Source organism: Enterobacter vonholyi (assembly GCF_040834095.1).
Lineage (GTDB): Bacteria > Pseudomonadota > Gammaproteobacteria > Enterobacterales > Enterobacteriaceae > Enterobacter > Enterobacter vonholyi.
Window position 1 is genome coordinate 2,163,635 of record NZ_CP162152.1, and the last position, 114,073, is coordinate 2,277,707.

Genomic DNA, 114,073 nt, shown 5'->3' on the forward strand with positions numbered 1-114,073 from the left:
GTGGAAGCTGCCGGTCGTCACCGGAGGGCTATCGCCATTCGTGCTGCGCAACGTGCTGGCCTTTATTGAAGAGAACCTGGGCCAGCCCCTGACGCTGGCCGAGCTGGCGGTGCAGGCCGCGCTCAGCGAATACCACTTTGCCCGCATGTTCCGCCAGTCGACGGGGCTGGCGCCGCATCAGTACGTGATGCAGAGGCGAATGGATAAAGCTAAGGCCCTCGTCCAGCATACGACGACGCCGCTGACGGAGATCGCGCTTGCCTGCGGGTTCAACTCCGCCAGCCACTTCAGCAACCGCTTTCGCAGCGCGACGGGCATGACGCCTTCGCAGCTACGTGCGGCGAGCGCGTGAAAACAGGGCGTAGCACATCCCGCCCAGCACCAGTCCCCAGAATGCCGAACCGATGCCCAGGAGCGTGACGCCGCTTGCGGTCATCAGAAACGTGACGATAGCCGCGTCGCGCTCCGCTTCATGATTCAGCGCCTGATATAAACTCCCGCTGATGGTGCCCAGCAGCGCCAGACCGGCAAGCGTCTGGATCCAGCTGAGCGGCAGCGCGGCCATCAGCCCGGTAATGGAGCCACCGAAAATTCCCGCCAGCAGGTAAAATCCTCCCGCTGCGATGGCCGCCAGCCAGCGTTTATCCGCATCCGGGTGTGCATCCGGGCTTTGACAAATGGCGGCGGTTATAGCCGCAATGCAGATGGAAAAGACGCCAAACGGAGAAAACAGCAGCGCCAGCCCTCCCGTGACGATGATGAGCGGTGAGACCGCCAGCGGGTAACCGGAGGCTTTCATCGTGGCGAACCCCGGCGCGTTTTGCGAAGCCATGGTCACGAGGAAGAAGGGCAAGCCAATACTCACCAGGCTGGTGAAGGTGAAGGCGGGTGCAATAAATTCGGGCATTACCAGAGAAAGGGTGAGTTTATCCGTGACAACGTCACCTGCCGCCCATGCCACAATCCCGCCCACCAGCAGCGTGACCACGATGGCATAGCGCGGCGACAGCGCTTTTGCGATTAGCCACGCCGCAATCATGCTGCCGCACAGCAGAAAGTGCCCCTCAAGATGCGCAAAGGCATGCAGGCCAAACTGCAGCAATACCCCTGCCAGCATGGCGGCAGCAAGCGAATGAGGGATCAGCTTCATCAGACGGGCGAAGAGCCCGGTAATGCCGCAGAGCAAAATAAGCGCGTTAGCAAAGATGAACACGCCGATGGTTTCTGCCAGCGTGATCCCGTGCAGGCTGGTGGCGAGCAGCGCCGCGCCGGGCGTCGACCAGGCGGTCAGTACGGGCGCTTTGTACCACCAGGAAAGCGCCAGCGTACTGACGCCCATTCCAATTCCCAGCGCGGTCATCCAGCCCGCAATCTGCTGTGCGCTGGCGCCTGCCGCGGCGGCGGCCTGCCAGATGATGGCGGCCGAGCTGGCGTAACCGACCAGAACGGCGACAAATCCAGCCAGTGCGACCGGAATAAAGTGAGAGGAAGGGCGCATGAAAACTCCATTGTGCGTTATAACGTCCGGAGTAAGGTAGCACTGTGCGCTATAGCGTACAAGTGGTATGCTGATCGTCACCAGGAGGGAACATGGATATCACACTACACCTTGCAACAACGCTGAAAACGCTGCGCCAGGCGCGCGGCTGGAGTTTGTCGAAGCTCGCGGACGAGACCGGCGTGTCAAAAGCCATGCTCGGGCAAATCGAGCGCAATGAATCCAGCCCGACGGTGTCGACGCTGTGGAAAATTGCCACCGGGCTGAACGTGCCGTTTTCCGCGTTCATCACCCCAGACGCGGACCGGCAGGCGGTATTTGACCCCCAGCAGCAGGCGATGGTCGTCAAGCCGCTCTTTCCGTGGGACGAGACGCTCGGGTTTGATTATTTCTCCATCACGCTGGCACCCGGCGCGCTGAGCGAATCCACGCCGCATGAGGCCGGGGTAATAGAACATGTCGTCGTAGTAAGCGGCGAGCTGGAGATGAAGCTTGGCGGCAAATGGCAGACGATTTCTGCCGATTCGGGCATCCGTTTCGCCGGCGATAAACCGCACGCCTACCGCAACAGCAGCGACCGGACGGTGCATTTTCACTCCCTGATTCATTATCCCCGCTGACGCTACGCAAAACTGTTTCGCTGACGCATACTTCTGACTACAATAGCCGCCATTTTGACCATAACGGATAACGACGAAGTATGCGCCTGCAATCCCATCATCTTGAACTTTTAAGCCCGGCCCGCGACGCCGCCATTGCCCGTGAAGCGATCCTTCATGGCGCAGATGCCGTCTACATTGGTGGCCCAGGCTTCGGTGCCCGCCATAACGCCAGCAACAGCCTGAGCGATATTGCTGAACTGGTGCCGTTCGCCCACCGTTTCGGGGCGAAAGTGTTCGTGACCCTGAACACCATTCTTCATGATGATGAGCTGGATCCTGCGCAACGTCTGATTACCGATCTCTACCAGGCCGGGGTGGATGCCCTGATTGTTCAGGATATGGGCGTGCTGGAACTGGATATTCCCCCCATTGAACTGCATGCCAGTACCCAGTGTGATATCCGCACGGTAGAGAAGGCGAAGTTTCTCTCTGACGTCGGCTTTTCGCAGATCGTTCTGGCGCGTGAGCTGAACCTGAATCAGATCCGCGATATTCACCAGGCGACAGACGCGACGATTGAATTCTTTATCCACGGCGCGCTGTGCGTCGCCTATTCCGGTCAGTGCAATATTTCCCACGCGCAGACGGGCCGCAGCGCCAACCGCGGCGACTGCTCTCAGGCCTGCCGTCTGCCGTATACCTTGAAAGACGATCAGGGCCGCGTCGTGGCGTTCGAAAAACACCTGCTCTCCATGAAGGATAACGATCAGACGGCCAACCTGGGCGCGCTGATCGACGCGGGCGTGCGTTCCTTCAAGATTGAAGGGCGCTACAAAGATATGAGCTACGTGAAGAACATCACCGCGCACTATCGCCAGATGCTCGACGCCATTATCGAAGATCGCGGCGATCTGGCGCGCGCGTCCGCCGGGCGCACCGAGCATTTCTTTGTTCCGTCGACGGACAAAACGTTCCACCGTGGCAGCACGGACTATTTCGTTAATGCCCGTAAAGGGGATATCGGCGCGTTTGACTCACCGAAGTTTATCGGTTTACCGGTGGGTGAAGTGCTGAAAGTGGCGAAAGATCACCTTGATGTCCAGGTAACGGAACCGCTGGCGAACGGCGATGGCCTTAACGTGATGATTAAGCGTGAGGTCGTGGGCTTCCGCGCCAATACGGTCGAGAAAACCGGCGAGAACCGCTACCGCGTCTGGCCGAATGAAATGCCGGCCGATCTCTACAAGGCGCGACCAAACGCGGCGCTTAACCGTAACCTCGATCATAACTGGCAGCAGGCGCTGCTGAAAACCTCCAGCGAACGTCGTATCGCGGTGGACATTGAGCTGGGCGGTTGGGAAGAGCAGCTGATTCTGACCATGACCTGTGAAGACGGCATCAGCGTAACGCATACGCTCGATGGCCTGTTCGAGGTGGCAAACAACGCGGAAAAAGCGCTCAACAGCCTGAAGGATGGGGTGGCGAAGCTTGGCCAGACGATTTACTACGCCCGCAACGTTGAGGTCAGTCTGCCGGATGCTCTGTTCGTGCCGAACAGCCTGCTTAACCAGTTCCGTCGTGAAACGGCAGAGATGCTGGATGCCGCGCGCCTGGCGCAGTATCCGCGCGCTAGCCGTAAAGCGGAAGCCGTACCTGCACCCGTATACCCGGAGACACATTTATCCTTCCTGGCCAACGTTTATAACCATAAAGCGCGTGAATTCTATCATCGCCACGGCGTGCAGCTGATCGACGCGGCTTATGAAGCGCATGAAGAGAAGGGCGATGTGCCGGTGATGATCACCAAGCACTGCCTGCGCTTTGCGTTTAACCTTTGCCCTAAGCAGGCGAAAGGGAATATTAAGAGCTGGAAGGCAACCCCCATGCAGCTTGTAAACGGTGATGAAGTTCTGACTCTCAAGTTCGACTGCCGTCCTTGCGAAATGCATGTGATTGGCAAGATGAAAAACCACATCTTCAAAATGCCGCAGCCGGGCAGTATTGTGGCGTCCGTCAGTCCGGACGATCTGATGAAAACTCTGCCTAAACGCAAGGGCAGTTAATTACCGAACGTGGGTATCCGGTTTGCGCGATTTCTGCCACAGGTGGTGTTCGCGCAAACCCTCCGCCGACTCTTCCGCAGCGCTTCGTAACTCATCGCTGTCGGCTTCATGACGAAGCTGATGCGCCACATTCTTGACCCATAAATATTCGTGTCCTTTGTGCCCGGCCATAAGCTGGCCTGAAAAGAGTGCACAGATAAGCATGATGAGAGATAAGCCTTTTTTAATCATGAGATCGCCACCGAATGACATTGCGGGGTAATCATGCCGATTATTTTTTAGTGTTATTATTTAATAATTCAAACTCGTGAAAAGAGATTGTCAAATATTGTGTGTCCGGAAAATTGTCCAGGACATTTCCTAAAAAGTCATGAATGTTTGTAAATTGCCATTTCTGGTCCATAATCGGATATTTGCATTAAGGATAAATCTTATATAATAGTTAATCTCTGGCTAAGGAACGGGTCGTTAATAAATGAAAAAAATAATTGCGCTTGCGCTTCTGGCGGTTGCTGTTGGGGCCGTTGCAGGGATTCGTTATGCTGGTGATAACAAACCAGAATATATACAATCGGCAGAAATTCGCGTTAGTTCCTATTTGACCAGCGATTATGGAGCCGTAACCTGTAACAGTAAAAAAATTAACGATGTGCGTTGGGAATTAGACTGCACCCAGCAGACGATAGGAAAAACATTCCAGTTTGCGGCGTACCCCTCTGATAAAGCACCTTATGGAGTGGCGCGGTCATTTTATCTTGAAGCCATAAATGATGACGCAAAACAGAGCGCTGAACAGGGCCTTATGCGTTATTTGCAGATCAATACTCATGCAGGTTAATAAGACTGTTTAACCTTCGTTAAGACAACGGGTGTTAGGTTGTATGGGATCCGCAGCCCGGCCATGGAGTGTCGGGACGTAGAGACCAAAATACAAATCTATCCATGCAAGCATTTACCGCCATTTTTTGGCGGTTTTTTTGCGCAGTGTTTACCGTCTTTTTATGATAGCAGTCGATAGTGCGACTGTACCAGACCCGAAGGGAAGCTACGGCTGGATACCAGCGTCAAATCGATATCCTCTGGCAGGGCGCCAAACAGCGATTTTCCCGAACCGAGCAGGACAGGAACGGTTGTGATCACCATATCGGCCACCAGTCCTTCTCGCAGGAACGACTGTATCACCTGCCCACCATCGAGATAGACGCGATGGACGTTCTGCAACGCCAGGTAGTCGAGCACCTCCTTTGGCGTGCGGCCGGAAAACTGCACTTTCCCCTTCAGCGCGTCGGGCACGGGCGTGTCGGCCAGCTGTCTGGAGAGCACCAGCACGGGCCGGTCATAAGGCCATGCATCAAAGGTCAATACTTTCTCATAGCTGCCTCGGCCCATCACTATCCACTCTTTGTCAGCGATGAACGCCGCATAGCCATGATCTTCAGCCGGGTCATCGCGCTGCAGGAGCCAGTCGATATCATCATTGTGTCGGGCGATGTAACCATCAAGACTGGTTGCGATAAAAACGTGTGTAGTGACCATAAGGTTCTCCGTATTCCTGCGAAACCAAAAGACTGACGCCTCAGCGGGCTGTAGCGGAATGAGAAAATTGTTTGCGGTACTGGGCCGGGGAAATCGCGAACTGCTGGCGAAAGTGATGACGCAGCGTCGATGCCTGGCCAAACCCGGTCTGTTCCGCGATGCTGTCGATACTTAAACGACTGCTTTCCAGATAATCTTTCGCCCGCAGCAGGCGCTCATTGAGTAACCAGCGGGCAGGCGTCGTTCCTGTTGCCGCCTCGAAGCGACGAAGAAACGTGCGCTGACTCATACCGACACGACGCGCCAGCGAGTCGACGCTGTGCGGCTCGGTAAGATGCGTATGCAGAAAATCAAACAGCTGGCCGAGGCGCTGGCTTTCCCGCAGCTGCGCCACCGGGCGGCTCAGCTGTTGCGGCTGAGAGCCATCCCGGTGAGGAGGAATGACCAGCCGCCGCGCCACGCTGTTAGCGGTTTCCATTCCATAATCCCTTCGTACAACGTGAAGGCAGAGATCGATCCCCGCCGCGCTGCCTGCAGAAGTCAGGATATCGCCTTCGTCCTGGTAGAGCACATCCTCAACCACGTCGATGTCAGGGTAGCGGGCTTTAAGCGTCTCAATGTAGCGCCAGTGCGTCGTGGCTTTGCACCCGTTGAGCAGCCCCGTAGCGGCCAGCACAAATACGCCCGAACAGATGGACAGCAGCTGGCATCCTCGCGCGCTGGCCTGACGTAATGCGTTGCAGAGCGCGTCCGGAACCGGCGAGTCCAGCCCACGCCAGCCGGGAACCACAATCAGGTCCGCAGACGCAAGCAGGCTTAAATCACCATCGGTGACGATACGGATCCCGCCTGTTGCCCGAAGTTCACCGCTATCCACGCTCGCCACCGCAAAACGATACCATTCATCGCCCAGCTCGGGACGTGGCAGACCGAAGATCTCCACCGCTACGCCAAACTCAAAGGTACACAGGCCGTCATAGGCCAGCACCACCACCTGCGGGCGGGCAATTTGTCTTAAGTTTGTCATCTTTTTGCTGTTTTCTGGCATAAGCGAGCGCATTCACGTGCTGAATTTCTGGATAGAGTAGTGTTAACACAAACGCCAAAGATGAGGAAGGATCATGAGCTATGTTACTGAATTTCCGGCTGCCGAGCCGCAGGAAGCCGTCACCCATTTTCTGCGTCGCCTGAGCGTAGAAACCGACTGCGCCGATGTGCATCACGCCATCGCCAATAATGAGCAGGACTTTGTTTTGCTGCACGTGGTGGGGAGCCCGGAGCAGTTTGCCCGTCGCCATGTGCCGGGCGCTCTGCATATGCCGTGGAGCCAGATGACCGCTGAGCGCATGACCCAATGGCCTGAAGGGACGCTGTTCGTCGTCTACTGCGCGGGGCCGCACTGTAACGGCGCGGACAGAGCCGCGCTGAAGCTGGCGCGTCTCGGGCTGCCGGTCAAAATCATGCTCGGTGGGATCACCGGCTGGGAAGATGAACGCTACGCGTTTGCCAGCAGCGAAACCACTGCCGCGCTGTGAAGATGAATTTTTTTCAACACCCGTGAAATTTTCTCGTTTGCCGGCACCGGGGAGGTATGACATTGTTTTTGGACATTTAGACATCCAGAAGTCTAAAAGTTCAAATAATGAATTATCACTGCGGGCAATTATTGCCGGCAGACTGAGGAGATTTCCATGCAACGACACCACGCCCCGTACCGCGCCGACGTAGTCGGCAGTTTTTTACGTCCGGATGCCATCAAGCAGGCTCGCCTGCAATTTGCCAGCGGCGAGATTGACGCGAGACAGCTTCGCGCGGTGGAGGACGAAGCCATTCGCCACGTCGTTGAGCAGCAGTGCGCGTGCGGCCTGCATGTCGTGACCGACGGTGAGTTTCGCCGTGCCTGGTGGCACTTCGACTTCTTCGACGGTCTGCAGGGCGTTGAGCGTTACGATTCCCAGCAGGGCATCCAGTTTAACGGCGTGCAAACCAAAGCCCACGGCGTGCGCGTCACCGGCAAACTGGGCTTTGGCGAGCACCCGATGCTGGACGATTTCCGCTATCTGAAAAGCATCAGCGGTAACGCCCAGCCAAAAATGACCATTCCCAGCCCGAGCGTGCTGCATTTCCGCGGCGGTCGCAAAGACATTGATGCGACGGTGTATCCGGACCTGAACGTCTATTTCGACGATCTGGCGACCACCTGGCGCGACGCGATTCGCGCATTCTATGATGCAGGCTGCCGTTACCTGCAGCTGGACGATACCGTATGGGCCTACCTCTGTTCGGACGATCAGCGTCGTCAGATCCGCGAGCGCGGCGACGATGCCGATGAGCTTGCACGTATCTATGCCCGCGTCCTGAACAAGGCGCTGGAGGGCAAGCCGGACGATCTGACCATCGGGCTGCACGTCTGCCGCGGCAACTTCCGCTCCACCTGGATTTCCGAAGGCGGCTACGAGCCGGTGGCGGAAGTGCTGTTCGGAACGGTCAACGTTGATGCCTTCTTCCTGGAATACGATAACGACCGCAGCGGGGATTTCGCGCCGTTGCGCTTTGTTCGCCCGGGCAAGCAGCAGGTGGTGCTGGGTCTTATCACCACGAAAAACGGCGAGCTGGAGAACCCGGAGGGAATCAAAGCCCGTCTGGAAGAGGCGGCGAAATACGTGGCGAAAGAGCAAATTTGCCTCAGCCCGCAGTGCGGCTTTGCCTCGACCGAAGAGGGCAACAGCCTGAGCGAAACCCAGCAGTGGGACAAAGTCCGGCTGGTGACGCAGATCGCCAGCGAAGTCTGGTAAAACCTTCCTCCTCAGCGCTGCATTATAAAAGTGCAGCGCTGTGCCATTCTGAGACGTTCTCTTTACATCCTGCGCTCCCCTCCCGGAAATAGCGCTATCTCCATTCTGGCATTCTTTTTGCTCCTGCTTCGCTGACACATTTATTTCCGCGTCCACGCCGTAACGGACGTTTTCGCACAGCGTTCTTTTTCAGGAGTGAAAATATGCACCGTCGTACCTTATTAAAAGCCTTTGCGTTATCCGCGTCCGTCGTGGCGATGGGAATGAGTTTTGGCGTGCAGGCGGCCGATACCATCAAAGTGGGGATCATGCATTCTCTTTCCGGCACGATGGCTATCTCCGAGACCCCGCTTAAAGATGTCGCCCTGATGACCATCGATGAGATCAACGCCAAAGGCGGCGTGCTGGGCAAGAAACTGGAGCCGGTAGTGGTGGATCCGGCCTCAAACTGGCCGCTGTTTGCCGAGAAGGCGCGACAGCTGTTAAGCCAGGATAAAGTGGCGGTGGTATTCGGCTGCTGGACCTCGGTTTCGCGCAAATCCGTACTGCCGGTCTTTGAGGAGCTGAACGGCCTGCTGTTCTATCCGGTGCAGTATGAAGGCGAGGAAATGTCGCCAAACGTGTTCTATACCGGCGCGGCGCCGAACCAGCAGGCCATCCCGGCGGTTGAATACCTGATGAGCGAAGACGGCGGCGCGGCGAAACGCTTCTTCCTGCTGGGCACGGACTACGTTTATCCGCGCACCACCAACAAGATCCTGCGCGCGTTCCTGCATTCGAAAGGGGTGGAGGATAAGGATATCGAAGAGGTTTACACCCCGTTTGGCCACAGCGACTACCAGACCATCGTTGCCAACATCAAAAAATTCTCAGCGGGCGGCAAAACCGCCGTGGTGTCGACCATCAACGGCGACTCCAACGTGCCGTTCTACAAAGAGCTGGCTAACCAGGGTCTGAAGGCGACCGACGTGCCGGTGGTGGCGTTCTCCGTCGGCGAAGAAGAGCTGCGCGGGATCGACACCAAACCGCTGGTGGGTAACCTGGCGGCCTGGAACTACTTTGAGTCCGTCGATAACCCGACTAACCAGGCGTTCGTGGCGGATTACAAAGCCTATGCGAAGGCGCACAAGCTGCCGAACGCCGACACCGTAGTCACCAACGACCCGATGGAGGCGACCTACGTGGGCATTCACATGTGGGCGCAGGCGGTGGAAAAAGCCGGTACTACCGATGTGGACAAAGTGCGTGCGGCGATGGCCGGCCAGTCCTTTAAGGCGCCATCAGGCTTTACGCTCACCATGGATGCCACCAACCATCATCTGCATAAGCCGGTCATGATCGGTGAAATCGAAGGTAACGGCCAGTTCAACGTAGTATGGCAGACGGAACAGCCGGTACGCGCCCAGCCTTGGAGCCCGTTCATCGCCGGAAATGACAAAAAGCCCGACCAGCCGATGAAAACCGCCAGCAACTAAGCCATCACCGCAGGGAGAAACGTCATGAACGCCATGCGCCTGTTCATCGCTCTTGTATGGCTTTCCGGACTGCTGCCAGGGATGGTGCAGGCATCGGATGCCGATCTTTTTGTTGCCGCCAGCCGCAGCCAGCAGGCGGATTTGTTGACGCAGTGGGCCGCCGCGCCGGATGCCGCCAGGCTTCCGCTGCTTCAGTCCCTGCAGAAGGAAAACCTGTATGCCGACAGTCAAAAGCACGCCTTTGCGCAGCGTAACGGGCAAATGGTGTCGCTTGGGGACGCCCGTGCGGCAGAAGCGCCAACCAAAGCCGTTCGTCTGACGAACCGGCTGCGCGTGCTGGCTGCGACCGCCATCGCCACCCATCAGCTGGTGAGTGACAGTGTCACCGAGAGGCGGGCGGCTGCGCGTCAGCTGCAGCGCGATGCCCAGCCCGGTATGCTCGCTTTTCTGGAAAAACGTGTGAACGATGAAACGGACGCCGTGGCGCGTCAGGCGCTGCTGCTGGCGGTCGCGAACCTCCAGCTGGCAAGCCCGCAGGCAGAGGTGCGCCGCAAGGCCGTCGAACTATTAGGTCAGTCCGACGATCCGGACGTACAGTCCAGGCTCACTCCGTTTACCCAGCCAGACACTGAGCCGGATGGCGGCGTGCGCGCGGCCGCAGAAGAGAGTCTTAGCCAGATCCAGCATCGGCTGATGTGGGGCGATCTGCTGGGACAGGCGTTTATGGGGCTCTCCCTCGGGTCGGTGCTGCTGCTGGCCGCGCTGGGGCTGGCTATCACCTACGGCCTGCTGGGCGTCATTAATATGGCGCACGGCGAGATGCTGATGCTGGGGGCATATGCCACCTGGATGGTGCAGCAGGCGATGGCCGGGCTTGCGCCCCAGTGGCTGGCGCTCTATCCCGTTATCGCCTTGCCGGTCGCGTTCTGCCTGACGGCGGGCATTGGAATGGTGCTGGAGCGCACGGTGATCCGTCATCTGTACGGTCGTCCGCTGGAAACGCTGCTGGCGACGTGGGGCATCAGCCTGATGCTTATCCAGCTGGTGCGCATGACCTTTGGCGCCCAGAACCTGGAGGTGGCGAACCCGGCATGGCTCTCCGGCGGGGTGCAGGTTTTTGCCAACCTGACGCTGCCGTGGAACCGTATTGTGGTGCTGGGCTTCGTGCTGCTGGTGCTGTTCTTTACCTGGCTCATTCTGAATAAAACCCGTCTGGGGCTCAACGTGCGGGCGGTGACGCAGAACCGCAGCATGGCCGCCTGCTGCGGGGTACCGACAGGTCGCGTCGATATGCTGGCGTTCGGGCTTGGCTCCGGGATTGCGGGGTTAGGCGGCGTGGCGTTATCGCAGCTCGGTAACGTCGGGCCGGAGCTGGGCCAGGGCTATATCATCGACTCCTTCCTTGTGGTGGTGCTCGGAGGCGTAGGCCAGCTGGCAGGCAGCGTGGCCGCGGCGTTTGGTCTGGGGATTTTTAATAAAATCCTTGAACCCCAGATGGGGGCGGTGCTGGGCAAGATCGTGATTCTGGTGGCGATCGTGCTGTTTATTCAAAAACGCCCGCAGGGGCTGTTTGCGCTGAAAGGGAGGGTGATTGACTGATGAGCCAGCCGCTGACCTTAACGCTGGCGCGCAAAGCGCCACGCACAACGCAGATTGCAGGCAGCCTGCTGGTGGTGTGCTTGCTGATATTGCCGTTTTTCGCCTTACTGCCTGCGACGCATCCGCTGGCGCTGTCAACCTGGATGCTGACGCTGACTGGCAAGATCCTCTGCTATGCCATCGTTGCGGTGGCGCTGGATCTGGTATGGGGCTACGCCGGGATGCTCTCTCTTGGGCACGGCATCTTTTTCGCCCTGGGCGGCTACGCGATGGGCATGTACCTGATGCGCCAGGCCGCGGGTGACGGTCTGCCCGCGTTTATGTCGTTTCTTTCCTGGAGCGAGCTGCCGTGGTTCTGGTGGGGAACCCAGCATTTTGCCTGGGCGCTGGTGCTGATTGTGCTGGTGCCGGGGCTGCTGGCGCTGGTGTTTGGCTGGTTCGCCTTCCGCTCGAAGATCAAAGGGGTCTATTTTTCGATCATGACCCAGGCGCTGACCTATGCCGGGATGCTGTTGTTCTTTCGCAACGAAACCGGCTTTGGCGGCAATAACGGCTTTACCGGCTTCACCACGCTGCTCGGGTTTTCGGTAACGGAAACGACGACCCGTATCGCGCTGTTTCTGGCCACCGTGCTGTTGCTGCTCCTGGCCCTGGGCACAGGGTTTGTGCTGGCGAAGAGCAAGTTTGGCCGCATTTTGACCGCCGTTCGCGACGCCGAAAACCGGCTGACGTTTTGCGGCTACGATCCGCGCGGGTTCAAGCTGCTGGTGTGGACGCTCTCTGCCGTACTGTGTGGTCTGGCGGGGGCGCTCTATGTCCCGCAGGTGGGCATTATCAACCCGGGCGAAATGTCGCCGACGAACTCGATAGAGGCCGCCATCTGGGTAGCGCTTGGCGGGCGCGGCACGCTGGTGGGGCCGGTGATTGGCGCGGCGCTGGTTAACGGGGCGAAAAGTTTCTTCACCGTCGCGATGCCGGAATACTGGCAGCTGTTTCTGGGGCTGATTTTTATCGCCGTTACGCTGTTTTTACCGCGCGGCGTCTACGGACTGTTTCGTAAGGGAGAAAAATAATGCAGCCAGCCGAAGGGTTATTCACCCGCCAGCTGCCCGGCGATCGCTACCGAGAGCAGACCGACCCGGTCCTGCAGCTTGAGGCGATTAACGTCAATTTTGACGGTTTTCAGGCCCTGACCGATCTCTCGCTGAATATCGGCGTGGGCGAGCTGCGCTGCGTGATCGGTCCCAACGGGGCCGGTAAAACCACGCTGATGGACGTCATCACCGGCAAAACGCGTCCAGAGAGCGGCAGGGCGATTTACGACCAGTCCATCGACCTGACCGCGCTGGAGCCTGCGGCCATTGCCCGCCAGGGCATCGGGCGTAAATTCCAGAAGCCCACGGTCTTTGAGGCGCTGACGGTGTGGGAAAACCTGGAGATCGCGATGAAAAGCGATAAGTCCGTCTGGGCGAGCCTGCGGGCAAAACTCAACGGCGCGCAGCGCGACCGGATCGATGAGATGCTGGTTTTACTGCGGCTGACCGCCGAGCGCGACCGCCGCGCCGGGCTGCTTTCCCATGGACAAAAGCAGTTTCTGGAGATCGGCATGCTGCTGGTGCAGGACCCGCATCTTCTGCTGCTGGATGAACCCGCAGCCGGGATGACCGACGCGGAAACGGAATACACCGCAGAGCTGTTCAAAACGCTGGCAGGCAAGCATTCCCTGATGGTTGTTGAGCACGATATGGGCTTTGTCGAAACCATCGCCGATCGCGTGACGGTGTTGCATCAGGGGCGCGTGCTGGCGGAAGGTTCACTTCGCGAGGTGCAGGCCAACGAGCAGGTGATTGAGGTCTATCTGGGACGTTAAGGAGCGATGATGTTACAGGTTAATGAACTGAATCAATATTACGGCGGCAGCCATATCCTGCGCGGCGTCAGCTTTGAGGCCGTTACCGGCGAAGTCACCTGCCTGCTGGGGCGCAACGGCGTAGGGAAAACCACGCTGCTGAAGTGTCTGATGGGGCTGATCCCGGCCAAAACCGGGGAGGTCATCTGGCAGGGAAAAACGATCACCCATAGCAAACCGCACCAGCGGGTGCAGTCTGGCGTGGCGTATGTCCCGCAGGGCCGCGAGATTTTCCCGCGCCTGAGCGTAGAGGAAAATCTCCTGATGGGGCTGTCGCGATTTTCCGCACGCGAGGCGAAGCAGGTGCCGGAGGAGATCTGGCAGCTGTTCCCGGTGCTCAAAGAGATGAAGCATCGTCGCGGGGGCGATCTCTCCGGCGGGCAACAGCAGCAGCTGGCGATTGGTCGCGCGCTGGCGAGCCGTCCGCAGCTGCTGATCCTGGATGAACCGACCGAAGGCATACAGCCTTCCGTTATTAAAGAGATCGGCCACGTGATCCGTACTCTGGCAAGCAGAGGCGACATGGCGATCCTGCTGGTGGAGCAGTTTTACGACTTTGCCGCCGAGCTGGCCGACAGCTATCTGCTGATGTCGCGCGGCACGATTATTCAGCGCGGGCGGGGTGAAAACATGGAGCAGGAGGGCGTTCGCGGCCTGGTTGCGATCTGAAATGTTATATTATAACATCCTCATTCTTATAAAATGGAATGAGGATGTTATCTTGGCTGAATATATTGGAAAATTTGCCATGACTCTGGGGGCGCTGCTGGTCAGCGGCCAGCTGTTTGCTCATTCGCACGGCCATCAGATGACCGAAGCGGAACAGAAGGCGGCGAACGGCGTGTTTGAGGATAAGGACGTGAAGGACAGAGCATTGTCTGACTGGGACGGGACCTGGCAGTCGGTCTATCCGTTCCTGCTCGATGGTTCGCTGGATCCGGTCTTTAAGCAGAAAGCGCAGAAAGACAAAAGCAAATCCTTTGACGAGGTGAAAGCCTACTACCGCACGGGTTATGCGACGGACGTGGATGCCATCGGCATCGAAAATAACGTGATGGAATTCCATCAGGGCAAAGCGGTCAGCCGCTGTCAGTATGATTACAGCGGCTACAAAATTCTGACCTACGCGTCAGGTAAGAAAGGCGTTCGCTATCTGTTTGAGTGTAAGGACGCCAGCAGCAAAGCGCCGAAATTTGTGCAGTTCAGCGACCACACCATCGGACCGAAGGCCTCTTCGCACTTCCACATTTTCATGGGCAATACCTCCCACGAGGCGCTGCTGAAAGAGATGGATAACTGGCCGACCTATTATCCGAATGAGATGTACAAAGAGCAGGTGGTGGAGGAGATGTTGCACCACTGATGCTTTATTGCCGGGTGGCGGCTTTGCCTTACCCGGCCTACATTTGCTACGCCGCTTTGGGTGACTCGCACCAGGCCTTCACGCTCATCCCGCGCAGAATCATCAGCCAGGCCATGACGATGGCGACCATCATGATCGCAAACAAGGACCAGTGCGGCAGATTGGTCAGGATAATACCGGTGATCATCGGGTTTGCCGCCGCGCCGAGCCAGCCCAGCGCCTGGGCGGAGAAATAGCTCGCCTTCATTCCCGGTGGGGCAATGTTGTCGATCAGCATGTATTCACCCGGCGCATAGATAATCTCCCCCAGCGTGAAAATGGCGGCAGCGATGCCCCAGTAAACCAGGTTTTCCCCGGAGAGCATAAAGCCGCCCAGCCCCAGGATAAAAAACAGGGTGGCGAGGGTCATCAGCGGGCGAATATTGCTGGCTGAGAGCTTGCGGCCCAGCGCATATTGCAGCGTCACCACCACGGCGGCGTTGACGGGCAACACCACGGCGACCACCTTTTCGGCGAAATCACTGTCCGCATGCGCGGCCAGAACGTATTGTGAAATACAGCTCGCGAAAGACCCGCCCACGTAAGACGCCAGCAGGCCAGAGAGCGTGTACCAGAACAGCGCGCGGTCTTTCAGCAATACCGACGGCTGCCACGGCGTCTTCTCCTCTGCGGTATCTAACGCCACGCTTTTCTGTACAAAGAAATGGATAAAGCCCAGCGGCAGGGCGGCGCAAAAGGCCGCCAGCCAGAACGGCAGCTGCAGGCTGTACATCACCAGCAGGGTGCCAATCGGCGGGCCGACCGTCCAGCCAATGTTCAGGAAGCTGTAGTTAAGCGAGAAGACCCGCGCCTTCTGGCTGGAGGTGAGCACGTCGGAGAACCAGGCTTTCAGCACCGTCGAAAAGACGGAGTAGGCGCAGTTGATCAGCGCAAAGAACAGCACCACCAGCGTGACGTTATTGACCAGCGGGATCGCCACAAAGCCGGCGATAAACGCCACGATCGCGATCAGCATGTAGCGTTTTTTATCAAACTTATCGGCCAGAATGCCAAATCCCAGGCTGAATACCACGCCAATGGTCAGCGCCACGGTCAGGGCATAACCAATATTCTCAACGCTCATGCTGTAGACGCGCGTGAGATAAATGGTCATGAACGGCAGCGTTGCCCCTCTACCGATGGTTAACAACAATGACGATGTCAGCAGCGCTGCGGTTGAGCGCCTGAGAGATGGTTTCATATTCCTGCCCGACAGTTGCTTATGCTTTTATTAGATGTGTGTTAACAGGATTACCATGACATAAGGGGCTTGTATAGCGCCTGATTTATTCCTAAGTGCTTCAGCTGCCTGCCAGAATTAATGATCTTCTCGCAGCGTGCTTTTTTCTGTTACCTTGAAGTGTTAACAAATTATTAATAATTCAGGGGCAGGGTATGACGCGTAAAGACGGGCTGCTGGCTTTGCTGGTGGTCGTAGTATGGGGGCTTAATTTTGTGGTCATTAAGCTGGGGCTGCACAACATGCCGCCGATGATGCTGGCCGGTTTACGCTTTATGCTGGTCGCTTTTCCGGCCATCTTCTTTGTGGCGCGTCCAAAGATCCCCTTTAAACTGCTGCTGGGCTACGGTCTGACCATTAGCTTTGGCCAGTTCGCGTTTCTCTTTTGCGCCATCAAGTTCGGTATGCCGGCGGGTCTTGCCTCGCTGGTGTTACAGGCGCAGGCGTTCTTTACCATTATTCTCGGGGCGTTTGTGTTTGGTGAGCGCCTGCAGGGCAAACAGCTGGCGGGGATCACCCTGGCGGTGTTCGGCGTGCTGGTGCTGATCGAGGCCAGCCTGAATGGTCAGCATGTGGCGCTGCTCGGGTTTATGTTGACGCTGGCGGCGGGGCTGAGCTGGGCCTGCGGGAATATCTTCAACAAGCTGATCATGCAGCACGAGGCGCGCCCGGCGGTGATGTCGCTGGTGGTCTGGAGTGCGCTGATCCCGGTTATCCCGTTTCTGCTGGCGTCGTGCATTCTGGACGGTCCGGCGGTGATGCTGAACAGCCTTGTCGACATTGATATGACCACGAGCCTTTCTCTTGTCTATCTGGCCTTTGTCGCCACCATTGTAGGCTACGGGATCTGGGGATCGCTGCTGGGGCGTTATGAAACCTGGCGCGTCGCGCCGTTATCCCTGCTGGTGCCGGTGGTAGGACTTGCCAGTGCGGCGATATTGCTGGATGAAACGCTGAGCGCGCTGCAGCTGTTGGGCGCCGTGCTGATCATGGCCGGGCTGTATATTAACGTCTTTGGTCTGCGGGTGCGTCGGGCGACGCGGGTAAGCGAAAAGGCATAAAAAAAGCCCCGCGTCTGCGGGGCAAAAACGAATCAGAAGCCGTGCTGATTATAATAAGGCACGCCTAATTCGTCGGATTTGTCGCTACCAGCACCCATGTGGTTGAAATCATAAGGCGACTGGTCATGTGCTGACGGCAAAATCATCGAATCAGGATTATTTTGCTGCGTTGCACGAGGGGTTTGCTCCGCGAAGGTCTGGCTGGAGAACAGCACCAGCAAGGCGAGGGCGGCGGAGGCGATAGCTTTCATGATTTCCTCGGTTACGTCTGTTACAGGCGATAATTAACTACAGTGTTTTAACGGATACAGGTATCGGGATTCGCCCGGCACGCTGGTGATTCGGTACTTATGAGGCGGCACGTCAAAATAGTTTTTGAAAGTACGCGTCAGGGTTTGCTGCGATTCAAAGCCGTAACGCTCCGCCAGATAAAGGATCGGCTCGTTGCTTTCTTTCAGTTTCTGGGCAATTTCCGTCAGCTTGCGGCTGCGAATATATTGACCTAATGAATGGCCGGTCTCTTTTTTGAACATCCGTTGCAGGTGCCATTTGGAGTAACCCGAACGCTCTGACACTTTTTCAAGGGAGAGCGGCGATTCCAGGTTATCCTCGATCCAGTCCAAAATGCTATGAATGGTGATAGCGTCAGTATTGCGTCTGGACATCGTCATACCTCTTTTTTCTGTTTACGGCAGGATTTTCTTCAGCAGAAGCTCAAGGGTTGCCACTTCATCTGCCGTTAAGTTTTTTGTTAGTTCCTGATGCAGTGTTTGTCCTACTAATTGATGACATTTCTCGCACATGGCCGCGCCATCGCTGGTTAGCTTCACCAGTACGCCGCGTTTGTCATTCGGGTTAGGGCTTCGTTCTATCCATCCTTTGCAGACGAGACGATCGAGCATGCGGGTTAACGCACCCAGATCGACAGAGAGCACCTTTTTGAGCTCAACCGGCGTGATACACACTTCGCAGCGAATGGAACACAGCACTTTGAACTGTGTTGCGGTGATATCCAGCGGTGACAGGTAGTCATTGAGCAGGCGATCTTTTTTCTGATTGACCATATGAATAAGACGACCCAGCGGAACAACGTCGTTAAAGATATCACTGGTGCTTTTCACAATGGTTGCCCTGGCAAGTAGTTAGTCACGGCAGATATTATTGCTCAGGCAAGTATAAGTCAACTGAATGAATCAGCCGATGCCACGAATTGCTAAAACGTTTCATGAACTTTTTTTAAGGTGTTTCAAATCATAGAGATAACTTCCTGTTATCTTTTCAGAAGGAAAATAATCGTTACGTTGCGCCCATGGCTGAATGTCACACTTTCCCCCTATAATTGCTGTGTTAAATATGGATAAGGACGACAACGCACTATGTTGGATTTAATAAAAGCAATCAGCCTTGGGCTGGTGGTCTTGCTGCCGTTGGCTAACCCGTTAACGACGGTAGCGCTGTTCCTCGGGCTGGCAGGGAACATGAACAGCGCCGAGCGCAACCATCAGTCGATGATGGCCTCGGTGTATGTGTTTGCCATCATGATGGTGGCTTATTACGCCGGACAGGTGGTGATGAATACCTTCGGGATTTCAATCCCTGGCCTGCGTATCGCCGGTGGGCTGATTGTGGCCTTCATTGGTTTCCGCATGTTGTTCCCGGCGCAAAAAGCGCATGAGTCGCCGGAAGCGACCAGCAAATCGGAAGAGCTGGAAACCGAACCGAGTGCGAATATCGCCTTTGTGCCGATTGCCATGCCGAGCACGGCGGGGCCGGGGACCATCGCGATGATCATCAGTTCCGCTTCGACGGTGCGCGACAGCGCAACGTTCCCGGACTGGGTGCTGACGGTGGCACCGCCGCTGATTTTTGCGATTATCGGTCTTATCGTGTGGGTGTCGCTGCGCAGCTCCGGCGCTATTATGCGCTGGGTAGGTAAGGGCGGTATCGAGGCGATTTCTCGTCTGATGGGCTTCTTACTGGTCTGTATGGGCGTGCAGTTTATTATTAACGGCGTGCTGGAGATTATTAAGACCTATCATTGATGTGATTGCCGGGTAAGCGCAGCGCTACCCGGCATAAATAAACCTTACCCGTGCTGCCCCTGTTCCTCCAGCGCCACCGGCCACTTACGGAAGATGAGCACTGACCAGATCAGCGCCACCAGTGCCGGAATGGCACCCAGATAGCCAATCGCCGACATCGACACGTGCAGTATGACCTGATTTCCCACCAGCGCACCCGCGCCAATGCCGAGATTGAAAATTCCCGAGAACAGCGACATGGCGACATCCGTTGCATCCGGTGCCAGGGCCAGGACTTTCACCTGCATGCCCAGGCCAATAATCATGATCGCCACGCCCCAAAACAGGCTGAGGATTGCCAGATGGCTTTCGCTGCCCGCGGCAGGCATCAGCAACAGCAGGCAGGCCAGCAGCAGACCAATAGCGCAGCTCACCAGCGTCGAGGCATGCCGGTTACCCAGCTTGCCGAACAGCACGCTGCCAATAATGCCCGCGCCGCCGAGGATCAGCAGTAATACGGTGGCAAAGTTGGCGCTAAAGCCCGCCACCACCTGCACAAACGGTTCAATGTAGCTGTACGCCGTGTAGTGTGCCGTCACGACGATGGCGGTCAGCAGGTAGATACTCAGCAGCGCAGGGCGACGCATCAGCAGCGGCAGGCTTTTCAGCGAGCCGGAATGTTCGCTCGGCAGCGCGGGCAGAAGTTTAATCAGACACACCAGCGTCACCAGCGCGCCCATGCCGATAGCGAAGAAGGTGGTACGCCAGCCGAAGTATTGCCCCACGATGCGGCCAATCGGGAGACCCAGCACCATCGCCAGTGCGGTACCGGTGGCTATCAGGCTCAGCGCCTGGGCGCGTTTACCCGCCGGTGCGAGTCGAATAGCCAGCGAGGCGGTGATCGACCAGAACACCGCATGGGCAAAGGCAATGCCGATGCGGCTAATGACCAGCACCGTAAAATTCCACGCCATAAACGACAGTACGTGGCTTGCAATAAACAAGACAAACAGGCCGATCAACAGCCTGCGTCGCTCCATCTGGCTGGTCAGCAGCATAAACGGCAAGGACATCAGCGCCACTACCCAGGCGTAGATGGTCAACATAATGCCCACCTGAGCCGTTTCCATCTGAAAACTTTCAGCGATGTCAGACAACAGCCCAACCGGCACAAATTCTGTGGTGTTAAAAATGAACGCGGCAATGGCCAGCGTGACCACGCGTAGCCACGCAACCCTGCGGGAAACTGTGTTCGTTGTCATAGGGATGTCGGAGATTCGTTGCTGAAAAGAAGAGGAGACGATCTTAAAACGTTGAACGGCGAAAACTCAACCATTATGTGATGCAGATCTCAAAATTTACCTTGTGAAAGCGGTAGCCGGGAACGCTGTTTTCATTGAATATAAAAGAACAACACAATAAAAACAGGCGGTAAGACAATGCAGGAGATTGATTTTTATCTGATCGATGCGTTCAGCGATATCACGTTCGGCGGCAACCCGGCTGCCGTTTGTCCGCTCAAGGAATGGTTGCCCGATGAGACCTTGCTGAAGATGGCGCAGCAGCATAATCAGTCGGAAACGGCTTTTTTCGTCTGCACTAAAGGGGGCATTGAGCTACGCTGGTTTACCACGCTTACAGAGGTCAATCTCTGCGGCCACGCCACCCTTGCCGCTGCGTACGTTCTGTTTAATGAACTGGATTACCCCGACTCGCGGATCCACTTTGACACCGCCTCTGGCCGCTTGACGGTAACCCGGGAGGGGGAATGGATGACGCTGGACTTCCCGGCATGTCCAACCCATCAAGAGACACCTCCGCCGGAGATGCTCTCGGCGCTGGGTATCAGCCGCTACGTTGAAGCCCGTAAGGGGCGCGCATGGCTGATCGTGCTGGAAAATCGTCAGCAGGTCGAGGCGCTTGCGCCACACTTTTCGGCGATGACGCCGGGCGAGCATAAGGTAAGCGTGACGGCGCGCGGCGAGGGGGAATACGATTTTGTCAGCCGCTTTTTCTCCCCCGGCGTTTCCGTTCCGGAAGACCCGGTCACCGGCTCCGCGCACACGATGCTGATCCCGTACTGGGGTGAACAGCTGGGGAAAACAGCCATGCTTGCCCGTCAGGTTTCCGCGCGCGGCGGCGACGTGCGCTGTGAGCTGAAAGGCTCGCGCGTGCTGATGAGCGGACAGGCTTCACTTTATCTGAAAGGCACAGTTTTTCTGCGCTAAATACCCATAACAAGAGAGGAAGAGACAATGCAGGAAATTGATTTTTATCTGGTGGATGCCTTCAGCGACAAAACCTTTGGCGGCAACGCGGCAGCGGTATGTCCTCTGGAAGAGTGGCTGCCGGACGAGACGCTGCTCAAAATGGCGCAGCAGCATAACCAGTCTGAAACCGCCTTTTTCGTGCGCACCGACGGCGGGTTTGAGCTGCGCTGGTTCACCACGCTGGATGAAATTAACCTCTGCGGCCATGCCACGCTTGCCGCATCGCACGTTATTTTCGAATACCTCGACTATCCGCATACTGAAATCACCTTCACCACCCGCTTCGTGGGCGAGCTGACGGTGAAACGCAGCGGCGACTGGCTGACGCTGAACTTCCCGGCGTGGTCAACGGAGGTTGTCGAGAACCCACCTGCGCTGCTGTTTAGCGCGCTGGGCATCACTGAGGCAAAAGAGGTGCGCGTCGGACGTGATTACCTGGTGGTGCTGGAGAGCCAGCAGCAGGTGGAAGCGTTAACGCCGGATATTGGGGCGCTGCTTCCGCTGGATAAAATGGTCTGCGTGACGGCGCCGGGAGAAGAATATGACTTCGTCAGCCGCTTCTTCTGCCCGGGCGAAGGGGTGCCGGAAGACCCGGTCACCGGATCTGCCCACAGCATGCTGATCCCTTACTGGAGCGAAAAGCTGGGCAAAACGTCGCTCAATGCCCGCCAGGTGTCACACCGTGGCGGAGATCTGCGCTGCGAGCTGAAGGGCGACCGCGTGCTGATAGGCGGTCAGGCCACCCTGTATCTGAAAGGGCGTGTATTTTTGCGTTAACAGGTCGCAGCGATAAGTTAATACTATGAAGCACCCTGGCAGGCCTGCGCTATGTTGAAATTTAGCCTCATAAAAAAGCAAGGAGCCTGCCATGTATTCCATTACCTCTGAATCTGCACGTCACCCGGACATTCTCAGCCTGATCGCGGCGCTTGACCGCTATCAGAGCGAACTCTATCCCGCTGAAAGTAATCATCTGCTCGATCTGGCTTCGCTGCCGGAAGCTTCGCTGATCCTGATGATCATTCGCGACCAGCAGCTTCAGGCCGTTGGCTGCGGCGCAATCGTGCTCAACGGCGACGGAACGGGCGAGATGAAGCGGGTTTATATCGATCCGGCCCATCGCGGGCAGCATCTCGGCGAGACGCTGCTGGCCGCCCTGGAAGATGAGGCCCTGAGCCGTCATTGCCACACGGTACGGCTGGAGACCGGTATTAAACAGCGCGCCGCGGTGCGTCTTTATGAACAGTGCGGATACGATTTACGCCCGGCGTTTGCCCCGTACGTTGACGACCCGCTCAGCCTGTTTATGGAGAAGGCGCTGGTTGAAGACGTTCGTTTAGCAGCGCTATAAAGGCCTCCAGCTGGCGGGTCATCGCCCCGCGTCGCCACACCAGCCAGGTGGTGAGCCAGCGCCAGTTTTCCGCCAGCGGCCAGGCTTCAATCTGATGATGCCCAGGCATACTCTCCAGCATTGAGCGCGGCATCAGCGCGATGCCCGCGCCCGCAATGACGCAGGCGAGCATGCCGTGATAGGACTCCATCTCATGAATGCGGCCGGGCGCGGCGCGGTCAGCATGAAACCAGCTCTCCAGGTGTCGACGGTACGAGCAGTTGGCGCGAAAAGCGTAAACGTCGCTGCCGCTAACCTGCGCGGCGCGTGCGACCTCCGCGTGCCCGGCAGGCGTGACCAGCATCATCTCCTCCCGATAGACCGGCATGCCTTCCAGCTCCGGGTGCGACAGCGGCCCGTCGACGAAGGCGGCGCTGAGGGTTCCCTCCAGTACGCCATCGATCATCGTCCCGGATGGCCCGGTAGAAAGGGCAAACTGGATGCGCGGATAGCGCTGGTTAAACTGCGCCAGCGTTTCAGGAATGCGCACGGCTGCGGTACTTTCCAGCGCGCCGAGGGCAAATAACCCCTGCGGCTCATCTCCCGCTACAACCATGCGCGCTTCATCCACCAGGGCGAGGATTTGCTTGCTGTAGCGCAGGAAGTTATGCCCGGCCGGGGATAAACGCAAACGCTGGTTCTCACGAATAAACAGCTCAACGCCAAGATCGGCTTCCAGCTGGCGAATGCGGGTCGTCAGGTTAGACGGCACGCGATGCACCTTCTGCGCCGCCTGGGTGATACTGCCCGTCAGTGCGACGGCGTTAAACATTTCAAGCTGGGTTAAATCCATAATGTTCTCGTTTCGTGAATAAGGTGGTTAGTATTATTCATTTTTAAGAAATAGCAGAGTGAGCCACAATTAATCAACCGAAACACGTGGAGAACAACATGACTTATTCATCTGCTACACATGCCTTCTCTGTCAGCCCGGCCACGGGTGAAACCCTCTCAACCTGGCCTTGGGCAACGCCGGAACAGATTGACCGCGCAATTTCTCAGTCCGACGCGGGCTATCGCCAGTGGCGTCGAGAAAGCGTTGCCCACCGGGCGCAAAAGCTGCGCGATCTCGGCGCAGCGCTGCGACACCGCGCGGAAGAGATGGCGCAGACGATCTCCCGTGAAATGGGCAAACCTATCCTGCAGGCGCGGGCGGAAGTGGCAAAATCCGCGGGTCTGTGCGACTGGTATGCCGAGCACGGCCCGGCGATGCTGCGTGCGGAGCCTACGCTGGTGGAAAACCAGAACGCGGTCATTGAATACCGTCCGCTGGGGCCGATCCTCGCGGTGATGCCGTGGAACTTCCCGCTCTGGCAGGTGCTGCGCGGCGCGGTGCCAATTCTGCTGGCCGGTAACAGCTATCTGCTCAAACACGCCCCCAACGTGCTCGGCTCTGCGGATCTCATCGCGCAGATCTTTGCGGATGCGGGTTTCCCAGAAGGCGTGTTCGGCTGGGTGAACGCCACCAATGACGGCGTCAGCCAGGCGATTAACGATCGTCGTATTGCGGCGGTGACCGTCACCGGCAGCGTGCGTGCCGGGGCTGCCATTGGTGCTCAGGCGGGGGCCGCGCTGAAAAAATGCGTGCTTGAGCTGGGTGGCTCAGACCCGTTTATCGTCCTCAACGATGCCGACCTGGATCTTGCCGTGAAGGCGGCGGTGGCGGGTCGCTATCAGAATACCGGGCAGGTGTGCGCGGCGTCCAAACGCTTCATTGTGGAAGAGGGTATTGCAAAGACCTTTACCCGGCGCTTTGTCGATGCAGTTGCTGCGTTAAAGATGGGCGCGCCGGAAGAAGAAGAGAACTACCTGGGCCCGATGGCGCGTTTTGACCTGCGCGATGAGCTGCATCAGCAGGTGCAGGCCACCCTGGCCGAAGGGGCAACGCTGCTGCTGGGCGGAGAGAAAATCAGCGGAGAGGGCAATTACTACGCGCCAACCGTGCTGGCGAACGTTACCCCGTCGATGACGGCGTTCCGCCAGGAGCTGTTTGGTCCGGTCGCGGCCATTACGGTCGCGAAAGACGCGGATCACGCCCTGACGCTTGCCAACGACAGCGACTTTGGCCTGTCTGCGACGGTCTTCACCGCTGACGCAGAGCTTGCGGATAAATTCTCACGCGAGCTGGAGTGCGGCGGCGTGTTTATCAACGGCTATAGCGCCAGCGATGCGCGCGTAGCCTTTGGCGGCGTGAAGAAAAGCGGCTTTGGACGCGAGCTTTCCCACTTTGGGTTGCACGAGTTCTGTAACGCGCAGACGGTATGGAAGGATCGCGTGTAATCCTAAATTTCGGCCCTCAGAGCGAGGGCCGTTGTCACTAATCTGCAATGGTTCTGTCATTTTCATTTCGTAGACTCGCTCGCGTCTAACGCCTTGTAAATGAAGCTAATTATGAACCTAACGCAAATTTTTCGCCGTATTGCGCAGCGTCTCACTCCCCGTCACTTTGGCCTGTTGACAGGGATCTTTTGTATTATTGGCCTTTTCTCCGCGCTGCAGCTCTCCTCGTCATTTCTGCTTAACGCCTCCCTGAACGACGCTCAGCGCAACGAGCAGCAAAACCTTCTGGCCTGGCAGCAGCAGAGCAAGCTGGATCAGGCCCGTGTTTCCCTGTTGGCGGCAAGCGATTTGCTTAACCGGTCCGGCGTCTGGTTTATGCAGGATAAAGAGACCGGATCCGACGGGAGCTGGCATAGCCTGATGGATGATGCGCAAAAGGCGCTGACGGTGTCTCAGCAGGCGTGGAAGGCCTGGCTGGCGCTGAATCCGCCGAAAGACGATGCCCTGGTGAATAGCTATAAGCTTTTCTACGGCGCGATCGAAGAGCAGGCTGAAGGTCTGGTCAAAACCAACACCATCGACGCTTTTTTTGCCGTCCCGGCGCAGGCGTTTCAGACGGATTTTAACGACAACTATGCGCGCTATCAGCAGGCAAGCGAGAAGCTGGCCATGCAGGGGCGCCAGAGCCTCATGGCGCAGCTATCCGGCCTGCAAACGTTGTTCCTGTTTGCGCCTGTGCTGTTGCTCGCCATCGCGGTTATCGTGTGGTTCGGCATGTCGAGATGGGTGATTACGCCGCTTCGTCGACTCATCGCGCATATCAACCGGCTGGCAGCAGGGGATCTCTCCGGCACGCCGCCCAACGTCATGCGCTTCAACCGGGAGATAGGGCAGCTCAGCGACAGTATTGCCACGATGCAGCACGGCCTGCAGCAGCTGGTGACGCAGGTCAGCCATGCCACCGCCACGATGGTGGAAAACATCGGCTCCCTCGCGGAGGGTAACCAGAAACTGTATCAGCAGTCAGCGCGTCAGGCGAAAGAGCTTGAGGATGTGACGGCGCATATCGCGGCGCTGGAAAGCCACGTTGAAGGCAATACCGGGTATGCCAGACTCGCCAGCTCGCGGGCCGATGAGGCGCGCCAGGCCGCCGTGGGTGGCGACCAGATGATGTTAACCGTAAACGCGTCCATGCAGGCGATCGTCGAGCGATCGTCAGAGATGCGCGGGATCGTGGCGATGATCGACAGCGTGGCGTTTCAGACCAACATCCTGGCGCTCAATGCCGCCATCGAAGCTGCCCATGCAGGAAACCAGGGGCGCGGGTTTGCCGTCGTCGCCCGGGAGGTCGGTCTTTTGGCCAGAAAGAGCAGCCACTCGACGCAGACCATACAGGAGCTGATCAACCGCTCGCTGCAGGGCATTGAAGACGGTTCCCGCGCCGTCACCCTGATGGAAGAGAATCTCCAGCAGGTCTCCGGGCTGGTGGGCAATCTAAGTAGTTTGCTTAATGAGATCTCCACCGCCACGCTCAGTCAGGGAGAGAGTATTCACCAGATGACGCGTCAGCTTCAGGCGCTGAATCAGGTCTCCCGTCAGACGGATTTGCTGGTCTCTGACGCCTCGGATGCCTCAGAGCGGCTGCAAAAGCAATCCGATCTTTTATTGCAGGCCGTTTCGCGTTTTCGTCTTAGCGCCTGACGTAATACATAAGCCTCTGTTATACTCGCAGCCGTTTTAGCCTGAGGGCAAGGAGCAAAGTGTGGCTGCGGTCATCCATAATGAGATGTTGGACGAGATTCTGGCGCAGGTTCGTCCTTTAATTGGAAAGGGGAAGGTTGCCGACTATATTCCGGCCCTTGCCTCGGTAAGCGGGAATAAGCTGGGCATCGCTATCTGTACTATCGACGGACAGCGATTCCAGGCAGGCGATGCCACTGAACGTTTTTCCATTCAGTCCATTTCGAAAGTGCTGAGTCTGGTTGCAGCGATGCGCCAGTACGAAGAAGAAGAGATTTGGCAGCGCGTGGGTAAAGATCCTTCCGGCCAGCCTTTTAACTCGCTGCTTCAGCTCGAAATTGAACAGGGGAAACCGCGAAACCCCTTCATCAATGCCGGGGCGCTGGTGGTCTGCGATATGCTGCAAAGCCGCCTCAGCGCTCCGCGCCAGCGAATGCTTGAGATTGTTCGTCAGCTCTCGGGCGTTGACGATATTGCCTATGATGCGCTGGTAGCGCGCTCGGAGTTTGAACACTCCGCCCGTAACGCGGCTATCGCGTGGCTGATGAAATCCTTCGGTAATTTCCACAACGACGTGGCGACCGTCCTGCAAAACTACTTCCATTACTGCGCCCTGAAAATGAGCTGCGTTGAGCTGGCTCAGACGTTCCTGTTCCTTGCGCATCAGGGTCATGCGCCGCATCTCGATCAGGAAGTGGTTTCACCTCTGCAGGCTCGTCAGGTTAACGCGCTGATGGCCACCAGCGGGATGTATCAAAACGCCGGTGAGTTTGCCTGGCGCGTTGGATTGCCAGCTAAATCGGGCGTTGGCGGCGGAGTCGTGGCGATTGTGCCGCACGAAATGGCGATTGCAGTCTGGAGCCCGGAACTGGATGAAACGGGAAATTCGCTTGCCGGTGTCGCGGTTCTGGAAAAACTGACCCAGCGTCTGGGACGTTCCGTATACTGATGTCCGATCTTGATCCTCTTTTTTCCCGCCTGGCGCGATCGACATTTCGCTCGCGCTTTCGCTTAGGCGTTAAGGAACGACAGTACTGCTGGGACAAAGGCCCCGAAACCATTGACCAGCATGCCGCGGATTTTGTCGAAAAGCGCCTTGCGCCTGCATACCCTGCAAACGACGGCAAGCAGACGCCCATGCGCGGACACCCGGTGTTTATCGCCCAGCATGCCACGGCCACCTGTTGTCGGGGCTGTCTGGCAAAATGGCATAACATTCCACAGGGTGTGACGCTCACTGCGCAGCAGCAAAATTATATTGTCGGCGTCATTCACCACTGGCTGGTGTTGCAAATGAACGCCTAAATTTGACGAGTTATGCTCCTGTGTTATTTGTGTTATAGATGCATCCTATGTTAGTCCCAATCGTGCTGACGACCGCAATAATTGCCGTAAGCTTTCATATGGAATGATATTTAATGCGTTCTGCTCTTACTGCCTTCAGGCCGTTCCAGGTTGACACGCCGCTGCGAAATGCATCGACGATCTTTATCCTCACCACCTTATTCTATTTTGTGGGCGCGGAGTTACGGCTCGTTGAGGCACTCTCTCTGTTCTGGCCGCTGAATGGCGTCATGGCAGGGATCTTCGCCCGCTATGTTTACCTGAATCGCGTGCACTACTATGCGGTATGTTATGTCGCGATGCTGTTGTACGACGCGGTGACGACCAACTGGGGTATCGCTTCAGCGGTGATCAACCTGTCTAACATGATCTTTATCGTTGCCGTCGCCGTGCTGATTCAGCGCGACAAGCGGCTAATGAAGAAAACCCCGGATCCGCTTAACGCATTACGCCTGTTTAACTACTGCCTGATTGCCGCGCTGCTTTGTGCCTTGCTCGGCGCGGTGGGGTCGGTTGGGATTGACAGTCACACCTTCTGGCCGCTGTTTGCCGACTGGTTTAGCGAGCAGTTCTCAACCGGCGTGCTTGTTGTGCCTTGTATGCTCACGTTACGCATGCCCGGGCGTGAGCTCAGGTTACGTCTGGAGCAGTTGCTGCCTGTGATTGCGCTGATCGTCTCGGTGGTCGCTTCGGTGGTGATTGGCGGAGCGGGGAGCCTCTCGTTTCCTCTGCCTGCACTTATCTGGTGTGCGGTTCGCTACTCGCTGCCTGCGACCTGCCTGCTGACGTTTATCACGGGCGCCACTGAAATCATTTTGGTCGCCAATTCGATTATTAATATTGCCGTGGCGACGCCGTTTACGACGCCAATGATGTTTTCAGCCCGGCTGGGGATCGCCACGATGGCGATCTGTCCGGTGATGGTCTCCGTCAGCATGGCGGCGATTAACTCCCTGATCCGTCAGGTTTCGCTCAGGGCGGATTATGACTTCTTAACGCACGTCTATTCGCGTTCCGGGCTTTATGAGGCGTTAAAGCAGGAAGAAACCTACCGGCATACACGTTTTCTGACCGTCATGCTGTTGGATATTGATTATTTCAAAAGCATTAATGATAACTACGGCCACGAGTGCGGAGACCGCGTGCTGGCGTCGTTTGCCCGACAGGTTCAGCAGGTTGTCGGTGAAGACGGCATGGTGGCGCGCATGGGCGGGGAAGAGTTCGCGGTGGTAGTTAATTCAGGCGACGCGCAGCACGGTTTTGAACTGGCTGAACGTATCCGGTCCACCGTGGCCAGCCATCCTTTTACATGGCGCAACCAGACCCTCTATCTGACGGTCAGTATTGGCCTCGGAAGTGGAAAGGCAGAGTCATGGCAGTTGACCGAGGTCTTCAACAAGCTCATGGCCGAGGCGGACGATCATCTCTATCGTTCAAAAAAAGCGGGTCGAAACCGTACCAGCGCCCGGGTGGCGGACGAGCAAATTGCTACGCCTTCCGGGAGTGAAACATAGCTGCGTTAATCGTCATAAGGCATTGACGTGAATAGTAAGCGGCTTAACAGGACGTCAGAACACTGACAATGTCTCTGTTTAAGCTACGCTTTTAGTAACGCCTTACGTCAGGAGACATTATGAAAGCACCTGCAACCCCTGAAAATGAAACGGAACGTCTCAACTCGCTGCGCGAGTCTGGTTTGCTTGAGATTGACAGTTCCCCGGCGTTTGACCGCTTAACGCGTCTGGCAAAACGCTTTTTCCAGGTGCCGCTGGCGATGGTCAATCTTATCGATGAGCATTCGCTGATCGTCAAGTCGGCTGATGGTCAGGCACCGAGCGCCGTTCCGCGTAACATCTCATTCTGTGGACATACGATCCTCACCGAAGCGCCGCTGGTGGTGGGGGACATGCTTCAGGACGATCGCTTTGCGGATAATCCGCTGGTGGCCGGTGAGCCGCGCGTGCGGTTTTACGCGGGCTTCCCGCTGCGCCTGCGTGACGGCGCGAGCGTGGGCTCGCTGTGCCTGATTGATTACGCTCCCCGTGAGTTTTCAGCGTCCGACCTCGCCGTGCTGGGGGACCTGGGCGCGCTGGCGGAAGATGAATTTGCTGCCATCAGTGCGGCGACCACGGATGAATTAACCGGGTTATTCAACCGTCGGGGCTTTAATCAGCTTGTACGTTTCACGCTTTCCGTTGCCCGGCGCCGGGCTGAGCCGCTGACGCTTGGCTGGTTGGATTTGGATCGTTTCAAGGAAATTAACGATCGCTACGGCCATGAAGAGGGAGATAAGGCGCTGAAAGCCATGGCGCAACTGATGCGCAGCTCTTTCCGTGAAGCAGATCTACTGGTGCGTTTTGGCGGGGACGAATTCGCCGTGCTGTTTGCGGATACGGATGAGCAGGGGGCCTGGATTGCCATGCAGTATCTCGCTGAGCAGGTGGAACACTATAACGCCCGCAAGCTGCATCCCTGGTCGCTTCATTTCTCATGGGGGCTTAGCGAATTCGATCATAACGGCAACGACCTGCAGCAGTGGTTAAAAGATGCCGATGAAAAGATGTATGCCATGAAACAGCAGCGCCAGCGCGCCCGGTGACATAACAAAAGCCTATGTTCGATCCGTTTGCGTTAAGAAGATGTTAAATGCACAGTGATGGTATTCAACGTAAGGAAAAACAATGAATACCTCACTGCAAATCAAAAACCTCACCCGAGACGAAATTCTTACCCATATTGATGTGCTGGCCGGGATCCTCGAAAACTGTGTGAACGGCGGGGCATCCGTCAGCTTTATGCTCCCTTATAGCCTGGATAAGGCCCGTATTTTCTGGCGCGGTATTGCCGAAAGCGTAGCGCGAGGCGAGCGGCTGGTGCTTGTCTGCGTCGATGCGCAGGACGGCATCATCGGAACGGTGCAGCTGATCACAGACCAGCCGGAAAACCAGCCGCATCGGGCCGATGTGGCAAAGCTGCTGGTTCATGAGAAAGCGCGCCGGAAAGGGGCCGCGATGGCATTGATGGAAGCGCTGGAAGCTGAGGCCCGGGCCAAAGATATTTCGGTTCTGGTGCTTGATACCTCCACCGGCAGCGGGGCCGAAACCTTCTACCAGCGTGCCGGCTGGCAAAAGGTTGGTGAGATCCCGCGCTACGCGCTGATGCCGGACGGTGCCATGACGGCCACGTCCGTGTTTTATAAGTTCCTGTAAATATTCTGCACAACTACGCGACGTATTGATCAAAACAGGGTTTCTGGTCGTTAAGTTTTGATAAGTTATCGTACCAATCCTATCAGGCTGTATGACTAATCATAAAAGGAACCCCTTGTGAACACGCTCAACCGTCGTGATTTTCCCGGTGCTCAATACCCAGAACGCATCATTCAGTTTGGTGAAGGCAACTTCCTGCGTGCGTTTGTCGACTGGCAAATCGACCTGCTAAATGAACATACCGATCTTAATGCCGGCGTGGTTATCGTCCGTCCTATTCAGAGCGATTTTCCACCGTCGCTGAGCACTCAGGATGGTCTCTATACCACTATCGTTCGTGGCCTGAACGGGCAGGGGGAAGCGGTGAGCGAGAGCCGTCTTATCCGCTCCGTTAACCGTGAAATCAGCGTCTACGAAGACTATGACGCGTTTCTGAAACTGGCTCGCAATCCGGATATGCGGTTTGTTTTCTCGAATACCACCGAAGCGGGTATTAGCTACCACGCAGGTGACAAATTCGACGATGCCCCTGCAGTGAGCTATCCGGCGAAGCTGACGCGACTACTGTTTGAGCGCTTCAGCCACTTTAACGGCGCGCCGGCTAAAGGCTGGATCATCATCCCGTGCGAACTGATTGACTACAACGGAGATGCCTTACGTGAACTCGTTCTGCGCTATGCGCAGGAATGGGCGCTGCCTGCGGCCTTTATCCGGTGGCTAAACGATGCCAACTGCTTCTGCTCGACGCTGGTAGACCGTATCGTGACCGGTTACCCGCGCGATGAAGCGGCTGCGCTTGAAGCTGAGCTGGGTTATCACGATCGGTTCCTGGACACGGCTGAACATTTCTATCTGTTCGTTATCCAGGGGCCAGCATCCCTTGCGCACGAGCTTCGTCTGGATAAGTACCCGTTAAACGTGCTGATTGTCGATGACATCAGGCCTTACAAAGAGCGCAAAGTCGCCATCCTGAACGGCGCGCACACGGCGCTGGTACCGGTCGCGTTCCTGGCCGGGCTGGATACGGTAGGCGAGGCGATGAATGATGCCGAGGTCTGCGCGTTCGTCGAAAAAGCGATTTATCAGGAGATTATTCCGGTCCTCGATCTGCCGCGTGACGAGCTGGAAACTTTCGCCAGTGCGGTAACTGGGCGTTTTCGCAACCCCTACATCCGACACCAGCTGCTCTCCATCGCGCTTAACGGCATGACCAAATACCGCACCCGCATCCTGCCGCAGCTGCTGGCAGGGCAGAAGGCGACAGGGCAATTACCAGCACGCCTGACGTATGCTCTGGCCGCACTGATCGCTTTTTATCGCGCGGAGCGTAACGGGGAGAACTATCCGGTGCAGGATGATGCATGCTGGCTGGAACGTTATCAGCAGCTGTGGGCGCAGCACCGCGATCGGCAGCTGAGCACCCGTGAACTGGTGCAGTCGGTGCTCAGCGTGAGTGAGCACGGGGAACAGGATCTGACGCAGGTGAACGGTCTTGTCGACCAGGTGACGCTGGATCTGGATGCCATTCTGCTTAAGGGCATGCGCGCCGCGGCTAAACCGCTTTGTTAATAGATTCACCCGGCTTCGGCCGGGTTTGAATACGACATTATTTAGTTACAACATACTATTGTCTTTGTTTTTAAAAAACACATGCAGCACCGTGCGGTTTTCGTTACTCAGGGGAGAAAATGCAATGTTCCGTTAACATGCTTGCAACGGTGACGGGGATCACGTTTAATAGCCTCGCTCTTTTCTTTCCTGAAACTCACTATGATCGTTCGTCCTAAACAGCACTGGCTACAACTGATTTTTGTCTGGCACGGTTCGGTACTTCCCAAGATCTATACCCGATTGCTGCTCAACTTCCTGCTTTCTATCGCCGTTATCCTTATGCTGCCGTGGTATACCTCGCTGGGGATCAAATTTACCGTGGCGCCATTCAGCATTCTCGGCGTGGCGATCGCTATCTTTCTGGGTTTCAGAAACAACGCCTGTTATTCACGCTACGTCGAGGCGAGGCTGCTCTGGGGGCAGCTGATGATAGCGGCACGCTCGCTGTTTCGCGAGGTAAAAAACACCTTGCCTGACGATAAGCACCTGGGCGAATTTGTCCGCCTGCAGATTGCTTTTGCCAACTGCCTGCGCATGACCCTGCGCCGGGAGCTGAACGCCGAGCAACTCTCTCGCTATCTTGCTGCGGATAATTTACGTCACGTGATGAGCGCCAACTCACCGGCGAACCGTATTTTACTGATCATGGGGGAGTGGCTGGCCGTGCGGCGGCGAAACGGGCAACTCTCAGACATTCTGTTCCATAGCCTGAACAATCGTCTGAACGACATGTCTATCGTCCTTTCCGGCTGCGAGCGCATTGCAACCACGCCGGTACCGTTTGCCTATACGCTGATTTTGCACCGCACGGTATATCTGTTCTGCATCATGCTGCCGTTCGCGCTGGTTGTGGACCTGCACTACATGACGCCCTTCGTTTCGGCGCTGATCTCCTACACCTTTATCTCGCTGGACACCCTTGCGGAAGAACTGGAAGATCCGTTTGGCACCGAAGATAACGACCTGCCGCTGGACGCCATCTGCAATATGATGGAACGCGATCTGCTGCAGATGAACGATGAAGAGAACATCCCGGAAAGGCTGATGCCGGATAAACATTATCAGCTGACCTGACGGGCGTTCCACTCTTCGCGGGTGATTTCCCACAGCTCGGAGTCCAGCATCCCGCTGACGTAGGCTTTCTTTTCCGTCCTGATAAGCCGCATGCCGCTACTGTCTGAAATACGCCGGGAGCGGCTGTTGGCGGCGGCTTTCGGTGCGCGCAATACGGGTTTGTTTAGCGTATTGAACCAGTAATCCGTCGCGGCAATACTGGCTTCGCGCATATATCCGTGCCCCTGAAATTCCGGCGCGAGCCAGAACCCGCGGTTGTTGTCCTCGACGTCGTACAGGCAAATAATGCCCATCAATTCATCCGGCATATCGCGTCGCCGGATGCTCCAGAACCAGGCAATCCCTTTTGCCATATCCGGCAGCGCCACGTTGTTGACATAGTTTTCCGCGCCGTTATCCGGGTAGGGCCAGGGCACGGAGGAGACCATATAACGGACAATCTCCCAGCGCGGATATAGCTTTTGTATCTGGACGGCATCTTCCGCTACCAGCGGTTTCAGCAGTAAGCGTTCTGTCGTGAGCGTCGGTATCGTCATGCGCTGATCTCCCTTTTTAGGCGTTATGCTTTTGTTTGCGTTCTGGTATTTTCATCTATATGACGTTCTGTTTAGTTGCGTTGTAACGTATTTACTACCAAAATTTTGCTCTGCTGAGCGTTCGACTACCATCAGATTAGTTGGGCTAACTTACCTACCCACATAAGGAATAATGTATGGTTTTGCCTGGAATGAATCCTGAGACCAATCTCCCCGGTTATGATTATGCGCGAATGGCAGGTTTAGGGGCTGCAGATTTCGATTTCAAAGCACTGGGTTCCGCCATGGACTGTAATCGCGAATTTGCTCAGGCCGGTATCATTTATTCTGATGGTACTCAACGCTACCTGGTTCGCTCTGGTCAGCGTCATCCTAATGGCCAAAGTGGTATTGTAACCCACGTAATTGTAACGAAAGCGAACTCGCAGCCATCCACCTCCAGCGTAGGTAAATCATTGACTGACGCTGTGACATCGACATCCATGGGTACTGAGCTTGCGTCGACTGTACTATCCTGTGGCGCGATGATCATTACTGGAGGTGTAATGCTTGCAGGCACGGCAGCAACACCTCTTACCGCAGGAGGCAGTGGTGTTTTAGTGGCTATCGGCTACGCTGGTACTCTCGCTACCGGATTACAATGTGTTAACGGTCTTTATCGAATTTATGATCTGGTTGAAAACGGTGGCGGAAATGTTGCATGGCTCGATACGCAAGAATGGTACGTCGCCACCTCCACATCACTGGATGTAATTTCGTTAGCAAGTGCAGGTGGGGCATTAAAAGAAGCCGTTACCACCTGGCGTGCAATGAAATCCATATCTTCCTTGAAAGCCACTGAATGGTTAAAAAGCTATCCTCGTCAGGATCGTGCTCGTTTGACCGAATTGATAATTCGCGCGCAAAACCCCGGTATAAGCAACAAAGAAATCAAGGCTCTTATCCGCGCGGGTCTTTATCCGAAACGCTTTCCAACCGGGCCGGTTCAGGTAGAACTCACTCGACAACTTGGGCAAGTGGTAACAAGTGCCGCAGCATTGGCAGGAAGTGCGGTGAGCGGCGTTATTGCAGCGCCCAGTAACTTACCACGGACCGGTAAATACATTATCGGTACCATTCAGTCACTGGCGGTATTCTGATGAAGTTTTTGAGTTTGTTAACCGGACGGGTTTTCCAGGATCTCCTGCAACATGGTAGAGATATAGAGGAGGCTATTGCTCGTCGTGATACCCGCCTTCTGGATAATTCCACTCCCGAGCTGGAACGGTATTTTTCGCGACCCCTCAGCGAGCTTCCGCGTCAAAATCCTTACCCGGTAGCTATGCTGTTACCTCTGTTTTTAGTGGCGTTTGCGCTAAACCTTTTGCCTTTTCTCAGCACGTTGCAGGGTTTGTCACCTTTACATCATGCATTGAGCTTTTTCTTACCATCATTGACGATGACAGGCGCGCTCATTGTGACAAGCGTACTACTGGCTCGTGGAAAGACGTCGGGATTGTCGGGCTTTATGGCGTTGTTCATCATCCTGCTGATAACGACCCTCGTTCAGGTTCTACATGTCATGCTTTCTCATGATGGAAGCCTCTGGCCACACGTCATTGCATCTTTCGCGCTGTTACTTTGTCGGGTGGTGATGAACGGCAGCGGCTTTGTTCTATTTACGCTCTATTGTCGTACTCAGCGTCTTGCCAGATTGGCACGGGAAATGCGGCTAAAAAGCCGTTAAAGGGGGAGGTTATGACATTACGAAAAGCCACGCCGCAGGAAGCCGAAACACTCTGGAACATTCGCAACCAGGCGATTCGTCACGGCTGTAAAACCAGTTACGACGCCGAGGTCATTGCGCGCTGGACGCCGGATCTCATGCCCGAACGCTATCGGCAGATGGTCATTGAATACCCTTTTTACGTGGTGGAAGATGAAAAGGGCGACGTTGCGGCGACCGGCTATCTGGATCTGGATACCCACTGTCTGGAGGCGATATTCACCTTGCCCGCGGCATTCGGTAAAGGCATGGCAACACGGATTATTGAGGCGCTCAAAAATGAAGCCCGTAGCCGGGGGATAACCCGTCTGAGGCTGGATGCAACGCCTAATGCCCAGTCGTTTTATCAGAAGCTGGGGTTTGTCACGCTGCGCGAAAACTATCATCATTCGCGTATGGCGGGGGCTGATTTACGCTGTTTTGAAATGGCGATCGACTTGTAATGTGAGGAACACATGGCCGTCACGGTAAGACCTCTATGCGAAAACGATTATTCCCAATGGCGACCGCTGTGGGATGGCTATACCCATTTTTATGATTGCTACCTCGAGGAATCCGTCACCGCAGCGACGTGGGAAAGGGCGCTCTCAGCGCATTCACCGATGTTCTGCCGGGTGGTCGAGAAGGACCAAAAGGTCATCGGTTTCGCGATGTGTATTCTGCATGAAGGAACCTGGTCTACCGCGCCCATCTGCTACCTGGAAGATCTGTTTGTTGATGCCGATGAACGCGGGGCGGGAGCAGGTAAAGCGCTCATTGACGCCCTGATTGAGGAAGGCAAGCGCGAAGGGTGGTCAAAACTGTACTGGGTCACCCGGGAGAACAACCCGGCGCGTAAACTCTATGACAAATACGGTGAGGCTGACGATTACGTCCGCTATCGTCTCTCCATCTAAGACTCCAGCACCTGTGTTTGTATCACACTGTATCAAGGTCCCGGATACATACACAGGCTTGCAATAAACCCGCTTTCGCACATATCCGCTATACACTGCAGTGTTGTTATATCCCCGTGAATTGTAATCAACCGGAGATACCAACATGTTTAGCAAACTCGCGTACTCGACCCTTGCACTGACCATTTCTCTTGGCACCGTGATGTCCTGTCAGGCTGAAGTCACCGGCACGAATATCGCGGCCGCCTTTGATCATCCGCAGCAAATTAACGCCGGCGATCTGAACGTCGGTTATGTCGACCTCGGCCCGAAAGACGGTCAGCCGGTTATTTTACTGCACGGCTGGCCCTATGATATTCACAGCTACGCCGAGGTTGCACCCGCACTGGCGGCAAAAGGCTATCGGGTGATTGTGCCTTCTCTGCGCGGCTACGGCACCACGCGCTTCCTGTCAGCCAAAACGCCGCGCAACGGCCAGCCTTCAGCCATGGCAAAAGATATTGTGAACCTGATGGACGCCCTGAATATTAAGCAGGCGGTATTTGCAGGATATGACTGGGGTGCCCGAACGGCAGATATCGTTGCGGCGCTGTGGCCCGAGCGCGTTAAGTCACTTGTTTCAGTGAGCGGGTATCTCATCAGCAGCCAGCAGATTGGCAAACAGCCGTTGCCGCCAAAAGCGGAGCAGCAGTGGTGGTATCAGTTCTACTTCGCCACCGCGCGCGGTGCTGAAGGCTATGCGAAAAACACGCATGACTTCGCCCGTTTAATCTGGTCTCAGGCATCGCCTGACTGGAAATTTAGCGATGCTGTCTTTAACGCCAGCGCCAAATCCCTCGACAATCCGGACCACGTCGCCGTGACGCTCAGCAACTATCGCTGGCGCTTAGGGCTGGAAAAAGGTGAGCGCAAATACGACAGCTACGAGCAGAAACTGGCCACGCTGCCGAATATCACCGTTCCAACGATCACCATCGAAGGTGGGAACAACGGCGCGCCGCATCCTGCACCGCAGGCCTATGCGGGTAAATTTACCGGTAAGTACGAGCACCGCACTTTTGGGGCCACCGTAGGGCACAACCCGCCTCAGGAAGATCCGCAGGATTTTGTTAAGGCCGTTGTTGACGCTGACAAACTCTGAAATGTGCTATTTTCAGTACGTTACCCTTCGGTCTGGAGATTTCGGTGGAGCATATTGATCATATCCTTGTCGTCGATGACGACAGGGATATTCGTGAACTGATTGTCGATTACCTCGCTAAGTCTGGTTATCGCGCGACGGGCGCGGCCAACGGCAAAGAGATGCGCGTCGTGCTGGATAAACAGCATATCGACCTGGTTGTGCTGGATGTCATGATGCCCGGCGATGACGGCCTTACGCTGTGTCGAGAGCTGCGCGTCGGGAAACATAAAGATCTCCCCATCCTGATGCTGACGGCGCGCAACGAGGAGACGGACAGGATCCTGGGTCTGGAGATGGGCGCGGATGACTACGTGGTGAAACCATTTGTCGCCCGCGAGCTGCTGGCGCGTATCAAAGCGATTTTACGGCGTTTTCGCACGATGCCGCCCAATCTACAAGTGACGGAAGCAGGGCGGCTAGTGATGTTTGGTGAATGGCAGCTCGATACCGTCGCTCGCCACTTAATCGATCCGGAAGGGGTAATTGTGGCGCTCAGCGGCGCGGAGTATCGGCTGCTGCGCGTTTTCCTTGACCATCCGCAGCGCGTGCTGACCCGTGACCAGCTGCTCAACCTGACGCAGGGGCGAGACGCCGAGCTGTTTGAACGCTCAATCGACCTGCTGGTTAGCCGGGTTCGCCAGCGTCTCAACGAAGATGCCCGCATGCCCGCTTATATCAAAACCGTGCGCAGTGAAGGCTACGTCTTTACGATGCCGGTGACCATCAAAGAGGTTAACGAATGAGGCTCTGGCCACGCTCGCTGCTGGCCCGTTTGCTGCTCGTCGTGCTGGCCGGTCTGCTGCTGGCTAACGCCCTGAGCCTGACGCTGGTCATGGTTGAACGCATGCACAGCGCACGCACGGTGATGCTCGGTAATCTGGAAAACGATGTCGCAACCAGCGTCGCCATATTAGACCGCTTACCGGCGAGCGAACGTGCCGCCTGGCTGCCGCGGCTTGAACGGGGTAACTATCGTTATATTCTGGGCACAGGGGAACCTGGCGCAGCGCCGACGGATAAGCGTTCGCAAGATGCTATCCGAACCTTAAAAGCGACGCTTGCCGCGCATTACCCGCTTAGCTTTACCGCGGTTCCCGGCGCCATTTCGCATATTCAGGCCCATCTTACGTTACGCGATGGCGCACCGTTGACCATTGACCTGATCCCGCGCATGCCGCCCGTCGCCAGCTGGCTACCGGTCGTTCTCATCCTGCAGCTGCTGGTTCTGGCTGTCTGCTCCTGGATAGCCGTGCGGCAGGTCGTGCGGCCTTTTTCACACTTTACCCGCGCGGTGGATGCGCTGGATCCGGCGGCCAGCACGCCAATGACGGAAAAAGGGCCGCTTGAGGTGCAGCGGGCAGCGCATGCCTTCAACGCCATGCAGGCGCGCATTCAGTCTTATCTCCGGGAACGCGCGCAGATCCTGGCCTCGATTTCTCACGATCTCCAGACGCCCATTACCCGCATGAAGCTCCGCGTCGAAATGGCCGGAGAGCCTGAACTTCGCGACAAAATCCTGAACGATCTTGATAACATGTCTCGTCTGGTGCGGGAGGGCATTGCGTATGCCCGGTCATCGGAATCACTGGAGGAGACGTCGCTTAAGCTGGAGCTGAACGCCTGGATCAACAGCATCGCCTGCGATTACCAGGACATTGGTAAAAACGTGCACTTTCAGGCAGGCGAAGCCCGCTTGCCCATCGTCACGCGGCCGCAGGCGCTTCGCCGGGTGATGACCAATCTGCTGGATAACGCCCTCAAATTCGGCGAGCATGCTGCGATTTCAGTAGACGATTCATCAGACAGCGAGGTCATTATTCACATTGTGGACGACGGACCGGGGATCCCCGAAGCCGAGCTTGAGGCAGTTTTACAGCCGTTTTATCGGGTTGAAACCTCGCGCAACCGCGAGACTGGCGGGACAGGACTCGGACTGGCGATCGCCGCGCAGCTCACCGCTCAGCTGGAAGGAAAGCTCAGGCTGGCGAACCGTAACGGGGGCGGGCTGGACGTCTCCATTACGCTACCGCGCCGTGAGTAAAATTGTACGGCTTTGTATCTCCCTGCCTGGGCGATACAGAGCCAGACAAAACCCTCGCATTTACACATATCCTGAACACATCCGCACGCTGAAATAGCCTCACTGCAGCGTCGCAGGACTTGTATTGTGAGGTATCTATGTTTCTGGTTATCGCTTTTCTGGGTGGGATGATAAGCCTGCTCAGCCCATGTACGCTCCCGGTTATTCCACTTTTGTTCGCCGGTTTCCAGGGCCAGCGTCGGCATATTCTGGCCCTGCTTGCTGGGATGATCGTGATGTTTACCCTGGTGGCGATGGCCGTCACCGTCGCCAGCGAGTGGATCGCAGAGGCAACCATCGTCGGGCGCTGGATCGCGCTCGTCATTCTGGCCACTGCCGCGCTAGCCTTAATTTTTCCGTCTTTCGCCCAGCGTATTGCGGGACCGGCCGTCAGCGCGGGCAATGTTCTCAACAGCCGAAGCGGGCAAACGCGCGGAATGGCATCGGCTTTTCTGGCCGGGCTTGCTGTAGGACTGCTCTGGTCTCCCTGCGCCGGTCCCATTCTGGGTGCGATTTTCGGCATTAACATTGCGGGGCATTCCGCTATTACCACCGGCGCTCTGCTGGCCGCCTATGGCAGCGGATGCGCAATGATGCTGGGATTACTCGTCATTGGAGGCCGCACGCTGATGGCACCTTTAAGGGCAAAATCGGCGCTAATGGAAAAGCTGCGACAGGGTGCAGGCGTTGTGATGTTAGCGACCGTCGCATTTAACGCGACGGGGATGACTTCGCTTCTTAAAGGGGCAAACGGCGTCTCGGACCGTCTTGAAACCGCGCTGTTAAATCTGACGAAACCCACAGCCACGCCAGTGAAGCTTGAGCCGATAGTGATTACAGAGCCCAGCAGTCAGCTGCCTTCGCTCAGCGGTGGAACAGGGTGGGTGAACGGTGACCCTGTCACGTCTGAATCGTTACGCGGGAAGGTTGTACTTATTGATTTCTGGACGTGGGACTGCATTAATTGCCAGCATACGCTCCCCCATGTGCGGGAGTGGGCCACTAAGTACCAACCGCAGGGTCTGGTGGTGATCGGAGTTCACACCCCGGAATACCCCTGGGAAAAACCGCTTTCGTCGGTTAAAAATGCGGTGAATAAATGGCAACTGCCGTATCGGGTGGTCACGGATAACAACTATAAAATCTGGAATGCTTTCGGCAACCAGTACTGGCCAGCGCATTACTTTTTTGATGCCAAAGGGCAGCTGCGCTATACCGCCTTTGGCGAGGGTGACTATGAGCAACAGGAAAAGGTTATCCAGCAGTTGCTCAAAGAAGCTCGGTCATAGCCCGTTCAGGGCTGGCGTTGAGCCACGATAAACAACCGGGGGAAAGCCAGCAGTATCTGCCCGTTTTCCTGGAGCGGATACTGCTCTTCCAGCAGTTCATGGTAGCGTTTCAGGAAACGTTTCTGCTCGCTTTCATTCAGTTCCTGGAGCCAGGGCCGCAGGCCGGTGGCGCTTACCCAGTCAATAATGGCCTGATGAGAGCTCATTTTGTGATAATAGGTCGTCCGCCAGATATCCACGTCACAGCCAGCCTCCGACAGAATATCGTAATAAGCATGTACGCCTGGCAGAGGCTCGCGGCCACGGTCTGGGTAGTCTTGCTCAAGCGCCACTTCACGCATCGCCACATGGGTCGGTTCCAGCCAGTTGTCAGGCATCTGGATCGCCAGTACGCCATTTAGCTTAAGCAGGGAGACAAGATGCGGCAGGAGATCGTAGTGGTCCGGAACCCATTGCAGCGACGCGTTGGCATAAATCAGGCCCAGCGGCTGGCCAGGCTTGTACTGACGGATATCGGCCTCAATAAAGTGGCAGTCAGGTAAGGCTGCGCGCGCTTCCTCAAGCATGGCAGGGGAGTTATCGACCCCGGTAATGTGAGCAGAAGGCCAGCGATGCTTCAACAGCGCCGTGCTGTTTCCTGGTCCACAGCCCAGATCAGCGATGGTAGCGATCTCATCCAGAGGAATTCTGGCGAGCAGTTCTGCAGCTGGACGCGTTCTTTCTGCGCCAAATTGCAGGTAAAGAGAAGGGTTCCAGTCGGTCATCATCAATTCTCCGTTTGGCATGCTTCTGCAAGAATAGCACAGGCAGGCGCCTTCAAAGCGGTACGGGAGAGGTTCAGGGCAGATGAATTCCGCAGTTTCTGTGAAACAAAAGAGAGGAAAAAAATAAGAAAACGGAAATATTACCCCTTAAAGGATTAAGGGGCAATGTTTTTATTGTAATAATTTTATGATTATTGTTTTTTAATATTTTATCGGCAAAGTGCTTCTTATGTTCTGTACCCGAAACTTTAAATATTAGATAATAATCGATGGGTATATCCCTGGTGTTTCATAGGTCTTTGACCTCCTGACCGCTTAGTTTTACGAGAACTTCGTGGTCAGGTACTTTTTAAGTATAGGGAATATGCGGCACAATGAAAGCTGTCCTAAGAGACAGGTGAAACTAGTTTCAGGTGTTATTATCAGGAACATGAGAATGAATTCTGTCATTGAATTTTTTTTACACGACTACGATGATTTACCACCAGCATTAGCGCGCGAACTCTACAGACTCAGGAGAAAAACTTTTCGGGACCGACTCGACTGGAAGGTGGAATGCGTCGAAGGTATGGAAAAGGATCAATTTGATTCCCATAACACGACATACTTACTGGGTATGTATGATGGGCAGCTGCTATGCGGCGCGCGATTTATTAACGCAACGCAGCCGACAATGATAAGCGAGATCTTTCACAACTATTTCGATAATCCCATTGTTTTTCCAGCAGATGTTCCCTGCTGTGAAGTGAGTCGTTTATTTTTAGATAAAGAAACACGAGACTCCGCAAGCCTTCAGGGCGTGCCCGCCAGTAAAGCATTGTTTCTTGCAATGATTATTTATTGCATTAAGAATAAATATCATGGGATGTACGCAGTAGCCAGCCGTGGTATGTATGCCATATTTCGCCATGCTAACTGGAAAGTTGAGGTTATTCAGCGCGGTGTTTCTGAAAAAGGGGAGGTTATTTACTATATTTACATGCCTGCCAGTATAGGCATTATTGAAGACATTATTAGCAAAGATAAATCCAGTCACTGGCTTCGCGAAATGCTCGAGCATCTACACCATTTATAACCAGTGGCTGAGGCTTACTCCTCCAGTAACCGGAGTTCCGTTCCAAGTTTTATTGCGTGTCTGGCATTATTCACACCGAGTTTTTTCATTATATTGCCCATATGGAATTTAACGGTGCGCTCGGCAATAGACAAAATAACAGCAATTTCTGCGTACGTTTTCCCGGCACTGACCCATTTAAGGATTTGGCGCTCACGTGGCGACAAGAAAACATTCTTTTTCTGCTGATGCTGACTATACAGATTGAGTGTCTTCTGATGTAACTGAACAAGGAAGCGTAGAAATTGCGGCCGATACTTATCTATGTCAATGCCAGAATGCTTAGGACTGATGACGGATAAGACAACAAGATTATTCAGATAGTCATGCAGAGGAAACGTCTGTCCCTGGTAAATATCATACTGGACACTTTCGTCGAAAATGCGTGTCAGGTTATAACCATCCGACAGCACGACATCACTTTCCCAGAAAAAATCTTCAACACAGCGCAAAGCCCTAATAATGACAGGGTCAATGAACTGGTATTTTCTTTCAAGGTAGATATTAAACCACTCAGGGCTATTATTGATTATCCTCATCTGTGAAGGATCTTTCTTGTTCATAATAGCGTAGGCAAAGACGATCCCTTTGAAATCCTCAAAAAACGCGTCAAGCTCACTCTGAATTAGCGTATTGATCGTTATGTCGTTGTAATATGTATCCTTCACGTGAGATGCTGCCTCCTGTTCGAATGGAGGAGCAAGTATAATATGCTTCGTTATCCGTAGCGAGTCGCATTTTAATCCAGATAACAGATAAGACAGGCTACCTCAGCGGGCAGCCTTGTGAACGTTTGGCATTTTTGAATGGTAAATGCAGATGACTCAGGGAATTGTTGATGATTTTATCGAATTGCGAAATCGTTCACTAAATATAGTAGGCTGCAAAATTTAGGAGGTTTTCCCTTTTCTTACGCGTAACGTACAAGCATACCGTTTACATACGTCTATAAATCAGGATTTAAACCAGTAGGTTACAGAATACCTTTAAGGGCAACATGATACAGCAGCATGATGGTTTTACCGTCGACAATCTTGCCCGTTTCAATGCTGCGTAAAGCCTCTTCAAGGGTCATTTCCAGCACGTCGATATCTTCTCCTTCAGCCTTGATCCCGCCGCCTGCGCTGGTTCTGTCATGTGGTTGGTACTCGGCAAGATAAAAGTAGAGTTTCTCCGTGACGGAGCCTGGGCTCATATAGGCTTCAAAGATTTTCTGCACGCGCGAAACGTGAAATCCGGTCTCTTCTTCCGCTTCTGCTTTAATGCGGCTTTCGGGATCCATGTTGTCCAGCAATCCTGCTGCTGCCTCAATTAAATCGTCTTCATGGCCGTTGATAAAGACAGGGAAGCGGAACTGGCGCGTCAGGATCACCGTCTTTTTCTCACGGTTATAGAGTAAAATCGTCGCGCCGTTGCCACGGTCATAGACTTCCCGATGCTGCCGCTGCCATTCACCATCACGCCGCTGCAGGTCAAAGGTGTATTTTTTGAGGATGTACCAGTTGTCTGACAGGGTTTCACTGTCGATGATGCGCACATCTGCACGTTTTGATTGCACGAATGTCCCTCCTTACGTAGAGTAATGATCATAAACAGCATCATCATGCATGTTCAGGGTAAAACATGCAACATCAGGAATTCACCATGCTCACCAGTCAGCGAAAACAATTGATCCTTGAGAAGCTGGGTGCCGAAGGTCAGGTACAGTCAAAAGCGCTCAGCATTCTCTTCGACGTCTCTGAAGACACCATCCGGCGCGATCTGCGCGAGCTGGCGGCAGAAGGGCGTTTGCAGCGTGTTCACGGCGGCGCACTGCCGTCATCTTCCGCTATTGCTCCGTTTGCCGAACGGCAATCCGTGAAGATGGATGCGAAAAAAAGGGTGGCCCGAAAAGGGGCACAGCTAATTTCATCAGGCCAGGTGGTGATTGTCGACGGTGGCACGACAACCTCCGAGCTGATTACGTTTTTCCCTCCTGACTTGCGCATCACCGTGGTGACGCACAGCCCGAGCATTGCTCTGGGGCTCGTTGATCATCCTTCCATTGAGGTGATTTTGATCGGCGGACGCTTGTATAAACATTCAATTGTTGCGGTCGGCGCTGCGGCCATCGAAGGCATAGCGAATATACATGCGGACCTATTCTTTATGGGCGTGACCGGCATTCATCCTGACGCGGGGCTGACAACCGGTGATTTCGAAGAGGCATGCATCAAACGTGCATTTTCCGGCAGAGCCGCGGAGACGGTTGTTCTGGCTTCTCCGGAAAAGATCAACACCGCGTCTTCGTTTGTGATTGGCGATGTGTCTTCGGTAAATACCATCGTCGTTGAAGACGGTACAGATAAGGACTGGATCCGCGCGGTATCGGAAAAGGGCGTATCCGTCGTGCTGACCTCAGATCGTGACACCCTCTGACAGCCAGCCTTTGACCACGGGCTGGCTGGCGTCCCGGATTAAGCTTCTGGAATGTTCTCAAGCGCGGTATAAACGATGAGACCATATTTTCGGGCTACTTCAATATCCATATCGGCGCCTTTAGACGCACCGGCAATACGATAAATCGCATCGCATTTAGCGATGAGCCGGTGAGCAACGGGGTACAGCATCGCTTCGCTGATTTCATCACCCACCGTTATTGAGCCTGCGGCTTTTGCCAGCGGCAACGCAAGCCATTCACCGATGACCGGAATGTGGCCACGCTGGTATACGGCTAATGCTGCGCTTTCGAGACGCGCCAGATTCTCATCAATTCGTGCCTGAACGCCATCGGTTCCGCTGCGATAGGGACCGGCAATTAAAATCAACTGTTGTGTCATAAATACCTCTGTCAGTGTTGTTGCATGAAAATGCACATTTACAGACGAGACTTTACGACATCACTGGCCAGAAATACAGCTTTTCGTGCAGTATCGTGCAGAAAACCGCATGAGTAAATCGTTTTACGGGTTCTGAAAGACCCGTTGAGCTACTCGCTCTCCGGCGTATGGCACACGGCCTCGATGTTATGTCCATCAGGTGAGATGACAAAAGCGGCATAATAATTTTCACCGTACGAACGCAATCCCGGCCCGCCGTTATCACGTCCGCCAGCGCGCAGCGCGGCATGGAAAAAATCATCAACCTGCTGACGCGTATTAGCCACAAACGCCAGATGCAGGGGCGCGGGTTTGTCATTTGTATGGAAAAGGCAAAGTGAAACGTCCCCGGAGCTCATTTCAACACCATACTCCGGCGCGCCTTCATCGATGATTTTTACCCCAAGCGGGCGAAGCGCCTCGAGGAAGAAAGTTTTACTTTTTTCATAATCGCTGACGCCGAATTTCACATGATCGAACATTATCGACTCCTCAAAAGAGATAGAGAAATGAAGAGTATAGAAGGTGAGAGGAGTCGAATACGATAAAAGGCGTGTCAATGTGACAGGTATTTCTCTACATAGCAGACCGTTTCCGCCCAACAAATGTCCAGCGCAGGTAGTCGTAAATCCAGTTAAACAGTAACGTGTACGGCAGGAAAAACAGTACAAGACCGATCTCAACAAAAAATGCCTCAGTCACTGTAAGATTCAGCATAACCATCGCGACAGGAATTAGGGTGATGATGAGTCCCGTTTCAAAACCTACCGCATGGATCGCTCGAATGAGAAACGTCCGTTGAAAGCGGTATTTTTTCTGCAGCGAGTCGAAGAGTTTATTAAAAATAAAATTCCAGACCGTTGCGGTAAGGGCGGATATCACGGACAACGAGCCCGACTGGAGTATCGACACGTTCATCAGCCAGGCAAGAGACAGCGCGATAATAATGTTGGCCATCACTTCAAAAATGACTGCGTGGAAAATTCTCTCTTTAACACTTTTATTTAATTCAATTTCCATTTGCTTAGGGCTGCGTTTTCAAAAGCTGAAGTATATCAGACCTCGTTCAACCCTTTCCAAACGTACAGGTTATGTTAAATGCAGCCCAGGCCCGCTAATGTGGAATGTACAGCTTCAATAAGAGGGGTCTGGGGCTCATGGCCCAAAAAGGAAATCAGTTTTGAATTATCCATTTCTATTGACTGCTCCCAGAGATAACGCATCTCCTGCATTTCATGAAGTGTGGTATTAAAGGGGCTTATCGCCGAGATAAGCCACCAGGGAAACGATTTCACCTTCGCCTGAATACCGGCACGCTCCGCGACGTGCTTTATGGCGGTAGTCATCGCTGCCCCGTCAGGCTCCCAATGCCCGCGCATATGGAAACTGGCAAACGGTTCGAGTTCCTCCCGACGCGACAGCAGTGCAACGAGCGTTTCGGCGACATCCGGCAGATAAGCCCACTGGTGGCCTGCGCCGGTTTTCCCTGGGTTTTGAATTATCTTCGGTGGTTGCCCCGGTTTGACCAATCCCTGCGAAAACCAGTTATTGCCGGCATGGGGACCAAAAAAGTCACCTGCACGTAAAATCAGCACCTTTCCGCCACGCTGCGCATAGTCTGCGAGTTCCTGCTCCATTTGCACCCGTATAGCGCCTTTTCGGGTAAACGGATTCTGAGGAGAATCCTCGCGTAAGAGGGGAAAAGCATCCGGGCCGTAGTTATAAATCGTGCCCGGCAGAACGATTAACGCACCGTTTCGCTCCGCTGCATTTATGGTGTTATGCAACATGGGCAAAACCAGCTGTTCCCAGTTTCGATAACCCGGCGGGTTTACGGCATGGACAATAACGCTGCATTCGGACGCCGCTGCCTCAACCTGTTCTGCATTCTGCGCATCACCGCTTATCCACGAAATGCTTTTGTTGCGATCGTCAGTTTTCGGAGCGCTGCGGCGCAATGCATGCACATCCCATTCGTCACGGATCAATTTGCGGGCTATTTCGCCACCGATCCCCCCCGTTGCGCCCAGTATCAGTACCTTATTTGTGTTTTTCATCGTTTGACCCTTATTGGATATCTGCTTGACATCATAATGACGACACGGGCTAAATGTAATTGCATAATATCAGCCAGCAGGTATTCATTTTTGTATGAAGCTAAATATCCCGTGGGAATGGTATCGCACCTTTCTGGCCGTGATGAGGGAAGGGTCTTTGTCAGGGGCCGCACGCAGGCTTGCCATTACTCAGCCAACCGCCGGACGCCATATTGCGGCGTTGGAGTCAGCCCTGGGCCTTGTTTTATTTACCCGTTCGCAGACAGGATTACAGGCCACGGATGCAGCCGTTGAGCTGAAGGGCCATGCGCAGGCGATGGAAAATACGGCCATGATGATTGAGCGGTCGGCAGCCAGTTTCAGTTCCGGCGCAACCGGATTACGAGGCATTGTGCGCGTCGCCGCTAGTGAAATCATCGGCACGGAGGTTCTGCCTCCAGTGATCGCACAAATAAAGGAAGAATACCCGCAGATAGTTATTGAACTGGTTCTGTCTAATCGCGTTCAGGATTTACTGAACCGGGAAGCGGATATTGTCGTACGCATGGCCACGCCGGTGCAGGAGCAACTGATTGCACGTAGGATGGGCAGGGTTGAAATAGGTCTGCATGCCGCGCCAGCCTATCTGTCACGATGTGGTGCTCCGGAAAGTATTGATGAGTTATTCACCCATACGCTCGTGGGTTTCGATAATACGACTCCCTTTATTTTACAGGCACTTAAACAATATCCACAGCTAAGCCGTGAATTTTTTACCGTGCGGAGCGACAGTGATATTGCACAATTAAACCTCATTCGTGCAGGAGTAGGTATCGGTATGTGCCAGGTACAACTGGCCGATTTTTCTCCGCCGTTACAGAGGGTAATGCCTGATTTCTTTGCATTTCATCTCGACACATGGCTGGTGATGCATGAGGATTTACGCCATAGCCAGACCTGTAAAACGGTGTTTGATTATCTTGCGGAGGGTTTGCAGGCTTATATCAACAGAGAAAAAAAAAAGTAAACCCTGGAAGAACGGCATTGTTAAGCTGGCGTGCGCTGGACGCACCGTGAGATAGCCAGTTCAGAAGCCATCAGCATTCAGGCCAACAGGCCAACGATGTCAGCAAAACGTCAGATTTTGCCTGATTCCATATTGGTGCGCATAATGTATATTATGTTAAATTGCATTCATGGTTCTATTCTCCATGGTGCTTTCATGCAGAAATCAGGACGTTGGTGTCCTCCCTTCTCGATAAAATCCACCGTCGATTACAAACCTTTTAGTTGGCTGAAGAAATGGGTAAACCTGTGGGTCTACACACCATGGGTATTCCGGCGGCAATCAGTACTCTCGGGGTAATTGTTAGCTTCGCGATTCCTCAGCTGTGGTTGGGCTATGGCGTATTCGCCGCACTCGGCCAGCCAGCCGAACGCGTATTCGTGTGGATTGTGCTGATCGCCCTACTGTTCGCAGGCATCAACGGCGTGACGATGTTTATGATTGGCAAAGGAAGCATGCGCGCCGTGCGGTTACATCTTACGCTGGCGGTGATAAGTCTGGTATTAACGGCAGCCTATCTGCTGGCCGCGCTGAGCGGTAGCGCTGCTCCGGGCGTCAGTCTGGCCGCTGCGATGGTGAGTACCGTCATGCTGGGGCTTAGCGGCAGCTGCATCTTCTCTACCGCTTTCTATAAGATGCTGCTATTTACTCTGCATAACAGAGCCTGGCGCAAACTGATCAGCAAGGCGCGCTAAGCATTCATCACGCAAAAACCCGCCGCTAACGGCGGTTTTTTTATGGTTTTTTAAGCCTGCGCAACCAAATCAACTTATACGCCGCAGGGATAATAAACAGCGATAGCAGCGGAGCCGTGATCATGCCGCCAATCATTGGCGCCGCTATCCGGCTCATGACTTCTGATCCGGCACCGGTTCCCCACAAAATGGGCAGCAGACCGGCAATAATCACCGCAACGGTCATCGCCTTTGGCCGCACGCGCAGCACGGCGCCATGATAAAGGGCGTCATCAAGTCCCTGTACGGTGAAGGTTTCCCGATAGGATAACGTCGGATGCGCTTCAACGGCATGACGCAAATACATCAGCATTACCACCCCAAATTCTGCCGCCACCCCGGCCAGAGCGATAAAGCCGGTGCCGGTTGCCACAGACATATGGAAGCCTTGCCAGTACAGGAACCATATCCCCCCGACCAGGGCGAACGGCAGACTCATCAGGATCAGCAACGCTTCATCCACGCGACGGAATGCCAGATACAGCAGAATGAAGATGATCATCACCGTCATCGGTACCATTAGCTTCAGTTTCTTGTTGGCGTGCTCGAGCAGTTCGAACTGTCCGGAGAATGACACGCTGGTACCCGGTCTCAGCTTTACGTTCTGACTGATGGCCGTTTTAATGTCGTTCACTACGGACACCATATCCCTGCCACGGGCATCAATATAAATCCAGCTTGCAGGTCGGGCATTCTCCGTTTTTAGCATCGTGGGGCCGGAAACGACGTTGATATCCGCCACATCGCCCAGCGTGATCTGCTGTTTCATCGGCGTCAGGATCGGCATCTGCCTCAGCGCGGTCGGGCTGTTTCGGTAGTCCTGAGGATAGCGAATATTAATCGGGTAGCGGGCGACGCCTTCCACCGTTTCTCCCACCGTCGCGCCGCCGATGGCCGAGGAGACGAACAGCTGCACGTCGCCCACCGTCATCCCGTAGCGGGAGGCTTTTTCGCGGTTGATATCAACGTTAATGTAGCGCCCGCCTTCCAGACGTTCAGCCAGGGCTGACACCACGCCCGGCACCGTTTTAGCTACCGCTTCAATACTCTGCGCCGTGGCGTCGATATCAGCCAGAACGGTACCTGACACCTTGATGCCAATGGGGCTTTTAATCCCGGTTGAAAGCATATCGATGCGGTTGCGGATGGGCGGAACCCAGAGATTCGCCAGGCCAGGCAAACGAACGGTCTTATCGAGTTCGTCAACGATCTTGTCAATCGTCATTCCGGGTCGCCACTCATTCTCCGGCTTAAGCTGAATGGTGGTTTCCACCATTTCAAGCGGTGCGGAGTCCGTGGCCGTTTCGGCTTTACCGGTCTTGCCGAAGACAGAGGCCACTTCAGGGACGGTTTTTATTAACTTGTCCGTGGTCTGTAACAATGCCGCCGCTTCTGCCGGTGAGACGCCGGGCAACGTCGACGGCATATACAGCAGGTCACCTTCATTTATCTTTGGCAGGAACTCGCCACCCACCTGGCTCAGGGGCCAGATCACCGTGAAGATGGATAAGGTCGCAACCAGCAGGGTGGTTTTAGGCCAGTGGAGCACCCGAATCAGAAGCGGATGATAGGCGTTAATCAACAGTCTGTTCAGAGGATTACGGGTCTCTGCGGGGATTTTACCCCGGATCCAGAATCCCATCAGAATGGGGATCACGATGATGGCCAGCGCGGCCGCCCCTGCCATAGAGTACGTTTTGGTGAAGGCCAGCGGACCAAACAGCCGCCCTTCCTGCCCCTCGAGGGTAAAGATGGGAATGAACGACAAGGTGATGATCAGCAGGCTGATAAACAGCGCGGGGCCAACCTCTACAGAGGCGTTGGTGATGACCTTCCAGCGGGTGACGTTGTCAATCGGCTTCCCCGGGTGGTGGTGATCCCACTCTTCCAGCCGTTTGTGCGCATTTTCAATCATCACGATAGCGGCATCCACCATTGCGCCGACGGCAATGGCAATGCCTCCCAGAGACATGATATTGGCGTTCAGCCCCTGGAAATGCATAACGATGAAGGCAATACACAGGCCAAGCGGCAGAGAGATAATCGCCACCAGCGCTGAGCGAATGTGCCAGAGGAACAGCGCGCAGACGATGGCCACCACGATAAACTCTTCGAGAAGCTTGCCGCTCAGGTTATCAATAGCCCGATCGATAAGCTGGCTGCGATCGTAAGTAGTCACAATCTCAACGCCTTCCGGCAGGCTGGCCTTCAGCGTTTCCAGCTTGTCTTTCACCGCCGTTATGACCTCGCGCGCGTTTTTACCCGAACGCAGGATCACCACTCCGCCCGCCACTTCACCCTGCCCGTTCAGCTCGGCAATACCACGGCGCATTTCCGGCCCCGTTTGTACGCGGGCAACATCATGCAGGTAAATCGGCACGCCGTTCTCACCGGTTTTCAGGACGATGTGATTGAAATCATCGATGGTCTGCAGATAGCCGCTGGCCCGGACCATATATTCCGCTTCCGCGAGTTCTACGGACGATCCCCCCGCTTCCTGATTAGACGATTCAAGGGCCTGCTTAACCTCAGGCAGGCTGACGCCGAACTGCGCCAGCTTTAACGGGTCAACCTGAATCTGATACTGCTTCACCACGCCGCCGACGGAGGCCACCTCGGCCACGTTCGGGATAGTTTTTAGCTCAAACTTCAGGAACCAGTCCTGCAATGATCGCAGCTCGGCGAGATCGTGTTTTCCGCTGCGGTCCACCAGCGCATACTCAAATATCCAGCCTACGCCCGTGGCGTCCGGGCCGATTTCCGAGCTCACGCCGGCAGGGAGTTTGCTCTGAACCTGGTTCAGGTACTCCAGCACGCGCGAACGGGCCCAGTACAAATCGGTGCCATCTTCAAAAATGACGTACACATACGAATCACCAAACTGCGAAAAACCGCGCACTGTCTTTGCGCCGGGAACCGACAGCATGGTGGTGGTGAGTGGATAGGTTACCTGGTTTTCAACAATCTGCGGGGCCTGGCCGGGATAGCGGGTTTTGATAATCACCTGCACGTCAGACAGATCGGGTAAGGCATCGACAGGCGTGTTAATAATCGTCCATGTGCCCCAGACGCTGAGGAACAGCGCCCCCATCATGACCAGGAAACGATTGGCCACTGACCGTCGGATAATCCATTCAATCATCATCGTCTCCTTAATGGCCAGAATGCGCGTCTTCAGTTGTTTCAGCGTGGCGCATGCGGTCCAACGCACCGGTAATATTGGCCTCCGAGTCAATCAGGAACAGACCGCTGACCACCACCGACTCCCCCTCCTCCAGTCCGCTACCAATGCCGGACTGCTGCTGAGATTCATGCAGAACGCGGATCCTTTTCGGTATAAAATTCCCGTTCGTATCAACGGTAATAACGCGCTGCTCTTTGCCGGTATCAATAACGGCCTGAGACGGAATCAGCAGCATTTCCTGACTTTGGGTATTCAGCTTCAGGTAGGCATTCATGCCCGGTTTCAGCAGCTCATCCTTGTTGGAGACCTGCAGGCGCACCTGCAGCGTACGGGTGGTTTGATCCACGCTCGGCAGAAGACTCCATTTTTCAACCGGGAAGGATTTATCCGGCCAGGCCGGTATCGAAACAGCAAACTGCGAGGTATCTTTCAGCAGATAAGCAATGGACTCAGGGACCGCCGCACCGATCCAGACCGGATCCATCCCCTGAATTTGTGCCACCACCTTTTCTTTCGAAATATTCATCCCGGTGCGCAGGTCAAATGCCGTAATCACCCCGTCGATCGGCGCCCTGATGGTAAACCGGGTCTGGATCGTGCGGGTCGCACGCAGCCTCTGAATATCCTCATCCGGCATACCCGCCAGCCGAAGCCGTTCCAGAACCCCTTTGATTTGCGTCGGCGTTCCGCCGGTGCCGGATAACAGCAGAAACTCGCTCTGCGCCTCTACCCAGTCCGGAATGGTGATATCAATCAGCGGCGTGCCTTTCTTTACCTTATCGCCCGTCGTCAGCGGGTACACGTTCTCCACGAAGCCTTCCGCGCGCGCCTGCACAATGACAAACTGATAGTCGTTATAGCTAACGTTGGCCGGGATCGTCTGGGCATAATTCAGCGTTCCGCGCGTCACCTTTTGCGTTTTTAACCCCAGATTCTGAACCTGCGTCGGATCGATACGGATACCGCCACTGCTTTTATTCTCGTTTTCATCCGCATATTTCGGTACCAAATCCATATCCATAAATGGTGATTTACCGGGCTTATCGAATTTCACGTCTGGTTTCATCGGGTCATACCAGAAAAGTACCCTTCTTTCAGAGACGCTATTTTCTGTTTTTTCAGATGAATGAAACGCCTGCAAAGCCGTCACCGATATCAGCCCTCCCGCAATAAGGCTGCTGACTATCATGGCAGCATATTTTATTTTGAATGAGGCCATGCCGTTTCTCGCTATTTAATGCTCTTCAGTAAAGAGATATTGCCCTGCTGAACAAATGAAAAATCAACATGACTGCCGACTTTCAATGCATTGATACTCTCGTCAGCCTGAATAAAGGTGAAACGCATGGTCATCGCGGGCCAGCCAATCGCCGGGATCGCTTCATGAGAAATCGTCACTTTTTTGTTCGTCAGATCAATGTCCTTCACGATGCCGGTCGCGGTGATGAGCTGCTCTGAGGTCGCTTCGCTGGTAGAATTCATCCCCTCGTGCTGATGAACCTCAGCCTGGAGACTGGCTGAAAACATAATAATTGCACCAAATACAAGAGCCTTAAGAGAATTGCGCATGCTTATTTTCCTGTTTAATTAAATGAGGTTATTCGACCCAACCGCCGCCCAGCGCGGTGAAGAGATTAATTTCATTAACCTGTCGGGCATAAATAAGGTCGAGAATATTTTGCTGTGTAGCGAACAGAGAACGTTCCGCGTCCAGGACTTCGATATAGCTGACTGCACCGCTGGAATATAACCCGCCTGCACGTTGAAGAGTGATGCGGAGTGAATTAAGGTACCGCTGCTGCGCAGCAAGCTGCTGGTTGATGCTGTCCCGCAGCGCGAGCGCGTCGGCAACCTGTTTAAATGCGGCCTGTATTTTTTGTTCGTAATTAATAACCGACTGCTGCTGGCGAATTTCGGCCAGCTTCAGGTTTGCCTTATTCCTGCCCGCATTAAAAATGGGAATATCTATTTTAGGGATAAAATTCCACATCCCGATGCCCGCGGTAAACAGGCTGGATAATTCCGTACTGCCAGTTGAAAGCCCGCTGGTTAATGATATTGACGGGAAAAAGGCGGCACGCGCGGCGCCGATATTCGCATCGGCCGCTTTAAGCTGATACTCCGCTTCCAAAATGTCCGGGCGCTGCAGCAGTATCGCTGAGGAGAGATGAGGCGGCAGTTTTACCGGCGCAACGTCGCTGGCGTTCATGCCGCTCTCGCCCGGGAGCGCGCGATACGTGCCGAGGACCAGCTGCAGGGCATTATTGGCCTGCGCCAGCTCTCCCTCTCTTTTGGCAATCTCTGCCTGCGTGCTTTCGATCTGTCCCCGGGCCTGTTCCAGCGCCAGCACGTTCGTACTGCCCGTCACCAGCTGTTGCTCAACGAACGCATAAGACTGCCGGTAATTTTTCAGTGTATCCCGCGCGATACGCAGCTGTTTAAACGCAAGCTGCTGGTTGAAATAACTCTGTGAAACGTTAGAGACGAGCAGGATATGCACCGCGCGACGGGCCTCTTCGCTGGCGAAATAGCTTTGTCGGCCGGCCTCGCTCATGTTCTTCAGCTTGCCGAAGAAGTCGAGTTCATAGCTAAGCTCAAAACCCGCGTCGTACTGTTGAGAGGTCGGTTTGTCACTTTTCAACCCACCGCTGTAGGTGATACCCGAGGAGGCATTCAGCTGTGGATAACGATCCGCATCCGTCACGCTGAACTGCGCCCGTGCCTCTTCAACCTTCAGAGCGGCCATTTTTACATCGCGATTATTGTTCAGCGCTTCCGTAATCAGCCCTGCTACCTGCGGGTCGACGAAAAAGTTGCGCCACCCGGTGTCCTGATACCCCACCATCGCGGACGTCAGGCCGTTGCGCGAAAGTGAAAACTGCTGGGGTACCGGTGATGCCGGGCGCTGGTATTCGGGGGCCAGCGAGACGCAGCCCGCCAGGATAAATACCGTACTGATGCTGAGTCGTTTTAACAGGAACATAGCGGTTCAAATGAAGTCCAGAGTATTTTTAGGGCTACTCTACTGAACGCTTCCTGTTTGACGGGTGACGGGATAATGACAATGTTGTCATTTTTAACGTAAGTCATTGTGAACGGTTGCGGGCTCCATAGAATGTCATCAGCAGCCAGTCAGGGGAGCAAGATGAAAATACTGATCGTTGAAGATGAAATGAAAACCGGTGAGTACCTCAGCAAGGGGCTCACTGAAGCGGGGTTTGTCGTGGACCACGCTGTTAATGGCCTGAACGGCTACCATCTCGCCATGACCGCTGAATACGATCTGCTGATTCTGGATATCATGCTGCCCGATGTGAACGGCTGGGACATTGTCCGCATGCTCCGCTCTGCCGGCAAAGGGATGCCCATACTACTTCTGACGGCTCTCGGTACGATTGAACACCGGGTTAAGGGGCTTGAGCTGGGCGCGGATGACTATCTGATTAAGCCTTTCGCCTTTGCCGAGCTGCTCGCCCGGGTCAGGACGCTGTTGAGGCGCGGAAATACGGTGATCGCCGAAAGCCAGCTTCAGGTGGCTGACCTGGCGGTTGATCTTGTGTCGAGAAAGGTCAGCCGTGCCGGAAGTCGCATCCTGTTAACCAGCAAAGAGTTCAGCCTGCTGGAGTTTTTCATGCGCCATCAGGGGGAAGTATTGCCCCGCTCCCTGATTGCCTCCCAGGTATGGGACATGAATTTTGACAGCGACACAAACGCGATTGACGTTGCGGTAAAGCGGCTGCGCGCAAAGATCGATAATGACTTTGAACCGAAGCTGATCCAGACGGTGCGCGGCGTGGGCTATATGCTGGAGGTGCCGGATGCGCGTTAAGCCCCTCCGACGCCCGTTCTCGCTTGCGCTGCGGCTGACCTTTTTTATCAGCCTCTCCACGATACTGGCCTTTTTCGCCTTTACCTGGTTTATGCTGCATTCCGTCGAGAAGCACTTCGCCGAGCAGGATATCAGCGACCTGCAGCAAATCAGCACCGCGATGCACCGCATCCTGCAGTCACCGGCCGATCCTGACCAAAAGAAAATCAGCAAGATCAAAGAGTCGATCGCCAGCTACCGCAACGTGGCCGTCCTGCTTCTGGATCCGCAGGGCAATACCCTGTTCAGCTCGGCGCAAGGAGCGGCACTGCGCCCGGCGATGAACACGGCGAACTTTAGCGAACACCGCCGCGCGCAGGATGTGTTTCTCTGGACGGTTGAAGGCCCGGCCGCCCCCATGCACGGCGGGTCCGACATGAAAATGGAAACGTACCGGATTATCGCCTCCTCAGGCACGGCGACGCTGCAGGGCAAAACGCAGGGCTACGTGATGCTGATCGGGCTCTCCATTAATTTTCATCTGCACTACCTTGAGGCGCTGAAAAAAAACCTTCTGGCGATTGCCGCCGTTATCAGCCTGCTGATTATTCTTGTCATCCGCATCGCCGTGCGCCAGGGACATTTGCCCCTGCGTAACGTCAGTAACGCCATTAAAAACATCACCTCCGAAAATCTTGACGCGCGGCTGGAGCCGTCCCGCGTCCCCGTTGAGCTGGAGCAGCTGGTCATCTCCTTCAACCAGATGATCGAAAAGATTGAAGATGTTTTTACCCGTCAGGCTAACTTTTCCGCCGACATCGCTCACGAAATCAGAACCCCCATCACCAACCTGGTGACGCAAACGGAAATCGCGCTGAGCCAGAACCGTTCTCAAAAGGAGCTGGAGGATGTGTTGTACTCCAGCCTTGAAGAGTACAACCGGATGACCCGCATGGTCAGCGACATGCTGTTCCTGGCACAGGCCGATAATAATCAGCTCATCCCGGATCGAGTGATGTTTGATTTAAGCGCCGAGGTCATGAAGGTGTTTGATTTCTTCGAAGCCTGGGCGGAAGAACGCCACATCGCTCTGAAATTTAACGGGATGCCCTGCCTGATAGAAGGCGATCCGCAGATGTTCAGAAGAGCAATCAATAATCTGCTCTCCAACGCCCTGCGCTATACGCCGGAAGGGAAAACGGTAACGGTCTCCATCAGAACACAGGATAACAACGTTGAGCTGGTGACAGAAAACCCCGGTACGCCGATCCCGCAGGCGCATCTGTCGAAGCTGTTTGACCGTTTTTATCGCGTCGATCCGTCCAGGCAGCGTAAAGGCGAAGGCAGCGGAATTGGGCTTGCCATCGTGAAGTCCATCGTCACGGCGCACAACGGAAAAGTCCGCGTGGAATCGGATGCGGTGTCGACGCGCTTCATCCTCACCGTGCCGGGAAAGGTTGCCTGAGCGCTCAGCGCACGGAACGGCACACCTCCAGCACTTTCTCTCTGAGCCACCGGTGCGCCGGGTCCTGCTCCATGCGCGGATGCCACATCTGTGACACCGTAATGGTCCTGGTCTTAAAGGGCAGTTCAAAGACGTGTACCTGCTCATTCATCGGCTGATTGAGCAGGTACAACGCAGGCACCATGGCAATCAGATCGGAGGCCAGCGCCACGGATAACGCCGTAGGAAAGCCGGGCACCACGCTGGCGATCTTGCGTTTCATCCCCTTTTCTGCCAGCGCGTCATCGACAGCCCCATGCAACGATCCGTTCGGAGAGGCCACAACATGGCCCCACGCGACATAATCGTCAAGGCTGACATCATGCCGTAATGACAGCGGATGCCCCTTGCGCACCGCGCCAACAAACCGATCCTGAAAGAGCCTTTGCAGCCGTATTTCAGGCCCCATATTGTTCTGCACGCCAATCTCCAGGTCGACCAGCCCCTCGCGCAAATAGCGCGACGTTTTTTCAGGTTTCGGCGAAAAACGAATACAGACGTCGGGCGCCACCTCCGCCACCGCCGCAATAAGTAGTGGCCCAAATGCCACCACAAAACCGTCGTTGGCCCGGATGGTGAACAGCCGTTCGAGATTTTCCACCTTCAGCGTGTCGGTGGAGGGCTGCAGAACCGCTCTTGCCTCGTAGACGGCGCTTCTGGCGCGATCCCGGGTGGCTTCGGCCCAGGGCGTCAGCACCATGTGACGACCGGCCCGCACCAGGATCGGATCGCCGGTCACCTCCCGGAGCCTGCTGAGGGTACGGCTCATGGCGGAGGTGCTCAGGTTCAAACGTCGCGCCGCGCCCGCCACGCTGGCTTCTGCCAGCAAAACGTCGAGCGCAACCAGAAGGTTAAAATCAGGATCGGACACGATTGCTCCTCAGATATGGCGTTACGCGCAATGATTAAGTGCAAATGCTGCGTCTTCCGCCCTATATACCGCATGATTATAGTTTCGTCATCACGATTCTTTTTCGGAGTAACGACGATGACGCTCTTTTCAAACCAGCCCGGCGATGAAGGTTTACCCGGGCATGAACGCGCCCGGGTCCTGGCCGCCGTTATGACCACCACGCTGATGGGCGTCTTTGACGGCACCATGATCAACATCGCGCTCCCCTCTATGGCAAGGGCGATGCAGGTCCCCGCGAACGTTGCGGTCTGGTTCGCCAACGGCTATCTGCTGTCAGCGGCGATGACGTTGGCCATCTTCGCGGCGCTGGCGGCGCGCGTGGGCTATCGCCCGATCTTTCTGACCGGGCTTGCCGCCTTTACGCTCACCTCGCTCGGCTGCGCGCTGGCAACAACGCCGGAAATGTTAACCGGGATGCGGATCCTGCAGGGCATCGGCGGGGCGGCGACCCTGAGTATCGCCCCGGCGATCCTGCGTTCGGTTTTTCCTCGCCAACTGCTTGGCCGCATTCTGGGGCTGCACGCCCTGCTTATCGCCTCCAGCACGGCGATTGCTCCTGTGCTCGGAGGAACAATACTGGACGCCCTGAGCTGGCAATGGCTGTTCGCCATTAACCTCATTCCGGGCAGCATCGCCCTGCTGCTGGCATGGCGGGCCTTGCCGCGGGAATCGGCCGTGGACCGAACTCCATTTGACGCGCCGGGCGCTGTTCTCTCCGCCGTCCTGCTAGGTTCCGCGATCATGCTGGCCGACAGCCTTCAGCACGTGGCGCAACAGATTAGCGCGCAGGCCATCTTCTGGGGCGTTCTCGCGCTGGTAAGCGCCTTCGCCTTTACCTGGCGGATCCGGCGTGCGCAACATCCGTTACTGCCGCCGGTGATGTTCAGAAACGGGCGCTTCACCCTCGCCGCGCTGACCTCGCTGGCCTCGTTTGTGAGCCAGGGGATCACGTTTGTCGCGCTGCCGTTCCTGTTTCAGAGCGTATATGGCTACAGCCCTGTAGTTTCCGCGCTGCTGTTCACCCCGTGGCCGATTGGCATCGTGCTGATCGCGCCGCACGCGGGTCGCTGGGCGGATACCATTTCCGCGCCGCTGATCTCGACCCTCGGGCTGATCGTGTTTGTTGGTGGACTGGTCCTGCTGGCGACGTTGCCGGCAAATCCTTCCGTATGGAATATCTGCCTGCGCAGCCTGGTTTGTGGGATTGGGTTTGGCTGCTTCCAGAGTCCCAATAACCGGGAAATGCTCTCTAACGTGGCGCGGGAATATGCCAGCTATGCCTCTGGCGTGCTTTCTATCGTCAGGACATTCGGCCAGTGTCTCGGCGCTGCCGCGGTGGGGGTGCTGATGGCTGTGACGACAGGGTCAGATCATCAAACGCTTGATGAACGGGCCGTGCATCTGGCGCTGTGGATTGCGGTGATTGCCTCAACGGGATCGGTCTTATTTAGCCTGAGCAGGCTGCGCCCTGCGGTTCGGGCATCGGCTTAACAGGCTGCGCCTCACGGCGCAGCGCGTTTATTTACTCCAGCGCCAGCAGCGCAAAGCTCGCCAGCCAGTGCCCGCCGCTGTAGTGGCTGCCGACCACATGCTCAACGCTTGCGGCCAGATGTTTCGTCACCGCCTCGCGCAGCGCCTGCTGCGCCGGATGGTTTGCGGGAAGCGCTTTAGCAATATGCTTCATGCACCAGGCGCGGCTGAGGTTTAATCCGTCGAGATGGGCAATTTTCGGGTCGGTGCGATCGCTCACTTCCGCAGGGTTCATCAGCGCCGTAACGGCACCCACCTCCGGGAGAAACGCGTCAAACCAGGCCGGGAAGTCTTCAGACACTTTGCTCATCAGCAGCGCCTCCGTCAGCGCGCCGGAAATATACTCGTCTCCGCCGGGCTCATAATGAGCCGGATAGCGCGTGTCGGCGAGATAAAACCGCTCCGCCGCTGCCACAATCGCCTGTTCAAGCGCCTTGTCTCCCACTGCGCGACCGTAATCGAGCGCCAGCGCGAGGGCAAACGCGGTGTTGTAGTGCGTCCCGACGCGGATCGGATAGGTGAGCTTGCCGAGGTAATCCACCAGCCGGTTGCGAATGTCCTGAGTTAACGGCTCCAGCATCTGATACCAGCCCGCGGCCTGCGGCAGCGACGACTGTTTCAGCTCCTGGGCCAGCGCAAGCAGCCAGCCGTAGCCATACGGCCGCTCAAACGAGGCGCGGAACGGCGCGGTGAAATAGGCCAGCTCCTTCGCCATGTTCTCTTCGGTTATGTGCTCGTCAAAAAGCGCGACGATCGCGTCCCGGCAAGGTAATTCTGGATAGAGCCGCACGCAGCGCAGCAGCAGCCAGTAGCCGTGCACCGCCGAGTGCCAGTCAAAACAACCGTAGAAAATGGGATGCAGCTCGCGCGGCGGCAGAACGTCACCATCATCATTCAGCAGGTGCATGATGTGGTTCGGGTATTCCTGGCGCAAATAGGTCAAAGGCATGCGGGCAAACGCGTCGGCCTGATGTTGCGTTAATTCCATGACAGCTCCTTAGCGAAACACGAGGAAATACATTAACAACACGTTCACCACCAGCAGGGTTAACGCGGTCGGGATCTGGATCTTGATCACCTGATATTTGTCCTTCAGCTCCAGCAGCGCGGCGGGAACGATATTGAAGTTCGCGGCCATCGGCGTCATCAGCGTGCCGCAATAGCCCGCGTACATGCCAATCGCCAGCAGCGGCGCCGGGTTGCCGTGATGCACGTTGATGAGAAACGGCAAGGCGATACCGGCACTTAACACCGGGAAGGCCGCAAAGGCATTACCCATGATCATGGTAAACAGCGCCATACCCACGCAGTAAATGACCACCAGCATGAAGCGGCTATCCGGGTTTACAAACAGGCTCACCACCTTCTGTACCGAGTCGCCCGTGTTGGCCACCACGAACACGCCGCCGAGCATGGCCAGCATCTGCGGCAGGATCACCGCCCAGCCGATGGTATCGACAAGACGACGAGACTGACGAACGGCATGCAGCGGCGTGCCTTTGGTCAGCCACCAGCCGGTGAGGATCGCCGCGACGCAGGCCACGCACAGCGCCGCCAGGGTGAGCTGTTTCTGATCGAGCAGAAACACGCCGCCGATCGAAACGCCCTTCAGGAATAACGTGCCCAGCACCGTCACCACCGGGATCATCAGCGCGGGCAGGAACAGCCAGTTTTTAAGCCGGTTTGACGACGCGACGCGCTCCTCCTCGGTCGACATTTTATAGTGCCCTTTCCCGACGAGGCCAAAACCCGCCAGCAGCGCGATAACGATAACGCCGCCGCCGATTATCCGGTACGCCAGCGATTTCCCCAGCTCCTGAACCATCAGATCGCCAAACAGAAAGATCCCGCCAAACAAGAACCAGAACAGCGCGGTGGTAAAACGCTTCGGATTAGCGCGATCGCGCAGGGTCATCACAACCAGCAGCATCACGACAAAGCCAATCAGGTAGTACACGCGGTTAATGGTGATAAGCGTCATCATTGCGCAGCCTCCTGCGTACCCTGCTCTGCACGCCAGGCCATCACGTCGCGACGGATGCTTGCATCGAGGCGCAGCAGGCGCGTCATATGAATAACCAATGCCGCAATGGCGGTAGGAATAGCCCACAGGCCGATATGCAGCGGTTCAATGCCCGGAATACCGTTCTCTTTCAGGAACGCGTCGATCAGCAGCACCGCCCCGAAGGCAATAAAGATATCTTCCCCAAAGAAGACCGCGATGTTGTCGCACGCGGCGGCGTGGGCTTTGATTTTGTCGCGGATGTGCTGCGGCAGTTCGCCGTATTCGTTCAGCGCCGCCCCTTCGGCCATCGGCGCCAGCAGCGGGCGCACCGTCTGCGCATGTCCGCCCAGCGACATCAGTCCCAGCGCGGCGGTGCCTTCACGGGCGACAAAGTAAAGCATCAGAATACGCGCCGAGGTGGCGCTGGCGATCTTCGCCACCCAGGCCTGGGCGCGCTCCTTAAGCCCGTAATATTCCAGCAGACCAATCACGGGCAGGATCAGGATGAAGGTGGCCAGCGATCGGCTATTGACGAACTTCTCGCCAAAGGTCTCCAGCAGCATCCCGAAATCCATGCCGACCAGCAGACCCGTCGCCAGCCCCGCCACCACGACTACCAGCAGCGGGTTGAAGCGCAGTGCAAAACCAATAACCACGATCGGTATCCCGATCAGCGGAAGCAGCGTAGTACCGTCCATAACGTTTACCCTATCGAAAGTGAGCGTTGCGCGCCGACGGCTATTTTTTTAATTTGCGGCGAGCGATGTTGTGTTTTGTTGGCAGGCTTCGCAAAACCTGCGCTAAAAAGCTATATCTGAACCTCAAAAACATGTAAACAAATTATCAATAAAATGTTCTTATTTTATCGATGAGTTTACATTTCTGGCTAAGGAACGTTATGACCTCAGAAAAGAGTGCTTCACCCGATCGCGACGATATCAACGATGGCCGGATCGTCTCTTCCCGCCATCTGGTATCCGAGCGCTGCGCGGAGTTATCAGAGCTGGAATATGCGCTGATCATGACCAGCAACGCGTTTAACAAATGGATGGTGCGCTGCATGACGGCTGCCGGCGAGCCCGATATGGGCGCCTTTGACGTTTCGCTGCTGCATCACGTGAACCACCGCGACCGCAAGAAAAAGCTGGCCGATATCTGCTTCGTCCTCAACGTGGAAGATACCCACGTGGTGACCTATGCCCTGAAAAAACTGGTCAAAGCAGGCTACGTGACGAGCCAGAAAGCGGGTAAAGAGCTCTTTTTCTCTACCACCGAGGAAGGGAAAGCGCTGTGCATGAAATACCGGGACGTGCGGGAAGCGTGCCTGATTGCGATCCACGCGGAGAGCGGCATTGCCGGGAAGTCGATTGGCGAGACCGCGCAGCTGTTACGCACGATCTCCTCCCTGTATGACACCGCCGCACGGGCGGCGGCGTCACTGTAATTAAGGACGTCGGAACAGCGTAATGCTCCGTCCGGCCAGCGCATACTCTACGGTTTCGGTGATCGCTGTCCCGGTGGCAGCATCATCCGCCGTAGACAGCTCCAGCACCCATCCCCCTTCGCCAAACTGCGGGATCTGGAACGGCACGGTGCCTTCAAAAGGATTGAACAGCATCAGCACGTCGTGCCAGATACCGTCCTCCTGCCTGAGATCCGGCCTGCTGATGGAGACCCCGAGGGTTGAGCCTTCATCCCACTGCTCGGCCTGCTGTGGGCCGCCCCCGGCATTGAACCAGCGGATCTCCAGCCCGTCGCGCCAGCTTTCACGGCGCAGCAGTGGCTGTTGCGCGCGCAAGGTAATGAGACGACGGGTAAACTCGCGCAGCGCAGCGTCGTTTTCGGAGAGCCCCTTCCAGTCGATCCATGAGATCTCACTGTCCTGGCAGTACCCATTGTTGTTGCCCTTCTGCGTGCGGCCAAACTCGTCCCCCGCCAGCAGCATCGGCGTGCCGTGGGAGAACAGCAGCGTGGTCAGGAAATTACGTTTCTGCCGTTCGCGGGTAGCAATAATATCCGGATTCTCGGTTGGCCCTTCCTCGCCGTAGTTGTACGAGCGGTTATCGTTATGCCCGTCGTTATTGTCCTCGCCGTTGTCGGCGTTGTGCTTCTCGTTGTACGACACCAGGTCATTCAGCGTAAAGCCGTCGTGGGCGGTGATAAAATTGACGCTGGCCCACGGACGACGTCCGCGCAGATCGTACAGATCGCCGGAACCGAGCAGGCGCGCGGCAAAGTCCGTGGAGACATTGTCCCCCTTCCAGTACTCGCGAACGGTGTCGCGGTATTTGTCGTTCCACTCCCCCCAGCCCGGCGGGAAACCGCCGACCTGATACCCGCCGGGGCCGATATCCCAGGGTTCACCAATCAGCTTCAGTCGGGATAACACCGGATCCTGAGTCATGGCGTCGAAGAAACCGCCGCGCGGGTCAAACCCTTCGGGCTCGCGGCCCAGGATCGTCCCGAGGTCGAAGCGAAAACCGTCGATGTGCATCGATTCCGCCCAGTAGCGCAGGGAATCCATCACCATCTGCAGCACGCGCGGATGCGAGGTGTTGACCGTGTTTCCCGTCCCGGTGTCGTTGATGTAATACCGGTGCTGGTCCGGGAGCGTGCGGTAATAGCTGTAGTTATCAATCCCCTTAAACGAGAGCGTCGGGCCAAGCTCGTTCCCTTCCGCCGTGTGGTTGTACACCACGTCAAGAATGACCTCGATGCCCGCGTCATGATAGGCGCGCACCATATCGCGAAAGCCCTGGATCCCCGCCGGGCCGTAGTAGCGTGACGCAGGGGCAAAAAAGCCCAGCGTGTTATAGCCCCAGAAGTTCTTCAGGCCGCGGTCGAGCAGGTGCTGATCGTCCGGAAACCAGTGAACCGGCAGCAGCTCCACCGAGGTAATGCCGAGGCTTTTGATATAGTCGACCGAGGCTTTGTGCCCCATCCCCTCAAACGTGCCCCGCAGCTCGGGCGGAATGGCCGGGTTCATCTGGGTAAACCCTTTCACGTGGCTCTCATAGACAACGGTATGCGGCCAGGGCACGTTCGGCCGGCTGTTGTCCTGCCAGTCAAAGGCATTCGGGTCGATGACCCTGCATTTCGGCGTAAACGGCGCGCTGTCGCGGGTATCAAAGCTCAAATCCAGCTCGTCATGCCCCAGCTCATAGCCGAAATGGGCGTCGTTCCAGTCGATGTCACCCATCAGTTCGCGAGCGTAAGGGTCGATAAGCAGCTTATGCGGGTTAAAGCGATGACCATTTTCCGGGTCGTAGGGGCCGTAGACGCGATAGCCGTACAGCGCACCCGGCTTCAGATCGGGCACATAGCCGTGCCAGACCTCATGGGTATACTCCGGCAGCTCCAGCCGGGCGATTTCCGTTTTCCCGGACGGGTCAAACAGACAGAGCTCCACCCGTTCAGCGTGAGCGGAGAACAGCGCGAAGTTGACCCCTTTCCCGTCATAATTCGCACCCAACTGCTGGCCATGACCGGCCCGAATTTCAAACGTTGTATCCTTTGCCATTTTCGTTCTCCACGATTATTCGCAGGTAAGCAGAACCAGTACACATCCCTTTTCTGACGTTAAATCCAGCGTCTCTTGCAGAATGCGGCTCTCACCGCTGAACAGATCCCGATAGCGTTTCCCCGTCAGCTCCTCGGGTATCGCCACCGTGGTATTGACCCACAGCTGATGATTATCGGTGACATCAAAAACCAGACGCGGCACGGCAACAATCAGCGCCTCGTCGTCCTTAACGCGCGCGTAGACAATCAGGTTATCTTCGCGCTCGCCGCTGACCTTAAGCGGCAGCCAGTCGCCGTAGCGGAAAAGCGCGTCGTAGTGCGGTCGAAGCCGCAGCAGCGTGGCGGTAACAAACTGCTTCACCCTGCCGTCCCGCCAGCATGCCGGGTTGTCAAACACCCCGGCATCCGCCGCGCTGAGGCTCTGCACCAGGGCCGGAAAGTCCGGCTCGCGTCGGTTATCCGGGTCGACGAGGCTAAAGTTAAGCGCCTCGCTGCCCTGATAGATATCCGGCACGCCGGGCGCCGTCAGCTTAATCACCGTCTGGCTGAGGCTGTTCATTAACCCGGCGCGGATAAAGGGCTGCATCGCCTCGCTGAAATCATGCAGGAACGGGGCGTTGTCCGGCGAAAGCAGGTGCCGCGCGTAGCTCAGCACCACGCTCTCATAGCTCTCGTTACTGTCGATCCAGTCGGTGCGCTGTTTCGCCTCGCGCAGCGCTTTCTCGAGGAAGCCAAGGAAGCGTTCTTCCAGTAATTTCAGCCCGTCGGCGTCGTCCGGTGACAGCATGGCGGGCCAGACGCCCGCCAGCGCCTGGTAGATCATCCACGTATCGGCGGCGTTCGGCGCGGTACCGTCATTGAGAAAACGCACCTGGGTCTGGTTCATCTGCCGCCAGCGGGCCAGATTTTCCCCCCAGCGTTCCGGGGCTTCCGTCAGGGTGTAAAGGCGCGCGCGGGCATCCTCCCCGCGCTTGGTATCGTGCGTGGAGGTGCCCAGCAGCGCATCGGGCTGACGGGCCAGACGAATGCGCATCTCTTGGTGGAAGCGGGATAATGAAAACGCGCGCGGCGTCGGGTCGGCGCCCACTTCGTTGAGCGCAAGGTCGAGGTTGTGGCGAAAGAAGAGCGTGTCTTCAACGGACTTCGCCATCAGCGGCCCGGTCAGCTGCTGGAAGCGGGTCCTGAACAGCGCGGCGCTCTCGCGGCAATCTTCCGGCAGATCGCCGGTAAGAATGCGCACGATCAGGCTGAGCGCGGCTTCAGACGTCTCCACGCTGGCGACCACGCGATTAAGCAGCGCCACGTCCGGCGGGGTTAACCCCTCGCGAGTGCCGTAGGTGCGGTAGACCGGAAACGCAATAAGCAACTCGCGCAGCGCGTGGCGGATATCCTCGCGCGGCAGCGCAACCTCATTGCGGCGGGCCAGATCCTCAGCAAGGTTTAGCAGCGTGGTGAATTCACCCTCGAAATTGCGATCGGTCATCAGGCCTTTGGCATCGCGCAGCTCCGCGTGGCGATCGACCGTCACGCCCAGCGTCTCGTCGTGGATTGTCTCCAGGCGCGAGAGGTTATCGTCGTCGACCAGCACTTCCGCCAGCGAGGCAATAAACTCGTAGCCGGTGGTGCCGGATACCGGCCAGTCTACGGGGAGCTGCTCACCTTTTGCGAGAATTTTTTCGACCGTGATGTAACAGTCGGGCCCGGCGGCCTGACGCAGGCGCTGCAGATAGCCCAGCGGATCCGCCAGACCGTCGACATGGTCAATGCGCAGGCCGTCCACCACGCCCTCGTGGACCAGCTCAAGGATCAGCCGGTGCGTGTCGTCGAAGACCGCATCATCCTCAACCCGAACGCCGACCAGCCCGGTTATCTCAAAGAAGCGCCGCCATGAGAGCTGCTTCGGCGCCTCCCGCCAGGACATAAGCCGCCAGCTTTGCGCGTTGTGCAGTTCGGCAATGCTCTTCTCTTCGCTGTACGTACCCGGGTTGAGCGGATACTCGGCGTCGTAGTACACCAGCGCGGCCTTTTTCGTGACAGGGTCACGTTTTAGGGTGATAGCTCCCTTCTCCAGCTCCGCCTCAAAGGTGTCGCCAAGAAACGGCAGCGTAAGCGGTCGTGACCCGTCGATATCAAAATAGCGGAAATAGCGGCTCTGCTGGCCGTATTCAATCACGTCCCGCCACCAGAGGTTTTCCAGCGAGGTGGACATATGGTTCGGGACAATGTCCAGAATCAGCCCCATGCCGGCCTGCTTAAGCGCCGCGGCCATGCGGTCAAAGCCTTCTCGTCCGCCAATCGCGGGGTCGATTTCATTCGGGTTGGTCACGTCATAGCCGTGGGTAGACCCCGTCGTGGCAGTGAATACGGGCGACGCGTAAAGGTGGCTGATGCCGAGGTCCTTCATATACGGCACCAGCGCCACAACGCGGTCGAAGGTCATGCCGTTACGGAACTGAATTCGGTACGTGGCGGAAGGGATCATAACGGTGCTTCTCCATCAGCAAAGCGAACGACAATACCGTTCGGCGGTAAAACGTCAGTGACTTCCGGCCAGGCAAAGCGCGTCTCACCCGCGAGATCGGGCAGCGCGACGGGCTTAATGCCGATATTAAGCGCCAGCGAGAGCGTCCCCGACGGGAAGCGCCAGCACACCGCCACCATGCCGGGCGCGGTCTTGAGCACATGGCCCTCAACGGCACCGCGCGGATGCAGAAGCGGAACGATATGGCGATGGCGCAGCGTCAACAGATTGCGCGTGTAGCGCAGCCACGTTTTGCCCTCGTCGGTGGCAATCTTATGCCAGTCGAGCTTTGAGCGAACAAAGGTGTTCACGTCATTCGGGTCCGGAACGACTTCATCGTGTCCGGCGTGACCGGTAAACTCTTTCGCGCGCCCTTCCCGTACCGCCTTAGCCAGATCGCCGTGAAAATCGGTGAAGAACAGGAACGGATGCGTTTCACCAAACTCCTCGCCCATAAACAGCAGCGGGATATGCGGGGAAAGCAGCAGCGCGGCAAGCAGCACCCGCGTCTTGTCGGCACCCGCGAGGGAGATAAGCCGCTCGCCCTGGGCGCGATTGCCTGTCTGATCGTGGTTTTGAATAAAATCGACGAAGAACTGCGGCGGCTGCGTGCGGCACTCCACCCCGCGAGATTCTCCGGTTTGCAGAGACACTTCGCCCTGGTAGACAAAGCCTTCCGCCAGCGCCCGGGCGAACTTCTTCTCAGGCTCAAAGGCAAAATCCTGGTAATACGCGTGGGTCTCTCCGGTGGCAAACACGTGGGCGGCGTTGTGAAAATCATCGTTCCACTCGCCGGTAAACAGCGGCGCGTTGCCCTGTTCATCGCGCGGATGCAGGAAAATCACGTTGCGGCTGTCTTCCGTGGTCAGGTGAACGTGACGGTGCGGAATGGCCTCGCGAATTTTTGCGGCAATCTCCTCGAGAACATGGGTGTCCGAGCCGTCCTTAATCTGGTCGATGGCATCAAAGCGCAGCCCGTCCAGACGGTATTCCGTCAGCCAGTAGAGCGGCGCGTCGGTGATGTACTGCCTGACCGGCTCGCGCTCGTAGGCGATGCCGTTACCCCACGGCGTCATCCGCTGTGCATCAAAAAACGCGGGCGACAGCAGAGGCAGATAGTTTCCTTCGGGCCCAAAGTGGTTGAGCACGATATCCAGCACCACGGAAAGCCCCAGCCCGTGCGCGGCGTCGATAAACGCGTGGAAATCCTCCGGCGTGCCGTACGCTGAGTGCGGGGCATACAGCAGCACGCCGTCATATCCCCAGCCGCGGGAACCGCCAAACTGGGAGACGGGCATCACTTCAAGCTGGGTAATCCCGAGCTCTGCCAGATACGGCAGCTTGTCGATCGCCGCCCGGAAGGTGCCCTCCGGGGTAAACGTGCCGATGTGCAGTTCGTAAATGATCGTCTCTTCCCACGGCCGCCCTGCCCAGTCGCGGTTGACCGGCTGGTAACGTCGGGGATCGATCACCACCGAGGGGCCGTTAACGTCGCCCTTTTGCGCCCGCGAGGCGGGATCGGGCACCGCCATGCCGTCCTGAAGAACAAACTGATATTCTGCACCGTGCCTGACGCCGGGTACGTCAGCCTGAAACCAGCCGTCGCCGGTTGCCGTCATCGGCACGTCGGTGGCGGCAAGACGTAGCGTAAGTTCTTTCTGTCCTTCTGCCCAGACGCGAAAACGTACAACGTCATCGGAAATAAACTCAGCACCCCACTGCTTTTGAAATGTCCTGAATTCCATTCATTGTCCTCGAATGACCCACATTTTACGCGGAACGAAGTACAAGCTTAGTTCAGGATTAAAAGTGCGTGAGCTCAGCGGATTTAACCGCTTCGTCTATTCTTTATGAAATAACTCACTAACGGGAATACTATGCAGATTCGAAAAGGACTCAATACCGACTTCGCACGCCTTGAATGCTGTGACTTTTCTTTCACCATTAGCCACATTGCCCGGGAGCCGTTTATCCATTGTGATTTGCATATCGAAGCCGTCGCCGAGCCGTGGATAAAAACCTACGAACTTGACATTCAAACGCTTGAAAACCATTGCGTTAATCCGGACGCCATATTTCTTGTGGCGGAAACGGATGATGGTGAATTAGCCGGATTTATTACCGCGTCAGTCGGCTGGAATAAATTTATTTCAGTGGATTATATTGCTGTTGAGCGTACCAGACGCAGAACCGGCGCCGCGCAAAAATTAATGGCCGCCGCGCACGTGTGGGCCCGCAGCGTAAACGCGCCGGGATTACGGCTTGAAACACAAAATGTGAACGTCTCTGCCTGTCTGTTTTACCGTAATTACGGATTTACCCTGGGCGGATACGACCGTTATCTCTACAACGCTTTACCGGAAAAAGACGAGGTTGCCCTCTTCTGGTATTACATGCTGGTCTAGCGGAAACACATTGCCACATCGCGGTCATATTTCTGTCACTGAATTTCATTACGCTTTCGGGATTTTAACCAGGGTGTTGAGGAAAAAAGCGTGAATTCAATGGCTAAGGCATTACTGCTGGCATTACCTGTTATGAGTGCAGCGGCAACCGCGACGGCTGCCGGGCGCGACCTGTGCGAACCGAAAGCGTACGAAATGGCGCTGCGCTATCAGCAGAAATCGGCAGAGATTATGGCCCTTCAGCTGCAAACCTATCGGTTTGCCACCGAGCGTTTCAACGAAAAGTTAAAGGATCTGAAAACGCCCGAAAACTACGCCGTGGTAATGGATCTGGATGAAACGGTGCTGGATAACACCCCTCTGCTGGTGCGCGACACGGAGCAGTGTCACGACTATACGAAATGGGACACCTGGAGCGACTGGGAAAAACAGGGAAAACCCGGCTTAATTCCCGGCGCGAAAGCGTTTCTTGACCACGTGAATCAAAGCAAGGTCCGTATCTATTATGTCTCGGACCGTATGCAGGAAAATAAAGCCGATACGCTCAGGACGTTAAAAGCCCTGGGACTTCCGCAGGTGTCCGATGAAAGCGTGCTTCTGGACACGGTCAGCAAGGAAGAGCGCCGCCAGAGCATCCTCAAAAAGCAGCAGATCGTGATGCTGTTCGGCGACAGCCTGCCGGACTTCGCCGTGCAGTTTAAAAACAAAAAGCCGAGCGAGCAGCAGCGTGAGCTGGTTGAAGCCAGCGCCGAACACTTCGGCAACGACTGGATTGTGCTGCCTAATGCCGCTTATGGCTCATGGTCCAAAGCCACGCCGGACAGCTGGAACGTACCGCTGAAAAAATAATGTCTACTGGCCGGGAAAGCTATCGCGCGCCTTCCCGGCCCTTCGGTTTCCTATCCATCCCGTTTATAGGTCCTATCATTTCTGGGCAGGTTCTTATAATTTTACGGAGCAGTAAGATGAGCACTTTCAAAGGAGACTCGTATGCTTACCGTGAAAAAACTTGCTCTTTCCACGCTGATTTCCAGTTCACTGCTTTTTTACCCTGCGCTCCAGGCCTCGGCAGAGACGCCGCAGCACGTCGTTAAACAACCTGCGGGCGGTTACAGCGTGCAGGTCGGCGACGTTCTGGTCACCTCGTTTACCGACGGGACCGTCGCGCAGGATCTGCACAAGCTGCTGCGCCGGACAACGCCGCAAAATATTGATGCGATGCTCGCGAGCAATTTCCAGACCAACCCGGCTGAGGTCTCCATCAACGCTTTTCTGATTGCGATACCCGGACATAAAATCCTGGTGGATACCGGCTCGGGCCAGCTCTTTGGCCCTGATACCGGCGGACGTCTGGTTGAAAGCCTCGCCACGCAGGGGATAAAACCCGAAGACATTACTGAAGTCCTGCTGACCCACGCCCACTCCGATCATGCCGGTGGTCTGGTGAAGGATGGCAAGGTGGTGTTCAGCAACGCGCGCGTTTTCGTTGGCAAACCGGATATCGACTTTTTCTTTAACGACGACAATCAGAAGAAAACCGGCTACGGCAAGAACTACTTTGACGTCGCGCAGAAGACCTTAAAACCCTATCTGGATGCGGGAAAAGTGGTGCCGTTTAGCGGCACATCGGAGATTCTACCGGGGCTGACCGGCACGGTTCATCCCGGACACACGCCGGGCTCAGCCTTCTACACGCTGACGAGCAAAGGCGAGAAGATCACCTTTGTCGGCGACATCATTCATGCAGCGGCGGTTCAGTTCCCGCAGCCTGACGTGACCATCACCTACGATGAAGATGAGAACAAAGCGGCAAGCGTTCGCGAGCATGCGTTCGCTGACTTTGTGAAAAACAAGGACCTGGTTGCCGCCCCGCACCTGCCTTTCCCGGGCATCGGCTATGTGACGAAAGGCGAGAAAGGGGGCTATGCCTGGGTCCCTGTGACCTATACCAACCGTGACGCCAGCAGCGCGAAATAGGATGACGCCCATCTCTGATATGGACATAGACCTGATCCTGACGCTGGACGCCCTGCTTCAGGACAGGAATATCACCCATGCGGCCGCGCGGCTGGGCATCAGCCAGCCCGCGCTGTCCGCCCGTCTGGCGCGTCTGCGCACGCTGTTTGGCGAACCGCTGTTTATTCCCTCCCCGCATGGACGCGGGGTATTGCCCACGCCGCGAGCGGAAGCGCTCAGGCCGCAGGTGGCAAGCGTGCTGCGCGGCATCAGCGCGATGTTTGCGCCCACCGCGTTTGATGCGCAAACCAGCAGCCGGACCTTTGTAATCGCGCTGCATGAGAATCCGGCGCTGATGCTCGGCACCGGGCTGCTTAACCAGATTAGAACCGATGCCCCCGGTATCCGCCTGCGCTTCGCCCTGCCGGAGATAGCTGACCTGCCGCAGCAGCTGGAAAACGGCGATGTGGATATCTACATTGGCGTGAGCGCAGGAGCCCATGACGGATGGGTGAGGCGCAAACTCCTTGACGACGCGTTTGCCACCGCCCAGCGTAAAGGCCATCCGCGCGGAACGGGTCCGTTAGATCTGGATAGCTACTGCGCGCTTTCCCATCTGGTGGTGTCGTCGGCGGGAGATCCGTTTACCGGCTATGTCGACCAAACCCTCGCCGGGCTGGGCTACCAGCGACACGTCGCCATGTCCACCCAGAGCTACGCCGTGGCGCCTGCGCTGGTTGCCGGTACCGACCTGGTGTGCACCCTGCCGGAACGGATGCTGAAGCAGTTTGCCAGCACGCTGGATCTCTTTGCACCACCGCTGCCGCTCCAGCCGATTACCATCAACATGTACTGGCACCCGAAAAACAGCCAGGATCCGGCGAATGCCTGGCTGCGCGAACAGCTGCTGCGGGCCGCCGGACGTCAGGTGTGATCGAGCGTTACCAGAAACTTTTTAAGCACCTCTGAGCGAATAATCCGGTGGCAAACCAGGGTGAGTTCGCTCTCCCGCAGCCGGTCGAGTATGTCCACGTAGACGACATTCTCGACGCTCACCGCCTTTGCCGACGCGGGCAGCAGCGCCAGCCCAAACCCCGCCGAAACCAGGCTTATCACCGTGGGCACGTCGGTCGCATTCTGCACGACGTCCGGCTGAAAGCCCGCTCCGCTGCAGGCGTCATAGAAGTACTGCTCCAGCCCCATTCCCTCCGGATCGCGCAGGGAGATCCATTTTTCGTCTTTCACCGACGAAAGCGTCAGCGCGGCGGACCCGGCCAGCGGATGCTGACGATACAGCGCCAGCACCGTTTTCTCCGAGGCGAACGGCCGGCTTTGCAGATCGTCCGGCAGCGACGGCAGCGGCGCGCGGATGATGGCCACATCCAGCTGGTTGCTCTGCACGGCGGCGTAGAGCGTCTGCACGTTTCCGGTCATCAGCGACATGGTAATGGCCGGCCAGCGGCTGTGCATCTGGCGAAGCGCGGCGGGCAGCCTGCCGTCAAACATCGCGCTCGACACGCACCCGAGGTTTAACACGCCCTGCTCGCCCCGTGCCGTTTGTCTGGCGTCCAGCACCGCCTGTTCGGTCAGCGAGATGGCGAGCCTGGCCTTTACCAGAAACGCTTCGCCCGCGGGCGTCAGGGTTAAGCGGCGGTTCGCCCGGCTGAAAAGCGTGACGCCTAAACGTTCTTCCAGCGCCTTTATCTGCTGGCTCAGCGCCGGCTGCGCCATGTTCAGACGCTCGGCGGCCCGGTGCATGTGAAGCTCTTCGGCCACGACGATGAAGTGGCGCATCTGACGAAACTGCACGAGACGTCTCCCTGTATTGATATAGATTTACTTATCAATTTAACAGTAATGATGCAATTGATGCTATTGGTCATTGCCATAAAAATGGAGGGATTCAACCGAGGGAGGAAAATATGGAACACAAGATTAACGATCTCCGCAGCGCCATCGCCTTACTGCAGCGCCACGACGGGCAGTATATTGAAACCGATCGTCCGGTCGACCCCAACGCCGAACTGGCGGGCGTCTATCGCCATATCGGCGCAGGCGGCACGGTCAAACGTCCAACCCGCACGGGCCCGGCCATGATGTTCAACAGCATTAAGGGCTATCCGCACTCCCGCATCCTGGTGGGCATGCACGCCAGCCGCGAGCGCGCGGCGCTGCTGTTGGGCTGCGAGCCTTCTGAACTGGCAAAACACGTCGGCCAGGGGGTGAAAAAGCCGGTCGCGCCGGTTGTCGTTCCGGCCGCGCAGGCTCCCTGTCAGGAGCAGGTCTTCTACGCTGACGATCCTGACTTCGATCTGCGCAAGCTGCTTCCGGCCCCGACCAACACGCCGATTGATGCGGGTCCGTTCTTCTGTCTGGGACTGGTGCTGGCAAGCGATCCGGAAGACAGCTCGCTGACGGATGTCACCATTCACCGCCTCTGCGTGCAGGAGCGCGACGAGCTTTCCATGTTCCTTGCCGCCGGGCGCCACATCGAAGTGTTCCGCAAAAAGGCGGAAGATGCCGGAAAACCACTGCCGGTGACGATCAACATGGGTCTCGACCCCGCCATCTATATCGGCGCGTGCTTTGAGGCCCCTACCACGCCGTTTGGCTACAACGAGCTGGGCGTCGCCGGGGCGCTGCGCCAGCAGCCGGTCGAGCTGGTGCAGGGCGTGGCGGTCAAAGAGAAAGCCATCGCGCGGGCGGAAATCATCATCGAAGGTGAACTGCTGCCGGGCGTGCGCGTGAGAGAGGATCAGCACACCAACACCGGCCACGCGATGCCGGAGTTCCCGGGCTACTGCGGCGAGGCGAACCCCTCCCTGCCGGTGATTAAAGTGAAAGCCGTGACCATGCGAAACCACGCGATCCTGCAGACGCTGGTGGGTCCGGGGGAAGAACATACCACGCTGGCCGGACTGCCGACGGAGGCCAGCATCCGCAATGCCGTTGAAGAGGCAATTCCCGGATTCCTGCAAAACGTCTATGCGCATACCGCGGGCGGCGGCAAGTTCCTCGGGATATTGCAGGTGAAAAAACGCCAGCCGTCAGACGAAGGACGTCAGGGCCAGGCGGCGCTTATCGCCCTGGCCACCTATTCGGAGCTGAAAAACATTATTCTGGTCGACGAAGACGTGGATATTTTCGACAGTGACGACATCCTGTGGGCGATGACGACGCGCATGCAGGGCGATGTCAGCATCACCAATATTCCTGGGATCCGCGGCCACCAGCTGGATCCGTCCCAGTCGCCGGATTACAGCACCTCGATTCGCGGCAACGGCATCTCCTGCAAGACCATCTTCGACTGCACGGTGCCGTGGGCGCTGAAGGATCGCTTCGAGCGCGCGCCGTTTATGGAGGTGGATCCGCGTCCGTGGGCGCCGGAGCTGTTTGCTGGCAACGCGAAATAAAAACACCACGCGTATGGCCCGCGGGTCATACGCTAATTTTCTTTTCAAGCGTGGCGATGTTTTCACCCGTCACGCGTTCCACAGTGAAACGATCGACGCTCAGCAAAATGAGCATCAGCCCCCTGCCGCTCTCCAGCAGCGGCGAGATTTCACAAAAACGGTCTCGCCTGGCGGCCTCAAGCCGCTCCAGCGGGAACGCGTCACCCGCGTCGGTAAAAACAATGCAGACATCGCTGTCGCGGATGTCGAACCGTACGCTGAATGCGCGCGAGGCATCCTCATGCAGCGCGTGGCGGATGATATTCGTCGCCACCTCACAGACGGCAAGATCGAGCGCGAAACGCCACTCGTCATCTACGGGAAGCGCCCTCAGCCGCTCTTCCAGCCAGCCGGCCAGCGGCGTCAGGGAACCGAGCACCGCCGGAAATTCTGCCTGCACCGGCGTCTGCATCTACTGCCCCAGCTGCGCAAGCGCGCTGCTTTTGTCCGGATAGATACGGAATATGCGATCCATGCGGGTCAGGGTGAACATATTCATTATCCCGGGGTTCAGGGAGCACAGCGCCATGTCGCCTTTCCCGTTCATCAGCTTAAACAAGGACACCAGCATTCCCAGCCCGCTGCTGTCGATGAAATCCACTTTGCTGAAGTCAACAATCAAGGCCTTGCGATCGTCGCCAATTTCCTCCGTCACGGACGCTTTAAAGCTCGCGGCAACGGAGGCATCCAGCCGCCGGACCGCGGGCGTGAGAATATTGGCGTGCGGTAGTCGTTCGGTGTTAATAATCATTCTGTTCTCCCTGACGCTCGATCACGAGCAGTGAAACGTCATCGGTTAAGGCGGTCGGTTCATCACGATTTGCGTTGCGCCAGCCGGTCAGGTGGTCACCGAACCGCGGCAGGAGCTGGTCAACCGGGAGCCGGACATGCTCATGAAGCCAGCGTTCGAGACGCTGCGGGCCAAACTGCTCGCCGCTGACGTTCTCACACTCCGTGATACCGTCACTGAATAAGCATAAGCGATCCCCCGGATTGAGGGTAAACGCGACGTCCTCCCAGCTCAGGTCAGGCATCAGCCCGACCGGCGGGCCGCCGTTGCCCACGGACGTGACGGCGCTGTTTGCGTTCACAATGACGGGAGTTGGATGCCCGGCCTGACACAACAACCCCTTCCCACTTTCTGGATCAATCACGCCGTAAATGATGGTGAAATAGCTGGTGATGTCGCTCTCTTCACTGCAAAAGCGGCTGTTCAGGATCCTGATCACCTCCGCAGGCGACTGAATGCCGCCCCGATCGGTAAACAAAAAACGGTCTACCACCCGACCATGTAAGAACTGGCGCGCCACCGCGAGGGACATCATCGCGGCACCCACGCCGTGCCCGGACACATCCACGCAATAGAACCCAATGTGAGAATCGAGTGGAAAAATATTGAACACATCGCCTGAGACCCACGCAGACGGCATGAAAAGCCAGTCGGAAAAGTAGTTCCCAAAACGTAAGCGGTGCGAAGGCAGCACCGAGTGCTGAACGCGCGCCGCGAGTTCAAGATCCTGTTCAATCTGATGCAACGCTTCACTCAGGCGCTTGTTGTGCGCCGCGAGGGTCGCCTCCAGGGTCAAAATACGGACCCCGGCGTGGAGCCGCGCCCGCAGTTCATCCTGCTCGACCGGCTTGCTTAAAAAGTCGTCCGCCCCGGCATCAAAGCCCTGCGTTAAATCCCCTGCATTCTCGCGGGCCGTCAAAAGAATGATATACACATAGTGGCCAAACTGACGGTTGCGGATGGTCTGACACAGCGTGAGACCGTCCATTTCCGGCATGTCCCAGTCGCTTATCACCATGCTGATCGGCTGGCTGGACAGTATTTCCAGCGCGGCGACGCCATTTTCCGCCTCGCTCACGATATACCCCCACAGGGTGAGCATTCTGGAGAGTAACCGACGATAAATCAGCGAATCTTCAACGATTAACACGTGCAGCGCCGACATGTATCCCTCCTATAGCGGTAAGAACCAGATGAGGCTCACGGTCCCTTCTCTGAATTTTGCATTCCCGTTTCCGTGCCCCGGATAGCGCGTCCCCGCATAGTTCGCGTACTGGATGGAGAACGAACCCGGCGTATAGCCGGCATAACCGAAGCTGTAGCTGTAATCGCCGTTCCAGGGCTGCTGCTGGCTGCTGTCCGGGAACCAGAATGCCGTCGCGCGAACGAAGAAATGTTGTTTGAAGGTGTAGCCGCAGCCGCCGAGCATGACGTTTTTATTTTTGCGAATGTCATCGCTGCTGAGATCGTAGTATCGCGGAACCCAGCTGTACCCGACCTGGCAAATGATGGAGTCCCCTTTATTAATCAGGAGCGTGTTTTCAACCGGTTTCGGTAGCGAAAACTTATAGGCCAGCGTGAAGGCGCCCTGTTCGAAATAGGTGTGTCTCCGGCTGCCCGACGTCCAGAAGTGGTTATCGCCGTAGTTGCTGTAAACCAGGCTCACCGTGTTGGCGTGCCAGTCATCGTAGCCGAAGCTGTAGCGAAAATCGGCGGTGTAGCGGCTGGTGTCTCTGACCGGCAGTCGGGACGTAATGTTGGCAAACCAGAAGCTGTAGGGGGAATACTGAAGGCTCAGATTTAGCGTCTGGTTAAACTTTTTCTTTTCCGTGGCGGTGTCTGAACTGTTCGGAATGCTCATCCACTGCTCTTTCAGTCCCGAGCTAAAGCTCAGCGCACCTGAGAATTTCTTGTCGTTACCCGAGAACAGGCGCCCCCAGCGGCTGGTAAAGACGCCTGCCTGAACGGGTTCACCGTTCTTATCGCGCAGGGATTCATTTTCACTGCTTTGCGCCGCCTCCGCGGCGGGTATCGCGGCGAGCAGCACGCCCGCCAGAAGCCATTTTTCGCGCATAACCGCCATCCTTAGTTAGGTATCCAGCGTGCGCCGACGTCGTATTTTGCCATCAGCCACAAAATACCCAGTGCCGCCGCATGCACTAACGTGTTCTCTATCCAGGCGTGACGCCATAAGTCGAAGGTGATGAACTGGCTCACCAGCAGCACCACGTACACATGCAAAATAAAGGTATAAAGCGAGTGCTGGCCGAGCGGGATCAGGAACCATCCCAGCAGGCGGTTGAGCGGCGTCCAGCAATACGTCAGCACCAGGTAGACGGTGACCATCAGGGCGATATCGTTTAACACCCTTACCGGGCCCAGCCCGTTCTTCGCCGCCCAGGTGTGATAAAACGAATTGAAGCTGTCAGGCGGGATGACGTGCATCAGCAGCGCGGGCGGCATAAACGGGTTGGTATGGTTCTGGGCGACAAATCCCAGCACCAGCGACACCATAACCAGCGCCACTACCACCCCTTTCCCCGGCGGCGTCCGGGCGAAAGAGAGCAGTTCGGCTTTATACCAACCGCTGGCCATGCCCAGCACAAAGATGAACTGCCAGGCGAGCAGCGGGAAGGCAAATTCGAATTCCGACGGCGTCAGCCGAAGCGGCCAGCGCTGCCACAGGCCGTACACCAGCAGCGACAGCCCCAGCAGCCACCAGACTTTTCCTTTCTGCAGCATCCCCAAAAATAGCGGGCTGAGTAGCAGCAAAAAGATATACAGCCCCAGAATTTGCGTCTGATGGGGGCCAATCTGCAAATAGAGAATAATGTTGAACCAGGTCTCTTTAATTTGCGGCGTAACAGGATAAAGCGACCAGCTTTCACCCGAAAAACGGTCGGTAAAATGGGTGACCTCGAAAACATTAATATGTGGGATATAGGCCAGGAGAATAAAGGACACTATGATAATGATATTTACACGATATATTTTCCATGCCCTGAGATAAAGCCCCCAGGAAACCGTGAGCAAAACCACTTTTTGCAAACGCGCGCGGTTCAGCATGCCAAGCATAAACCCCGAGAGAATAACAAAACCTTCGGCACCGGTTGTTAACCCAAAACGCTCCCAGGAGAATATATTAAATACCGACATTACCTCCGTATGCGCCACGACCATCATGACGAGGGCAATGCCGCGCATAAAGTCGATTCTCAGGTCCCTGGCACCTGCAACGGCATACCTCCATGTTGTTGATTTAGCGTCATCTTCTTGCGCTACCGACGGCGCAACATGGCTCATAGGGTGTCCTTTGCCTGAAAACGAAAATTAAGGTCTAAATAAAGTAGATAGCCTAAAGGAATAGTAACCGCAATTTATCGTCAGCAGATGAAAGATATTAAGCAGAATTTAAGCTGAATTAACCACCGCTAAATATTAATAAAAACGTGGCTGGACACTTTTATTCGGCGTTCTACACTTATCTTAAATCTTGTTTAATCGCTATTTTCTTACGCTTTTGGGTAACTGTCTGCGCAGCAGAATGGGTCTGCATTTTCACGGAATCAGGAACGCCGGAACTATGGATTTTTATTTTTCCCGTTTTGAACATCGTCGTCCTCCGGAACCGTTAACAACACCGCGCTGGGTAATGATGACCTGGCAGGTGTTGGCGGTCGCGGCGCTTATTCTGGGTGCCAATTATATTTACTGGCGCTGGACCGCCTCCCTGAATACTGACGCATTATGGTATGCCATTCCGCTGGTCCTCGCCGAAACCCTGGCGTGGATTGGCACCGTGCTGTTTACCATCAATTTGTGGAAAGAACAGGATCCTCCTCAAAGTCCGCCGCCCGGCGAAATTAACGAATGTCTGTCGCCTGAGGAGGCCGTTGAGCCCCGTCCCGTAAAGGTGGATTTGTTCATTGCCACCTACTCGGAAGACACCGAGCTGGTCAGGCTGTCCATTCGCGACGCCCTAAAGATGACGTACCCGTTCCCGATTGACTACCGGATCCACGTGCTTGATGACGGCCGCCGCCCGGAGATGAAAGCCGTCTGTGAAGAGGAAGGCGTTAACTATATCACTCGCCAGACCAACATCGGCTTTAAGGCCGGCAACCTGCGCAACGGCCTTGAGCAAACCGACGGCGATTTCATTGTTATCTGCGACGCCGATACCCGGGTATTTCCCACCCTGCTCAGCCATACGCTGGGCTATTTTCGCGATCCGGACGTGGCCTGGGTACAGACGCCGCAGTGGTTCTTCGATCTTCCGGAAGGGGAAAACCTGTCGCGCTGGGGCCAGCGAAAAGCCGGAAAAGTGGGCTACGATCTGGGCTGGCTGATTCAAAAGTGTGTTGGCCCGGTCACGATAGGCCGCGACCCGTTTTTTAACGATCCGCGCATGTTCTATGACGTGATCCTGCGGCGGCGCAACTGGGCGAACGCGGCTTTTTGCTGTGGCGCGGCGTCCATTCACCGTCGCGAGGCGGTCATGCAGGCCGCGCTGAGAAGCTACGTCTGGTCCGTCGAAGAGGAGATCCATCGTCATACGCGCGACATTCGCGATGAGGAGACCCGGGACGCGCTGCAGAATGCAATGCGTCCGCACGTGGCGTTTGACACCGAGCTTACCCCCTACAAATTCCACGTCTCGGAAGATATTTACACCTCGGTGCTGCTGCACGGTGACGCCGCACGACGCTGGCGCTCGGTTATGCATCCGCGGGTTGAATCGAAGATGCTCTCTCCGCAGGATATGCTCACCTGGATGATCCAGCGCTTTAAGTACGCCGCCGGCTCGCTGGATATTTTGTTTCATGACAACATCTTCAGCCGTCGCCGCTTCAGGCTCTCTCTGCCCCAGACGCTGATGTATGCCACCACCTTCTGGTCATACATGGCCTGCGTATGGAACACGGTGTTTTTGATTTCACCCATTATCTATTTGTTCACCGGCATTCCGCCGGTGTCCGCCTGGTCGACGCCGTTCTATCTGCATTTTCTGCCGTTTTTTATTTTCTCCGAGCTGGCCTTTATGTTCGGCACCTGGGGGATCTCGGCCTGGGACGGCAGGGCCTCATACCTCTCCTTCTTTTCCATGAACCTGCGCGCGCTCAATACGGTGCTGCGGGGCGAACAGATCAAATTTCACGTCACGCCAAAAGAGCGGCAGACGGGCCGTTTTCTCTACCTGGTGAAGCCGCAGATTGCCATCGTGGTACTGACCCTCGCAGGGCTTATCTGGGGCGGTATCCAGGTGGCGCGTGGACAGGTGGACGACCCCTCCGGCTATGTCATCAATATTTTCTGGGGAGGGGTGAACATCGCTGCCATGCTGCCGCTGATTTTCGCGGCCATGTGGACGCCCGCTGAAGAGGATGAGGTCACCCAATGAGGATACGTGATGCCCTGCTGCCCGCGCGCAGCTACCTCACCATTTTGCTCGGCTTCCTGATCGGCTTTGCCATTGTGGTCTGGGTGGAGAAACAGATGCCCACGCGCGTGGAAAGCAGCGGCGGCATCGCGCTCAGTAAAGACTTTCCGCCGCTGCCCACAAAACGGGCGCTGACCTATGACGAAGCCATCTGGGCGCGGGTCGCCTGGCAATACTACGTGAATAATACCCAGCCAAACGGGCTGGCGAACGCCAGCGACGGTGAACCCTGGCTGAGCCTCTGGAGCGTGGGAAGCTACCTGTTTGCGACCGCTGCCGCAGAGCAGCTCAATATTATTTCCGCCGATGAGTTTGACGAGAGAGTCAGCACCGCCGTGTTCACGCTGGGGCAACTGCCGCTCAATGACAAAGGTCTCCCCGCCGCCTATTACCATGCGGACACGCTCAAGATCCTGGGCAAGCCTGACGCCTCCGCAATCGGTCTGAGCCGGCTGCTGACGGCATTACAGACCCTGCTGTGGCGCTATCCCCAGCACGCGGCGGCTATCCACGATCTGTTTAGCCTCTGGAACACCGGCGCTCTGATTGAAAATAGCGCTCAAAGTCAGGCAGCCGTGCCGCTCCATCACTGGACGCTGACCGATGATGAACAGCGAGACAGCTTTGGCTACCGTCTCTATGCCAGCCATACGCTGCGCCTGATTGACAGCGCGGCAGGACTCGCGGTGACCAACCCGCCTGAAGGGCAAAAGATGATCGATCTGGATGGCGTAATGGTGCCCGATGAAGGGCTACGTACGCCCTGGGGCAAGCAAACTTCGCTGATTAGTCTCCCCTACCTGTTAACCGGTCTTGAGCTGGGCTTTGATGCGCAGAGCGCTGAAATTGCGTGGCGAATTATGCAGATCCAGCAGCGGCGCCACGGCCTGCGCGCGCCAAAACCGCCGATCAGCACGGATTATGCCGAACCCGCGCCGGATTACGTTAACGATCTGCCGGACAGGCAGCCGGTACAGGCGCGTAACCTGCGCGACGAGGTGCCGGAGAAAGTGGCGATTACCTCCACCCGCACCGCGTTTGCCTGGTATGCCCTTTTCCGCAACAGCTGGAGCGAAGCGCTGCGCCAGCAGGTTCTGGCCCTTCAGGTGCCGGGTAAAGGCTGGCAGCGCGGGTTAAATCTCAACAACAGCGTCAATGCCGTCGTAGACGCCGATACCAATGCCATTGTGCTGGAAAGTCTGTCTTACATCGCGCATGGCCAGATGCTCTGTCTGGCCTGCCTCTACACTTCCCCCTCAGCAGGAGCAACGCCATGAAGCCACGATCCCCGATCCTTTTCCACCTGCTCACGGGAATAACGATCTGCTGGCTGGCCTTATCGACCGTGCGTGCGGACACCGAGCTCCCTGCATCAGGTTACTCCCCGCGCAGCGGCGAGCTGACCGCCCGGGAGATGACCATCGCGAAAAACGCCTGGCAGTATTTCGTCACCAACTATCAGCCCACGACGGGCCTGGTGAATGCGGTCAACAAATATCCCTCCACCACCATGTGGGACAGCGCCTCCTATCTGGCCGCCCTGACGGCGGCGCGCGAGCTCGGGATCGTTGATAAAGCGGAATTTGACCGCCGGATGCTGAAATTCCTCGCCACGTTAAACACCCTGGTACTGTTCCGCAACGAGCTCCCCAACAAGGCCTATAACACCATCAGCGGCCAGAAAGTGGACTACACCAACAAGCCCGGCGAAATTGGCTTCTCGGCGCTGGATATCGGGCGAATGCTGGTCTGGCTGAAAATCATCAAAGAGCGTTATCCGGAATACGGCAACAGCATTGATAACGTGGTGCTGGGCTGGGATTTTAGCCACGCGATCGACCCCTGCGGCACGCTGTACGGGGCCTATCTGGAGAACGGCCAGCCGAAGTACGTTCAGGAAGGGCGGCTGGGCTATGAAGAGTACGGCGCGGCCGGTTTCCAGCTGTGGGGGTTTAATACCTGTAAAGCCAGCCGTCCGCAGCCTTACGAGCTTGCCGAGATCTACTGCGTGCTGGTCCCGTACGATACGCGCGATCCACGCAACACGTCGCAGCATAACTACGTGGTGACAGAATCTTACCTGCTTTACGGGCTGGAGTTCGGCTTTGACAAACCGACCGACCGGGATAACGCCCCGCGCGACTACTCCCTGACGTGGATGAAAAACTTTGCCGACCGCGTTTATCAGGCTCAGGAAAACCGCTATACCATTACCGGCGTCCTCACCGCGCGCTCCGAGCACCAGCTCGATAAGGCCCCTTACTTCGTCTATGACACCGTCTTCAGCGACGGATACAACTGGAACACCATTACCGATAAGGGACAGTTCGTCCCTAACGCTGCCGCGATTTCGCTGAAGGCGGCGCTGGGCATGTGGGTGCTGTGGAACTCCCCTTATACCGACCGCCTGCTGAATACCATTGAGAATGCCAACGAAGAGGGAAAAGGCTACTACGAAGGGCTGTATGAAAACGGCGACGGCCCGATCAAAGAGTTCACCGCGAACAACAACGGCATCATGCTGGAGGCCCTGTTGTTCAAAAAAGAGGGAAAACTGCTGGCCTTCAACACCGACAATCCGAAGAGCAAGGATTTTGCCCCGTCTCTGTGGGATCAAAAGCTGCTCGATCAGTTTGAAGAGAACAACGCGCTGCGCAGCCGCCCGTTCCTTACCAGCACACCGGCCGTAAAAAGCTGGTGCGACCGGACCGGCGTCACGCAGCGCACCAAACCCGCCTGCCAGGCCTGCCAGTGCGCGTCATGCAGCGCGGACGAGCCCGTTAAACTGCCTCCGGTGACTGCGCAATGCTTAAAACCTTAGCCAGAGGGCTTGCGGGATTACTCCTTGCAGGCGCGATCGTCTTTGCGCTGTTTGGACATCAGGGAGCAGGCTGGCGCTGGCTCATCAGTGGCGGCTGGCACTCGAGCGCGCGTATTGCCGCCCTGACGCCGGAAGAGCGGACGTGGGCGGCGATCGCCTGGCGCTATTTCGTCAATAATACCCAGCCGCAAACGGGGTTGGTCAACGGGAGCGACAAACAGCCCCGCGTCACGCTCTGGCAAATGGGCGATACGCTTATCGCCCTGCTGGCGGCCAAAGAGCTGGGGCTGATTGACGACGCCGAATATGACGCTCGCCTGACGCGGCTGATGGGCACCCTTAACCGCCTGATGCTGACCGAGGCCCGGACGCCGGGTCGACTCTATTCCAGCCAGACGGCGACGCCGATCGACTTTAGCGGCAAGCCCGTTAAAAATGGCTGGTCCGCACGCGATATGGCGCGTCTGATGCTCGCCCTGCGCCTCACCGCAGAGCGGGAACCGCAGTACAGCGAATACCTGGATAAAATCATTCTGCGGTGGAATTTCTGTCCGGTCATCGATCGTGAAGGCGAACTATGGTCATCTTCCCTGCAAAACGGCCAGCCGGTGGTGCGCGAGGAGCTGCGCCTGGGCGAGAGCGAATATGCCGCAACGGCGTTTCAGCTGTGGGGGTTTTCCCCGGAGAAAGCGTTTACGCCCCCGGCGAACCACGTCATCATCGCCCAGCGGCGTCTGGCCGTCGATGCCAGGGATCCGCGCACCACGTGGCTGCCCTCTGTGATTTCCACCCTTCCCTATATGCTGCCGGGCCTGGAGTTTGGCTGGGAGCCCGAAGGCGTTGCGGCCGATCGGCAAAAGCACCTGCGCAAGCAGGCCGAAAACGTCTGGCTGAGCCAGAAGAGCCGCTGGGAGACCGATAAGATCCTGACGGCCAGGGCAGATTTCTCGCTTCCGCAGGCGCCCTGGCATATCCAGGATACGGTCTGGGGAAATGGCTATGCCTGGAACTCTGTCGGTGACGATGGTCGGGACTACACCCGTTTCGCGCAGGTATCGACCAAAGCGGTCTTTGCCCTGTGGGCCCTGTGGGACACCCCTTACACCGACGTGCTGATGGCGGTGACAAAGCATCTTAACGATCCGCAAAAAGGCTGGTACGAAGGCCGCCAGGAAGCCACGGGCGATACCAACGCTGCGCTCACCCTTTCCACCAATGCCACGGTGCTGGAAGCCCTGTTCTTCAAACACAACGCGGGCCCCCTGTTTGACGCCCGCCGGGCTAAAAAAGAGAGCTACTTTACGCGCCGTGTGGCAGATGAATATACGCCCGTCGGGCACTGTCTACCGAGCGAAAACGCCGTAAGGAGGACGCCGTGAAATTTTACCGCGATCTGTTTGAATCCAGCCTGAACCGCGTCTTTCCGGATAATGATAAAACGGCGTTTTTCCAGACGTTCTATGACGCCTTCGTTCATATGTCGCCCGAGACGGAGCAGCATTTTTCTCGCCTGCCGGATAGCGAGGGTCAGCAGACTCTGTTTAAGAGTTTCTTCGCCATGCTTGCGGTAGACGGCGCGTTAATCGTGCCTGATTTTCTCGAGCGCCTGGCGCGGGAGCAAAGCGACGACGGTCTCCACCTCCCCCCGCGTTTTTTCGCCCTGTGGCGCGAAGCGATGTTGAACACCGTGAGCCTGCGCGATCCGCAGTGCGACGATGAGATCCTGACAGCCTGGGCCATGACGATCGCGCCCGGGCTGGAATACCTGCGCCGGCAGGCAGAACTGCACTACCGCGCGTAGGAGGATCACGATGAGCGCATTCACGTACGATCTTAACGCGCTGCCGGCGGCCGTCATGATTTATGACCGCGAGGAACGCCTGCAGGCCTGGAATCACAACGTGGCCCTGTTTTATCCGGTCATCACCCCGTGGCTGAAGGCGGGCACAACGCTGGAGTCGCTGGCGGAACGCTTTATCGACGCCGTTTACAACGTCGACCCTGGCCTGCGCCAGACGCTGCGCGAGTCGATCGTGCGCAACTGTCGGCAGGATAAACACTGCGAAGTGCGGCAGGCGGGCCAGCGGCGCATCTTCGTCCAGCATCAGCGGCTTGCGGACGGCGGCATTGTCAGCCTGCACAGCGATATTACCGAGCTGGATGAAGCGCAGCGGGCGCGGCACCAGCTGCATGACGATTTTCTGCTGACGGCGGAATCCATCCATATCGGGATCTGGGACTGGCAGGTTTCCGGCGACACGCTCCAGGTCAACGATACCCTGCTTGCCATGCTGGGCCAGTCGCGCACCCAGTGGCGATATCCGGTGCGTTTTTTACTTAACCAGGTTCACGAGGACGATCGCGCAGCGCTGCGCAAGGCTCTACAGGCTTCGAAGCAGGATCATCGCCCGGTCTTTGAATGTGAAATTCGCGTGCATCACCCTACCGAAGGACTGCGCTGGATTCTGCTCTCCGGCCAGGTGGTCACGCTCTCTATTGAGGGAAACGCCGAGCGCGTGATTGGCACGCTGCAGGATATTACGCGCCGCAAGGAGGCTGAAATTCAGGCGTTCGCCTCGGCCATTGAGGCACAAAAAGCCAACGAGGCAAAAAGCGCGTTCCTGGCGAATATGAGCCATGAAATTCGCACGCCAATGAACGGCATTATTGGCATGACCCAACTGTGCCTGGATACGGCGCTCAGCGCCGATCAGCGCGATTACCTGACGCTGGTGATGAGTTCTGCCCAGTCTTTGCTGCACATCATCAACGATATTCTCGACTTTTCCCGAATCGAAGCTGGCAAAGTGGAGCTGGAGGCGGAGCCCGTCCCGGTCCGCCCCTTTATTCAGTCGCTTATTCGCCCGCACATGCCGGGGGCCAGCGAAAAAGGCATCGAGCTGCTGGTCGATATTGCGCCCGACGTCCCCGACGTGCTGCTGGTCGACGGCGCGCGACTGCGCCAGGTCCTGACCAATCTGCTGGGCAACGCGCTGAAGTTTACCCATAAGGGAGAAGTGATCCTCATTGTTGAACCCGGCGATAGCGCGGAACACTGGCGTTTTCGCGTGCGCGACAGCGGCATTGGCATACCTTCAGATAAGCAGAAAGCCATTTTTGAAGCCTTCAGCCAGGCGGATAACTCAACCACCCGACGCTATGGCGGTACGGGGCTCGGGCTAACCATCTCTGCGCGACTGGTCGCGGCGATGGGCGGCGAATTAACGGTGTCCAGCGAGCCGGGGAAAGGCAGCGAATTTTCCTTCGCGCTGCCGCTTGCAACCCAGGCGCCTGGCCCGGAGGAACGCCGGCATAGCCATAGCTTTAACGGGGAGCCCGTGCTGGTGGTTGATGATAACGCGACCAACCTGCGGCTATTGGCCGCCATGCTTAGCCAGATGGGGCTGAAACCCACCTGCGTCAACAACGCCAGCGAGGCCATCAACCGGGTTAAAGCGGGAACGGCATGGCCGCTGATCCTGCTGGACGCGCAGATGCCGGATATGGACGGCGTGTCGCTAGCCCTCGAACTTTCGGTGCTACCGCAGGTTGCTGAGAGCCACATCATCATGCTGAGCTCCATGAGCCGACATTTTGATATCAATATGCTGAAGCGGATCGGTATCCAGAACTACCTGCATAAACCTATCGCCCAGAATGAATTGCATCAGGCGATTGCCGCGGCGTTTGAACGTGCGCCGAAGACGGTGAGTGAAAGCGCGCCCGCGCCCACCGTCGCGCCGGACACTGCGGGGCTCAGGGTCCTGCTTGCGGAAGATAATCTGGTCAACCAGAAGGTCGCCGCGCGCCTGCTCGAGCGGCTCGGCCACATCTGTCAGATCGTCGATAATGGCGTCGCGCTGCTGGAACGCTGGCGCGCGGGCGTGTGGGACGTTTTGCTGATCGATCTTCAGATGCCAGAGATGGACGGTGAGACCGCCATTCGCCTGCTGCGTGAAGAAGAACGCGCCCGGCCCGGACCGGCTCAGCCCACCGTCGCCATGACGGCACACGCCATGCAGGGGGATAAAGAGCGCTGTCTTCAGATGGGTTTCGACGGCTACATTGCCAAACCCATCAGCCAGGAGCGTCTCGCTGAAGAGATTGCTCGCGTGCTCCCGCGCCACGATGCCCCTTCCGACTTCCCGGATGAAGCACGCCTGCTGAAGCAGTGTGCTGACGACCCTGCTCTGGTTCAGGAGCTGCTGGCCCTGTTTGGCGAAGGGCTGGAGGAGGCCATGAAGACCATCACCCTGGCTATCGACAGCGACGATCGTGACGCGCTGCGCCGCGCGGCCCACAAGCTACGGGGAGAAGCCGTCACCCTGGACTTCAGCACGCTCGCACAGCAGCTACAGGTGCTGGAGAGCGAGGCGCACACGCTGGAGGGGCAACAGCTTGCGACGCTAAACCAGCAGCTTCAGAAGGAATCGCTGCGCCTGATGGCGTGGCTCAACGCGCGCGGGGTAAACGCATGAACGCTCGCAACTGCGCGCTGCTCGTTGCCCTGTTGACCACCCACACGGTGGCGAACTCTGCGCCGGTCAGCTGGTCTCTTGCTGGAGAATGGCAGGTTCAGGACGCCAATAATAGCGCGCATCCTGCCGCATCAGGCTGGCGCCCGCTTCAGGTCCCCGCCAACTGGTACAGCGCCGGGTACGATCATCAGGGCGCGCTGTGGTACAAGCACGCCTTTTCCCTGCCCGTGCAGCCGCCCGACGTAATGAGCACCCTGGTTTTTGACGGCGTCGATTACCTGGCCGAGGTCACCCTGAACGGCCAGCCGCTCGGCCAGCATGAGGGCTATTTTCAGCGCTTTTCGCTGGATGCCAGCCAGGCGTTACAACGTCACAACCGACTGGTGGTCAGGGTGGACAGCCCTTACGAAGATCCCAATAAGGTCTGGCCGCTGCATAAAACGCTCATGAAAGGGATCCTTAACCAGCATGACACGCGTCCCGGCGGGGCCTGGTCGCCGCAAGGACAGGACGCCAACTCGGGCGGCATCTGGGCACCGGTGAGGCTGCATCTTAGCCGGGGCGCTACCCTGGATGAGACCATCCTGCGACCAGACTGGTCACAGGGGCTGACGCACCCCGCGCTGAAAGCAGATATTCGCTATCGCGCGCTCGAATCGGGCCCGGCGACCGTGCGGCTCACCGCCACGCCCACCAATTTCAGCGGCAAGCGCTTCCAGGCTGACTTTCCGGTTACCCTCGAAAGCGGTGCCCATTCCGTGCAGGTGACGCTGCCTATGCCGAAGGCAAAACTGTGGTGGCCCGTCGGTACCGGAAAACCCCACCTGTATACCATTCGCGTGGCATTGCGGGATGAAAACGGCCTGATGGATACGGCGGTCACCCGCACCGGGCTGCGCAAGATCGTCGAGCAGCCCGACAATAAGGGCTGGCTCATTAACGACAAACGCCTTTTCATTAAGGGCAGCAATTACATCGGCTCCCCCTGGCTCAGCACCATGACGCGAGAAAAATACCGTCGCGATCTTCGTCTGGTGGAAGCCATGAACGCCAATGCCATACGCGTGCACGGACATGTTGCCGGACGCGCGCTGTATGACGTGGCCGATGAGATGGGGATGATGATCTGGCAGGATGTTCCGCTGCAGTGGGGCTACAACAACAGTGCGGCTTTCACGGAAAATGCGGTTCGACAGACGCGGGAGATGATCGAACAGTTCGGTAACTCCCCCGCCATTATCGTCTGGGGCGGGCATAACGAACCGCCGTGGAACTCGCCCTGGATGGAAAAACGCTTCCCGGACTGGAATAAAAACCTCAACCGCGAACTCACGCAAAAGGTAGCGGATACGCTTGCCGAAGATACTTCGCGCATCGTGCATCGCTTTTCCGCCGTTGAGGAGCATTACTGGGCGGGCTGGTACTTTGGTACCGTACGCGACCTGCTTGCTCCGGCCAAAACGGGGATCATCACCGAGTTCGGCGCGCAGGCGCTTCCCCGCCTGTCAACGCTAAAAACCATCATCCCGGCGGCGTCGCTCTGGCCAAAAACGACCGCCGCTGACGATCCCGGCTGGACCGTCTGGAAATACCATAATTTTCAACCCTTCCAGACCTTTAAGTTTGCCGGTATTCCGCGCGGGAAGAACATTCAGGCGATGATCCGCAATACTCAGGCGTACCAGTCTCAGCTGGTGGCCACGGCGGCAGAGAGCTACCGTCGACAGCGCTACCAGCCGGTGACGGCCCTGTTCCACTTTATGTTTGTAGAAACCTGGCCCTCCATCAACTGGGGCGTGGTGGACTACCTGCGTAAGCCTAAAGCCGGGTTTTATGCCTTAAAACGCGCCTACCAGCCTGTTTTGCCGTCCATTGAGCCGGTGACGGCGCAGTGGCAATCCGGGGCGGCGGCGAGCGTGCGTCTGTGGGCCATCAACGACACCTGGAAACCGTGCCGCGAATGCCGCCTGAGCTGGCGCATCACGCAGCGCGACAAGGTGCTGGCAAAAGGCACGACAACGATGACGATCGCAGCAGATTCGGGAGCGATGGTTAAAACGCTTACGGCCACGCCCGAGGGCCAGGATGACGTGTCGATTCGGTTTACGATTGAAAACAGCGCGGGAAAAATTATCGGTGAAAATCAGCGCACGGAGTCCGTTATAAGATGAGCGAGGGGAAAAGGAAAATTGCCGCTTCCCCTGCTTTCTTGTACCCTTTCAGCGTTTATCCCAATCACCTAAAAATCGAGACATCCGGACGCCTATGACTGCACATATTTCCAAAGATCCTTTGCATGGCGTAACGCTGGAGATGATGGTCAACGCCCTGGTGGCGAAATATGGCTGGAGCGAATTGGGCGACCGAATCAAAATTAACTGTTTCAGAAAAGACCCCAGCGTTAAATCGAGCCTGAAATTTCTGCGCCGTACCCCGTGGGCGCGCGCGGAGGTTGAAGCCCTGTATCTGGACTCTCTCAACGATGAGGGAAATACAGAGCAGGCGGCGCCCGCATTTAATCCCTGGGCCAACAGCAGGATTATCAAGAGCTAATACGCAAATGACGCGACACGTAAAACGGATTGGTGCGCTGGCTGCCTGCGCACTTTTACTTGTAAGCTGCTCCTCAAAACCACCCAAATCACTGGTTACCCCTCTTCCCACCGTCAACAAACCGACGCCGCAGGCAAACGAGCCGATGCGCGGGATCTGGCTGGCGACCGTCTCGCGTCTCGACTGGCCGCCGGTGGCCTCGGTGAATGGCCGCAGCGCGGACCAGCGCATCGCGATGCAAAAGCAGGCGCTGATCGCAAAGCTCGACAACCTTAAGCAGCTCGGCATCAACACGGTATTTTTCCAGGTGAAGCCGGACAGCACGGCGCTCTGGTCATCTAAAATTTTACCGTGGTCAGATATGCTGACCGGCAACATCGGTGAGTATCCGGGATACGATCCGCTGCAGTTTATGCTTGATGAAGCGCACAGGCGCGGCATGAAGGTCCATGCCTGGTTTAACCCCTATCGCGTATCGACCAACACCAAACCGTCCACCATCGCCGCCCTGAACCGGACGTCATACCAGACGCCGTCCAGCGTTTATGTCCAGCACCCGGAATGGGTCCGCATCTCGGGTGACCGCTTTGTGCTCGACCCGGGCATTCCGGAGGTGCGCGACTGGATAACCAAAGTGGTGACCGAAGTGGTGGCGAACTACCCGGTAGACGGCGTGCAGTTTGATGATTACTTCTATGCCGAATCGCCGGGATCCGCGCTCAATGACGCGCAGAGCTGGCGGCAGTACGGCCAGGGGTTTGCCTCAAAAGCCGACTGGCGTAGACACAATACGCAGCAGCTGATTGTCCAGGTCTCCCGCGCGATCAAGCAGACAAAGCCCAACGTGGAGTTTGGCGTCAGCCCGGCGGGCGTGTGGCGTAACCGCTCCTTTGACCCGGCAGGCTCCGACACCCGCGGCGCCGCGGCCTATGATGAATCCTACGCCGATACGCGTCAGTGGGTGCAGCAGGGCCTGCTGGACTACATCGCGCCGCAGATTTACTGGCCCTTCTCCCGTGATGCCGCGCGCTATGACGTGCTGACCAGATGGTGGGCCGACGTGGTGAAGCCGACCCACACTCGCCTGTATATCGGCATTGCGTTCTACAAGGTGGGCGAGCCGTCGAGAAAAGAGCCGGACTGGACGGTTCAGGGCGGCGTGCCGGAGCTGAAAAAGCAGCTCGATCTCAACGATTCGCTGCCCAACGTCAACGGCACCATCCTGTTCCGGGAAGATTACCTGAACCAGCCGCAGACGCAGCAGGCGGTAAACTACCTCCGCGGACGCTGGGGTAGTTGAGTGACCACCAGGCAGAAACGCCCCGTTTCTGCCTGGTCTTTTACGGCTTCGGCCCGAACATCGCCTCAAGCTGCTGGGCATCCGGCATACCCACCACCTGCTGCAGCTCGTTTTCCGCATTCAGATAATAAATGGCCGGCGTGGCGTTAGCGCCGAGGCTGTCCATCAGCGCCTGATGTTTCTCCAGGATCTCAACCGTTTCGCGAGAAGCGTCCCCTTCAGGCTTGGGCAGTTTTTTGCCGCCGGAAAGCTCGTATCCGCGCCAGGCCGCAACCGGATCTTTCGCATTCAGAATGGCGGCGGCGTTGCGTCCGCTGTTGGGGTTGAGGAACGCCACCAGCAGCGTATTGAGCTGCACCTTACCGGCCTTCACCCACGGCTGCGCCTCGGACCAGAACTGCTTGCAGTACGGACAGAACGGATCGGCAAAGACAAAGACCTTACGCGGGGCGTTATCCGCCCCTTCCTTCAGGGGATGCGCCGCGTTGAGGTTTTTCCACATCTCGCGTCCCATCGGGGCGTAGATCTCTTTCTGGAAGTAGCCCTCGCTGAGGTTCTTCCCTTTGTCATCATAAAGATAGCCTGAGATCACGTGCTTGCCGTCCGGCGTGAGAAAGAGCGTCACGCCCATATCCTGATACTGCCCGAGCCAGGCTGGCGCTCCGCCCGGCGCATCCAGCTTCTTGATGATTTTGATCTGCTGCTGCTCGCTGAACTGCTTCACCACGTCCGGTATGGCTTCAGCCGCCTGTACCAGCCCTGACGTCGCCAGCGCCGAAAGTAACAGTAATTTTTTCATTTCCCTCTCCGGTTTATCGGGGGCATTTCGCCCCCTTCAGGTTAGCGGTTTTTCAGTGCTTCACTGACCATTTCGTCGAACTGTTCGAACGGCACCCAGCCGGGAAGCAGCCCCTCGCCGATAAGCGTGGCGGGCGTGCCCTGGATCCCCATTTTTTCCGCCACAATGAGGCTTCGCCTGATCGTCAGAAAACTCTCCTCATCCGGCGTCGTCACGCTCACGCCCGCCCGCTTTTGCGCCTCCTGAATGCTGGCGTCATCGTGGTACCCCTTTTTCGCCATCAGGGTGTGGTTCAGCTTCATAAACTGCTCAGGATGCGCACGCCAGACGGTTAACGCGTCTCGTGCGGCGGTCAGCGAACTTTCCGAGCGGAAAGGTAAAAACTTAAAGACCACCGCCACGTCCGGATGTTTTTCGACAATCTTCTCCAGGTACGGATCGAATTTTTTACAGTACGGGCAGTTGTAGTCGGTAAACACCACCAGGGTGAGCTTTGGGTTTTTCGCACCGATGCGCGGGGAGTTCGGATCGTTAAACAGGAAATCAGCGATCATCTTTTGCGCACGCTGCTCCTGGTCCGGCGTCAGCGGCTGCGCGGCGAATACCTGAAGCGGGGCCAGCAGGAGCAGCAGCGTAATAAAGAGTTTTTTCATGACACAGTTAGCCTTTTGCGTTGTTCAGGGTGGTGGCCAGGGTGCGCTTGTCCAGCAGCGGCGAGAGGATCTCGCCATCAGGCTGGCCGGGGCCATACACCGCGTTAAACGGAATGGCGTAGCGGTTTCGCTTCGCCAGAAAATCCGCGATAAACGCGGACGGCTGGCTCCAGTCTCCGCGCAGGGCCACCACGTCCGGCTGGCGCAGCGCGGCAATCACGTCCGGCTGGCTGAGCACCCGATGCTCGTTAACTTTGCAGGTCACGCACCAGTCCGCGGAAATATCCACAAACACCCGTTTCCCCTGCGCCAGCGCGTTCTCGATAGCCTTTTCACTGAGCGGCTGCCACGGGATAGTCTGCGCAACGTTTTGTGCCGGAGCGTCAGGCGCCGCGTTAAGCAGACCGCGCACCTGATACCCGCCGAACGCCGACAGCGCGATGACCACCAGCCAGAACAGCGGCGAAGATTTTTGCCCCTTTAGCGCAAACAGCACCAGCGCGAGGGCAGTCAGCCCCAGCATCACGATCTGGCTGACCGCCTCGCCCAGATGCACGCTCAACAGCGTCGCCAGCCAGAGGCTGGAGGCCAGCATCATCAGGCCCAGGATCGTTTTGAGCGTGTTCATCCAGCGGCCGGGTTTTGGCAGCAGCATGGCCGTTTTCGGCACCAGGGCAACGAACAGCCACGGCAGACTCATGCCCACGCCGAGCATCAGGAAGATCAGCCACAGGGCGTGCAGCGGCGCGCCAAGGGCAAAGGCAACCGCCGTACCGAGGAACGGCGCGGAGCACGGCGTCGCCAGCAGAGTGGCGAACATCCCTTCGCAAAAGCTGCCGCCGATCCCCGATCCCCCTGCCGTCGCCAGCCGTCCTGCGGCACAAGAAGGCAGCAGCATTTCAAATGCTCCAAACAGGTTCTGCGCAAACAGGAAGGTCACGGCGACCATCAGGCCGATAAACCACGGGTTCTGGAACTGAATGCCCCACCCCAGCGACGCTCCGGCCAGCTTCAGCGCGGTGACCATCCCGGCCAGCAGCATAAAGGAGGTGAGGATCCCGGCGCTGGTGGCGAAGAAGCGTAGCCGGATGGTACGCCTGTCCGATCCCGCCTGAAGGATGCTGTTAAGCTTCATGCCCATCACCGGCAGCACGCAGGGCATCAGGTTCAGGATCAGCCCGCCCAGCAGCGCAAAGAGCACCATTTTTCCCGTCCCGCCCGGCGCGGAGGTCTCTTCGGGCGTTGTCCCAACGGTCATGGTGGTTTGCTGCGCCCGATCGCCGTTGGTCAGCACAAACGACAGCCTTTTGCCTGCCAGCGAGGCGGGTTTGTCTCCCCATTCGTCGGTCACGGGTACCGTCACCCGAAGCGCAGTGCCGTCATGTTTAATAACCGGCTCGCCGGGCAGAATATCGCCCTCCAGCGGATCAAAGTAGATCCCCGGATTGTCCCACTTCCCGTCCGTGGTGCCGGTAATCACCAGCTTGTCGCCAGAGAGCCAGGCGGAGAGATCCGTGGATACGCCAGACGTGCCCGGCACGGCGCGCATCGCTTGCTCGAAGGCGCTGCGGAAGCCCTCATCCACCGGCTGGGTAAAATCGAGGTGCAGCAGGTAGTCCGTCAGCAGGCAGACGTTGCTGCACGTAGAGAGCGTTAGCGTCCCGTCGAGCGTGTCGCCCTTCGCTCCGTCGAGCGTAATCGGGATCGTCACCTTATCGTGATAGCCCTGCGTGGTCATGCCGGAGATATCGAAGCGCGACGGCACCGGCCAGGACCAGCTGTCCGTTACGCCTTCCGGCCAGCTAATTTTCGGCGCCACGCCGCCCTCGCCCGGCGATCGCCAGTAGGTTTTCCAGCCGGGCTTTAGCTCAACGGTGAGCAGGCCTTTAACATGCGTTTGTTCCCTCTCCGCCTGAAAGCGGATGCGGGCGTGATCGTTTTGTGGGGAGACCAGCCAGCCGGTGTCTGCCGCATGGGCAATGCCGATGCAGGACAGCCACAGGAAGACGAATCCCCTGAAGAGGTTAACCATGTTGTACTCCGTGAACAGTGAAAAATTATCGTGTGGTGACGATGTTTTTCATTCACGGAAAACGCAGTTTTTCAGGTGTATTCGGGGAGGCGGAGCCTGAACGGGCTGTTGCGCAGGAGCCATTGCCCGCCCTTGCGTAAACAGCTGCAGCAGCGCGAAGAAGATAATAATGGCCGGCAGCGCGCCGTCGAAAAACAGCGGCTGGGCGCAGAGAAGCGAGTGCGCGCCTAGCTGACAGGGCGATGGCCCGGACTGCTCGGTGCTGGTTTGCGTTGGGGCATCTGCACTCAGTGAAATCTGCGGATCCAGTCCCTGTAAAAAATGGTTGAGCATCACCGCGCGCTGCACGAGGCAAAGCGCCATCGCGAGACAGGTGATAATCAAAAGCCATTTTCCGAGGAGCTGACGGTTGCGCATAACATTCCAGAGTGACGAGACGCCCCGATCATAAACGATAGTGATGAATCTACAAGTGCCGGAAGTGTAAGGTTTTGTCTGTCGCCGCTATTCGCCCGTCAGCGCGTCATAGACGTCCCGCAGCCGCGTGCGCAGAAACAGCACCGCCTTGTGCTTGCGGGATAACAGCGCCTGTTCGCTGGCGCCGGTCTCCTCTGCCAGCATTTTAATGCTGTAACCGTGGAGCTCGGTCTTTTCAAACGCCTCGCGCTGCGGCGGAGGAAGTTCAGACAGCGCCTGCCCCAGCTCTTGCCACAGCAGCGTCTTGAGGTACTCCTCTTCCGGCGTGTGCGGTACGCCGAACAGGGTTTCGGCCAGCTCGTCTTCCGGAAAACCGTCGTCGTCATCGCCCGTAAAATAGCCGGAGAGCGATACCTCACGCTTTTTACGCGCCCGGTCGGTCATCTCGTTACGCGCCGCGCGGAACAGCCAGGCGGCGACGTTTTCGACCGGCTGCTCCACTTTCATCAGCTGATACGTCACTTCCTGCAAAATGTCGTCGGCATCATCGCGCACGGAGGTCCGTCCGCGAATGAAGGCTGTCAGCCGGGCGCGGCAGGCATTGAGCGCCGACATCAGCATGGATCCGCCCGCCTCCCCGGCTTTCATCTCGCTCACTCTGCGTCCGGCGCTTTCGGCGTGGCGTCATCGCGCTTATCGTCACGATGGCCGTGCCAGCCGCAGTGCCCGCGACCGTGACGACCAAACCCTTCACGACGCTGCTGAATAAACGCCTCGCGCTGTTCGGGAGTCATGTTCATCCAGCGCTCGTGCATCCGGCGGTGCGCGCCAAACATTCCGGGGCGGAAACCTAACCCGCCAAACAGAATGCGGCTCAGCACCAGAATGCCCAGCGCCTGCCAGAATCCGATGGCCTTCACGCCGAGGATGGCCGGGAGTAAGGCGTTCCACAGGGACATCACCAGCAGGCCGAGCACGATGAAAATCACCGCGCCGATGATTAAGCCCTTACCCATACGGTGGCGACCGAATCCGCGCCCGTGACCCCTGCCGTGCAGTTCAAAATCTCTCATGGTGTTTACCTCGTTTACAGTAACTGATTATGGCTTGTGATGAGGTAGACGGATGAGGAAGAGAAATATTGCTGGGGTGAATATAAAATTTTTTGTGCTGCGGAAACTGGACTCATAGCGGTTAGGGCTGGCGCTCGCTATGAGTCACCTTCAGACCATCATTTTTTGCGAATAATTCGCTTAACGAATGCGATAGCGATGGCGGCCAGTATGATCGACACCAGAGCGAGGAAGATGAGCAAGGACAATAGTGGATTTAACAAGCCACCTAAACTGGTGAAGTCGCTGATACGACCAAGTTGCTCGGACGTGCATACACGCAGAATGATCTCAGGAATAATAAGCAAAAATATAATGACGGTCAGGACATAAACCAAAGCACTCTTGCGCTTTCCCATTTCCGTTGTTGCTCCTTTCTCAATCATGATCAATGATAATAAGATAATGATACTGCAAGGTTATATAAAATGGCACAAAACTATTTGCAACTGAAAATGCAGTCGAATAAACAGTTAGCTATTGCACTAACAAACTCACTTCGAGACATGCATGAAGACCATATGGCAACCCTGGAAAAGGTGAAACAGGGCACACAGCGGCTGGTTAGCTACGGTGCATGCCTGATGCCAGACGAATATTATCGTAACGCTTGCCGTGATACCTGGCGTGAAGACAAACGCTTGGTCCTTGCCTTAGGTGAAATTTACAACCGAAAAGATGTCACTTTAGACATGGTTGAAATCTATTTTAGGAAAACTCTCAATAGACTGGGCGAACAAAAAAGCAAGGACCTGATTGCAAATATCCATAACTTATTGGGAAAAGCCGCCGAACATGCATCGGCTAAAGCCAGCAAGTTAGCCCTCTCCTTTACACTTGCGAATCTGATTATCAACAGCAGGGATTTCAAGCAAAATCACATCAGGCTTGTTAACTCATTCTCGACATGGTTTGTTAATGGTGCCACGCTTTACTCAAAGGCTCAGGTAGCTGCATCTGCAGCTAATCGACTCAAATTTCAGGATCCTCAGTACTACCAGGCGCTTTATAAAGAAAATATTGAGATGTTATATTTCTTAATCGAACCGCAAATGTCTGAAATTATCTACCAGGTAAACTCTGGGGATAATAACGAGCAAGTTATTGGTGACGCTTTGTACGAGATACTCCGGAAATGAAGCAAGCAATCTTATGGCTTTTGAAGTCGTTTTTTTATCTGGTCCCTGCATTGCTTATTGTGATTGGGATATATCTATTTGTACGGTTTGTACCAGGGCATGCTGCTTTACTCAGCTTCGTTTGGGTGCTTGCTATTTCTTTTATTTATGTGAAATACAATAAGTGGTATTAAAACAGTTCTATTAGGTCTACAAGCTGACCTCATGGGGAAGCAACTTAGAAAGTTTCACACACTAAGTTGATAAAAGGCCCCCTCAGGAGCCTCCCCTCATTCAATCAAGCCTGCACCGGCAACCTAAAACTCGAAATACTCCGTGAAAGCTGCTGCGCCTGCTCTTCCAGCGAGGCCGCTGCGGCGGCGGACTGCTGCACCAGCGCGGCGTTCTGCTGGGTCACGCCATCCATCTCGGTCACCGCCTGCCCGACCTGGCTGATCCCGCGGCTCTGCTCTTCGGAGGCGACGGAGATCTGCTCCATCAGCGTATTCACTTTATTCACCGACGAAATAATCGAGTCAATCACCTCGCCCGAGCGGCTGACCAGCTCCGCACCGTTTTTCACGCTGGAGACCGACTGCGCAATCAGGCTCTCGATATCCTTGGCTGCCACCGCGCTTTTCTGCGCCAGGGTGCGCACTTCGCTGGCCACAACCGCAAAGCCGCGACCTTGCGTACCGGCGCGCGCCGCTTCAACCGCCGCGTTCAGCGCCAGAATATTGGTCTGGAAAGCGATGCTGTTAATCACGCTGGTAATGTCTTCGATGCGCTTCGAGTTCGCCGCGATGGTGTTCATCGTGTCGATCACTTCACGGGTCACCGCTTCACCGGTATGGGCATTTTTCACCGCGTCCTGCACCAGTTTACCGGCCTGATAGACGTTGTCGGTATTGTTCGCCACCGTCGCGCTCAGCTCTTCCATGCTCGCTGCCGTCTGGGTCAACGCGGAAGCCTGCTGTTCGGTACGTGACGCCAGGTCGATATTCCCGGAGGCAATCTCCTGCGCTGCGTGCGTTACGGTATGGCTCGCATCGCGCACCTGGGCGATTGTCGCCAGCAGCGCCTGACGCATCTGCTCCATCGAGCTCATAAGATGATCGATTTCGTTATGTGCGCTCCCCTTCACCGGCACCGGAATGTCCAGCTTGCCTGCCGCAATCTGGCTGCAGTGTTCGCGCGCCAGGTTGATCGGCGCAAAGACAAAGCGCTTCATCAGCAGGCTGACGGCGATAATCACCACCACAAACAGGCTGGCGATAGCGGCAACAATCGCCAGGCCAGAGACGAAGTTACTGCTCGCATCTTCGTTCAGGCTTTTGGCGTATTTCTGGTGGACGGAAAGCACCTGGTCGAGAACGATCTCGTACTGGCGGTCAAGGCGGGAGACTTCCGGGATCAGCGCGTTAAATTTGGCGACATCGTGCGCCTCGGCGGCATCGATCAGCGGCGCCAGCCCCTGGTTGCGGTAGTTTTGCCAGCCGTCCTGATAGGCCGTCACCAGCGGTGCTTCATCGCTCAGGCGCGGCGACGCCATAAATGCCGCAAAGGCGTGGTCCGCTTTGGTCAGCGCCTCTTTCACGGCGGTAAGCTTGGCAGCCTCGTCGGCAGTATTACCCGCTTCCACCATCTTCACATACTCCATCACCCTCACGCGTAGCGTACGGCTGTGGTTGATGGGGTCAATAATGGACAACACAACCTGGATCTCTTTGTTGACGTTATCCAGCGAATTATTACTTTTAATGATGAGGCCAACGCTGGTGACGGTGCTGACAACAAAGAAGAAAAGCAGCGAGAACAGGACAATCAGGGACGACTTTTTCAACGACATAAACCAATACCTCAAGGAGAATTATTCCTTATGGTTATCGGCGCTTCCAAAACTTAAATTAATTAAAGTTATTGAAGTATCCAGTCGGGCTATTTAGATGACTTATAGCGCCGCTGCAGGGTGGCAGATAGCTTGCGTTGCAACGGTTCCGGGGTCTCCCCCTCGATCAGTTTGCTAATCAAATCAAAGCAGTGCCACGCCAGCTGTCGGTTATCCTGGCGGATGGTATCCACCGGGATCGTCAGCGAATCGTAGAGATAGTGATCGTCAAAACTGGCTAACCTGATATCGCTTTGCAGCAGGTTATGCTGGCCCATATAGCGCAGCACCCCTTCCAGCAGCCCGCAGGCGGCGGCGAAGAGCGCTTTTGGCGGACGCCCCAGGCGGGCGCAGAGTTCAGCAAACATCTCGTATCCCGAGCTCGGGTGATAGTTGCCGTGAATGATCCACTCGGGGCGCAGCTCCACGCCGGCCTCACGCAGCCCTTGCTTAAACCCTTCCAGACGGTCGCGCGTCGGGGATAAGCGGGGCTGGCCGCCGAGAAAGTAGAACTCATCAGGATGCTGGCGCGCAATGTCGGCCACCAGTTCGGTCGTCGGGGTAATGGAATCGGTGATCACCAGCGGCAGCGCGCTGTCGTTGATGTGGCGGTCAAACAGGACCACCGGCAGCTGCTCGCTGAGCTTATGGTAGTCCGCGTCGTTGAGCATGCTGGAGGCCACAATCAGCCCGTCCACCTGACGCGCCACCATGTTGTTCACCACTACCGTCTCCTGCCCCGGGTTTTCATCGCTGCAGGAGATCAGCAGCTGAACGCCCGCCTCGCGGCACAGCGTTTCCAGCTCGTGAGAAAACACGGCAAAACCGTAGTTGGTGATCTCCGGGACCACCAGACCAACGGTGTGGCTGCGGTTATCGCGCAGTGACCGGGCGTGAATGCTGGGCTGATAGTGGTGCTCTTTTGCAATCGCCAGCACGCGCTCGCGCGTCTCTTCCGCCACGCGAAGCTCTTTGCTGCGCCCGTTCAGGACCAGGCTGGCGGTGGCTTTTGACACGCCCGCCAGCTCCGCGATGTCTTTAATGGTGACGCGTTTTGTTTTTCTCACAACGACTTAGATCCGGCTGCCAAAACCCTCATTCTATCATGCAGGCGCGCAGCGACCAGTAGCGTAATGTGATATCGGACGCACCTTCGAATCGCACCCGGGCCGGATGGGCAGGAAAATAGCGGCTGCTCATCACCCCTTCGCCGTGGTTAATGAAGATTTCGACGCTGGAGCGGTCGCAGAGAACGCGTAAATGAGTGACGTCGCCCTGCCAGTAGCGGGTCAGCGTTTCACCGGTTTTGAGGCTCGCGCGTTCAAGACGTATGCCCTGCTCATCAACCATGAGACGCAGCGCGCCGGCAAAATCGACGCTCACGTGCGCGGCGCTAAGCTCAAACTCCAGACGCGTCGCGTCCAGTTCGGGCGCGTCGCTGGCGCGCCCCTGCCAGCGCTGCTCATCTTCACGCAGCGCCGCCAGCTCGCGCGCCGGGATCTGCCAGAGCCTGCCGTCGCGGTACCGTAATTCGCGCGGGCAGGTCATCTGGTGCATCCAGCCGTGCGCCCGGGTTGGCTGAAGCATCTCTTCCCCGTCCGGTACGCCCATCCAGCCGATCAGAATGCGGCGACCGTCTTCCGCCAGCGTGGTTTGCGGGGCGTAAAACTCAAAGCCCGCGTCCAGCTCGTGAAGCTCGCCGTGATCGAATGTGGCGCTGGCGTAATCAAACGCCCCGCTCATCCAGGTAGCCGGATAGGTATTGAGGTAGCGATGCGGCTCGCGCGCAAGCCCCTGCGGGCAGCAGATCAGAACATGCGTTCCGTCGAGGTCAAACAGGTCCGGACACTCCCACATATAGCCCGCGTCCGTCAGGCCGTTAATCCCGTGACCGGCGATCTCCCCGCAGGACGTCCAGGCGTGCAAATCGGCTGACTTAAAGAGCAGCACCTTGCCGCGCTTTTGCACATCCTGCGCGCCGAGCACCATGTACCACTCCCCTTCGTGCTGCCACATCTTCGGGTCGCGCACGTGTCCGGTGTAGCCTTCCGGCAGCGCCAGCACCGGCCCCAGCTTCGTAAACGTTCCGTCCTGCTGCTCCACGGCCAGGCACTGCCAGGCGGTGCGGCTGCCGTCATCGAACTTGACGTTGCCGGTGTAGCACAGTGTCAAAACGCCCTGGTTGTCCACGGCGCTGCCGGAGTAGCAGCCGTTGCGGTCATACTCTTCGTCGGGCATCAGCGCCAGCGGCTCATGCCGCCAGTGCACGAGGTCCGCAGAGCTCCAGTGCCCCCAGCACTTGAAGCGATGCTCGCAGTCCAGCGGGTTCCACTGATAGAACAGGTGGTAGCGGCCGGCAAACCAGATAAACCCGTTCGGGTCGTTCATCAGCCCCGTCACCGGCGCGGCGTGCCATTGCGGATAGTGGCTATCCGCCAGCGCCCGCGGCTGACCTTTCATAACGGCCTGCAGGATCGCAGGCCAGCGGGAAGGTAACGTCATTATTCAGAATCCGTTTTATATTTCAGCAACAGCGAGACGGTAAACGCCACGCCGAAGGCAATCACCATGCCGATAATATAGTTCAGCAGCGAGCTGGCCTGCACGATGGCCATGCCCGGGATGGCGGTCAGCCCGACGGCGGTCATATACACATGCACGGAGACCACCCAGGCACCGCCCACCGCGCCGCCGATCAGCGCGGCGATAAACGGCTTAACGAAGCGCAGGTTAATACCAAAAATGGCCGCTTCGGTGATGCCCAGCATCGCAGAGAACGCCGAGGGTAAGGTAATGGCTTTGATTTTGGCATCTTTGGTTTTGAACCACACCGCCAGACAGGCGCCGCCCTGCGCCACGTTCGCCATGGCCCAGATCGGCAGCAGGAAGTTAACGCCAATCGACGGGTTACCCAGCAGCCCTGCTTCGATCGCGTGGAAGCTGTGATGAATACCGGTGATCACAATTACCGAGTAAAGCCCGCCGAACAGTAGCCCGGCCAGCCAGCCCGCGTGTTCAATTAACGTGCTCAGGATAAAGGAGATGCCGTCGCCCAGCGCGCGCCCCGCCGGGCCGATAATCAGCAAGGCGATAAAGCCGGAGATAACCACGGTGAGGAACGGCGTCAGGATCAGGTCTAACGCATCCGGGATCGCGCGGCGCAGGTTTTTCTCGACGATGCTCATAAACCAGACGGCCAGCAGCACCGGGAATACCGTGCCCTGATAGCCAATCATCGCAATCTCAAGACCGAAGAAGTTCATGGTGTGGAAGCCCGACGCCACGCCCCAGGCGTTGGTCAGCGCCGGGTGGGTCAGAATCCCGCCCAGCGTAGCGCCGAGGTACGGGTTACCGCCAAACTCTCGCGCGGCGGTGAAGCCAATCAGAATAGGCAGAATGATAAACGCCGCCGAGCTGCACATGTCCAGCATAATGTAGAGGGCATTATCCGCGTTGACCCAGCCGTAGGTTTTCACCATGCCGAGCAGGCCCATCAGCAGGCCGGACGCCACAATCGCGGGGATGATTGGCACAAAGATGTTGGAGAGCAGACGGGCAATGCGCTGGAACGGGTTCAGCTTGCGCGCCGCCAGATCTGCGGCTTCCGACTTGCTGGACTCACTTATCCCGGCCGCCTGAATAAACGCGGCATAAACCTTGTTGACCACGCCCGTACCAAAAATCACCTGCATCTGCCCGGCGTTACGGAAGCAGCCTTTTACGCCGTCGACCTTGCCGATGGCCTGCTGATCCGCCAGCGCGTCATCGACCAGCACCAGACGAAGACGCGTTGCGCAGTGCGCCGCGCTGGCGATATTTTCCTTGCCACCGAGCAGCGGGATAAGCTCGCGGGCGATTTGATTAAAATCCATAGATACCTCTGCCTGACTTCTTTTTATGATGTACGAAACGCTCCCGCCAGGCGGGAGCGTGATGGGTTAAAACCAGGTTTCCATCTGGACCCCAAAGTTCCATTCCCCGCCGGCGTTGAAGCCGCTGCTGCCAAAGGCATCATCGCTGGCGTAATGATCCAGTTTGCTGCTCCAGTCCATCCAGGTGGCAAACAGGCGCAGCTCAGGACGGCTGAAGAAATCGCCGATTTTGCTCGCTTTTAAGGTTGGCGCAAAGGTCAGCTTGTAGAAACTGCCGTTGACGGCGTTGCGGTCCTTATAGCCTTCCGGATTTAAATCCATGTACTGATAGCTTCCCTCAAACGCCAGCGCGAAATTCTGGGTGACCTCTTTAATCAGGCGGGTGTTGAGCGTTACCCACTCATAGCTATCGCCCTTGACGTAGCGATCTTTACTGCTCTGCGCCAGAACGGCGGGCGCAACGCTCCAGCCGCCGCCCACAGGCGTGACACCGTAACTTGCGAAGCGCCAGGTATCCGCCTCAGACAGCAACGCGCCGTCGGAGCCGATGCTTTTGACTTCCGCCCCCAGACCGTGACCGTACAGAAGCGCCGTTTTGGCAGTCCCTTCGCGCAGGCCGTAGAAGCTATCATTATGCAAGCCTACCAGGGCATGAACGCCGTGATTGGCGGCATCCGTTTTAATCAGATCGCCGTTAGTGTCTTTACGGTCGTCGTTATCCTTCGCCCGCAGGCCGCTCACCATCAGCTGGAACGGGCCGGCGAAGTGGTTCATGCTGAGAATATAGTTTTGAACGTTGTTGTCGGTCTGCTCCACGCTGCCGAAGTTGCGGCCGTAAATGGAGAAGTTACTGCGCAGCGAATCGTTCCATTTCACGTCGTAGACGCCGCCGCCGGTACCGGCCAGGAACACCACGTCGGAGTCCAGCCAGTGAATGTCAAAGTTGTCGCGGTCGAAGCGTTTACCCGCCCAGAAGGTACTGCCCTTCAGCGCGCCGGTAAAATCAGGCAGGTTGCCCAGCTCCGCGAAAGCCTGGCGAATATTGAGATCGCTGGTATCGGCTGACCAGTCGTTATAGGTTCTCTGACCGTCGGCCAGCATCGCCTTGAAGCGCGTGGTCGCCCCGTTATCCAGGGTTTGCTTGTGCTCCAGGTTCAGCTCGACGTAGGTGTCGGCTTCGTTCCCCAGACGCCCTACCGCGCCGCCGGTTTCTCCGGCTGGGGTCAGATAAGGGCCGCTTTTGCTGCTGGAGGCCGCATCGTTCATCAGCAGGCCCGAGCGGGCGTAGCCGTGGAACTCAAACCCGCCGGTCTGATCCGCCTTCTTCTCCAGCGCGGTGGTGCGCTGCGCTACCGCCTGAGTTGTCGTTTGCGTCTGCTGCTGCGCGGCAACGAGCTGCTGCGTTTTTTGTTCTGCATCGTCGGCGCGTTTTTCAGCCACCTGCGCACGCGTTTCCGCCGCCTGGAGGCGCTGCTCCATCGCGGCAAGACGCGCTTCGATACTTGTCATATCCGTTTGGGCAAAAACAGAGGTACTTCCGGCCAGCATGCCTATCATCACGGCAAGTCTGCGTTTTTTATACATTTTGTCGCATCCCTAAAAGAAGTCATTAAACGTGCTAAATTGCTAAACCGGTTTAGGTTGCTGATACTAAACCTGTGAATTTTGGATCGGCAATCTTTTTTGCTAAACCGTTTTAGTAAGTGTGATCGAGGCGACAATTCAGGCCGCCGGATGGCGGCCAGTGAAGGGAGGAATTACAGTTCGTGCTGCCAGGGCAACGCGGTCATCGCCCCTTTGGCGGTGGTGGCCAGCGCGCCGCAGCGCTGGGCGAGCGCGATAACCGGCGTCAGGTCCTGTCCGGCGGCCAGCCCGTAGAGCAGCCCCGCCACGAAGGCATCGCCCGCGCCGGTGGTATCGACACACTCAACGGGCGTTGCCGGATAGTGCTCCACGGCGCCGTCATGCCAGGCGATGACGCCCTCTTTACCCTGAGTGACCAGCACCAGACGCGCCGGGCAGCGCTGCATCAGCACCTCCAGGCCAACGTTGACCTCCGCGCTGCCGGTGAAAAAGGCCAGCTCTTCTACCGAAAGTTTCACCACGTCGGCGCTTTGCAGGGCCTGCTCCAGGCAGCCATGCAGTGCGTTCTCATCCGGCCAGAGGTCCGGGCGAATATTGGGGTCGAAGCTGACGTAACCGCCCGCTTCACGGATGGCGGCCATCGCCTCAAATGTCGCCGTACGGCTCGGCTCTGCGCTTAGCGCGATGGAGCAGACGTGCAGCCACTCTCCGGCGCTAAACGGTGGCAGATCGGCGGGTTCCAGAAAAAGATCGGCGCTCGGGCGCACCATGAACGTAAACGAGCGCTCGCCGTGGTCGTCGAGATCGACCACTACCGTTGAGGTGCGGTGCGCCGGGTCAAGGCGCATCCACGTCACGTCAACCCGCTCGTCGGCGAGCGTTTTCGCCATAAAGCGCCCGAAAGGATCGTCGCCAACCCTGCCGATAAAGGCGCTCTGGCCGCCGAGCCGGGCAATACCGACCGCAACGTTTGCCGGTGCGCCGCCGGGACACTGCAGCAATCTGCCTTCTCCATCGGGCAGTAAATCCACTACCGCATCGCCAAGTACCCAGATTTTCTTCATGTGATCCTCTTAGCTAAACAATATTAAACCGTTTTAGCTATTTAAACACAGGCCGGACAAAGGGGAAATAACGGGAGGAAAATTTGACTTAACGCACCAGGTGCGGCCAGTGGATATCGCCGACGCCATTTAGCTGCGGCCGGGCAAACAGGAAGCCCTGGAAACGACGGATACCGGCGGATTCAAGCCAGCACCACTCTTCTATTTTCTCAATGCCTTCAGCCACCAGGGTGATTTCCAGATCGGAGCAACAGCTGATGATGGAGCGCACGATCGCCTGCTTCGGGCCGCTCAGGTGGATGTTGCTGACAATTTCGCGGTCGATTTTAATTTTGTCCGGCTGGAAACGGGTCAGCAGCGAAAGCCCGGCATAGCCCGAACCAAAATCATCGATCGCCAGGCCAATCCCCTCGCCGCGAAGCTGCTTGATGGCGCTGTTAAACTGGTTGAACCCGGAGATCATCTCGTTTTCAGTGACTTCAATGACCACCTGCTCCGGCTGAAGGCCATGCTTTTTAATCTGATTGACCAGAAATTCCACTGCGCCAGGGACATTTACCAGCGACATGGGAAGCAGGTTTACCGCGATTTTATGGCTGCCAATGCCCAGCTTTTCTGCCAGCGCAAAGGCATACGCTTTTGTCTGGAGATCGACTTCGTAGACGTTGTCCGGGTTAACAGTGCTGAAGAAATGCTCGGGGCTGCCGCCGTCGTTGCCGCGGATAAGCGCCTCAAGGGAGCTGATCTTCCCTTCCGAGGGCTCAACAATAGGCTGCAGCGCAAACTGGCAGGTTTGCCCGACAATCAGGCCCAGATGCTCACCAAAGGGTAACGTTTCGGTCGAGAGCGTCCATTTGGCCGGGGTGTAGCGTGCCCCCGACTGGGCCGGACGTTTACCGGTTATAAAGGTCTGAATAAATTTGAAAACCCGATCGTCGGAGGTCAGATAGCTCTCCAGCTTGCTGTAGCGCAGCACCAACTGCAGCACCTCTTTCGGGGACTGCGTTTGCAGATCGAACAGCAGCATGCCGACGTTTTCGAAGCGTCTGCGCGGACCATAGTCCCGCAGCAGTTCAACCACCCCGCTGTGCCGCTTGTCCTCACGGATGGTGTGGAACAGTTTGACCACACTCTCTTCCGACCCTTCGAGGATCTGCAGAACGTCGTTCCCTTTAGCCAGGAGGACGCCGGTGATATTCAGTTTTGCATTGCGGCCCCTGGCGCGCTCCACCAGCTCCCGCAGTTCAGTGGTCGGGGGGGATAAATTCAACTGGCTTCGGTAGATCAGAGTCGTCAGCACAAAAATGGGTTCCGATGAGAAAGAGAGGTGCTTTGAAGCTTCTATTTAACATACTTAATCAATGCGACCTAACTTATTCACACCACAAAGGAACGTTACTTTCCCCCGTCGCCAATCCGGCTGTCGATCCTCTCCTGCATATAGTCGTAGAACGGGTTCGAGGTGACCCGCATCAGCGCCTCTTTTCCGACGCTCAACACGGACGTTTCTCCCCAGAGCGCAATTGTCCCGAGGCTGATGCCGTAGCGGTTTTTCACTGCAGGTTCACGACCATAGAGATCGTCATCCGGCGTGAACGGCACCGCAACGTGCGACAGTGAATAGACATCCTGCGGCCAGGACTGCGCAAGCGGCACGACCGTCTCCTGCGTACTGCCTGCTGGAGTGATTTTCGCCACCGTCGAGAAACTGTGCTCGCCGGCATTGGTGATAATAGTGACACTGTAACGCCTTTGCACAACCGGCAGCAGCGCCGAGGTTGCCGTCCACGACGACGGTTTAAACAGCGGACGGAAGCTGGCTGCCTGATTGATGTCAAACACCACCAGCTCGCTGCCGTTTGCCGGAAGCTGGTCAAACAGGCCGGTCACCACCGCGCGGGTGCTGACCGTAGAATCCATGACCGACTGGAACGCCAGCACCGGCGGCAAATTCGCCAGCCTGTTTTCCCGCGCCTCACGGCCAATCTGCTCCTGCAGGGCCTTCGTCAGCAGCCAAGACTGGCGAGCGGCGTTAACCGGGAAAGAATTGTATTTATACGGATTATATTCCGGCGCAATATTCAGCCAGGCTGCTTTAGCAAACGCCGGCAGCAGCGCCGGTAACCCGGCGAAACCGGCAAAGCGCGCAAAGGCCGTCACGCCGATCATCGGTGAGAGCAGGATCACCTGCTGGGGTTTACGCAGCGCAGAGGTGTCAAGCGCATCGAGGGTATATTTCATCGCCAGCGCCCCGCCGTTTGAGTAGCCCACCAGATGCAAAGGCACAGCCTCGCCCGCCAGGCGCGTGGCCTCCCGCACCGCAAGACGCGTCGCCGCCAGCCACATTTCCCAGTCAACGTCCGTCAGCGCACCGGGCGCGGTGCCGTGCCCGGGTAGACGCGGGACCACGGCCACAAAGCCGTGCTGCTGATAGTTCACGGCAAGACGCCTTACGCTGTAAGGCGAATCCGTCAGCCCGTGCAGCAACACCACCGCGCCGCGTGGCTTTCCGGCCGGCATCAGCACAAAGGAGCGGTTGGCATCGGGGGCAAACTGACCGGGCCACACCAGGCTCTGGCGGTAGTAGCGGTTTAACGGGGTTTGTTCCTCGCCCGCTGTTTTCGCCGTCACCGCGTTATCCAGATCGGTGAAAATCGCCTTTTCCCGGGCCTGATACCCGGCAAAGTCGGTGTTGTCCATCTCGCGCGCGGACATCTCATTGGCCCGCCAGGTGTGCCACAGGTGCAGTTCCGGCCCCTGCTGCGAGAGATAGACCCGCACCGCCAGCAGGACGACCAGTACGCTCCCCACGACCATTCCTGTTTTCTTTGCAAGCGCGATCAGGCGCACGCTGACTCGCCAGGGCAGATTTGCCATGCCGGGATCCCTTTTATATTCACAGTACATCTATCTTATCAAAAATGTGAACGGACTGACGTATTCACCAAATTCATACCTGCCCGCTCAGCCAGTGCACCAAAAGTGAACTATGCTGCACAAATGTTGATCATTGGTTAACTAAATATTGCATGAAGTTTACTGCGCAGCGGGTTTTCGCCCGCCTGTGAATATGGCACGCGTCATGCATTGTTAACCGGGTAACACAAATCCGGCCATTGACAGCCTGTTAACAACGAGGCGGTATGACGACGAAACCTGAGATGTTGAGCCGTATCGAAGCGACGTTCAGTCAGCTCACGCCCAGCGAAAAGCGGGTCGGAAGCTGGCTGCTGGCGCACGCCGCGCAAATCCCGTTTGAAACGGCGGAAAGTGTGGGTCAGGCGAGCGGGACCAGCGGAATTACCGTCGGACGCTTCCTGCGCAAGCTGGGGTACCGCAACCTGGAGGATGCCAAAAAAAGCCTGCGCGATCCGTATCAGCCCTGGGGCATGAACGAGCGGCTCGACTCCTGGCAGCAGCAGCGCCCTCTTTCCAGCCGCCTTCAGCACGCCCTGTCGCTGGAAGTGGATGCCATCACGCAGGTGTACCAGCTGGCGCAAACGGACGCCTTCCGCCAGGTGGTACACCATCTGGCCCACGCGGACGCGGTCTTTGTGCTGGGGATCCAGTCCACGCGCGGGATCGCCAACGCCTTCTTCAGCCACCTTGAATACCTCCGCCCGCGGGTGAGCTACTCCGAAGGGGCATCCGGCAGCTGGGTGGAATCCCTGAACTCGGGGTTCTCGCACCCTTATGTCGTGCTGACAGATACGCGTACCTACTCCTCAATGGCGCGCCAGTACTGCCGTGTCGCGAGCGAGAAAGGCATTCCGCTGGCCTTAATCACCGACATCTGGTGCCCGTGGGCGCGGGATTACCCGATGGATTTGCTGCAGGTGAAAACCGATACCGGTCATTTCTGGGATTCACTTGCCCCCGTAAGCTGCCTGTTCAACCTGCTGCTGTCGGGCGTGGTGGAAGCGCTGGGTGATGCGCTTCCGGCTCGTCTGGCGGTAAACCGACAATTACAACAAGAGTTTGGTCAATTCGAACGCTAAAGGAGCGGAGCTATGCCCGTAGAGAGTGAACTGATTGATGTGGCGAAGACGTTCCCCACGCTGCATATCGATCTGAAATACGCCACCGCCGACAACATCACCGGACGTCCGATCTATCAGGAGGCGCTGTGCCTGCTGCATACCGATGCCGCTACCGCGCTGGCAAAAGCCATCAGCATTGCCACGCTGGCCGGGCTGAAGCTGGTGGTCTACGACGCCTATCGGCCGCAGCAGGCGCAGGCTCAGCTGTGGGAGGCCTGCCCCAACCCGGAATATGTGGTCAACGTGGCGATTGGCTCCAACCACAGTCGCGGCACGGCCATCGACGTGACCCTGATGGACGAACATAACGCCGTGCTGGATATGGGCGCCGGTTTTGACGAAATGCATGACCGATCGCATCCGTATCACCCCTCCGTACCGCCGCACGCCCAGCGTAACCGTCTGCTGCTGAACGCCATCATGTTTGGCGGCGGTTTTGTGGGTATCAGCAGCGAATGGTGGCACTTCGAACTGCCGAACGCCGCCAGCTACCCGCTGCTTGACGACCGTTTTGCCTGTTTTCCCCTGACGCACACCTCTCTTTGAACCTGGAGCACTGCCATGAAAACATCGCTTCTCTCGACCATCATTGCCGCCACGCTGGCCCTGAGCGCACCGCTGGCGCTGGCTGCCGTCCCGAAAGACATGCTGGCGATCGGGAAAGCCGCCGACCCGCAAACGCTCGATCCGGCCATCACCATTGATAACAACGACTGGACCGTCACCTATCCGTCCTACCAGCGTCTGGTCAAGTACAAGCCAGGCTCTACCGAGGTGGAAGGCGATCTGTCGACGGGCTGGAAAGCTTCCGACGACCAGAAAGTGTGGACCTTTACCCTGGCGGATAACGCCAAATTTTCCGACGGCACGCC

The 114,073-nt window shown here is 56.8% G+C and carries 110 protein-coding genes (2 of these 110 cut by a window edge); 60 read left to right on the forward strand and 50 right to left on the reverse strand.

All coding sequences use genetic code 11. The features are described 5' to 3' along the window. Positions 1 to 352, forward strand: partial view of a helix-turn-helix domain-containing protein gene (locus tag AB3N39_RS10240; RefSeq protein ID WP_367897289.1) — the final stretch only. It extends 521 nt beyond the left edge of the window; the window shows 352 of its 873 coding nt (coding positions 522–873); its start codon lies beyond the left edge, outside the window; it ends in the stop codon at positions 350 to 352. Here AB3N39_RS10240 and AB3N39_RS10245 read toward each other — a convergent pair. Beyond that, the gene (locus tag AB3N39_RS10245) at positions 332 to 1,498 is read right to left on the reverse strand and encodes a benzoate/H(+) symporter BenE family transporter (RefSeq protein ID WP_367897290.1); all 1,167 of its coding nucleotides are present in this window, start codon (positions 1,496 to 1,498) and stop codon (positions 332 to 334) included. The two genes, AB3N39_RS10240 and AB3N39_RS10245, sit on opposite strands and share 21 nt — an antisense overlap. Positions 1,499 to 1,590: 92 nt before the next feature. Between AB3N39_RS10245 and AB3N39_RS10250 the strand changes: the two genes are divergently transcribed. Together AB3N39_RS10250 and AB3N39_RS10255 are read left to right on the forward strand one after the other, a co-directional pair. After that, complete coding sequence (locus AB3N39_RS10250; protein ID WP_367897291.1) at positions 1,591 to 2,118, forward strand: helix-turn-helix domain-containing protein; 528 nt, start codon at positions 1,591 to 1,593, stop codon at positions 2,116 to 2,118. Positions 2,119 to 2,198: 80 nt separating this feature from the next. Beyond that, a complete protein-coding gene (locus tag AB3N39_RS10255; protein ID WP_367897292.1) occupies positions 2,199 to 4,163 on the forward strand; it encodes a U32 family peptidase in 1,965 nt (654 codons plus the stop codon). Here the strand turns inward: AB3N39_RS10255 and AB3N39_RS10260 are convergent, their stop codons facing one another. Next, the gene (locus tag AB3N39_RS10260; RefSeq protein ID WP_032640211.1) at positions 4,164 to 4,394 is read right to left on the reverse strand and encodes a DUF2554 family protein; all 231 of its coding nucleotides are present in this window, start codon (positions 4,392 to 4,394) and stop codon (positions 4,164 to 4,166) included. It abuts the gene before it with no gap. A gap of 244 nt (positions 4,395 to 4,638) precedes the next feature. Here AB3N39_RS10260 and AB3N39_RS10265 point away from each other — a divergent pair, with 244 nt between their 5' ends. Next, the gene (locus AB3N39_RS10265; protein ID WP_133294399.1) at positions 4,639 to 5,001 is read left to right on the forward strand and encodes a hypothetical protein; all 363 of its coding nucleotides are present in this window, start codon (positions 4,639 to 4,641) and stop codon (positions 4,999 to 5,001) included. Positions 5,002 to 5,162: 161 nt separating this feature from the next. On the opposite strand, the gene AB3N39_RS10270 is transcribed toward AB3N39_RS10265, so the two are convergent. Beyond that, positions 5,163 to 5,699 carry a dihydrofolate reductase family protein gene (locus AB3N39_RS10270; protein ID WP_133294400.1) on the reverse strand — a complete coding sequence of 179 codons (537 nt, stop codon included), beginning with the start codon at positions 5,697 to 5,699 and terminating at the stop codon, positions 5,163 to 5,165. Positions 5,700 to 5,739: 40 nt separating this feature from the next. Continuing rightward, positions 5,740 to 6,747 (reverse strand): transcriptional regulator FtrA, encoded by a 1,008-nt coding sequence (gene ftrA, locus AB3N39_RS10275; protein ID WP_136194853.1) that lies wholly within the window; start codon positions 6,745 to 6,747, stop codon positions 5,740 to 5,742. Between the two features lie 73 nt (positions 6,748 to 6,820). Between ftrA and AB3N39_RS10280 the strand changes: the two genes are divergently transcribed. The 8 genes from AB3N39_RS10280 to zinT all read left to right on the forward strand — a co-directional run bounded on the left by AB3N39_RS10280 (position 6,821) and on the right by zinT (position 14,840). Then, the gene (locus AB3N39_RS10280) at positions 6,821 to 7,234 is read left to right on the forward strand and encodes a rhodanese-like domain-containing protein (RefSeq protein ID WP_111964618.1); all 414 of its coding nucleotides are present in this window, start codon (positions 6,821 to 6,823) and stop codon (positions 7,232 to 7,234) included. Positions 7,235 to 7,390: 156 nt separating this feature from the next. Beyond that, a complete protein-coding gene (locus tag AB3N39_RS10285; RefSeq protein WP_111964617.1) occupies positions 7,391 to 8,494 on the forward strand; it encodes a cobalamin-independent methionine synthase II family protein in 1,104 nt (367 codons plus the stop codon). Positions 8,495 to 8,697: 203 nt separating this feature from the next. Further along, positions 8,698 to 9,969 (forward strand): urea ABC transporter substrate-binding protein, encoded by a 1,272-nt coding sequence (gene urtA / locus AB3N39_RS10290; RefSeq protein ID WP_047958573.1) that lies wholly within the window; start codon positions 8,698 to 8,700, stop codon positions 9,967 to 9,969. Between the two features lie 24 nt (positions 9,970 to 9,993). Further along, positions 9,994 to 11,568, forward strand: a complete 1,575-nt coding sequence (gene urtB / locus AB3N39_RS10295; protein ID WP_367897293.1) for an urea ABC transporter permease subunit UrtB — start codon at positions 9,994 to 9,996, stop codon at positions 11,566 to 11,568. Further along, a complete protein-coding gene (urtC, locus tag AB3N39_RS10300) occupies positions 11,568 to 12,641 on the forward strand; it encodes an urea ABC transporter permease subunit UrtC (RefSeq protein ID WP_271367863.1) in 1,074 nt (357 codons plus the stop codon). The genes urtB and urtC overlap by 1 nt, the downstream gene beginning before the upstream one ends. Then, entirely contained in the window at positions 12,641 to 13,438 is a 798-nt protein-coding gene (urtD, locus tag AB3N39_RS10305) for an urea ABC transporter ATP-binding protein UrtD (protein WP_252092923.1), read from the forward strand. Before urtC ends, urtD begins: the two co-directional genes overlap by 1 nt. A 9-nt stretch (positions 13,439 to 13,447) precedes the next feature. After that, positions 13,448 to 14,146 carry an urea ABC transporter ATP-binding subunit UrtE gene (urtE, locus tag AB3N39_RS10310; RefSeq protein WP_111964612.1) on the forward strand — a complete coding sequence of 233 codons (699 nt, stop codon included), beginning with the start codon at positions 13,448 to 13,450 and terminating at the stop codon, positions 14,144 to 14,146. 52 nt (positions 14,147 to 14,198) lie between these two features. After that, positions 14,199 to 14,840: a metal-binding protein ZinT gene (zinT, locus tag AB3N39_RS10315; RefSeq protein WP_367897294.1), complete on the forward strand. Its 642-nt coding sequence runs from the start codon at positions 14,199 to 14,201 to the stop codon at positions 14,838 to 14,840. A 46-nt stretch (positions 14,841 to 14,886) separates the two neighbouring features. On the opposite strand, the gene ydeE is transcribed toward zinT, so the two are convergent. Further along, entirely contained in the window at positions 14,887 to 16,080 is a 1,194-nt protein-coding gene (gene ydeE, locus AB3N39_RS10320; RefSeq protein ID WP_133294406.1) for an efflux MFS transporter YdeE, read from the reverse strand. A 194-nt stretch (positions 16,081 to 16,274) separates the two neighbouring features. Here ydeE and eamA point away from each other — a divergent pair, with 194 nt between their 5' ends. Then, the gene (gene eamA / locus AB3N39_RS10325) at positions 16,275 to 17,180 is read left to right on the forward strand and encodes an O-acetylserine/cysteine exporter (protein WP_133294407.1); all 906 of its coding nucleotides are present in this window, start codon (positions 16,275 to 16,277) and stop codon (positions 17,178 to 17,180) included. A 32-nt stretch (positions 17,181 to 17,212) separates the two neighbouring features. Here the strand turns inward: eamA and marB are convergent, their stop codons facing one another. Genes marB through marR form a run of 3 tightly spaced genes read right to left on the reverse strand, consistent with a single transcriptional unit; the run spans position 17,213 to position 18,301 of the window. Further along, a complete protein-coding gene (gene marB, locus AB3N39_RS10330; protein ID WP_115875048.1) occupies positions 17,213 to 17,431 on the reverse strand; it encodes a multiple antibiotic resistance protein MarB in 219 nt (72 codons plus the stop codon). 33 nt (positions 17,432 to 17,464) lie between these two features. Next, a complete protein-coding gene (gene marA, locus AB3N39_RS10335; RefSeq protein ID WP_008502237.1) occupies positions 17,465 to 17,845 on the reverse strand; it encodes an MDR efflux pump AcrAB transcriptional activator MarA in 381 nt (126 codons plus the stop codon). A 21-nt stretch (positions 17,846 to 17,866) separates the two neighbouring features. Next, on the reverse strand, positions 17,867 to 18,301 hold the full coding sequence (gene marR, locus AB3N39_RS10340; RefSeq protein ID WP_111964608.1) for a multiple antibiotic resistance transcriptional regulator MarR: 435 nt from the start codon (positions 18,299 to 18,301) through the stop codon (positions 17,867 to 17,869). 255 nt (positions 18,302 to 18,556) lie between these two features. On the opposite strand from marR, the gene AB3N39_RS10345 reads away from it, so the two are divergent. Continuing rightward, the gene (locus AB3N39_RS10345; RefSeq protein ID WP_032651801.1) at positions 18,557 to 19,222 is read left to right on the forward strand and encodes a MarC family NAAT transporter; all 666 of its coding nucleotides are present in this window, start codon (positions 18,557 to 18,559) and stop codon (positions 19,220 to 19,222) included. Positions 19,223 to 19,266: 44 nt separating this feature from the next. Here AB3N39_RS10345 and AB3N39_RS10350 read toward each other — a convergent pair whose 3' ends face one another. After that, a complete protein-coding gene (locus AB3N39_RS10350; RefSeq protein WP_133294408.1) occupies positions 19,267 to 20,463 on the reverse strand; it encodes a sugar transporter in 1,197 nt (398 codons plus the stop codon). A 177-nt stretch (positions 20,464 to 20,640) separates the two neighbouring features. Between AB3N39_RS10350 and AB3N39_RS10355 the strand changes: the two genes are divergently transcribed. The 3 genes from AB3N39_RS10355 (at position 20,641) to AB3N39_RS10365 (ending at position 22,822) form a co-directional block, all read left to right on the forward strand. Then, the gene (locus AB3N39_RS10355; RefSeq protein WP_127730861.1) at positions 20,641 to 21,429 is read left to right on the forward strand and encodes a PhzF family phenazine biosynthesis protein; all 789 of its coding nucleotides are present in this window, start codon (positions 20,641 to 20,643) and stop codon (positions 21,427 to 21,429) included. 27 nt (positions 21,430 to 21,456) lie between these two features. Continuing rightward, a complete protein-coding gene (locus AB3N39_RS10360; protein WP_111964605.1) occupies positions 21,457 to 22,248 on the forward strand; it encodes a PhzF family phenazine biosynthesis protein in 792 nt (263 codons plus the stop codon). 91 nt (positions 22,249 to 22,339) lie between these two features. Further along, positions 22,340 to 22,822 carry a GNAT family N-acetyltransferase gene (locus AB3N39_RS10365; RefSeq protein ID WP_111964604.1) on the forward strand — a complete coding sequence of 161 codons (483 nt, stop codon included), beginning with the start codon at positions 22,340 to 22,342 and terminating at the stop codon, positions 22,820 to 22,822. Here AB3N39_RS10365 and AB3N39_RS10370 read toward each other — a convergent pair. Further along, a complete protein-coding gene (locus tag AB3N39_RS10370) occupies positions 22,776 to 23,654 on the reverse strand; it encodes a LysR family transcriptional regulator (RefSeq protein WP_127730867.1) in 879 nt (292 codons plus the stop codon). The genes AB3N39_RS10365 and AB3N39_RS10370 overlap by 47 nt on opposite strands. Before the next feature lie 98 nt (positions 23,655 to 23,752). Here AB3N39_RS10370 and sad point away from each other — a divergent pair, with 98 nt between their 5' ends. From sad to AB3N39_RS10415, 9 genes are all read left to right on the forward strand, one after another. Then, positions 23,753 to 25,141: a succinate-semialdehyde dehydrogenase gene (gene sad, locus AB3N39_RS10375; protein WP_367897295.1), complete on the forward strand. Its 1,389-nt coding sequence runs from the start codon at positions 23,753 to 23,755 to the stop codon at positions 25,139 to 25,141. A gap of 111 nt (positions 25,142 to 25,252) precedes the next feature. Further along, positions 25,253 to 26,842, forward strand: a complete 1,590-nt coding sequence (locus tag AB3N39_RS10380) for a methyl-accepting chemotaxis protein (protein ID WP_367897296.1) — start codon at positions 25,253 to 25,255, stop codon at positions 26,840 to 26,842. A gap of 61 nt (positions 26,843 to 26,903) precedes the next feature. Further along, positions 26,904 to 27,830, forward strand: a complete 927-nt coding sequence (gene glsB, locus AB3N39_RS10385) for a glutaminase B (protein WP_111964600.1) — start codon at positions 26,904 to 26,906, stop codon at positions 27,828 to 27,830. Further along, entirely contained in the window at positions 27,830 to 28,186 is a 357-nt protein-coding gene (locus AB3N39_RS10390) for a DUF4186 domain-containing protein (RefSeq protein WP_133294412.1), read from the forward strand. The genes glsB and AB3N39_RS10390 overlap by 1 nt, the downstream gene beginning before the upstream one ends. 113 nt (positions 28,187 to 28,299) lie before the next feature. Continuing rightward, complete coding sequence (locus tag AB3N39_RS10395) at positions 28,300 to 29,739, forward strand: diguanylate cyclase (protein ID WP_367897297.1); 1,440 nt, start codon at positions 28,300 to 28,302, stop codon at positions 29,737 to 29,739. Between the two features lie 119 nt (positions 29,740 to 29,858). Beyond that, entirely contained in the window at positions 29,859 to 30,824 is a 966-nt protein-coding gene (locus AB3N39_RS10400) for a sensor domain-containing diguanylate cyclase (RefSeq protein WP_115875055.1), read from the forward strand. A gap of 82 nt (positions 30,825 to 30,906) precedes the next feature. Next, positions 30,907 to 31,434: a GNAT family N-acetyltransferase gene (locus AB3N39_RS10405; RefSeq protein WP_136194863.1), complete on the forward strand. Its 528-nt coding sequence runs from the start codon at positions 30,907 to 30,909 to the stop codon at positions 31,432 to 31,434. Positions 31,435 to 31,551: 117 nt separating this feature from the next. Further along, the gene (locus AB3N39_RS10410; RefSeq protein ID WP_367897298.1) at positions 31,552 to 33,003 is read left to right on the forward strand and encodes a tagaturonate reductase; all 1,452 of its coding nucleotides are present in this window, start codon (positions 31,552 to 31,554) and stop codon (positions 33,001 to 33,003) included. Between the two features lie 201 nt (positions 33,004 to 33,204). Then, a complete protein-coding gene (locus AB3N39_RS10415; RefSeq protein WP_133294416.1) occupies positions 33,205 to 34,119 on the forward strand; it encodes a bestrophin family protein in 915 nt (304 codons plus the stop codon). On the opposite strand, the gene AB3N39_RS10420 is transcribed toward AB3N39_RS10415, so the two are convergent. After that, on the reverse strand, positions 34,107 to 34,655 hold the full coding sequence (locus AB3N39_RS10420; protein WP_111964593.1) for a GNAT family N-acetyltransferase: 549 nt from the start codon (positions 34,653 to 34,655) through the stop codon (positions 34,107 to 34,109). The two genes, AB3N39_RS10415 and AB3N39_RS10420, sit on opposite strands and share 13 nt — an antisense overlap. A gap of 176 nt (positions 34,656 to 34,831) precedes the next feature. Between AB3N39_RS10420 and AB3N39_RS10425 the strand changes: the two genes are divergently transcribed. The 8 genes from AB3N39_RS10425 to AB3N39_RS10460 all read left to right on the forward strand — a co-directional run bounded on the left by AB3N39_RS10425 (position 34,832) and on the right by AB3N39_RS10460 (position 41,868). Further along, on the forward strand, positions 34,832 to 35,794 hold the full coding sequence (locus AB3N39_RS10425; RefSeq protein ID WP_032674783.1) for a hypothetical protein: 963 nt from the start codon (positions 34,832 to 34,834) through the stop codon (positions 35,792 to 35,794). Further along, positions 35,794 to 36,381: a hypothetical protein gene (locus AB3N39_RS10430; protein ID WP_133294417.1), complete on the forward strand. Its 588-nt coding sequence runs from the start codon at positions 35,794 to 35,796 to the stop codon at positions 36,379 to 36,381. Before AB3N39_RS10425 ends, AB3N39_RS10430 begins: the two co-directional genes overlap by 1 nt. Positions 36,382 to 36,392: 11 nt before the next feature. Next, the gene (locus AB3N39_RS10435) at positions 36,393 to 36,863 is read left to right on the forward strand and encodes a GNAT family N-acetyltransferase (RefSeq protein ID WP_133294418.1); all 471 of its coding nucleotides are present in this window, start codon (positions 36,393 to 36,395) and stop codon (positions 36,861 to 36,863) included. 12 nt (positions 36,864 to 36,875) lie between these two features. Next, positions 36,876 to 37,316: a GNAT family N-acetyltransferase gene (locus AB3N39_RS10440; protein ID WP_127730880.1), complete on the forward strand. Its 441-nt coding sequence runs from the start codon at positions 36,876 to 36,878 to the stop codon at positions 37,314 to 37,316. 145 nt (positions 37,317 to 37,461) lie between these two features. Further along, positions 37,462 to 38,457 (forward strand): alpha/beta fold hydrolase, encoded by a 996-nt coding sequence (locus tag AB3N39_RS10445; RefSeq protein WP_111964590.1) that lies wholly within the window; start codon positions 37,462 to 37,464, stop codon positions 38,455 to 38,457. Positions 38,458 to 38,501: 44 nt separating this feature from the next. Then, a complete protein-coding gene (locus AB3N39_RS10450; protein ID WP_133294419.1) occupies positions 38,502 to 39,242 on the forward strand; it encodes a response regulator in 741 nt (246 codons plus the stop codon). Beyond that, positions 39,239 to 40,540 carry an ATP-binding protein gene (locus tag AB3N39_RS10455; RefSeq protein WP_133294420.1) on the forward strand — a complete coding sequence of 434 codons (1,302 nt, stop codon included), beginning with the start codon at positions 39,239 to 39,241 and terminating at the stop codon, positions 40,538 to 40,540. The genes AB3N39_RS10450 and AB3N39_RS10455 overlap by 4 nt, the downstream gene beginning before the upstream one ends. 137 nt (positions 40,541 to 40,677) lie before the next feature. Continuing rightward, entirely contained in the window at positions 40,678 to 41,868 is a 1,191-nt protein-coding gene (locus tag AB3N39_RS10460; protein WP_136194866.1) for a cytochrome c biogenesis protein/redoxin, read from the forward strand. 5 nt (positions 41,869 to 41,873) lie between these two features. Here the strand turns inward: AB3N39_RS10460 and tam are convergent, their stop codons facing one another. Then, a complete protein-coding gene (tam, locus tag AB3N39_RS10465) occupies positions 41,874 to 42,632 on the reverse strand; it encodes a trans-aconitate 2-methyltransferase (RefSeq protein ID WP_133295429.1) in 759 nt (252 codons plus the stop codon). Between the two features lie 436 nt (positions 42,633 to 43,068). Between tam and AB3N39_RS10470 the strand changes: the two genes are divergently transcribed. After that, positions 43,069 to 43,707 carry an acyl-homoserine-lactone synthase gene (locus tag AB3N39_RS10470; protein WP_127730890.1) on the forward strand — a complete coding sequence of 213 codons (639 nt, stop codon included), beginning with the start codon at positions 43,069 to 43,071 and terminating at the stop codon, positions 43,705 to 43,707. Positions 43,708 to 43,721: 14 nt separating this feature from the next. Here AB3N39_RS10470 and AB3N39_RS10475 read toward each other — a convergent pair whose 3' ends face one another. Together AB3N39_RS10475 and AB3N39_RS10480 are read right to left on the reverse strand one after the other, a co-directional pair. Further along, the gene (locus AB3N39_RS10475; RefSeq protein ID WP_111964585.1) at positions 43,722 to 44,414 is read right to left on the reverse strand and encodes a LuxR family transcriptional regulator; all 693 of its coding nucleotides are present in this window, start codon (positions 44,412 to 44,414) and stop codon (positions 43,722 to 43,724) included. 305 nt (positions 44,415 to 44,719) lie between these two features. Beyond that, on the reverse strand, positions 44,720 to 45,304 hold the full coding sequence (locus AB3N39_RS10480) for a GDP-mannose pyrophosphatase (protein ID WP_127730894.1): 585 nt from the start codon (positions 45,302 to 45,304) through the stop codon (positions 44,720 to 44,722). Positions 45,305 to 45,390: 86 nt separating this feature from the next. On the opposite strand from AB3N39_RS10480, the gene AB3N39_RS10485 reads away from it, so the two are divergent. Further along, positions 45,391 to 46,164, forward strand: coding sequence for a DeoR/GlpR family DNA-binding transcription regulator (locus AB3N39_RS10485; RefSeq protein WP_127732783.1), 774 nt, complete (start codon positions 45,391 to 45,393; stop codon positions 46,162 to 46,164). 38 nt (positions 46,165 to 46,202) lie between these two features. Here the strand turns inward: AB3N39_RS10485 and AB3N39_RS10490 are convergent, their stop codons facing one another. From AB3N39_RS10490 to AB3N39_RS10505, 4 genes are all read right to left on the reverse strand, one after another. Beyond that, positions 46,203 to 46,565, reverse strand: coding sequence for a DUF4406 domain-containing protein (locus AB3N39_RS10490; RefSeq protein ID WP_115875067.1), 363 nt, complete (start codon positions 46,563 to 46,565; stop codon positions 46,203 to 46,205). A 149-nt stretch (positions 46,566 to 46,714) separates the two neighbouring features. Then, the gene (locus AB3N39_RS10495; protein WP_127730896.1) at positions 46,715 to 47,086 is read right to left on the reverse strand and encodes a VOC family protein; all 372 of its coding nucleotides are present in this window, start codon (positions 47,084 to 47,086) and stop codon (positions 46,715 to 46,717) included. A 94-nt stretch (positions 47,087 to 47,180) separates the two neighbouring features. Further along, the gene (locus AB3N39_RS10500; RefSeq protein ID WP_136194867.1) at positions 47,181 to 47,624 is read right to left on the reverse strand and encodes a PACE efflux transporter; all 444 of its coding nucleotides are present in this window, start codon (positions 47,622 to 47,624) and stop codon (positions 47,181 to 47,183) included. A 74-nt stretch (positions 47,625 to 47,698) separates the two neighbouring features. Further along, on the reverse strand, positions 47,699 to 48,661 hold the full coding sequence (locus AB3N39_RS10505; protein WP_367897299.1) for an NAD-dependent epimerase/dehydratase family protein: 963 nt from the start codon (positions 48,659 to 48,661) through the stop codon (positions 47,699 to 47,701). A 94-nt stretch (positions 48,662 to 48,755) separates the two neighbouring features. On the opposite strand from AB3N39_RS10505, the gene AB3N39_RS10510 reads away from it, so the two are divergent. Next, positions 48,756 to 49,667 (forward strand): LysR family transcriptional regulator, encoded by a 912-nt coding sequence (locus AB3N39_RS10510; protein ID WP_367897300.1) that lies wholly within the window; start codon positions 48,756 to 48,758, stop codon positions 49,665 to 49,667. A gap of 287 nt (positions 49,668 to 49,954) precedes the next feature. After that, on the forward strand, positions 49,955 to 50,401 hold the full coding sequence (locus AB3N39_RS10515; RefSeq protein ID WP_367897301.1) for a hypothetical protein: 447 nt from the start codon (positions 49,955 to 49,957) through the stop codon (positions 50,399 to 50,401). Between the two features lie 40 nt (positions 50,402 to 50,441). Here the strand turns inward: AB3N39_RS10515 and silA are convergent, their stop codons facing one another. The 4 genes from silA to AB3N39_RS10535 are packed head-to-tail and all read right to left on the reverse strand — an operon-like array spanning position 50,442 to position 56,607. Next, on the reverse strand, positions 50,442 to 53,582 hold the full coding sequence (gene silA / locus AB3N39_RS10520; RefSeq protein WP_367897310.1) for a Cu(+)/Ag(+) efflux RND transporter permease subunit SilA: 3,141 nt from the start codon (positions 53,580 to 53,582) through the stop codon (positions 50,442 to 50,444). 10 nt (positions 53,583 to 53,592) lie between these two features. Further along, a complete protein-coding gene (locus AB3N39_RS10525) occupies positions 53,593 to 54,843 on the reverse strand; it encodes an efflux RND transporter periplasmic adaptor subunit (RefSeq protein WP_325848160.1) in 1,251 nt (416 codons plus the stop codon). An 11-nt stretch (positions 54,844 to 54,854) separates the two neighbouring features. After that, positions 54,855 to 55,193 (reverse strand): cation efflux system protein CusF, encoded by a 339-nt coding sequence (gene cusF, locus AB3N39_RS10530; RefSeq protein WP_143345123.1) that lies wholly within the window; start codon positions 55,191 to 55,193, stop codon positions 54,855 to 54,857. A gap of 28 nt (positions 55,194 to 55,221) precedes the next feature. After that, positions 55,222 to 56,607: an efflux transporter outer membrane subunit gene (locus AB3N39_RS10535; RefSeq protein WP_367897302.1), complete on the reverse strand. Its 1,386-nt coding sequence runs from the start codon at positions 56,605 to 56,607 to the stop codon at positions 55,222 to 55,224. A gap of 162 nt (positions 56,608 to 56,769) precedes the next feature. Between AB3N39_RS10535 and AB3N39_RS10540 the strand changes: the two genes are divergently transcribed. Beyond that, on the forward strand, positions 56,770 to 57,453 hold the full coding sequence (locus AB3N39_RS10540) for a copper/silver response regulator transcription factor (RefSeq protein WP_133294430.1): 684 nt from the start codon (positions 56,770 to 56,772) through the stop codon (positions 57,451 to 57,453). Beyond that, positions 57,443 to 58,897 (forward strand): Cu(+)/Ag(+) sensor histidine kinase, encoded by a 1,455-nt coding sequence (locus AB3N39_RS10545; protein ID WP_133294431.1) that lies wholly within the window; start codon positions 57,443 to 57,445, stop codon positions 58,895 to 58,897. The genes AB3N39_RS10540 and AB3N39_RS10545 overlap by 11 nt, the downstream gene beginning before the upstream one ends. Before the next feature lie 4 nt (positions 58,898 to 58,901). Here the strand turns inward: AB3N39_RS10545 and AB3N39_RS10550 are convergent, their stop codons facing one another. After that, positions 58,902 to 59,807, reverse strand: coding sequence for a LysR family transcriptional regulator (locus tag AB3N39_RS10550; RefSeq protein ID WP_367897303.1), 906 nt, complete (start codon positions 59,805 to 59,807; stop codon positions 58,902 to 58,904). Positions 59,808 to 59,924: 117 nt separating this feature from the next. On the opposite strand from AB3N39_RS10550, the gene AB3N39_RS10555 reads away from it, so the two are divergent. After that, complete coding sequence (locus AB3N39_RS10555; protein ID WP_133294433.1) at positions 59,925 to 61,340, forward strand: MFS transporter; 1,416 nt, start codon at positions 59,925 to 59,927, stop codon at positions 61,338 to 61,340. Between the two features lie 31 nt (positions 61,341 to 61,371). On the opposite strand, the gene AB3N39_RS10560 is transcribed toward AB3N39_RS10555, so the two are convergent. From AB3N39_RS10560 to AB3N39_RS10570, 3 genes are read right to left on the reverse strand one after another with little or no spacing between them, the layout of a single operon-like run. Then, positions 61,372 to 62,367, reverse strand: coding sequence for a DUF2891 domain-containing protein (locus AB3N39_RS10560; protein ID WP_143345126.1), 996 nt, complete (start codon positions 62,365 to 62,367; stop codon positions 61,372 to 61,374). A gap of 9 nt (positions 62,368 to 62,376) precedes the next feature. After that, the gene (locus AB3N39_RS10565) at positions 62,377 to 63,363 is read right to left on the reverse strand and encodes a DUF979 domain-containing protein (RefSeq protein ID WP_133294435.1); all 987 of its coding nucleotides are present in this window, start codon (positions 63,361 to 63,363) and stop codon (positions 62,377 to 62,379) included. Then, positions 63,360 to 64,082, reverse strand: coding sequence for a DUF969 domain-containing protein (locus AB3N39_RS10570; RefSeq protein ID WP_123922397.1), 723 nt, complete (start codon positions 64,080 to 64,082; stop codon positions 63,360 to 63,362). Before AB3N39_RS10570 ends, AB3N39_RS10565 begins: the two co-directional genes overlap by 4 nt. A 200-nt stretch (positions 64,083 to 64,282) precedes the next feature. Here AB3N39_RS10570 and AB3N39_RS10575 point away from each other — a divergent pair, with 200 nt between their 5' ends. Beyond that, positions 64,283 to 64,828 (forward strand): winged helix DNA-binding protein, encoded by a 546-nt coding sequence (locus AB3N39_RS10575; protein ID WP_143345127.1) that lies wholly within the window; start codon positions 64,283 to 64,285, stop codon positions 64,826 to 64,828. Here AB3N39_RS10575 and glgX read toward each other — a convergent pair whose 3' ends face one another. Genes glgX through treZ form a run of 3 tightly spaced genes read right to left on the reverse strand, consistent with a single transcriptional unit; the run spans position 64,829 to position 71,172 of the window. Next, positions 64,829 to 66,904, reverse strand: a complete 2,076-nt coding sequence (gene glgX / locus AB3N39_RS10580) for a glycogen debranching protein GlgX (RefSeq protein ID WP_367897304.1) — start codon at positions 66,902 to 66,904, stop codon at positions 64,829 to 64,831. It abuts the gene before it with no gap. Between the two features lie 15 nt (positions 66,905 to 66,919). Beyond that, positions 66,920 to 69,388, reverse strand: coding sequence for a malto-oligosyltrehalose synthase (treY, locus tag AB3N39_RS10585; protein WP_367897305.1), 2,469 nt, complete (start codon positions 69,386 to 69,388; stop codon positions 66,920 to 66,922). Beyond that, entirely contained in the window at positions 69,385 to 71,172 is a 1,788-nt protein-coding gene (gene treZ, locus AB3N39_RS10590) for a malto-oligosyltrehalose trehalohydrolase (RefSeq protein WP_367896686.1), read from the reverse strand. Before treZ ends, treY begins: the two co-directional genes overlap by 4 nt. Before the next feature lie 132 nt (positions 71,173 to 71,304). Here treZ and AB3N39_RS10595 point away from each other — a divergent pair, with 132 nt between their 5' ends. The 4 genes from AB3N39_RS10595 to AB3N39_RS10610 all read left to right on the forward strand — a co-directional run bounded on the left by AB3N39_RS10595 (position 71,305) and on the right by AB3N39_RS10610 (position 74,722). Continuing rightward, positions 71,305 to 71,832 (forward strand): GNAT family N-acetyltransferase, encoded by a 528-nt coding sequence (locus AB3N39_RS10595; RefSeq protein WP_367896687.1) that lies wholly within the window; start codon positions 71,305 to 71,307, stop codon positions 71,830 to 71,832. Between the two features lie 90 nt (positions 71,833 to 71,922). Then, positions 71,923 to 72,681: a 5'-nucleotidase, lipoprotein e(P4) family gene (locus tag AB3N39_RS10600; protein WP_367896688.1), complete on the forward strand. Its 759-nt coding sequence runs from the start codon at positions 71,923 to 71,925 to the stop codon at positions 72,679 to 72,681. Between the two features lie 141 nt (positions 72,682 to 72,822). Further along, entirely contained in the window at positions 72,823 to 73,809 is a 987-nt protein-coding gene (locus tag AB3N39_RS10605; protein ID WP_252092962.1) for an MBL fold metallo-hydrolase, read from the forward strand. Position 73,810: 1 nt separating this feature from the next. Beyond that, on the forward strand, positions 73,811 to 74,722 hold the full coding sequence (locus AB3N39_RS10610; RefSeq protein ID WP_252092965.1) for a LysR family transcriptional regulator: 912 nt from the start codon (positions 73,811 to 73,813) through the stop codon (positions 74,720 to 74,722). Here the strand turns inward: AB3N39_RS10610 and AB3N39_RS10615 are convergent. Continuing rightward, positions 74,713 to 75,597, reverse strand: a complete 885-nt coding sequence (locus AB3N39_RS10615; RefSeq protein WP_008501665.1) for a LysR substrate-binding domain-containing protein — start codon at positions 75,595 to 75,597, stop codon at positions 74,713 to 74,715. The genes AB3N39_RS10610 and AB3N39_RS10615 overlap by 10 nt on opposite strands. A 113-nt stretch (positions 75,598 to 75,710) precedes the next feature. Between AB3N39_RS10615 and AB3N39_RS10620 the strand changes: the two genes are divergently transcribed. After that, the gene (locus AB3N39_RS10620; RefSeq protein ID WP_367896689.1) at positions 75,711 to 77,201 is read left to right on the forward strand and encodes a UbiD family decarboxylase; all 1,491 of its coding nucleotides are present in this window, start codon (positions 75,711 to 75,713) and stop codon (positions 77,199 to 77,201) included. Between the two features lie 25 nt (positions 77,202 to 77,226). On the opposite strand, the gene AB3N39_RS10625 is transcribed toward AB3N39_RS10620, so the two are convergent. Genes AB3N39_RS10625 through opgC form a run of 5 tightly spaced genes read right to left on the reverse strand, consistent with a single transcriptional unit; the run spans position 77,227 to position 81,333 of the window. After that, complete coding sequence (locus AB3N39_RS10625; RefSeq protein WP_111963579.1) at positions 77,227 to 77,652, reverse strand: ATP-binding protein; 426 nt, start codon at positions 77,650 to 77,652, stop codon at positions 77,227 to 77,229. Then, a complete protein-coding gene (locus AB3N39_RS10630) occupies positions 77,653 to 77,991 on the reverse strand; it encodes an STAS domain-containing protein (protein WP_133294445.1) in 339 nt (112 codons plus the stop codon). Beyond that, positions 77,981 to 79,195 carry a PP2C family protein-serine/threonine phosphatase gene (locus AB3N39_RS10635; protein WP_367896690.1) on the reverse strand — a complete coding sequence of 405 codons (1,215 nt, stop codon included), beginning with the start codon at positions 79,193 to 79,195 and terminating at the stop codon, positions 77,981 to 77,983. The genes AB3N39_RS10630 and AB3N39_RS10635 overlap by 11 nt, the downstream gene beginning before the upstream one ends. Positions 79,196 to 79,204: 9 nt before the next feature. Further along, the gene (locus AB3N39_RS10640; RefSeq protein WP_115876070.1) at positions 79,205 to 80,104 is read right to left on the reverse strand and encodes a hypothetical protein; all 900 of its coding nucleotides are present in this window, start codon (positions 80,102 to 80,104) and stop codon (positions 79,205 to 79,207) included. An 11-nt stretch (positions 80,105 to 80,115) separates the two neighbouring features. Next, positions 80,116 to 81,333 carry an OpgC domain-containing protein gene (gene opgC, locus AB3N39_RS10645; protein ID WP_143345137.1) on the reverse strand — a complete coding sequence of 406 codons (1,218 nt, stop codon included), beginning with the start codon at positions 81,331 to 81,333 and terminating at the stop codon, positions 80,116 to 80,118. Positions 81,334 to 81,613: 280 nt separating this feature from the next. Between opgC and AB3N39_RS10650 the strand changes: the two genes are divergently transcribed. From AB3N39_RS10650 to AB3N39_RS10690, 9 genes are all read left to right on the forward strand, one after another. Further along, a complete protein-coding gene (locus AB3N39_RS10650; RefSeq protein ID WP_367896691.1) occupies positions 81,614 to 83,431 on the forward strand; it encodes a glycosyltransferase in 1,818 nt (605 codons plus the stop codon). Further along, positions 83,428 to 84,747, forward strand: coding sequence for a DUF3131 domain-containing protein (locus AB3N39_RS10655; protein WP_133294449.1), 1,320 nt, complete (start codon positions 83,428 to 83,430; stop codon positions 84,745 to 84,747). Before AB3N39_RS10650 ends, AB3N39_RS10655 begins: the two co-directional genes overlap by 4 nt. Continuing rightward, positions 84,744 to 86,291: a DUF3131 domain-containing protein gene (locus tag AB3N39_RS10660; RefSeq protein ID WP_136194892.1), complete on the forward strand. Its 1,548-nt coding sequence runs from the start codon at positions 84,744 to 84,746 to the stop codon at positions 86,289 to 86,291. Before AB3N39_RS10655 ends, AB3N39_RS10660 begins: the two co-directional genes overlap by 4 nt. After that, positions 86,276 to 87,670 carry a DUF3131 domain-containing protein gene (locus tag AB3N39_RS10665; RefSeq protein WP_367896692.1) on the forward strand — a complete coding sequence of 465 codons (1,395 nt, stop codon included), beginning with the start codon at positions 86,276 to 86,278 and terminating at the stop codon, positions 87,668 to 87,670. The genes AB3N39_RS10660 and AB3N39_RS10665 overlap by 16 nt, the downstream gene beginning before the upstream one ends. Further along, positions 87,667 to 88,092 (forward strand): globin, encoded by a 426-nt coding sequence (locus tag AB3N39_RS10670; RefSeq protein WP_367896693.1) that lies wholly within the window; start codon positions 87,667 to 87,669, stop codon positions 88,090 to 88,092. The genes AB3N39_RS10665 and AB3N39_RS10670 overlap by 4 nt, the downstream gene beginning before the upstream one ends. A 10-nt stretch (positions 88,093 to 88,102) precedes the next feature. Next, positions 88,103 to 90,769 (forward strand): response regulator, encoded by a 2,667-nt coding sequence (locus AB3N39_RS10675; protein WP_367896694.1) that lies wholly within the window; start codon positions 88,103 to 88,105, stop codon positions 90,767 to 90,769. After that, positions 90,766 to 92,940: a glycoside hydrolase family 2 TIM barrel-domain containing protein gene (locus AB3N39_RS10680; protein WP_367896695.1), complete on the forward strand. Its 2,175-nt coding sequence runs from the start codon at positions 90,766 to 90,768 to the stop codon at positions 92,938 to 92,940. Before AB3N39_RS10675 ends, AB3N39_RS10680 begins: the two co-directional genes overlap by 4 nt. Before the next feature lie 94 nt (positions 92,941 to 93,034). After that, complete coding sequence (locus tag AB3N39_RS10685; protein ID WP_032647326.1) at positions 93,035 to 93,322, forward strand: VF530 family DNA-binding protein; 288 nt, start codon at positions 93,035 to 93,037, stop codon at positions 93,320 to 93,322. Positions 93,323 to 93,329: 7 nt separating this feature from the next. Then, positions 93,330 to 94,622 (forward strand): glycoside hydrolase family 10 protein, encoded by a 1,293-nt coding sequence (locus tag AB3N39_RS10690; protein ID WP_133294454.1) that lies wholly within the window; start codon positions 93,330 to 93,332, stop codon positions 94,620 to 94,622. 40 nt (positions 94,623 to 94,662) lie between these two features. Here the strand turns inward: AB3N39_RS10690 and dsbG are convergent, their stop codons facing one another. The 7 genes from dsbG to AB3N39_RS10725 all read right to left on the reverse strand — a co-directional run bounded on the left by dsbG (position 94,663) and on the right by AB3N39_RS10725 (position 99,994). Continuing rightward, the gene (gene dsbG, locus AB3N39_RS10695; protein ID WP_367896696.1) at positions 94,663 to 95,421 is read right to left on the reverse strand and encodes a thiol:disulfide interchange protein DsbG; all 759 of its coding nucleotides are present in this window, start codon (positions 95,419 to 95,421) and stop codon (positions 94,663 to 94,665) included. 41 nt (positions 95,422 to 95,462) lie between these two features. Continuing rightward, on the reverse strand, positions 95,463 to 96,074 hold the full coding sequence (locus tag AB3N39_RS10700) for a DsbA family protein (protein WP_048029937.1): 612 nt from the start codon (positions 96,072 to 96,074) through the stop codon (positions 95,463 to 95,465). Between the two features lie 7 nt (positions 96,075 to 96,081). Continuing rightward, entirely contained in the window at positions 96,082 to 98,106 is a 2,025-nt protein-coding gene (locus AB3N39_RS10705) for a protein-disulfide reductase DsbD (protein WP_143345145.1), read from the reverse strand. Positions 98,107 to 98,154: 48 nt separating this feature from the next. After that, complete coding sequence (locus AB3N39_RS10710; protein WP_133294457.1) at positions 98,155 to 98,523, reverse strand: hypothetical protein; 369 nt, start codon at positions 98,521 to 98,523, stop codon at positions 98,155 to 98,157. A gap of 87 nt (positions 98,524 to 98,610) precedes the next feature. Continuing rightward, positions 98,611 to 99,171: an RNA polymerase sigma factor gene (locus AB3N39_RS10715; RefSeq protein WP_133295432.1), complete on the reverse strand. Its 561-nt coding sequence runs from the start codon at positions 99,169 to 99,171 to the stop codon at positions 98,611 to 98,613. Between the two features lie 5 nt (positions 99,172 to 99,176). After that, complete coding sequence (locus AB3N39_RS10720) at positions 99,177 to 99,596, reverse strand: hypothetical protein (protein ID WP_021240169.1); 420 nt, start codon at positions 99,594 to 99,596, stop codon at positions 99,177 to 99,179. Positions 99,597 to 99,754: 158 nt separating this feature from the next. Further along, a complete protein-coding gene (locus tag AB3N39_RS10725; protein ID WP_133294458.1) occupies positions 99,755 to 99,994 on the reverse strand; it encodes a hypothetical protein in 240 nt (79 codons plus the stop codon). Between the two features lie 69 nt (positions 99,995 to 100,063). Between AB3N39_RS10725 and AB3N39_RS10730 the strand changes: the two genes are divergently transcribed. Further along, entirely contained in the window at positions 100,064 to 100,774 is a 711-nt protein-coding gene (locus AB3N39_RS10730) for a hypothetical protein (RefSeq protein ID WP_168708004.1), read from the forward strand. A 277-nt stretch (positions 100,775 to 101,051) separates the two neighbouring features. On the opposite strand, the gene AB3N39_RS10735 is transcribed toward AB3N39_RS10730, so the two are convergent. The 8 genes from AB3N39_RS10735 to AB3N39_RS10770 all read right to left on the reverse strand — a co-directional run bounded on the left by AB3N39_RS10735 (position 101,052) and on the right by AB3N39_RS10770 (position 112,038). After that, positions 101,052 to 102,602, reverse strand: a complete 1,551-nt coding sequence (locus AB3N39_RS10735) for a methyl-accepting chemotaxis protein (protein ID WP_367896697.1) — start codon at positions 102,600 to 102,602, stop codon at positions 101,052 to 101,054. 89 nt (positions 102,603 to 102,691) lie between these two features. Beyond that, positions 102,692 to 103,708, reverse strand: coding sequence for a LacI family DNA-binding transcriptional regulator (locus AB3N39_RS10740; protein WP_136194898.1), 1,017 nt, complete (start codon positions 103,706 to 103,708; stop codon positions 102,692 to 102,694). 28 nt (positions 103,709 to 103,736) lie between these two features. Then, entirely contained in the window at positions 103,737 to 105,143 is a 1,407-nt protein-coding gene (locus AB3N39_RS10745) for a sucrose-6-phosphate hydrolase (protein ID WP_367896698.1), read from the reverse strand. Further along, positions 105,143 to 106,513: a sucrose-specific PTS transporter subunit IIBC gene (locus AB3N39_RS10750; protein ID WP_032656958.1), complete on the reverse strand. Its 1,371-nt coding sequence runs from the start codon at positions 106,511 to 106,513 to the stop codon at positions 105,143 to 105,145. The genes AB3N39_RS10745 and AB3N39_RS10750 overlap by 1 nt, the downstream gene beginning before the upstream one ends. Positions 106,514 to 106,579: 66 nt before the next feature. Then, positions 106,580 to 108,097, reverse strand: a complete 1,518-nt coding sequence (locus AB3N39_RS10755) for a carbohydrate porin (RefSeq protein WP_367896699.1) — start codon at positions 108,095 to 108,097, stop codon at positions 106,580 to 106,582. 173 nt (positions 108,098 to 108,270) lie between these two features. Further along, on the reverse strand, positions 108,271 to 109,161 hold the full coding sequence (locus tag AB3N39_RS10760) for an aminoimidazole riboside kinase (RefSeq protein ID WP_111963601.1): 891 nt from the start codon (positions 109,159 to 109,161) through the stop codon (positions 108,271 to 108,273). Positions 109,162 to 109,249: 88 nt separating this feature from the next. Then, positions 109,250 to 110,461, reverse strand: coding sequence for a diguanylate phosphodiesterase (locus AB3N39_RS10765; RefSeq protein ID WP_367896700.1), 1,212 nt, complete (start codon positions 110,459 to 110,461; stop codon positions 109,250 to 109,252). Positions 110,462 to 110,556: 95 nt separating this feature from the next. After that, entirely contained in the window at positions 110,557 to 112,038 is a 1,482-nt protein-coding gene (locus AB3N39_RS10770) for an alpha/beta hydrolase (protein ID WP_367896701.1), read from the reverse strand. Positions 112,039 to 112,304: 266 nt separating this feature from the next. Between AB3N39_RS10770 and AB3N39_RS10775 the strand changes: the two genes are divergently transcribed. The 3 genes in view from AB3N39_RS10775 to AB3N39_RS10785 are tightly spaced (at most 15 nt apart) and all read left to right on the forward strand, a layout consistent with a single transcriptional unit that may run on beyond the window. After that, positions 112,305 to 113,159 (forward strand): MurR/RpiR family transcriptional regulator, encoded by an 855-nt coding sequence (locus AB3N39_RS10775; RefSeq protein ID WP_288461233.1) that lies wholly within the window; start codon positions 112,305 to 112,307, stop codon positions 113,157 to 113,159. A 12-nt stretch (positions 113,160 to 113,171) separates the two neighbouring features. Beyond that, complete coding sequence (ddpX, locus tag AB3N39_RS10780; RefSeq protein WP_367896702.1) at positions 113,172 to 113,747, forward strand: D-alanyl-D-alanine dipeptidase; 576 nt, start codon at positions 113,172 to 113,174, stop codon at positions 113,745 to 113,747. A gap of 15 nt (positions 113,748 to 113,762) precedes the next feature. Beyond that, positions 113,763 to 114,073 carry the 5' end (the start) of an ABC transporter substrate-binding protein gene (locus AB3N39_RS10785; RefSeq protein WP_367896703.1) on the forward strand. It continues 1,222 nt past the right edge of the window, so the window shows 311 of its 1,533 coding nt (coding positions 1–311); it begins with the start codon at positions 113,763 to 113,765; its stop codon lies beyond the right edge, outside the window.

Coding starts and splice junctions, on each gene's coding strand:
- treY (WP_367897305.1), bottom strand. CDS start 69,388: ATGATCCCTTCCGCCACGTACCGAATTCAGTTCCGTAACGGCATGACC.
- AB3N39_RS10700 (WP_048029937.1), bottom strand. CDS start 96,074: ATGAAAAAACTCTTTATTACGCTGCTGCTCCTGCTGGCCCCGCTTCAG.
- AB3N39_RS10565 (WP_133294435.1), bottom strand. CDS start 63,363: ATGATGACGCTTATCACCATTAACCGCGTGTACTACCTGATTGGCTTT.
- urtE (WP_111964612.1), top strand. CDS start 13,448: ATGTTACAGGTTAATGAACTGAATCAATATTACGGCGGCAGCCATATC.
- sad (WP_367897295.1), top strand. CDS start 23,753: ATGACTTATTCATCTGCTACACATGCCTTCTCTGTCAGCCCGGCCACG.
- AB3N39_RS10770 (WP_367896701.1), bottom strand. CDS start 112,038: ATGGCAAATCTGCCCTGGCGAGTCAGCGTGCGCCTGATCGCGCTTGCA.
- AB3N39_RS10685 (WP_032647326.1), top strand. CDS start 93,035: ATGACTGCACATATTTCCAAAGATCCTTTGCATGGCGTAACGCTGGAG.
- AB3N39_RS10665 (WP_367896692.1), top strand. CDS start 86,276: ATGCTTAAAACCTTAGCCAGAGGGCTTGCGGGATTACTCCTTGCAGGC.
- AB3N39_RS10505 (WP_367897299.1), bottom strand. CDS start 48,661: ATGAAAAACACAAATAAGGTACTGATACTGGGCGCAACGGGGGGGATC.
- marA (WP_008502237.1), bottom strand. CDS start 17,845: ATGTCCAGACGCAATACTGACGCTATCACCATTCATAGCATTTTGGAC.
- AB3N39_RS10630 (WP_133294445.1), bottom strand. CDS start 77,991: ATGATTATTAACACCGAACGACTACCGCACGCCAATATTCTCACGCCC.
- AB3N39_RS10395 (WP_367897297.1), top strand. CDS start 28,300: ATGCGTTCTGCTCTTACTGCCTTCAGGCCGTTCCAGGTTGACACGCCG.
- AB3N39_RS10425 (WP_032674783.1), top strand. CDS start 34,832: ATGGTTTTGCCTGGAATGAATCCTGAGACCAATCTCCCCGGTTATGAT.
- AB3N39_RS10710 (WP_133294457.1), bottom strand. CDS start 98,523: ATGCGCAACCGTCAGCTCCTCGGAAAATGGCTTTTGATTATCACCTGT.
- AB3N39_RS10690 (WP_133294454.1), top strand. CDS start 93,330: ATGACGCGACACGTAAAACGGATTGGTGCGCTGGCTGCCTGCGCACTT.
- AB3N39_RS10535 (WP_367897302.1), bottom strand. CDS start 56,607: ATGTTCCTGTTAAAACGACTCAGCATCAGTACGGTATTTATCCTGGCG.
- AB3N39_RS10345 (WP_032651801.1), top strand. CDS start 18,557: ATGTTGGATTTAATAAAAGCAATCAGCCTTGGGCTGGTGGTCTTGCTG.
- AB3N39_RS10430 (WP_133294417.1), top strand. CDS start 35,794: ATGAAGTTTTTGAGTTTGTTAACCGGACGGGTTTTCCAGGATCTCCTG.
- AB3N39_RS10440 (WP_127730880.1), top strand. CDS start 36,876: ATGGCCGTCACGGTAAGACCTCTATGCGAAAACGATTATTCCCAATGG.
- AB3N39_RS10680 (WP_367896695.1), top strand. CDS start 90,766: ATGAACGCTCGCAACTGCGCGCTGCTCGTTGCCCTGTTGACCACCCAC.
- AB3N39_RS10285 (WP_111964617.1), top strand. CDS start 7,391: ATGCAACGACACCACGCCCCGTACCGCGCCGACGTAGTCGGCAGTTTT.
- AB3N39_RS10510 (WP_367897300.1), top strand. CDS start 48,756: ATGAAGCTAAATATCCCGTGGGAATGGTATCGCACCTTTCTGGCCGTG.
- AB3N39_RS10260 (WP_032640211.1), bottom strand. CDS start 4,394: ATGATTAAAAAAGGCTTATCTCTCATCATGCTTATCTGTGCACTCTTT.
- opgC (WP_143345137.1), bottom strand. CDS start 81,333: ATGAGCCATGTTGCGCCGTCGGTAGCGCAAGAAGATGACGCTAAATCA.
- AB3N39_RS10620 (WP_367896689.1), top strand. CDS start 75,711: ATGGAACACAAGATTAACGATCTCCGCAGCGCCATCGCCTTACTGCAG.
- AB3N39_RS10640 (WP_115876070.1), bottom strand. CDS start 80,104: ATGCGCGAAAAATGGCTTCTGGCGGGCGTGCTGCTCGCCGCGATACCC.
- AB3N39_RS10265 (WP_133294399.1), top strand. CDS start 4,639: ATGAAAAAAATAATTGCGCTTGCGCTTCTGGCGGTTGCTGTTGGGGCC.
- AB3N39_RS10485 (WP_127732783.1), top strand. CDS start 45,391: ATGCTCACCAGTCAGCGAAAACAATTGATCCTTGAGAAGCTGGGTGCC.
- AB3N39_RS10635 (WP_367896690.1), bottom strand. CDS start 79,195: ATGTCGGCGCTGCACGTGTTAATCGTTGAAGATTCGCTGATTTATCGT.
- AB3N39_RS10655 (WP_133294449.1), top strand. CDS start 83,428: ATGAGGATACGTGATGCCCTGCTGCCCGCGCGCAGCTACCTCACCATT.
- AB3N39_RS10545 (WP_133294431.1), top strand. CDS start 57,443: ATGCGCGTTAAGCCCCTCCGACGCCCGTTCTCGCTTGCGCTGCGGCTG.
- AB3N39_RS10720 (WP_021240169.1), bottom strand. CDS start 99,596: ATGAGAGATTTTGAACTGCACGGCAGGGGTCACGGGCGCGGATTCGGT.
- AB3N39_RS10750 (WP_032656958.1), bottom strand. CDS start 106,513: ATGGATTTTAATCAAATCGCCCGCGAGCTTATCCCGCTGCTCGGTGGC.
- AB3N39_RS10660 (WP_136194892.1), top strand. CDS start 84,744: ATGAAGCCACGATCCCCGATCCTTTTCCACCTGCTCACGGGAATAACG.
- AB3N39_RS10255 (WP_367897292.1), top strand. CDS start 2,199: ATGCGCCTGCAATCCCATCATCTTGAACTTTTAAGCCCGGCCCGCGAC.
- dsbG (WP_367896696.1), bottom strand. CDS start 95,421: ATGAAAAAATTACTGTTACTTTCGGCGCTGGCGACGTCAGGGCTGGTA.
- eamA (WP_133294407.1), top strand. CDS start 16,275: ATGACGCGTAAAGACGGGCTGCTGGCTTTGCTGGTGGTCGTAGTATGG.
- AB3N39_RS10760 (WP_111963601.1), bottom strand. CDS start 109,161: ATGAAGAAAATCTGGGTACTTGGCGATGCGGTAGTGGATTTACTGCCC.
- AB3N39_RS10370 (WP_127730867.1), bottom strand. CDS start 23,654: ATGGATTTAACCCAGCTTGAAATGTTTAACGCCGTCGCACTGACGGGC.
- tam (WP_133295429.1), bottom strand. CDS start 42,632: ATGACCGACTGGAACCCTTCTCTTTACCTGCAATTTGGCGCAGAAAGA.
- treZ (WP_367896686.1), bottom strand. CDS start 71,172: ATGGAATTCAGGACATTTCAAAAGCAGTGGGGTGCTGAGTTTATTTCC.
- AB3N39_RS10735 (WP_367896697.1), bottom strand. CDS start 102,602: ATGTCGTTGAAAAAGTCGTCCCTGATTGTCCTGTTCTCGCTGCTTTTC.
- AB3N39_RS10605 (WP_252092962.1), top strand. CDS start 72,823: ATGCTTACCGTGAAAAAACTTGCTCTTTCCACGCTGATTTCCAGTTCA.
- AB3N39_RS10540 (WP_133294430.1), top strand. CDS start 56,770: ATGAAAATACTGATCGTTGAAGATGAAATGAAAACCGGTGAGTACCTC.
- AB3N39_RS10555 (WP_133294433.1), top strand. CDS start 59,925: ATGACGCTCTTTTCAAACCAGCCCGGCGATGAAGGTTTACCCGGGCAT.
- urtC (WP_271367863.1), top strand. CDS start 11,568: ATGAGCCAGCCGCTGACCTTAACGCTGGCGCGCAAAGCGCCACGCACA.
- AB3N39_RS10650 (WP_367896691.1), top strand. CDS start 81,614: ATGGATTTTTATTTTTCCCGTTTTGAACATCGTCGTCCTCCGGAACCG.
- AB3N39_RS10745 (WP_367896698.1), bottom strand. CDS start 105,143: ATGACGTTACCTTCCCGCTGGCCTGCGATCCTGCAGGCCGTTATGAAA.
- ftrA (WP_136194853.1), bottom strand. CDS start 6,747: ATGCCAGAAAACAGCAAAAAGATGACAAACTTAAGACAAATTGCCCGC.
- AB3N39_RS10575 (WP_143345127.1), top strand. CDS start 64,283: ATGACCTCAGAAAAGAGTGCTTCACCCGATCGCGACGATATCAACGAT.
- AB3N39_RS10245 (WP_367897290.1), bottom strand. CDS start 1,498: ATGCGCCCTTCCTCTCACTTTATTCCGGTCGCACTGGCTGGATTTGTC.
- AB3N39_RS10435 (WP_133294418.1), top strand. CDS start 36,393: ATGACATTACGAAAAGCCACGCCGCAGGAAGCCGAAACACTCTGGAAC.
- AB3N39_RS10355 (WP_127730861.1), top strand. CDS start 20,641: ATGCAGGAGATTGATTTTTATCTGATCGATGCGTTCAGCGATATCACG.
- AB3N39_RS10715 (WP_133295432.1), bottom strand. CDS start 99,171: ATGAAAGCCGGGGAGGCGGGCGGATCCATGCTGATGTCGGCGCTCAAT.
- silA (WP_367897310.1), bottom strand. CDS start 53,582: ATGATTGAATGGATTATCCGACGGTCAGTGGCCAATCGTTTCCTGGTC.
- urtA (WP_047958573.1), top strand. CDS start 8,698: ATGCACCGTCGTACCTTATTAAAAGCCTTTGCGTTATCCGCGTCCGTC.
- AB3N39_RS10470 (WP_127730890.1), top strand. CDS start 43,069: ATGAATTCTGTCATTGAATTTTTTTTACACGACTACGATGATTTACCA.
- AB3N39_RS10500 (WP_136194867.1), bottom strand. CDS start 47,624: ATGGAAATTGAATTAAATAAAAGTGTTAAAGAGAGAATTTTCCACGCA.
- AB3N39_RS10350 (WP_133294408.1), bottom strand. CDS start 20,463: ATGACAACGAACACAGTTTCCCGCAGGGTTGCGTGGCTACGCGTGGTC.
- AB3N39_RS10360 (WP_111964605.1), top strand. CDS start 21,457: ATGCAGGAAATTGATTTTTATCTGGTGGATGCCTTCAGCGACAAAACC.
- AB3N39_RS10725 (WP_133294458.1), bottom strand. CDS start 99,994: ATGGGAAAGCGCAAGAGTGCTTTGGTTTATGTCCTGACCGTCATTATA.
- AB3N39_RS10460 (WP_136194866.1), top strand. CDS start 40,678: ATGTTTCTGGTTATCGCTTTTCTGGGTGGGATGATAAGCCTGCTCAGC.
- AB3N39_RS10405 (WP_136194863.1), top strand. CDS start 30,907: ATGAATACCTCACTGCAAATCAAAAACCTCACCCGAGACGAAATTCTT.
- AB3N39_RS10490 (WP_115875067.1), bottom strand. CDS start 46,565: ATGACACAACAGTTGATTTTAATTGCCGGTCCCTATCGCAGCGGAACC.
- AB3N39_RS10365 (WP_111964604.1), top strand. CDS start 22,340: ATGTATTCCATTACCTCTGAATCTGCACGTCACCCGGACATTCTCAGC.
- urtB (WP_367897293.1), top strand. CDS start 9,994: ATGAACGCCATGCGCCTGTTCATCGCTCTTGTATGGCTTTCCGGACTG.
- AB3N39_RS10400 (WP_115875055.1), top strand. CDS start 29,859: ATGAAAGCACCTGCAACCCCTGAAAATGAAACGGAACGTCTCAACTCG.
- AB3N39_RS10250 (WP_367897291.1), top strand. CDS start 1,591: ATGGATATCACACTACACCTTGCAACAACGCTGAAAACGCTGCGCCAG.
- AB3N39_RS10560 (WP_143345126.1), bottom strand. CDS start 62,367: ATGGAATTAACGCAACATCAGGCCGACGCGTTTGCCCGCATGCCTTTG.
- AB3N39_RS10595 (WP_367896687.1), top strand. CDS start 71,305: ATGCAGATTCGAAAAGGACTCAATACCGACTTCGCACGCCTTGAATGC.
- AB3N39_RS10270 (WP_133294400.1), bottom strand. CDS start 5,699: ATGGTCACTACACACGTTTTTATCGCAACCAGTCTTGATGGTTACATC.
- urtD (WP_252092923.1), top strand. CDS start 12,641: ATGCAGCCAGCCGAAGGGTTATTCACCCGCCAGCTGCCCGGCGATCGC.
- AB3N39_RS10420 (WP_111964593.1), bottom strand. CDS start 34,655: ATGACGATACCGACGCTCACGACAGAACGCTTACTGCTGAAACCGCTG.
- AB3N39_RS10415 (WP_133294416.1), top strand. CDS start 33,205: ATGATCGTTCGTCCTAAACAGCACTGGCTACAACTGATTTTTGTCTGG.
- marB (WP_115875048.1), bottom strand. CDS start 17,431: ATGAAAGCTATCGCCTCCGCCGCCCTCGCCTTGCTGGTGCTGTTCTCC.
- ddpX (WP_367896702.1), top strand. CDS start 113,172: ATGCCCGTAGAGAGTGAACTGATTGATGTGGCGAAGACGTTCCCCACG.
- AB3N39_RS10705 (WP_143345145.1), bottom strand. CDS start 98,106: ATGGTTAACCTCTTCAGGGGATTCGTCTTCCTGTGGCTGTCCTGCATC.
- AB3N39_RS10445 (WP_111964590.1), top strand. CDS start 37,462: ATGTTTAGCAAACTCGCGTACTCGACCCTTGCACTGACCATTTCTCTT.
- glgX (WP_367897304.1), bottom strand. CDS start 66,904: ATGGCAAAGGATACAACGTTTGAAATTCGGGCCGGTCATGGCCAGCAG.
- cusF (WP_143345123.1), bottom strand. CDS start 55,193: ATGCGCAATTCTCTTAAGGCTCTTGTATTTGGTGCAATTATTATGTTT.
- AB3N39_RS10570 (WP_123922397.1), bottom strand. CDS start 64,082: ATGGACGGTACTACGCTGCTTCCGCTGATCGGGATACCGATCGTGGTT.
- AB3N39_RS10775 (WP_288461233.1), top strand. CDS start 112,305: ATGACGACGAAACCTGAGATGTTGAGCCGTATCGAAGCGACGTTCAGT.
- AB3N39_RS10455 (WP_133294420.1), top strand. CDS start 39,239: ATGAGGCTCTGGCCACGCTCGCTGCTGGCCCGTTTGCTGCTCGTCGTG.
- AB3N39_RS10380 (WP_367897296.1), top strand. CDS start 25,253: ATGAACCTAACGCAAATTTTTCGCCGTATTGCGCAGCGTCTCACTCCC.
- AB3N39_RS10495 (WP_127730896.1), bottom strand. CDS start 47,086: ATGTTCGATCATGTGAAATTCGGCGTCAGCGATTATGAAAAAAGTAAA.
- AB3N39_RS10625 (WP_111963579.1), bottom strand. CDS start 77,652: ATGCAGACGCCGGTGCAGGCAGAATTTCCGGCGGTGCTCGGTTCCCTG.
- AB3N39_RS10675 (WP_367896694.1), top strand. CDS start 88,103: ATGAGCGCATTCACGTACGATCTTAACGCGCTGCCGGCGGCCGTCATG.
- AB3N39_RS10755 (WP_367896699.1), bottom strand. CDS start 108,097: ATGTATAAAAAACGCAGACTTGCCGTGATGATAGGCATGCTGGCCGGA.
- AB3N39_RS10525 (WP_325848160.1), bottom strand. CDS start 54,843: ATGGCCTCATTCAAAATAAAATATGCTGCCATGATAGTCAGCAGCCTT.
- AB3N39_RS10280 (WP_111964618.1), top strand. CDS start 6,821: ATGAGCTATGTTACTGAATTTCCGGCTGCCGAGCCGCAGGAAGCCGTC.
- ydeE (WP_133294406.1), bottom strand. CDS start 16,080: ATGAAACCATCTCTCAGGCGCTCAACCGCAGCGCTGCTGACATCGTCA.
- AB3N39_RS10390 (WP_133294412.1), top strand. CDS start 27,830: ATGTCCGATCTTGATCCTCTTTTTTCCCGCCTGGCGCGATCGACATTT.
- AB3N39_RS10730 (WP_168708004.1), top strand. CDS start 100,064: ATGGCACAAAACTATTTGCAACTGAAAATGCAGTCGAATAAACAGTTA.
- AB3N39_RS10610 (WP_252092965.1), top strand. CDS start 73,811: ATGACGCCCATCTCTGATATGGACATAGACCTGATCCTGACGCTGGAC.